Origin of the sequence: Micromonospora sp. NPDC048830 (genome assembly GCF_043198215.1) — a bacterium.
Lineage (GTDB): Bacteria > Actinomycetota > Actinomycetes > Mycobacteriales > Micromonosporaceae > Micromonospora.
This window is the reverse complement of record NZ_JBICUP010000013.1, coordinates 1-113,888: the sequence shown is the minus strand read 5'-3', so window position 1 is coordinate 113,888 and position 113,888 is coordinate 1. Positions and strand designations below refer to the sequence as shown.

The window sequence follows — 113,888 nt, the reverse complement described above, 5'->3', positions numbered from 1 at the left end:
GAGGAGTTCGTCGCCTGGCTGCGCGTCGGCCTGGCCGCCGACGCGGGGGCGGGGCGAGATCCCCGGCTGGGCCGGCGGCTCTGGGAGGCCCGGCTCTGGCACACCCTCGACACCGAGCTGGGCGCCGCCGAGGTGCTCCGCCGGGCCTGGGCCAACCTGGACCGGGTCACCGCCGAGATCCGGGAGGCGGCCGTCGAGCTGGTCGGCGGGCCGGCCGACGACGAGACGGTACGCCGGGCGCTGGACCTGCTGGCCGCCGAGCACCCGGACGACGCCACCGTCGTGGATCTCGCCTCGGTCACGCTCGACGAGGCGGCCGACTTCGTCCGCGCGCACGACCTGGTGACCCTCGTCGACGACCCGTGCGTCATCCAGGAGATGCCGGAGTTCGCCCGCGGGGTGGCGGTGGCGTACTGCGACGCGCCCGGCCCGCTGGAGACGGCCGCCCTGCCGACGTTCTACTGCATCGCGCCGACCCCGACGGACTGGCCGGCGGCCCGGGTCGAGTCGTTCTACCGCGAGTACAACGACCACATGATCCGCAACCTGACCGTGCACGAGGCGATGCCCGGGCACTTCCTTCAGCTCGCCCACGCCCGCCGGTACGCCGGCGGCACCCGGGTGCGGGCGCTGGCCGAGTCCGGGCCGTTCATCGAGGGCTGGGCGGTGTACGCCGAGGAGCTGATGGCCAAGCTCGGCTTCGGCGGGCTGCCCGTGCGGTTGCAGCAGCTCAAGATGCAGCTGCGGATGACCATCAACGCGCTGCTCGACCAGCTGGTGCACTGCGAGGGCCTGCCCGAGTCCGAGGCGATGGCGCTGATGACCGAGCGGGGCTTCCAGGAGGAGGGCGAGGCGGCCGGCAAGTGGCGCCGGGCGCTGCTCACCTCCACCCAGCTCTCCACCTACTTCGTCGGGTACAGCGAGGTGGCCGAGATCGCCGCGCTCCGCCCCGCCGGGGTGTCGGTCCGTGACTGGCACGACGCGATGCTCGCCCACGACTGCCCGCCCCCGCGCCACCTGCGCACCCTGCTCGGGGTGTAAGGAAGGGCACGTCTTGACGCATTCCGCAGGGGAAGGAACCCCTGTTGACCGCCGGGCCGCGGGGAGGCGTCGGCGGCCGGGGCCGCGGGGGCGTTGACCGCCGGGCGCGGGGAGGTGTCAGGAACCAGGGTGCGGCACGGCCAGGTGGTCGATCAGCCACCGCGAGATCGAGTACGCCGGCGGCAGCTCCGCCGGCAGCGCGTCGAGCGGGAACCAGCTGGCCTGCGCCAGTTCCCGGCCGTCGACGACCGGCTCGGCGGCCGGGTCGGTCACGGTGGCGGTGAAGCCGGCGACCAGCAGGGCGAGGTCGTCGGGCACGGGTGGCCCGGGCCGGTCCGCCCCCGGTGCGAACCCGGCGGCCGACGTGCCGGCGAAGCCGGGCGCCGGACCGGCCATCGGGGCGCCGGATGCGGCGCCAGCAGGTCGCGGGGTGGCGGGCTCCACCGGCGGGGTCACGGGTTGGCGGAGCGGCGGTCCACCACGCCGGCCCCGGGCGGCAGCTCGAAGCTGGCCCCGTCGATCTGCTCGGACCAGCGGGTCAGCGCCAGCTCCACCGGCGAGCCGTCCAGCTCGCCGGTGAAACTGCCGAGCGCGCCCTCGTTTGTGACGCAGGCGGAGAAGTCGCCGGCCGAGCGGCGTACGTCGACGCAGGTGGCGTGGTGGCCGGCGAGGGTGGTGTCGCTCTGCGTGATGACCGCCTGCGGGTCGAGCGCGGCCTCGGTGAGCAGCCCCACCACCACCGGCGGGGTGGCCAGGCCGCGCCGCTTCGCCTCGGCGAACAGGGCCACCGCGGGCTTCGCGTTCGGCGCGGGCGGGGCGAGCAGCGTGCAGACCGCCCTGGCCCGGTCGGTCTCGCACTGGGCGGTGGCCTCGACGGTGACGGTCAGTTTCCCGCCCGGCCAGGTGTACGCCGAGCGGGCCGGGCCCTGGGCCTGGACGATCGAGGCGGTCCGCCCGGCGGGGAGCTGGTAGTCGGCGGAGTAGGTCAACTCCAGCGCCTGGTCCAGCCGGGCGGCGAGGTCGTTGACCAGGTCCGCCCGCCCGATCGCCCGTCCGGCGTCGTCGAGGGCCTGGCAGCCGGTGACGGTGAGCGACGCGATGACCGACAGTGCGAGCGCGCGGAACGTCGTCGAAACGGCGGGCATGCCGACCAGCCTTGTCGATCGGCACCACGTCGCGCAAACCGGTTGCCGGTTGAGGCACGAGAATCCGGGAATGTCCGACGTGCGGCCCGATGGGTGCGCCGACCGACGCGGTACGCCGGACCGTGGCCCGATACGCTGCGTTTCAACACCTGCCTCAGCCGCACCGTCGCGGCCCATATCGGACCGGAACACACAAACGAGGAGCGACTCAGTGGCAACCATCGAGGGAATCGTCGCCCGGGAGATCCTCGACTCGCGGGGCAACCCGACGGTCGAGGTCGAGGTCGGGCTCGACGACGGCACGATCGCCCGCGCCGCGGTGCCGTCCGGCGCCTCCACCGGCGCCTTCGAGGCGATCGAGCTGCGCGACGGTGACGCCGACCGCTACCAGGGCAAGGGTGTCAAGAACGCGGTCGCCAACATCGAGGACCGGATCGTCGACGAGCTGGTCGGCTACGAGGCCAGCGAGCAGCGGCTGATCGACCAGAAGATGCTCGACATCGACGGCACCGACAACAAGGCCGAGCTGGGCGCGAACGCCATCCTCGGCGTCTCGCTGGCGGTGGCGAAGGCCGCGGCGGGCAGCGCCGAGCTGAGCCTCTTCCGCTACCTGGGCGGCCCGAACGCACACCTGCTCCCGGTGCCGATGATGAACATCCTGAACGGTGGGGCGCACGCCGACTCGAACGTCGACATCCAGGAGTTCATGATCGCGCCGATCGGCGCGCCCAGCTTCCGCGAGGCGCTGCGCTCCGGCGCCGAGGTCTACCACGCGCTGAAGTCCGTGCTGAAGAAGAAGGACCTCTCCACCGGGCTCGGCGACGAGGGCGGCTTCGCCCCGAACCTGCCCACCAACGCCGCCGCGCTGGACCTGATCGCCGAGGCGGTCGAGAAGGCCGGCTACCGGCTCGGCACCGACATCGTCTTCGCGCTCGACGTGGCCGCCACCGAGTTCTTCGACAACGGCACGTACACCTTCGAGGGCAGCGCCAAGTCCGCGGAGGAGATGAGCAACTACTACACCAAGCTCATCGGCGACTACCCGATCGTCTCCATCGAGGACCCGCTGTCCGAGGACGACTGGAGCGGCTGGGCCACGCTGACCGCCGCGGTCGGCGACCGGATCCAGATCGTCGGCGACGACCTGTTCGTCACCAACCCGCAGCGCATCGCCCGCGGCATCGCGGAGAAGGCGGCGAACGCCGTCCTGGTCAAGGTGAACCAGATCGGCTCCCTCACCGAGACCCTGGACGCGGTGGACCTGGCGCACCGGGCCGGCTTCACGTGCATGATGAGCCACCGTTCCGGCGAGACCGAGGACACCACCATCGCCGACCTGGCGGTCGCCACCGGCTGCGGCCAGATCAAGACCGGCGCCCCGGCCCGCTCGGACCGGGTGGCCAAGTACAACCAGCTGCTCCGCATCGAGGAGGAGCTGGCCGACGCGGCGCGGTACGCCGGGGCGGGCGCGTTCCCGCGTTACCGTTCCGCCTGAGACGGGCAGCCTTCGGGGGAGGGGTGTCGATGCAGCAGCGGCGCACGCCGAACGGTCAGCGCCCCGCCCGCCGGCCGGGTCACCCCGGCCGGCCGGGCGGGTCCCGCGCGCGCGGGTCGGCCCGCGACGGCGTCCGCGCGGATCAGCGCGCCGCCGGCCGGTCGCCCAGCACGGTGCGGGCCACCGACGGGGTACGCTCCGCGAACCGTCCCGCCGCGGCCCGTCGTACGGGGGCCGGCGGCGGGGTCAAGCGGGTCTCCGCACCCCACCCCCGACGGTTCACCGGGCGCGCCACCGTGCTGTTCGCGGTGCTGATCGCGCTCGCCCTCGCGTACACCTACCCGGTCCGGGTCTACCTCGACCAGCAGGCCGACATCGAGCGGATGCAGGCGTCCCAGGAGGCCCAGCGCGAGCACATCGCCAAACTGTCGGACCGGGCGGCCAAGTGGCGCGACAAGGAGTACATCCGCATCCAGGCCCGGGAGCGCTTCGGCATGGTCTACCCCGGCGAGGTGCCGGTGATCGTGCTGTACGACCCGGAGGGCGCGGCCCGGGACGCCGCCGGCGGTGCCCCGCCCGCACCGCCCACGGACCCGGAACCCTGGTACGACACCCTGTGGTCCAGCGTCCACGCCGCGAACGCCGAGCGCCCCGCCGGCTGACCACCCGATCCAGCACCGACGAAAGATGGGCACCGTGACTGTCGTACCACCGCAGGAGCCGGCGGCGGGCTCCGTACCCCCGCCGCGACGGGAACCGGCCACGGAGGCCGACCTGGCCGCGGTGGCCGCGCAGCTCGGACGCCCGCCACGCGGCACCCGGGCGGTGGCCCACCGCTGCCCCTGTGGCCTGCCCGACGTCGTCGAGACGACCCCCCGGCTCGCCGACGGGACGCCGTTCCCGACGCTGTTCTACCTGACCTGCCCCCGGGCGACCGCCGCGTGCAGCCGGCTGGAGTCCGCCGGGCTGATGAAGGAGATGGCCGAGCGGTTGGCCGCCGACCCGGAGCTGGCCGCCCGGTACCGGGCGGCGCACGAGGACTACCTGGCCCGCCGTGAGGCGATCGGCGAGGTGCCGGAGATCGCCGGCATCTCGGCCGGCGGCATGCCCGGCCGGGTGAAGTGCCTGCACGTGCACCTGGGCCACGCGCTCGGCGCCGGCCCGGGGGTCAACCCGTTCGGGGACGAGACGCTGGCGCTGGTGGAGAAGTGGTGGACGGCCGGCCCCTGCGTGGACGTGCCGGGGCAGCCGTGACCACCGACGACGTCGTGGTGCGCCGCGCCCGCACCTCCGACGTGCGCGGCATCCGGCGGCTGGTGGACACCTACACCGACGACCGGCGGCTGCTCAGCAAGGCCACCGTCACGCTGTACGAGGACGTGCAGGAGTTCCGCGTCGCGGTCGCGCCCGACGGGGCGGTGGTCGGCTGCGGGGCGCTGCACGTCATGTGGGAGGACCTGGCCGAGATCCGCACGGTCGCCGTGGACCCGGCGTACCGGGGGCAGCGGATCGGGCACCGGCTCGTCGCCGAGCTGATCGAGGCGGCCCGGGAGATCGGGGTGGCCCGGATCTTCGTGCTCACCTTCGAGACCCGGTTCTTCGGCGGGTTCGGCTTCCGCGAGATCGACGGCGCGCCCGTACCGCAGCCGGTGTACGAGCAGCTGCTGCGCTCGTACGACGAGGGCGTCGCCGAGTTCCTCGACCTGGAACGGGTCAAGCCGAACACCCTGGGCAACACCCGGATGCTGCTGCGCCTGTAGGGGCGTGCTTGATCACGTCCGGCATCCTGGCGTGATGTGGATAGTGCGTCGGGTGTGCGCCGTGCTGCTGACCGCCGTCGCCCTGACCGGGGCGGTACGCCTGGTCGCGCCGGCCACCGCCGGCCCGGCCGGTCAGCCGCCGGGGGTGGCCCGGCAGCTCGCCTTCCTGCGCGCCGCGCTCGACGACGGCGCGGGCGAGGACGCGCAGGCGCTGTTCCCGGAGGGCTACTTCTTCACCCACGCGCTGTACGGGCTGGCCCACGTCGAGCTGGGCCTGCGGGCGCCGGCGGGGCGGCGGGGGACGGCGCTGCGGGAGGCCCGTTGGGCGCTCGCGCGGCTGGAGTCGCCCGCCGGGCGGGCCCCGTTCGACGCCGGGCTCGTCCCCGCGTACGGGATCTTCTGGCAGGGCTGGACGAACTGGTTGCGCGGCGGTGTGCTTGCCCTGCAACCGGCGGCCGGCCGCGACCCGGCCGAGGTGCGCCGCTTCGCCGACGCGTCGGCCGCGATCGGGGCCGCGTTCGACGCGTCGGCGTCGCCGTACCTGGCCGCGTACCCGGGGCAGGCGTGGCCGGTGGACTCCACCGTGGCCGTGGCCTCGCTGCGGCTGCACGACGCGCTGCTGCCGCCCCGCTTCGCGCCGACCGTGGCGCGCTGGCTGGACGGCGTCCGGCAGCGCCTGGACCCGCGTACCGGGCTGCTGCCGCACCGGGTGGACCTGGCCACCGGCGCCCCGGCCGAGGTGGCCCGGGCCACCTCGCAGAGCGTCATCCAGCGGTTCCTGGTGGACGTCGACCCGGCGTTCGCCCGCGAGCAGTACCTGCGCTTCCGCGACCGGTACGTGGCCGCGCCGCTCGGGCTCGGCCCGGCCGTGCGCGAGTACCCGGACGGCATGACGGGAGCGGGCGACGTCGACTCCGGCCCGCTGGTGCTCGGGGTGAGCCTGTCGGCCACCGTGGTCGCCCTCGGCGCCGCGCAGTCCCAGGGCGACGCCGCGCTCGCCGGGGCGCTGGCGAACTACGGTGAGCTGGTCGGCCTGCCCGTCGACACCCCGTGGACCCGCCGGTACGCCCTCGGCGCGCTCCCGGTCGGCGACGCGTTCCTGGCCTGGTCGAAGACCGCCCGCCCGGGGAGGCCCGCCCGCCCGGGGAGGCCCGCCCGCCCGGGAAGGCCCGCCCGCCCGGGGAGGCGGCTCGGCCGGCCGCGGAGGCGGCTCGGCCGGCCGCGCCCGGCCCGCTGCCGTAGGGTTGCTGCCGTGACGACGCGCGTGGCCGCCATCGACTGCGGGACCAACTCCATCCGACTGCTGGTCGCCGACCTGCCCGGCCCGGACGCCGGGCCGGACGCGCCGCTGGTCGAGCTGGTCCGGCGGCTGGAGATCGTCCGGCTCGGCCAGGGCGTCGACCGGACGGGCCGGCTCGCCCCGGAGGCGATCGAGCGGACCCGGGTCGTGCTGGCCTCGTACGCGGCCGACATCGAGAAGCTGGGCGCGGAGCGGGTGCGGATGTGCGCCACGTCGGCGTCCCGGGACGCCTCCAACGCCGGGGACTTCCGGGCGATGGTGGAGCAGACCCTCGGCGTCGCCCCGGAGGTGGTCACCGGCGACGAGGAGGCCCGGCTCTCGTTCACCGGCGCGGTCCGGGGCCTGCCGGCCGACGCGCAGCCGCCGTACCTGGTCGTCGACATCGGCGGCGGGTCGACCGAGTTCGTGGTCGGCACCCGCGAGGGCGGCGTGCGGGCCGCGATCTCGGTGGACGTCGGCTGCGTCCGGATGACCGAGCGGCACCTGCACGGCGACCCGCCGGGCCTGGACCAGATCGCCGCCGCGCAGGCCGACATCGCCGCCGCGGTGGACCGCGCGCTGGCGGCCGTGCCGGGGCGGGAGGCCGCCACGCTGGTCGGGCTCGCCGGCTCGGTCACCACCGTGGTCGCCGTCGCGGAGGGGCTCCCCGGGTACGACCCCGAGCGCATCCACCACGCCCGCGTGTCGTACGACGAGGTGGCCCGGGTGACCGCCGACCTGCTGGGCAAGAGCCGCGAGCAGCGGCTGGCGATCCCGGCGATGCACCCGGGGCGGGCCGACGTGATCGGGGCCGGCGCCCTGGTGCTCCGCGTGATCATGGAACGCGCCGGGATGCCGTCCGTGGTCGCCTCCGAGCACGACATCCTCGACGGCATCGCCTGGAGTCTCGCCTAGCCGCCGGCCCTGCCATGTCGGCGACATCGCGGTATCCAGGCCACCCCGCCCACCCGACATCGCCGACAACGCGGGGTCCCCAGGCGCTGGTGTCACCAGTCCGCTGCCGCGCGTCGCCTGCCGTCCGTCGCCCGTTGCGACGCCTTTGCTCTGCACCCGCCGACGCGGCAGGCACGCTCCGTGACCCCGCCGCCATCTTCGCGAAGGCGGGTGCCTTCTTCCGCCCCTGTTCACGGCGGTGTCGCCTCCTTGGGTGCAGAGCAAAGGGGCCGAAGGGTGGATGCCGCGCCAGCCAGCGCCTCACTGTGCGTGCCGATACCGCCGCTGCCGATCGCGTTCGTTGACGGTATTACGCAATGCGCACTAGTGTGTGATGCGTGGATACCACCCAGCTGTTGAAGGGCGTGCTGGACCTCGCGGTGCTCGCCGTGCTCCGGGAGGAGGACGGCTACGGGTACGACATCCTGCGCCGGCTCCGCGAGGCCGGACTGGAGGAGGTCGGCGACGCCTCGGTCTACGGCACGCTGCGCCGGCTCTTCGCCGCCGGCCTGCTGACTACGTACGTCGTGCCGAGCGAGTCGGGCCCGCACCGCAAGTACTACTCGCTCAACGCCGCCGGCCGGGACCAGTTGACCCGCTCCGGCAAGCTCTGGCGCTCGTTCGCCACCACCATGGACAGTCTGCTCGACGATCGGGGGACGGCGGCATGACCGTCATGGAGTAGGAGATCGCGGAGTACGTGGCCCGGGTCCGGGCCGCCCTGGCGGATCTGCCGCCGGCCGTCCGCGACGAGTTGACCGAGGACCTGCCCGAGCACCTCGCCGAGGTGGTCGCCGAGGGCGACGGGCCGCTGGCCGACCGGCTGGGGGCGTACGCGGCGGAGCTGCGGGCGGCGGCCGGCGCGGGGGGTCCGGCCGCCGCCCGCAACCTCGACCAGCGGGTCGCCGCCGCCACGGCCCGGCTGCGCGCCCGGCTGCGCGTGGCCGACTCCCGGCTGGGCCCCGTCCTGGAGTACGCCTCCGCGAGCGAGTACCTGCGGCTGCTCCGCCCCGCGTGGTGGGTCCTACGCGGATACCTGGCCGCCATGCTGATCACCACGGCCACCACGGGCGCGGCGTTCGGGCTGCTGCCGAGGCTGGGCGGCAGCACCCTCGCCGCGCTGCTGCTCCTCACCGTCTGCGTGATCGCCTCGGTGTGGCTCGGCCGGCGCACGCCGGCGCTGCGGCGCTGGCCCCGGCTCGCGCTCCGTGCCGGCACGGCGGTTCTCGCCGTCTTCGCGGTCGCCGGTTTCGCCGACGCGGACGGCCAGCTGGGCCGGAACGACTCGGGGTACCAACCGGCGTCAGTGGACGCGCCGTTCATCCGGGACGTCTTCGTATACGACAGCGAGGGGCGGCTCGGTCGGCGCCGAGCGGGGCGGCGCCGGGCGGGTCGGCGCCGAGCGGGGCGCCGGAGCCCACCTCCTGACCTATGGGCCACGTCACACGTCGGGGCGCCGGGTCCTTCCGGCGCCCTGACGTGCCGTGGCGCCCGGCCGGGTGAACCTCGGGTGGAAATTGGCTGAACGGACGAGCCGAACGGGACACCGCCCCACGATGGTGATCGCTACGGTTTCGTCTGCTCATCCGCCCCTCGGAAGGAATCCCCGTGTCAGAGCAGGTCGCTATGCCCCCCGCCGCGTCGTCCGAGGACGCGCCCCGGCCCGCCGACCAGCCGGCCGAGCGGCCGACAGGGCCGGCGGCGGCCGGGCAGGAGACAGTGCCGACGACGGCCGGGCAGGGGACGGAGCAGGCCGAGGTGGACGGCGAGCAGCCGGAGGCGAAGCGGTCCGCCGCCCGCAAGGTGCTCGGCGTCGTCGCCGCGCTGGTCGCCGTCGGTGTGGTCGCGGCGCTCAAGTTCGGGCTCGGCACCGCCGTGGCCGCCGCGTTCGACGAGGACGCCACGGCCGATGCCAAGGCCGGCGACTGCCTCGCCGAGCTGCCGGCGGTGACCGACGGCGAGCGCAAGGACGCCAGGGGCGCCGAGGTCGTACCGTGCACCTCGACCAAGGCGGTGTACACCGTGGCCGGTCGGGTGAACGGGCAGACCGAGCCCCAGGCCAGGACGGGCGAGGCCTGCAAGCAGTTCCTCCAGCCGGGCCAGGACGGCTACTTCTTCTACAACATCAAGCCGGGCAGCACCGGCTACCTGCTCTGCCTGACGAAGAAGGCCTGACGGGCCGTACCCCGCGTGCCGGCCCGACCCGAACGGCCCGACCCGAACGGCCCGGCACCGGCCGGTGGCGGCGCGGGACGACCGCGCCGCCACCGGCGTACCGGGGGTCACCGGCGGGACAACGGGAGGTGAACGCCACTGTTCCGCCGTCTTCCGGCGGCCGTCGCGGCGTGGGAGGCTACCGGCACGTAGGAACACCCTGCGACCAGCCGACGATGACTGACCGCTAGGAGGACGGGTCGATGGGCGAGATGGTGAGCTTCACCAGCAACGGAGGGGCGAGCGAGGGGTATCTCGCGATACCCTCCGGCGGTGCGGCCAGCCCGGCGGTCATCGTCATCCAGGACTGGTGGGGCCTGGTGCCCCACGTACGGGCGGTGGTGGACCGCTTCGCGGAGGCGGGCTTCGTCGCCCTCGCGCCGGACTTCCGTCACGGCGGGCCGGCCAGCCGGCCGAGTGAGCCCCGGCAGATGCTGAACAGCACGCAGATGGACGAGGCGGCCACGGACATCGCCGCCGCCGCGGAGTACCTCGCCGCCCGTCCGGAGGTGCGCGGCCCGGTCGGCTGCGCCGGCTTCTGCGCCGGCGCCAGCCTGGCCCTCTGGTCGGGGACGTGCTCCGAGCGGATCGTCGCCACCGCCGGTTTCTACCCCCGGCTGCCCTGGGAGGGCATGCGCGCCGACTGGGTCGACTACGCGGGCAAGGCGGCGCTCATCCACTGCTCCGAGGCGGACGGCACCTCCGCCGCCGACGGGGTGCAGACCGTACGCCAGGCCATCGAGGCGGCCGGCGGCGCCTGCCAGACCTACGACTACCCGGGCACCGCGCACGCGTTCTTCAACGAGGACCGGCCGGGCCACTTCGACCAGCGCGCGGCGGCCACCGCCTGGGCCCGCACCCTCGAACTGTTCCGGGCGAAGCTTGGCTGAGCCCCGTACCCCCGGCGAGGTGGTCGCCCGCGCCGCGCGGGCGACCGACCTGCCCGACCTCGACGGCGCCGTCAGCGCCTGCTTCGCCTGCCCCCGCCTGGTCGCCTGGCGGGAGGAGGTCGCCCGGACGAGGCGGGCGGCCTTCCGGGACCAGGAGTACTGGGGGCGGCCCGTGCCCGGCTTCGGCGCCGCCGACGCCCGGATCGCCATCCTCGGACTGGCCCCCGCCGCGCACGGCGGCAACCGCACCGGGCGGATCTTCACCGGGGACCGCTCCGGCGACGTGCTCTTCGCCGCGCTGCACCGGGCCGGCCTGGCCAACCAGCCGACCAGTGTCGCCGCCGACGACGGGCTGGCCCTGCGCGACACCCGCATCTTCGCCGCCGTGCGCTGCGCACCGCCCGACAACAAGCCGACGCCGGCCGAGCGGGACACCTGCGCCCCGTGGCTGCACCGCGAGGTCGCGCTCATCCGGCCGACCCTGCGCGTCGTGGTCGCGCTGGGCGCGTTCGCCTGGGCCGCGTGGTGGCCCACGCTGCGCGAGGTGTACGGCGTCCGCCCGCCCAGCCCGCGACCGGCGTTCGGCCATGGGGCACACTGGTCCGGCAGGGCCGTACCGGATCTGCTCGGCTGCTACCACGTCAGCCAGCAGAACACCTTCACCGGGCGGTTGACGCCGGCGATGCTCGACGACGTGTTCGACCGGGCGAAGCGGCTGGCCGAAGTGGACTGACGGCATGGGACGGTGGCGATGGACCTCGGCGTGCTGCGCAGGTGGTGGCCGGTCGCGGCGGTGACCGTCCTGCTCGCCGTCGCCGCGCTCGCCGCCGGTCACTCGTCGATCGGGGCCAGCCGCATCCCGCCGGCCGTCGACAACGTCCCGTACGTGCCGGAGTACCCCTCCGTGGCACCGCCGTCGCTCCCGGCCGAGCCCCGCGACGCCGGGGAGAGCACCCGGGCGCACATCCCCGGGTGGCTCGGCACCGTGGCGCTGATCCTGCTCGGCCTGGCGATCGCCGTCGCCCTCGGCTACCTGGCGTGGACGCTGCTGCGGGGCGTGGCCCGGCGCAGCACCCGGGCGCTGCCGCAGAGCCGGGCCCGGCGCACCGCCGAGGGCACCGCCCGGGAGGTGGTCGCCGCGCTCGACGCCGGCCTGGTCGAGCTGGACGACGCCGACGTGGACCCGCGCACCGCCGTGATCGCCTGCTGGGTACGCCTGGAGGAGGCCGCCGCCGCGGTCGGGGTGCGGCGGCGGGCCGGAGACACCCCCACCGACCTGGTCACCCGCCTGCTGCGCGGGGACCCCGAGGCCGGGGTGCCGGCGATCGTCAGCGCCGACGTGCTGGCCGAGTTCGCCCACGTCTACCGCGAGGCCCGGTACGCCACCCGGCCGGTCGGCGAGCGTACCCGCGACCAGGCCCGGGCCGCCCTGCGTCGGCTGCGCGGCGAGCTGACCGCCGTGGCCGCCGGTGGGTCGACGCCCGCCGCCACGGGCGGGGTGGTGGGCGTGTGAGCACCAGCATCCACGACCTGCTGACGTTCGAGGAGGAACGCCCGCGGCCGGCCGGGCCGACCGGGGGCGGGCGGGTCCGCTCCGTGCTGAAGGCCCTGGCCGCGGCCGGGGCGCTGACCGCGGTGGTGGTCACCGGCCTGCGGGCCGTCGGCCTGCAGGTCTCGCTCTGGATCGTCGTCGCCGGCGTGCTCGCCCTGCTCGCCGTGCGCCGGGTCACCGCAGCGCTCACCCCGCCGCCCCCGCCCCGGGCCGGGGGCCGGGCGCCCGCCGGCGAGGAGGACGGCCACTACCACTGGGCGGCCCGGGACGCGCTGCGCGCCGCGGTCATCGGCTGGGAACGCCCGCTGGACTGGTGCGGGGGCAACCCCGACCGGTTCGCCAAGGTGATCCTGCCCCGGCTCGGGGAACTGGCCGACGAGCGGCTGCGCCAGCGGCACGGCGTGACCCGCGAGTCGGACCCGGCCCGCGCCCGTGCCCTGCTGGGCGACCGGCTGTGGGCGTTCCTCGACGCCCCGCCCCGACGTACCCCCTCGCCGCGCGAGCTCGCGGCGATCGTCGCCGAACTGGAGAAGATCTGATGAACGACGTGGACCGGACCGTACCCGCCGCCGAGGTGGGCCGCCTGGCCCGGACGGTGCTGGACGCGGTCGGCTCGGTCGTGGTCGGCAAGCGGGAGGCCCTGGAACTGGTCCTCTCCGGCATCCTGGCCGGCGGCCACGTGCTGCTGGAGGACCTGCCCGGCCTCGGCAAGACGTTGACCGCCCGGTCTTTCGCCCAGGCCCTCGGCCTGGACTTCCGCCGCCTCCAGTTCACCCCGGACCTGCTGCCCGCCGACGTCACCGGCTCGTTCCTCTACGACCAGCGCAGCGGCGACTTCGCGTTCCGCGCCGGCCCGGTCTTCACCAACCTGCTGCTCGCCGACGAGATCAACAGGACGCCGCCGAAGACCCAGTCGGCGCTGCTCGAGGCGATGCAGGAGAAGCAGGTCTCCGTGGAGGGCGTGACCTACCGGCTCGACGAGCCGTTCCACGTCCTGGCCACCGCGAACCCGATCGAGTACGAGGGGACGTATCCGCTGCCGGAGGCGCAGCTCGACCGGTTCCTGCTGCGGGTGTCGTTCGGCTACTCCGACCACGAGGAGGAGTGGGACGTGCTGCGCCGGCGCATCGCCCGCCGCCGCGAGGAGGCCGAGATCAAGCCGGTCGTCGACGCCGCCACCCTGCGGGCCATGCAGGCCGCCCTGGAGGACGTGGTGGTGGAGGACTCCCTCGGCCGCTACATCGTGCAGTTGACCGCCGCGACCCGGGAACACCCGTCGGTGCTGGTCGGGGCGTCCCCGCGCGGCTCGCTGGCGCTGCTGCTGCTCGCCCGCGCCCGGGCGGTCCTCGCCGGCCGGGACTACGTGGTGCCGGAGGATGTCAAGGAGGTGGCCGTCCCGGCGCTGGCGCACCGGATCACGCTGCGCCCCGAGATGTGGCTGCGCCGGGTCGACCCGTCCTTCGTCGTCGGTGAGGTGCTCGACCAGACCCCGGCCCCGGCGAGCGGCGCGCTGCCCAGCTACGCCGCCGGCGCCGGCCACTGACGTCGTGTCGACCGGACAGGGGCCGGCGGCGGGCTGGGCCCCCACCTGGGCGCTCGGCCGGGCGGTGCTGCTCACCGGCCTGCTGCTGATCGCCGGGGTGCTGCTCGGCCGCGTCGACCTGGTCGTGCTCGCCGTCCCGTTCGCGCTCGGCACCGCGTACGCGCTGCGCCGCCGGCCAACCGCGGGGCCGCAGGTGTGGGTGGCCGCCGACGAGGGGCACCTGGTCGAGGGCGGGGAGTTCACGGCCACCGTCACGGTCGGCAACCCGGACACGGTCGGGTACGACGTCGCGGTGGTCCGTACCCGGGTCTCGCCGTGGCTGTGGATGAAGCGGGCCGGCGTGGGCGGCGCCCGGGCGGACCTGTCCCGCACCGGGGTGGACCGTCCCTTCGTGACCGTGGTCGACCCGGACACCGCCGTCGACCTGGAGCTGTCCGGCACGGCCCGGCGGTGGGGCCGGCACCCGGTCGGCCCGGCCGGCGCCCGGGTCGCCGCCGCCGGCGGCCTGCTGGTGTCCCGGGCCACGATCGCCGAGCCGGTGCGGGCCCGGGTGTACCCGAAGACGGAGCCGTTCGAGGCCGTGGAGGCGATGCCCCGGGCCGCCGGCCTGGTCGGGGCACACCACTCCCGCCGCCCCGGCGAGGGCGGCGAGCTGGCCGGGGTCCGGGTGTTCGCCCCCGGCGACCGGCTGCGGCGCATCGACTGGCGGGTCTCGCTGCGCGCCCGGCAGCTGCACGTCGCGGCGACCCTGTCCGACCGCGACGCCGAGGTGGTGATCCTGCTCGACGTGCTCGCCGAGGCCGGCCGCTCCGGCGGCGTCGGCGGGGCCGCCTCCGTGCTGGACACCACCGTCCGGGCCGCCGCCGCCATCGGCGAGCACTACCTGCACCGCGGCGACCGGGTGGCGATGCTGGAGTACGGGCCGGCGGCCCGCCGGCTGCGCCCGGCCACCGGCCGGCGGCAGTACCTGACGCTGCTGGAGTGGCTGCTCGACGTGCAGGCCGAGTCGGCGCCGCACGAGCCGTACGAACCGGTCTTCGGCCCGCACCTGCTCTCCTCCGACGCGCTGGTGGTGGTGCTCACCCCGCTGCTGGACGAGCGGTCCGCGCAGATGCTGGCCCGGATGGCCCGCTCCGGGCGGTTCGTGGTGGCCGTGGACACGCTCCCCGCCGACCTGCCCCCGCCGGGCCGCAAGGGCTGGTCGGAGGTGGCCTTCCGGCTGTGGCGGCTGGACCGGGACACTATGATCTGCCAGCTCCGCGAGCACGGCGTGCCGGTGGTCCGCTGGGCCGGCGCGGGCAGCCTGGACGAGGTCCTGCGGGACGTGGCCAGGCTCGCCACCGCCCCGAGGGCGGGCGCGCGATGAACCCGGTCGAGGCGGTGACGGAACGGGCCCGGGCGGCACGCTCGGCCGCCGACCGGGTCAGCCTCGCGCCGCTGCTGGTCCGCGTCGGCGTCTTCGTGGCCGGGCTGGCCGGGCTGCTGCTGGCGTACCCGGCCGAGGTCTTCGCCGGGCGGTCGCTGGCCGCCCTGGCGGTGGTGGCGTTGCTGCCGGCGATCGGGCCGCGCCGCGTGTGGCCGACCTTCGCGGCCCTGGTCACCGTGGGTGGCTGGCTGCTGGCCACCGAGGGGTACGAGCGGCCGATCGCGCTCTGGCGGCTGCTCGCCGTGGCGGCGGCGCTGTACCTGGCGCACTCGCTGTGCGCGCTGGCGGCGCTGCTGCCGTACGACGCGGTGGTGGACCCCGAGCTCGTCGTGCGCTGGCTCACCCGGGCCGGCGGGGTGCTGCTCGCCTCGGCGGTGCTCGGGGTGCTGCTGCTGCGGGCCGCCGACGCCGGAACCGACCGCGGCTTCCTCGCCGCGACGGTGGCGGGGCTGCTCGTCGCCGTGGGCGTGAGCGCGTTGCTGGGGTGGCTGATGCGTCGCAAATGACGGGACGTGAGCAGACGTTGTGCAGCTCACAGGTGTTGTGTTGGGTCACAGAAGGGGGTATCGCTCGGGATTAGCCGAGCCGCCCGGGGAAAGATAGTTGACGTGAATCCGAAGCGGATCCTTGTCGTCGGTGCCGGGCACGTCGGGCTGTACGCCGCCCTGCGCCTGTCGAAGAAGCTCAGCTCGCGTGAGGCCGAGGTCATCGTCGTCGACCCGCAGCCGCACATGACGTACCAGCCCTTCCTGCCCGAGGCGTCCGCGGGCAACATCTCCCCGCGGCACTCCGTGGTGCCGCTGCGGCGCGTGTTGCGGCGGTGCACGGTCGTGGCCGGTGCGGTCACCCGCATCGAGCACGGCCGCAAGGTGGCCACGGTGCAGCCGATCAGCGGCCCGACGCGGGAGATCGCCTACGACCACGTCGTCGTGGCCCCCGGCTCGGTCTCCCGGACGCTGCCGATCCCCGGCCTGCACGAGCACGGCATCGGGTTCAAGACCATCGGCGAGGCCATCTACCTGCGCAACCACGTGCTGGACCGGCTCGACGTGGCGGCCGTGACCCCCGACCCGGACCTGCGCCGCTCCGCGCTGACCTTCGTGTTCGTCGGCGGCGGCTACGCCGGCATCGAGGCGCTCGCCGAGATGGAGGACATGGCCCGGGACGCGCTGCGGTACTACCCGGAGCTCAAGCCGGAGGACATGCGCTGGGTGCTGGTCGAGGCGACCCAGCGGGTGCTGCCCGAGGTCGACCGGGACATGGGCGCCTACACGGTGCAGCAGTTGCTGAAGCGGAACATGGACATCCGGCTGGATACCCGGCTGGAGTCCTGCGTCGAGGGGGTGGTCAAGCTCTCGGACGGGGACAGCTTCCGCGCCGACACCATCGTCTGGACGGCCGGCGTGAAGCCGTCGCCGATGCTGGACGCCACCGACTTCCCGCGCGACGACCGCCGCCGCGTCACCTGCCGGCCGACGCTGCAGGTCGTGGACGGCGACCGGGTGGTCGAGGGCGCCTGGAGCGCCGGCGACTGCGCGGCGGTGCCCGACCTGACCAAGGAGCCGGGCAACTTCTGCTCGCCGAGCGCCCAGCACGCCGTGCGTCAGGCGGGCCGGATGGCCGACAACATCGCGAACGTGATCCGCGGGCGGGAGCCGGTCGACTACCGGCACAAGCACGCCGGCAGCGTGGCCAGCCTCGGCCTGCACAAGGGCGTCGCCCAGGTCTACGGGATCAAGATGACCGGGTGGCCGGCGTGGTTCATGCACCGGACGTACCACATGAGCCGGATCCCGTCGTTCAACCGGAAGGTCCGGGTCGTGGTGGACTGGTCGCTGGCGTTCTTCCTCAAGCGGGAGGTGGTCGCGCTCGGCCAGCTGCACGACCCGCGCGAGGAGTTCATCGAGGCGTCCCAGCCGGTGGCCCCCCGCGTCTGAGGTGTCCGGAAGGGCCCCTTCTCTACCTGAAACGGTAGGGAGGGGGCCCTTTCGCGCGCTCTGCGGGAGGCGCGTCGGATGCCCACCGCAGCACACCGGGCCCCCGGTACGCGGCGGCAGCCGAACGGGCCGCCACGCGACACGCGGCGGCGGCCGCCGGCGGGTCAGACGCGCCAGACCCAGGCGTCGGCGATCCTCGTGGACGGACCGTAGAGCTGGTCCAGGGTGGCGCGCAGGTCCTCGGCGTGCGGCGTGTCGACGGCCAGCGCGAAGCAGGACGCCCCCCACCGGTCGGCGTCCCGGGCCGCCTGCTGCCGCTCCCTGTCGCCCACCACCGGCCGTCCGCCCTGCTTCGCCACGTCCGCCAGCAGCGCGGAGGTGGGCCGCTTCCAGGTGCCCATGGCGGCGGTGCCGTCCCGGCCGTACGGGCCGATGAAGAAGCCCTCCGGCATGCCGAAGGCGGCGTCGGCGGCCGTGGCCCAGCGCATCGGCCAGGGCTCCTTCGGGGTGGCCAGCGGCACCGGCACCAGCACCCCGCCGGGGCGGACGCACTGCCGCCAGTGCCCGCCCGTGACGAACTCCGGCAGCGCCGGGCGCTCGGCGGTGGGCAGCGGCGCCGGGAAGACCGGCAGCAGCGCGGCAACCACCGCCGCCGGGACCAGCCGACGGGCCCGCCCGGGGACGCCCAGCGCCCGGTCCACGGCGAGCACCAGCAGCGTCGCGGCCAGCGGCAGCACGGCCAGCGCGAACCGCATCGGCAGTGCGCCGTCCACCACCGGCAGGCCGGCGAGCAGGGCGTACGGGCCGGGCACGCCGGTGCGGTCGCCGCCGTGCACCACGGTGGGGCCGAGCGACAGCGCGCCCATCGTCAGCGCGCCGGCCACGGACGCGATCACCAGCGGGCGGCGGCCCAGCCAGAGGGCGCACCCCACGACGACCACGAGCAGCGGCCAGCCGAGGAACGTGTTGTACTCGGCCGGCCCGGTGGTGAGCCGCGCGGCGTCGTCGCTGCCGGCCACCGACAGCGGGGAGAGGGTCCACCAGCTGCGCAGGTCCGCCGAGAAGTAGTGCGGGCTGAACATCCCGTCCGCGACGCCCAGCGGGCCGGCGAACTGGAACCACAGCGGGTACGCCAGCACGAGCAGCGCCAGCCCGGCCGCGAGCAGCATCCCGGCGGCGAAGCCCGGCAGCGCCCGGCGCAGCAGCGCCCGGTCGGTCAGGGCGTACGCGACGGCCATCACCAGCAGCGTCGCCGCGCAGAGGAAGAGCACCTCCTCGCCGACGAAGACCTGGACGCTGACCGTGGCGGCGAGCCCGACGGCGGAGGTGAGCACGGCGCGCCGGTCCGGGCCGGGGCGGCCCTCCCGCCCGCCACCCGCTTTCCGCCGGCCGGCGAGCGGGTCGGCGGCGCGCAGCATCCGGACCACCAGCCAGACGATCACCGGGACCAGCCACTGGGCGGTCATGTGCAGATGGCTGTTGGTCTGCGAGATCATCCCCGGGCCGAACCCGCACAGCCCCGCGCCGAGTGCGGCGGCCGGCCGGCGGGCCCCCAGGAGCCGGGTGAACAGCAGGTGCCAGGCGAGCGCGGTGCCGGCCAGGTTGATCCCGGCGAGCAGGGCGAACGTGGCCGGGGCGCCGAACAGCAGGGTGACCGGGGCGAACAGCACGCCGAGCGCGATGACCGTGGTGTTGGCCATCAGGTTCACCCCGTCCGGGGCGTTGAGCCGGTCGCTGAGCAGACCGAAGTCGCCCAGCAGGGCCCGCGCGTCGACCGCCAGGAACCACTCGTACAGGGCCTGGTCCTCCGGATTGAGCGCCAGCACCCGGCCGGACGGGTCGGGCCACAGCCCGTGGGTGAGCCAGCCGGCCAGCGCCGCGAACGCCAACCCGACGACGATGTCGCCCCGGTTCCTGCCGGCGGCGGCCCGCAGCCGGGCCAACCGGGAGTCGGCCGGGGCCGGAGCGTCGGTACGAACATCCTGTTCAGAGGTGGCGTCGGGGGCCGTGGGGGCTGCGCTGCTCACGGCTCGACCCTAGTGCGGTACGGCCGGCAGGGTTCGCCGGGTCGTCCCGGAACCGCTACGTGCCACTGCACACGGCGTGCGTGGACCCGCTACGGTGGCACTGCACACAGCGCGGTCGAGCCGCGTCGGTGGCGCCCGCCCGGGTGGTGGAACGGCAGACACGGCCGCCTTAAAAGCGGCTGCCGCAAGGCGTGCGGGTTCGACCCCCGCCCCGGGCACCACACTCTCAGCTTCCCTTCAGCTTGGTGATCTCCTACGAGTCGATCGGGGCGTTTACCCTTGAAGGGCACGTCACACGTGCGACGACCCCCTGAGGGAGGCCAGACAGTGAAGACCTCGAACCCGGTGCTCGCCCGACTCGGCCAGGCGGCCGAGCGGGAACGGGCCGCCGGGTACGCACCGACCGGGCCGTACGGACAGCCCGGCTATCCGCAGTACCCGGGCGCTACCGACTACCAGGTCGCGCCCGGGTACGCACCGACCGGGCCGTACGGACAGCCCGGCTATCCGCAGTACCCGGGCGCGACCGACCACCAGGTCGCGCCGCCCACCGTGACGCCGATGTCCATCGACGACGTGGTGGTCAAGACCGTGATGCTCCTGGGCAGCCTCGGCGTCTCCGCCGCGGCCGCCTGGGTGCTCGTGCCGGACGCGCTGCTCGGCGCCGCCTGGATGGGCGCCGCAGTGGTCGGCCTGGTCCTCGGCCTGATCATCTCGTTCTCCCGGATGGCCAACCCCGCGCTGGTCATCGCGTACTCCGTCGTCGAGGGCGTCTTCGTCGGCCTGGTGAGCAAGGCGTTCAACTCGCTCTACGACGGCATCGTGCTCCAGGCCGCGGTCGCCAGCTTCGGCGTCTTCTTCCTGATGGCGATGCTCTACAAGGCGCGGGCCATCCGCGCGACCCCGAAGTTCGTCCGCGGCGTGACCGCGGCGATGGTCGGCCTGTTCGCGGTGATGCTGATCAACCTGGTGCTGGCGCTGTTCGGTGTCAACACCGGCCTGCGCGACGGCAGTGCGCTGGCCATCGGCTTCAGCCTGGTCTGCATCGTGGTCGCGTCGCTGAGCTTCGTGCTCAGCTTCCACGAGATCGAGCAGGGCGTCCGGATGGGCCTGCCGCAGCGCTACGCCTGGACCGCCGCGTTCGGCATCCTGGTGAGCCTGGTCTGGCTCTACATCGAGATCCTGCGCCTGCTGAGCTACTTCCAGGGCGACGACTGACCCTCGCCCGCCGACCGGCGCCCGCCACCGCTGTCGCGGCGGCGGGCGCCGTCGTTTTCGCGTCCGGCCGTTCCGCGGGTTGCTGTCGCGGCGGCGGGCGCCGTCGTCTTCGCGCCCGGCCGTTCCGCGGGTTGCTGTCGCGGTGGCGGGCGCCGTCGTCTGCGCCCCACCCCCGGCGTTTGCCCGCCACCGCCGACTCCGCCGGTGCACAGTGACTGCGAGGGGTACGTCGGCCAGGAGGTGGCGGTGCGCAGTTCCAACCCGGTGCTGACCCGGCTGGACGACACCCGCCGGCTCGAACGCCAGGTGCTCGGCACGGGCGGCGCCGAGGCGATGACGGTGGACGACGTGGTGGTGCGGACCGTCGGGCTGCTGCTGCTCACCGGCGTCACGGCGGCGGCCGCCTGGGTGGTCGTACCGCAGGCGGTGTGGATCTCCGCCGCGCTGGCGGGTACCGCTCTGGCCGGCATCGTCCTGGCGCTGGCCATCTCGCTGCGCGGCAGCACCAACCCGGCCCTGATCGCCGGGTACGCGGTGCTCCAGGGGCTGCTGCTCGGGGTGGCCAGCCGGGCCTTCCAGCTCGTCTACCCCGGGATCGTGGTGCAGGCCGTGGTGGGCACCCTCGGGGTCTTCCTCGGGATGGCGCTGCTGTACCGGTCCCGGGTGCTGCGGGCCACGCCCCGGATGGCCCGCCTGGTGGCCGGCACGCTGCTCGGCATCGTCGCGCTCAGCGTGGCCAACCTGGTCTTCTACCTGTTCACCGGGCGGCAGGCGCTGGAGGTCTACAGCCTCACCGCCGAGGCCGGCTGGCTGGCGTACGTCTTCTCGGTGGTGGCGATCGTCGCCGGCGCGTTCAGCTTCATCCTCGACTTCGACCTGGTGGAACGGTCGGTCCGCGCCGGCCTGCCCCGCCGGTACGCCTGGTACTGCGCGTTCGGGCTGCTCGCCGGGCTGGTCTTCCTCTACTGGCAGCTGCTGCGCCTGATCAGCTACCTGCGCCGCTGAACGGCGGTGCCCCGCCTGCCCCGCCTGCCCCGCCTGCCCCGCCTGCCCCGCCTGCCCCGCCTGCGCCGAGCGGCCTCCTACACTCGGCCCGTGAGCGCAGTGGAACTGGACCGGGCGGTGGAGTTGCTGGTCGGGCAGGTCGGGCACTGGCAGCAGCCGCGCTGGGCGGCGACCGCCGGGGGTGGCAACGTCTCCCGGGCCGACCTGGTGCACCGGCTGGTCCAGGAGGTGGCCAACCTGGCGGCGGACGCCGAGGGTGAGCCCCGGCGCGTCGTCCCGCGTCTCGACAACGACCTCGTCCTGCCCGACCAGCTCCGGGTGGTCGCGGCCGACCTGGTGGCCGCCGCTCCGCCCGCCGAGGTGCTGGCCCGGGCCGCCGCCGAGGTGACGGCCACCCGGAGCGCGCTCTGACGAGGGGATCCACCCCCAGTTACGCGACATGGCGGCATCCGGCGCGCCCGGACACCGCCATGTCGGGGAACTGGAGTCGATCTAGGGCGCGGCCGGCCCGCCGCGCGCGGCCGGCCCGCCGCGCTCAGCTGAGCCGTTCGAGGACCATCGCCATGCCCTGGCCGCCGCCGACGCACATCGTCTCCAGGCCGATGCTCTTGTCGTGCCAGTCGAGGGCGTTGAGCAGGGTACCGGTGATCCGGGCGCCGGTCATGCCGAACGGGTGGCCGACGGCGATCGCCCCGCCCATCACGTTCAGCTTCTCGAGCGGGATGCCGAGCTGTCGGTACGAGGGGATCACCTGGGCGGCGAACGCCTCGTTGATCTCCACGAGGTCGACGTCGGCGATGGTCATCCCGGCCCGCCGCAGCGCCTGCCGGGACGCCTCGACCGGGCCCAGCCCCATGATCTCCGGCGACAGGGCGGTGACGCCGGTGGAGACGATCCGGGCCAGCGGCGTGAGGCCGAGGTCCTTCGCCCGCTGGGCGCTCATGACCACCACGGCCGCCGCCCCGTCGTTGAGCGGGCAGCAGTTGCCGGCCGTGATCCGGCCGTCGGGGCGGAACACGGGCTTGAGCCCGGCCACGCCCTCCAGGGTCACCCCGGGCCGCGGGCCGTCGTCGGCACCGACCACCGTGCCGTCCGGGGCGGTGACCGGGGTGATCTCCCGGGCCCAGAAGCCGTCGGCGATCGCCTTCTCCGCCAGGTTCTGGCTGCGTACGCCGAACTCGTCCATGTCGGCGCGGGTCACGTCGTACGCCTGGGCCAGGTTCTCGGCGGTCTGCCCCATGGCGAGGTAGATGTCGGGCAGCTCGCCGGACTCGCGGGGGTCGGTCCACACCTCCGCGCCGCCCTCCGCCCGCCGTGCCGAGCGTTCCCGGGCGGCGGCGAAGCGCGGATTCTCCCAGCCGCCGCCGACCAGCGCCTGCGCCTCCGGCGGCAGCGTGTCGGAGTTGCCCCGCGCGTACCGGGAGACGGTCTCGACGCCGGCGCTGATGAAGACGTCGCCCTCCCCGGCCCGGATCGCGTGCATCGCCATCCGCGTGGTCTGGAGCGAGGACGCGCAGTAGCGGGTCAGCGTGGCGCCCGGCAGGCCGTCGAGGCCCAGCAGGGTGGCAACCACCCGCGCCATGTTGAAGCCCTGCTCGCCGCCGGGCAGGCCGCAGCCCAGGTAGAGGTCGTCGATCTCCGTCGGGTCGAGCTGGGGCACCTTGTCCAGGGCGGCCCGGACGACGGTGGCGGTGAGGTCGTCGGGGCGAATGTCGCGCAGGGATCCCTTGTGCGCCCGGCCGATGGGGGAGCGGGCGGTGGCGACGATGACGGCGTCGCGGGACGACTCAGTCGGCATGAACCAACGTTAACTCGCCGGTAACTTGGCGCGGAAGCCGCCCGCTCCGGCGGGAAATGTCACGCCGGAGCGGGGCCGCCGGCGTCGCGGCTGCCGCTGCTCCCGCTCCGCCGGGTCGGGCATCCGGGACGGCACGGCCGGGGCCGGGCATCGAGCGTCCCGGGGCGGCCGGGCCTCGAGCGTCCCGGGGCGGCCGGGCATCGAGCGTCCCGGGGCGGCCGATTGGCCGCGGGTCACTGGTGGGGGGCGACGTTCGCGGCGGCGGCGACCGCCGGGAGCAGGGCGTGCGCCCAGACCCGGTAGCCGTCGGCGGAGGGGTGGAAGCCGTCGTGGCAGAACGTCCCGGCGTCCGCCCGGAACACCGGACCGGTCTCGGCGGCCAGGTCGACCACGGTGCCCCCGGCGTCGAGCACGGCCACCGTCTGGGCGCGGGCGATCCGCCGCCCGGACCAGCCGACCACCTGCCGCAGCGGGGGCGCGATGGCGCGTACCGCGCCGAGGTCGGGGCAGGTGCCGACGACCACCTCGACGCCCGCCTCGCGCAGCCGCCGCACGGCCGCGCCCAGGTACGCCGCGGCCTCCGCCGGCCGGCGCAGCCCGGTGGCGTCGTTGGCGCCGATCAGGACCACCGCCACGTCGGGACGCGGGCCGAGCAGGGCGCGGGCCACCTGGGTGGCGAGATCCGTGGAGCGGGAGCCGGACACCCCGACGCTGGACAGGTGCACCCGGCGGCCGGTCGGCCCCTCGGCGAGCAGGTGGGCCAGTTGACCGCCGACGGTGTCGCCGAGCCGGGCCACGCCGACCCCGAGGGCGGACGAGTCGCCGAGCAGGACCAGCCGCAGCGGTGGCGCGCCGGCCCGCCCGACCGTGGCGCGCAGGGCCAGCCCCAGCTCCGGCTGGGCGTACGGGCGGTTCCGGGCGACGAACGCCTCGCCGGCGAGGACGGCGACGCCGCCGATCGTCCCGGCGATCAGGGACAGGGCCGTCGCCCGGCCCAGCCGGAGTGCCAGTTGTGCCCCGGTGCCCCGGTCGCCCAGGCCGTGCCTGCCGCCGCGCTCGGTCATGGCCGTCCCTCCAGTGTGGGTGTGTCGGCGGCCGGGCCGGGTTGCGGCACCGCGCCGACGCCGAAGAAAGCCCGCCGACGCAGCTGCGCCCACCGCCCCGCCGGCCCACGGTCGCGGCCGTGGACCTGCGTGGCACTGACCTCCGTGCCGGCGTGCCGGGCCGCCTCCTGGGCGGCCTCAGGCAGCGACCGTACGCCCTCGACGCGCCCGAGACCAGGGCGGCGTTCCTGCGCGGCGCCCAGCGCGGAGAGCACGGTCGGCAGCATCGCGGCGGCGGCCACCGCGTAGCCCTCCGCGGACGGGTGGAACCGGTCCCAGGCGAACATCCGGGTCGGCTCGGCCACGAACCGGGGGCCGAGCAGGTCGCCGAGGGAGACCGTCCAGCCGCCCGCCTCGACCACCGCGACCGTCTGCGCGGCCGCGAGCTGCCGGCTCCACCGCCGGGCCAGCCAGCGCAGCGGCGGCTGGATCGGCCGGATCGCGCCCAGGTCGGGGCAGGTGCCGACCACCACCTCGCAGCCGGCGCCGCGCAGCGCGTGGACCGCGTCGACGAGGTAGCGCACCGCCACGGCCAACGGGGTGCGGTTGGTGACGTCGTTGCCGCCGATGAGGATGACCGCCACGTCCGGCTCGCACTCCAGCGCGGACTCGACCTGCGGGCGCAGCCCGGCGGAGATGGCCCCCACCACGGCGAACCGGTGCAGCCGGACCGGCCGGTGCAGCCGGCGGGACAGCCCCGTGGCCAGCAGCGCGCCGGGCGTCTCCCGGCGGCGGTGCACGCCGTACCCGGCGGCGGAGGAGTCGCCGAGGATGACCATGGTCAGCGGGCGGCCGGGCAGCTTCGCCCCGTACACCCCGTCGCAGCGGGGCGGGGGCGCCTCGGCCATCGGGATGGTGCGGCGCGCCTGCCGGGCCTGCCCGACCAGCACTCCGGTCGTCGCCACGGCCGCGGCGGCGGTGGCGCCCGTGCCGAGCGCCGCCAGGCGGGCGATCCGCCGGGCGCGCTGCCAGCGCGGAACGACCGGTGCGGCGGAACCAGCGACCCCCATGAACCGAGGTTATCGCGATCGTGCGACACGCCGGTGTGGTCGTACTGGGCGGCGGACGGCTGGGATCCGACCGTCGCGGGTACCACTTGCGGGGACACCGCACGCTGTCGGACGGGAAGGGGCGTGGAGATGGGAAAGACACTGAAACGGAGCGCGGCGTTCGCGGCGCTGGCCAGGGCGCTGACCGCCGGGGCGCGGGGCGGGCCCTCGCTGGGCGCCCGGTTGGCGGCGCTGCCCCGGATGGTCCGGGCCACCACCCGGGGCGAGTACGACGGCGGGCTCCGGCTGGCCCTGATGACGGCGGCGACGGCGTACATCGTCTCGCCGGTCGACCTGCTCCCGGAGATCCCGCTGGCGGTCTTCGGCCTCGCCGACGACGCCGTGATGGTGACCTGGCTGGCTGGGGCGGTGCTCGCCGAGACCGAGCGGTTCCTGGAGTGGGAGGCGCGCCGGCGCTCCGTCATCCCGGGGCATGTGGTGCCCTGACGGCACGTACCCTGAGCTCGGTATGAACGTCTGCCCGGCCGCCGTCGCCGGCGCCACAACGAAGGGCACAACGAGGTGCAGTACTACGACAACGTCGTCGAGTTGATCGGCAACACGCCGCTGGTACGGCTGCGCAACGTCACCGAGGGCATCCAGGCGACGGTGCTGGCGAAGGTGGAGTACGTCAACCCGGGCGGCTCGGTGAAGGACCGGATCGCCCTGCGGATGGTCGAGGACGCCGAGCGGGCGGGCATTCTCAAGCCCGGCGGCACCATCGTCGAGCCGACCAGCGGCAACACCGGCGTCGGCCTGGCCCTGGTGGCCCAGCTGAAGGGCTACCGGTGCGTGTTCGTCTGCCCGGACAAGGTCAGCCAGGACAAGCAGGACGTGCTGCGCGCGTACGGCGCGGAGGTGGTGGTCTGCCCGACGGCCGTCGCCCCGGAGGACCCGCGATCCTACTACAACGTCTCCGACCGGCTGGCCCGCGAGATCCACGGCGCGTGGAAGCCGAACCAGTACAGCAACCCGGCCAACCCGCGCTCGCACTACGAGAGCACCGGCCCGGAGCTGTGGAAGCAGACCGAGGGCCGGATCACCCACTTCGTCGCGGGCGTGGGCACCGGCGGCACCATCTCGGGCATCGGGCGCTACCTGAAGGACGCCTCCGACGGGCGGGTCCGGGTGATCGGCGCCGACCCGGAGGGCTCGGTCTACTCGGGCGGCACCGGCCGGCCGTACCTGGTCGAGGGCGTCGGCGAGGACTTCTGGCCGGAGACGTACGACCGCACCATCGCCGACGAGATCGTGGAGGTCTCCGACAAGGCGTCCTTCGAGATGACCCGGCGGCTGGCCCGCGAGGAGGGGCTGCTGGTCGGCGGCTCCTGCGGGATGGCCGTGGTCGCCGCGCTGGAGGTGGCCCGCAGGGCCGACCCCGACGACGTGGTCGTGGTGCTGCTGCCCGACGGCGGCCGGGGCTACCTGTCGAAGATCTTCAACGACCGGTGGATGGCCCGGTACGGCTTCCTGGACAACTCCGGCGCCGAGCCGACCGTGGCCGAGGCGCTGGCGAAGAAGCCGGGCGGGCTGCCCGAGCTGGTGCACGTGCACCCGACGGAGACGGTGCGCGACGCCATCGACTACATGCGCGAGTACGGCGTCTCCCAGCTGCCGGTGCTCAAGGCCGAGCCGCCCGTGGTCACCGGCGAGGTGGCCGGCTCGATCGCCGAGCGGGACCTGCTCGACGCCCTGTTCACCGGGCAGGCGCACCTGCACGACACCATCGAGCGGCACATGGGCGACCCGCTGCCGATGATCGGCGGCGGCCAGCCGGTGAGCGAGGCCGTGACCATGCTGGAGAAGTCCGACGCGGCGCTGGTGCTCGTGGACGGCAAGCCCAAGGGCGTGCTGACCCGCCAGGACCTGCTCGCCCACCTCGGCGCCCGCTGAGCCGGTGGGCCCGCCGCGGCCACCGGGTCCCTTCCCGGCATCGGGTCAGGAAGGGGCCCGTCCGCACAGCTCGCGCGCGTAGCGGAGCTGGGCGACGACGGCCGGGCCGATCAGCTCGTCGCGGCGCTCGCCGGTGGCCGTCCAACCGCCCCGCTCGTAGAACCGGCGGGCGGCGGCGTTCCGCTCCAGGACCCAGAGCACGGCACGGGTCCAGCCGCGGGCCCGCAGCACGGCCACCGCGTCGACCATCAGCGCCCGCCCGGTGCCCCGGCCGCGCTCGTCCGGTTCCAGGTGGATCGCGTTGAGCAGGCCGGTGGCCGGGTCGCCCGCGTCGTCGGGGCCCAGGTAGGTGAAGCCGACGAGCCGGCCGTCGCGCTCGGCGACCGTCATCCGGTGGTCGGCCCGCTCCCACTTCCAGCGCTCGACCCAGTACCGGCCCAGCTCCTGCCCGCTCGGCCCGGCCAGCGCCTCCGGCGGCAGGAACGGCGCGTACGCGGCCACCCGGGACCGCCGGTGCAGGGCGCCCACCGCCATCAGGTCCGCCTCGCCGGCGGGGCGTAGCGTGACCGTCACCGGGTCGAGGCTACCCGTCGCGGCGGGACCTGCACGGTCGTCAGGTCCTCGGCGACGACGAGGTCCCCGTCGAAGTGCCGGCGGGCCTCGTCGGCGAAGCGCCGCGCGTCGGCGTACCGCTGGGAGAAGTGGGTGAGCACGAGTCTGCGTACCCCCGACTCGGCCGCCACCCGGGCGGCCTGCCCGGCCGTGAGGTGGCCCACCTCGGCGGCGAGCGCGGCCTCGGACTCCAGGAACGTCGACTCGATGACCAGCAGGTCGGCGTGCTCGGCGAGGGCGTACACCGCGTCGCAGAGCCCGGTGTCCATCACGAAGGCGAACCGCTGCCCCGGGCGGGTCACGCTCACCTCGTCCCGGGTGACGCGGCGTCCGTCCACGTCCAGGTGGCCGGCGCGCAGCAGCTGCCCCACGGCCGGTCCGGCGATGCCGTACGCGGCCAGCTTCTCCGGCAGCATCCGGCAGCCGTCCGGCTCCACCAGCCGATAGCCGTACGTCTCGATCGGGTGCCGCAGCCGGCGCGCCTCCAGCGTGCCGACGCCGAGCGCGATCCGCTGCCCGTCGGCGTCGATCGGCTCCACCCGCAGCTCGGCGGTCTCGTGGAAGGAGCTGGCGTGCCGCAGCCGGGCGAAGTACTCCGCGCCGCCGGCCGGGAAGTGCACCGCCACCGGGTGGGGCACCCGGTCCAGGGAGAGCCGCTGGATGGTGCCGGGCAGGCCCAGGCAGTGGTCGCCGTGGAAGTGGGTGACGCAGATGCGGGTGAGGTCGGTGGCGGTGACGCCGCTGTGCAGCAGCTGCCGCTGGCTGCCCTCGCCCGGGTCGAAGAGGATCACCTCGTCGTCCCAGCGCAGCACGTACCCGTTGTGGTTGCGCTGCCGGGTCGGCGCCTGACTCGCCGTCCCGAGCACCACCAGCTCGCGCATCGACAAGGCGTCCTCCCCGGCGGGACGGTCGGGCTGCCGCCCGACACGAAGCGACCCCCGGGGCTTCCGTGCTCGCGCACGGGCCGGCTGGACTGGGCCGGCACCCCGGGGGTCGGGTGGCTGTCGTGGATTCGCCGCACCGCTGCCACACGGTCTCGACGATGGTGCCTGATTGCCCGCCTCGCGGCGGACCTGATCACTGTCGAGGACAGCGGCTAGCGGACAGCCACCTCACGAGTCCAACTGGCATACAAGTCTGGACCACCTCCTTTCCCGTGTACCACCACGCTATCCACTTCCCGGGGGCCCCGGCAACGGATTTCGATCACAGCGGCCCGGCGGGGCACCCGCGGGGGCGGCCAGCGCTGCCGATCGGGCTCCGCCCGGCCCTCATCGGCCGTCCCGGACCACCCCATCGGCCCCTGGAGCGGGCTTGATCCGGCGTGCCAGGGTGAGCGGGGGACGGAAGGAGAAGGCGGGCATGCCGACGAGGGGACGACGAGCCGTGCGAACGGCCGGCGGGCTCGGCATGGCCGCCCTGCTGGCCGCCGCCGGGGTACTGGTGGCGGCCGCCCCTGCGCGGGCGGTCGCCACCAGGACGGTGGCGTTCTGGCGCACGGACGAGCCGGCGCACGCCACGGCGGCCAGCACCACGACGACGACCTGGACCGTCGTCCTCCGCGCCGCGGAGTGACGCCGGCCCCGGCCGCCGTCGGCCGGTTCGGCGTGGCTCAGGAGGTACGGGCCACGCCGACCGGGCAGCTCAGCCCGTTCGGGCCGTGGTTGCAGTACCCGTTCGGGTTCTTGGACTGTGGCGAACGGTGAGCTACTGATTCCCGCCTTGAATCAACGCGACCGGTAGGCGTCGGCGCGGTGTTCGATGGCCGTCACGGTCACGACGCGGTCGTCTTCGTCGATCTCGTAAAGGACGCGATACGTGCCCCTCCTGGCCGACCAGGTGCCCTCGAACGGTGGCAGAAGAAGTCGTTTTCCGACGCGATGCGGATTGTCGAGGAGGGCGGTGGTGATGAACTCGTAGACGGCCGCGGCGATTTTCTCCGGCAGCCTTCCGGCTAAGGCACGTGCGGCCGGGCCGGCGACCTGAAGTCGATAACGGTCGGGGTCTGGGGCGGTCATCGAGCTTGCTTCGCTCGCTTCGCCATCAGCGCTGCGAGTTCGTTGGCGTCGAGGACGTCGCCGGCTTCGGCGGCCGCCTTGGACTCGGCAAGTTGCCGCATGGCTTCAGCGCTGGACAGGACCTCCAGGGTCTCTTCCAGGGCCGCAAGATCGTCGGCGGAGATGAGCACTGCGGCGGCGTGGCCGTGTTTGGTGATCTCTATCCGCTCGTGGGTCGAGGTCACCTCGTCGATGAGTTCCGAGAGGCGGTTGCGAGCGTCGGTGAACGGCACGGTAGTCATGCTCGAAGTATAGGCAGTCACTGGCGCGAAATCTGCGCAGATTTTGAGGCTTGGCGGAGCGGGTCACCGGGCCATCGGCCCGGTGACCCGCGGTGCTAAGCGGTCTTGGCCACGCCAACCGGACAAGTCATGCCATTGGGGCCATGGTTGCAATAACCCTGCGGGTTCTTCGTCGGCGCCAGGTACTGCTGGTGGTAGTCCTCGGCGAAGTAGTAGTCGCCGAGCCGGTCGATCTCCGTGGTGATCTCGCCCTTGCCGGCGCGCGCCACGATCGGCGCGAACGCGTCCCGCGACGACTGGGCGATCGTCAGCTGCTCGTCGGTGGTCGCGTAGATCGTCGAGCGGTACTGGGTGCCGACGTCGTTGCCCTGGCGCATGCCCTGGGTCGGGTCGTGGTTCTCCCAGAAGACCTTGAGCAGGTCCTCGTAGCCGATCCGGGCGGGGTCGTAGACCACCTGGACCACCTCGGCGTGCCCGGTCCTGCCCGAGCAGACCTCCTCGTACGTCGGGTTCGGGGTGATCCCGCCCGCGTAGCCGACGGAGGTGGTGAGCACGCCGGGCAGCGTCCAGAACAGCCGCTCGGCGCCCCAGAAGCAGCCCATCCCGAAGACGGCGACCTGCGAGCCCGCCGGGAACGGGCCCTTCAGCGACGAGCCGAGGACCTCGTGCCGGTCGCTGATCGGCATCGCGATGGAGCGGCCGGGCAGGGCCTGGTCGGGGGTGGGCAGTTCGGCCTTCATGCGGCGAAGGAACACGGTGCGACTCCTCTCGTACCTCTCCCCGCGCACAACACCGCCGGGCACCCGTTCCTTACCCGCCCCGGCGCACCTCAGCCCCGGGCGCGGGCTGAACTTCGGGCGGCACGGCGGTTCCGGGTGCGCCGACGGTCGTGCTCGGTCAGAGGGCGGCGGCGATGCGCTCAGCGTACGAGGTGGCCTCCGCGTCGTCGAGGTAGCGGGTGCGGGGCCAGAAGAAGCCGCGCAGTCCGTCGCCCTTCGTCCGCGGCACGACGTGCGTGTGCAGGTGCGGGACGGACTGGGACACCCGGTTGTTCATCGCCACGAACGTCCCGCCGGCCCCCAGACCGGACTCGACCGCCACGGCGAGCCGCTGGACCAGCCCGAAGTAGCCGGCGAGGGCGTCGGCGGGCAGCTCCGCCAGGGTCACCAGGTGGGCACGCGGCACGACCAGCACATGCCCCCGGAACACCGGCCGGGCGTCCAGGAACGCCATGCCCTCCGGCGCGTCGACGACCCGGAACGCGGGCGCATCGCCCGCCACGATCCCGCAGAACACGCACGCTGGCACGGAGCCAGGCTAAGCCGCGCACCTGCCGGCCGAGGTGGCTGTCGAGGTGCTCGCCGAGGAGTTTCCCTGGCTACGGCTTCTTCCTGCGGACGACCTGCCGCAGTTCGTCTCAGACTTCGTGACCGCGACGCGGATCTCGGCGGACCTGGGTCAGTGGTCCGTCCTGGCGCAGACGCTGCGGGAGTGGAAAGCCACTGCGGCGGTCTACACCGATCCGGCTCTCGTCCGTGAGCTCACCGAGCCGTTGTCGGACGACCACGGGCCGGTGCCCGGCCCGACGGAGGCGTGAGCTGTGGCTGCCAAGCGCGGAGACCGGGTCGCACCGCCAGGCCGCCCCGGCGGTTGGGAGGTGTGGATCGTGGCTGCCGGGCCCGGGCATCCGAAGCTGACCGAGTAGGAGCCCCGATGAGACCCGCCAGGTTGGGCCCACCGGACGGGACAGGCGGACTAACGTCTCGGGAATGAGTCACGGCTTCGAGACACTCGCCATCCACGCCGGTCAGGAACCCGAGGCCCGCACCGGCGCGGTGATCCCGCCCATCTACCAGACCAGCACCTACGCCCAGGACGCGGTCGGCGCGCCCCGGCAGGGCTACGAGTACAGCCGCTCCGGCAACCCGACCCGGGACGCCCTGCAGGAGTGCCTCGCCGCGCTGGAGGGCGGGTCCGTGGGGCTCGCCTTCGCCAGCGGCCTGGCCGCCGAGGACACCCTGCTGCGCACCGTCTGCAAGCCGGGCGACCACGTGGTCATCCCCGACGACGCGTACGGCGGCACGTACCGGCTCTTCGCCAAGGTGGCCGAGCGCTGGGGCGTCGACTACACCCCGGCCAAGGTGTCGGACCCGGCCGCGGTGCGGGACGCCATCCGGCCCGGCACGACGCGGATCGTCTGGGTGGAGACGCCGACCAACCCGCTGCTCGGCATCGCCGACATCGCCGCCCTGGCCGCCGTCACCCACGACGCCAACGCCCTGCTCGTCGTCGACAACACGTTCGCCTCGCCGTACCTGCAGCAGCCGCTCGCCCACGGCGCGGACGTGGTGGTCCACTCGACCACGAAGTACATCGGGGGGCACTCCGACGTGGTCGGCGGCGCCCTGGTGGTGGCCGACACCGGGCTCGGCGACGGCCTGCGCTACCACCAGAACGCGATGGGCGCCGTCAACGGCCCGTTCGACGCCTGGCTCACGCTGCGCGGCATCAAGACCCTCGGCGTACGCATGGACCGGCACTGCGACAACGCCGAGCGGATCGCCGCGTACCTGGACGGGCACGCCAAGGTCGCCCAGGTCAGCTACCCCGGCCTGCCGTCGCACCCGGGTCACGAGGTGGCGGCGAAGCAGATGCGCCGGTTCGGCGGGATGATCTCCTTCCGGGCGGCCGGCGGCGAGGAGCACGCCGTGGAGATCTGCAACCGCGCCAAGCTCTTCGTGCTCGCCGAGTCCCTCGGCGGCGTGGAGTCCCTCATCGAGCACCCCGGTCGCATGACACACGCAAGTGCCGCCGGCTCGCCGCTTGAAGTTCCCGGCGATCTCGTGCGACTGTCTGTCGGCATCGAGACGGTCGAGGACCTGCTCGCCGACCTGGAGCAGGCGCTGGGCTGACCGCTTGGCTGGGGAGGGTGACCGTGCAGGACATCATGCCGACCTGGGTGGGGGCGACCGCGAAGCAGATCGCCCGGGGCGTACGCCGTGGCGACGTCTCCGCCACCCAGGTCGTGGCGGACCACCTGGAGCACGTCGCCCGGGCCGACGCCGACCTCGCCGCGTTCCGGACGGTACGCGGCGGGGAGGCGATCACCGAGGCCGAGAAGGTCGACGAGCAGGAGGATCTGGCCAACCTCCCCCTGGCCGGGGTGCCGGTCGCCGTGAAGGAGAACACCCCGGTGGCCGGCCTGCCCACCTGGAACGGCTCGGCCGCCGTGCGTACGGCCGTGGCGGAGGCCGACGACGAGGTGGTCCGGCGGCTGCGCGGCGCGGGCGCGGTGATCCTCGGGGTGACCCGGATGCCGGAGCTGGGCCTGTGGGCGGTCACCGACGACGACTCGGCCGTCACCCGCAACCCGTGGGACCTCAGCCGGACCCCCGGCGGCTCCTCCGGCGGCGCGGCGGCGGCCGTGGCCGCCGGGCTGGTGCCGATGGCGCACGGCAACGACGGCCTCGGCTCGATCCGCATCCCGGCGGCCTGCTGCGGCCTGGTCGGGCTCAAGCCCGGCCGGGGCGTGGTGCCGTGCCGGCTCGGCGCGGACGACTGGTTCGGCCTGACCGCACACGGCGTGCTCGCCGGCACGGTGGCCGACGCGGCGGTGGGCTTCCAGGTGCTGGCCGGCCGCCGCCCGGAGAAGCTGGTGCCCCCGCAGCGGCTGCGGGTGGGGGTCTCGCTGCGCTCCCCGGTGCGCGGCGTCTCGCCCGACGCACCGAACCGGGACGCGGTCGCCGCCGCCGGCCGGCTGCTCGCCGCCGCCGGGCACGACACCGTTCCCGCCGACCCGGTGTACCCGACCGTGCTCGGCCTCCAGGCCATCGCGACCTGGTTCGCCGCGGCCGCCGCCGACGTCCGGGCCGGCGGCGTGGACCGACGCCTGCTCCAGCGGCGCAGCCGCCGGCACGTCTCGCTGGGGGAGTGGGCGCAGCGCCGGGGGTACGTCCGGGAGACCGACCGGGCCGCCTGGCGGGAGCGCTCGATCCGCTTCTTCGCCGACCACTCGGTCGACCTGCTGCTCACCCCGGCGCTGGCCGGGCCGCCCCCGGAGGCCACCGGCTGGTCGAGCCGGTCCTGGCTGGCGAACATGCGCGCCAACATCCGGTACGCCCCGTACGCCGCCCCCTGGAACATCGCCGGCCTGCCCGCGATCGTGGTGCCGGTCGGCCGCCGCCCGGACGGCCTGCCGGTGGCGGTGCAGCTCGTCGGCCCGCCCGGCTCGGAGCTGCTGCTGCTCGGCGTCGCCGGCCAGTTCGAGATGCAGGCCCCCTGGTCCCGGCACGCCCCCGGCTACCCCCGCGTCGGAACGGGGTCGCCGGCCGTCGCGTGATCGCCGGGCAGCGGCAACGGGGCCCGCGGTGACGCCCCCGTCGCCGCAGGTAGCGGCGCTGGGGACAGTGGTGTCGCCGCCGGTTGCCGGACCGGCGGGTGGCACGATCGGGGCATGACGGAACTGGTCGGTCTCGCCGACGTGCGGGCCGCGCGGGAACTGCTCGCCGGCGTCACCCGCACCACCCCGCTGGAGCCCTCCCGTCCGCTGAGCGCCGTGCTCGGCGGGCCGGCCTGGCTCAAGTGCGAGAACGTGCAGCGCGCGGGGTCGTACAAGGTGCGCGGCGCGTATGTGCGGATCTCCCGGCTGTCGGCGGCGGAGCGCGCCCACGGCGTGGTGGCCGCCAGCGCCGGCAACCACGCGCAGGGGGTGGCGCTGGCCGCCGGGCTGGTCGGCACGCAGGCCACCGTCTTCATGCCGCTGGGCGCGCCGCTGCCCAAGGTCGCCGCGACCAAGGGGTACGGGGCCCGGGTCGAGCTGGTCGGCAACACCGTCGACGAGTCGCTGGTCGCGGCCCAGGCGTTCGCCGAGCGGACAGGCGCGGTGTTCATCCACCCGTTCGACCACCCGGACGTGATCGCCGGACAGGGCACCGTGGCGCTGGAGATCCTCGAACAGTGCCCCGACGTCAAGACGATCATCACCGGGGTGGGCGGGGGCGGCCTGGTCTCCGGGATCGCCGTCGCCGCGAAGGCGCTGCGCCCGGACGTCCGGGTGATCGGCGTGCAGGCGGCCGGCGCGGCGGCGTACCCGCCCTCGCTGCTCGCCGGCGAGCCGGTGCGCCTTCCCGCGTACGGCACGATCGCCGACGGCATCGCGGTCGGCCGTCCCGGGGAGCTGACCTTCGTCCACGTGCGCAAGCTCGTCGACGAGGTCGTCACCGTCTCCGAGGAGGACATCTCCCGGGCGCTGCTGGTGCTGCTGGAGCGGGGCAAGCAGGTGGTGGAGCCGGCCGGGGCGGTCGGCGTGGCCGCGCTGCTGGCCGGCGTCGTGCGGGTCGAGACCCCGGCGGTGGCGGTGCTCTCCGGCGGCAACATCGACCCGCTGCTGATGCTGCGGGTCATCGAGCACGGGCTCGCGGCGGCCGGCCGCTACCTGCGGTTCACCGTGCGCTGCTCGGACCGGCCCGGCCAGCTCGCCTCGCTGCTCGCGGAGATCGCCGAGCACCGGGCGAACGTGGTCGACGTGGAGCACCAGCGCGCCCACCCCCACCTGCGCCTCGGCGAGGTGGAGGTGGCGCTGTCGGTGGAGACCCGCGGGGTCGAGCACTCCGACGCGCTGATCGGCTCGCTGCGGGCCAGCGGGTATCAGGTGGTCTTCGCCGGCGAGGCGTGACCGGCGGCCGGGCTGCCAACCAGTTCCCGTCGCGCTGCCCGGCGCGCCGCGTGCTCGCGGGCCGACGCCGGCAGCGGCACCGTCGTCGTGGACCAGACCAGCCGCCTCGGCGCCGCCGGCCGCCGGGCACGCCGCAGCGCCGCCGGCAGGGGCCGGTCCTTGAGGCGCATCGCCGGCTGCTCGACCAGGTGCCAGGAGGGGACAGCCAGGGCCAGCGTGCCCAGCACCGACAGCAGGACGTACACCGGCAGGCCGTACCGTGCGCCGCCGACCAGGGCGATGACCTGCTGGACCGGCCAGCCGTAGATGTAGATGCCGTACGAGTAGTCCCGGGCGCGGCCGATCCGCCGGAACGGGCCGGGCAGCGCGACCGCCAGGTAGAACAGCAGGTACGCGTACGCCGGCAGACCGAGGACGAAGAAGCCGCCCTGCCACAGGCTGACCGCCAGGACGCCCCCGGCCAGGGCGGCCAGCGCGCCGTGCATCGGGATGCGGTGCCGGTACAGCCGTGCGGAGGCGCCCAGCAGGAACAGGAAGCCCAGACAGAGCAACTGGTGCACGCTGAACTGCCCGATCACCGGGAACGGCCCCAGCGAGCCGCGGTTGCGCAGGCCGGCGGTCAGGGTCGACGCGCCCAGCGTGTCGCGCAGCAGGACGAGCCAGCAGAGCGCGGCGAGCAGCACCACCGCCCGGGGCGCGCGGCGCAGCGCCCGGGTGGCCAGCAGCGCGCCGACCAGCGCGTAGCAGGCCAGCTCGTACCGCAGGGTCCACAGCGAGGTGTCGAACGACGTCGGACGCCCGCCGAGCGCCTGGCCCAGCGGGGTCTCGGACAGCAGGCCCGAGATGGTCGACCGCTGCCACGCGGGGAACAGGTTGGCGGTGACGTACGACACGGGGCCCTGCGGGTGGTGCCAGAAGCCGTCGAGGTTGCCCCGTTCGTAGAGGGCGACCAGCGGCGCGATCACGAACGCCGTCACCAGCAGGCACACCCACAGCCCGGGGAAGATCCGCAGGAACCGGTGCCAGGCGTACCGGCCGAGGCGGAACCTCAGGCCGCTGCCGGTGATCAGGAATCCGGACAGCACGAAGAAGCCGTAGACCGCGAGCGCGCCGATGTTGGTTTGGCCGGCCGTCAACTCGTGGCCGAACTGGTCCTTGTCGAATCCACCCAGCGGACGGGCGTGGCCGACGATGACGGCGCACGCCAGTCCCAGCCGGAGCACACCGAGGGCGTTGTGCCGGGCGGAGAACCGTTCCGCCAGGGTCGGCGGGCGCAGGCCCGCCCGTCGCGTCCGTCCGGGAGAGGTTTTCGCGGGCATCGCTGCAGGCAGGGGCACCCGAGGCACCATAGCCGGCAGCGCGCCGGAAGGAAACTTCATGACGTACGCGCCCGAAAGCGGACGCGCCGGACGCGGCGGGCGGACCCGGGCGGGGTCAGCCGGTGAACGGCTCGAATCCGACCACCGTCACCTTGATGTCCGCGCCGCTCGGCGCGGTGTAGGTGACGGTCTGCCCGGAGCGGCTGCCGAGGATCGACTTCCCCAGCGCCGACTCGGGGCTGTAGACGGTCAGGTCGGTGGTCGACGCGATCTCGCGGGAGCCGAGCAGGAAGGTCTCCGTGTCGTCGGGGTCGTCGTCGAAGTAGATCGTCACGACCATGCCGGGCGAGACCGTGTCGGCGGTCGGCGCCCCGCCGACCTTGGCTGTACGCAGCAGCTCCTTCAGGTAGAGGATCCGCCCCTCCTGCTTGCCCTGCTCCTCGCGGGCGGCGTGGTAGCCGCCGTTCTCCCGCAGGTCGCCCTCCTCGCGCCGGGCGTTGATCTCGGCGGCGATGACCGGCCGGTTGGCGATCAGCTCGTCGAGCTCTGCCTGGAGGCGGTCGTACGCGTCCTGGGACAACCAGGTGGCGGACGCCTCGTTGTCGGAATTGGACACAGGCGGTCTCCTTGGTCGTGCGGAACTGGCTGACGAGTGAACTACAAAGTTACCAGTGCGCCGCACCCCTCGGGTGTCGACGATCACCACGAGGGCGGGTGCCGGGGCGCCGCGGCCCGGCGGGATCCACGGTGCCGGCGGGCCCGTCAGCCGGCCGGCCGGCAGCGCACCACCTCGCCGACGAACGGCCGGGCGCTGGTGGTCAGCCGGTGCCGGGCGGTGACCTGTGACTCGCCCGGCCGGGCGGTCACGGTCACCTCCTGACGCGCCACCTCGGCGCCGTCGTGCGAACGGGCCCGCAGCGCGCAGGTGGCCGACCCGCCCGCCGGCACGGTCACCCGGAAATCGACCACCACCTGCGAGTCGGTGATGTCGGAGTAGCTGATCAGCTGGGCGTCGTAGACGGGGTCGCCGTACTTGTCGTACAGGCTGTACGAGGCCACGCCGAGCGTCGCCACCACGGCCGCGACCAGCAGCGCGGCCAGCGCCGGACGGCGGCGGCCCGGCTCCCGGCGGCGGCCGTACCGGCCGGGCGGGAACACCGGCGAGCCCGGTGGAAGTGTGGCGTGCGTCTCGCTCACCGGCGGGTATCTCCTGGCGTTGTTGTCTGCGGTATCGGCAAGAATGGCAGGGTCCATCTTCCCAGCCCGGTGCCGGCCCTGAGCGAGCGCCGGTCGTCCCTGACCAGATCGGGCCTGACCAGAGCGGTCGAGCCGGGCAGATCAAGGATGACAGGTCGGCCCGCCGACGGGGCGGCGCCGGTCGGGCACAGACGAGGAGCGCCACAAGTGGCAGAGCAGCTGCGGCTCATGGCCGTCCACGCGCATCCCGACGACGAGTCGAGCAAGGGTGCGGCGACCATGGCGAAGTACGTCGCCGAAGGGGTGGACGTGCTGGTCGTGACGTGCACCGGCGGTGAGCGCGGCAGCGTACTCAACCCGAAGATGGACCGCCCGGAGGTCTGGGCCAACATCGGCGAGATCCGCCGCGCCGAGATGGACGCAGCCCGCGCGATCCTCGGCGTCGAGCAGGCCTGGCTCGGCTTCGTCGACTCCGGACTGCCCGAGGGCGACCCGCTGCCGCCGCTGCCCGAGGGCTGCTTCGCGCTCCAGGACGTCGAGGTCGCCGCCGCCCCGCTGGTGCGGCTGATCCGCAAGTTCCGGCCGCACGTGATCACCACGTACGACGAGGAGGGCGGCTACCCGCACCCCGACCACATCATGACCCACAAGGTGACCGTCGCCGCCTTCGAGGCCGCCGGTGACCCGGAGCGCCACCCCGACCTGGGCGAGCCCTGGCAGCCGCTCAAGCTCTACTACGACATCGGCTTCTCCCGGGGCAAGATCCTGGCGCTGCACGAGGCCATCCTCGCCGCCGGTATCGCCTCGCCGTACGAGCAGTGGCTGGAGCGCTGGGAGGAGCGCCCGGACAAGGGCCCCCGGATCACCACCCGGGTCGAGTGCGCGGAGTACTTCCCGGTCCGCGACGACGCCCTGCGCGCCCACGCCACCCAGATCGACCCGGACGGCTTCTGGTTCCAGGTGCCCATGGAGCTCCAGCAGCGCGCCTGGCCGACGGAGGATTTCCAACTCGTCCGCTCACTGGTCGACAGTCCGCTGCCCGAGTCCGACCTGTTCGCCGGGGTACGCGAGACGGCCCATGCCCGCTGATCGGGCGCGGGGCTACCCTGGTGACCAGCCGTACTTCGGAGGAACGCCATGCTGACCGCTGCCCAGGTGCTCGCACAGAACAACTTCGGTGACACCCGCACGGGTGGCCTGGCCGGCCCGATGGGCCTCTTCCTCATCGTGCTCCTGGCCACCGCCACGGTGCTGCTGATCCGCAACATGAACGCCCGGCTGCGCCGGCTGCCGGACCGCTTCCCCGCGCAGGCGACCCCCGCCGACGTGGACCGGGTCGACGCCACAGTCGTCGATCCGACAGACGGGACGGAGACGCAGGACTCACGCGGGAGCGGGGAGCAGGGCCGCCAGCAGCGGCGGAACGGGTGATCCGGGCATGATTCACGCCGAAGCCGGTCGTTGCCCCCTGTTGCGGTCACCAGCTTTGGCTTAGCCTTCCGCCGGGGGCGATAAGTTCCCGAACCGTGCGCGGGAGGGGGCGCCGATGACCGGGTCAGCGACGGCTGCCCACCGTGCCGCGCGACGCCCGGCGGACGGGAGCGGTCGGTGACCTCCGGCGGGGCCGGCGAAACGCCCGGCCGGCTCGGGGTGCGCGGCACCCCGCGCCGGGCGCTTCTGCTGACCGCCGCCCTGGTGCTGACCGCGTTGGTGACCGCCGCGGGCGGCCTGGCGATCCCGGCCCGGCTGCCGGCCGACGATCCGCTTCCAGGTGCCGCCCGGTTCGGCATCGCCGTCGCCGCCTTCGCGGTGGCCCACCTCGCTCGGCTCCGGTTCCGCGTCGGCTCCGGGATGGCCAGCGTCACCTGGGGCGAGGCGGCCCTCATCGTCTGTCTGCACCTGGTGCCCGCCGGCTGGCTCCCCGCCGCCGTGCTGCTCGGCGCCGGGCTGGCCTGGACGGCGCTGTCCCTGGCGGCCGACCGCCGCCCGCCGGTGGAGACCGCCCGGATCGTCGCCTCGCTGACCGCCGCCACCGCCCTCGCCGTGGCCGTCGCCGCGTCCCTCGGCGCGCCGCTGCTGGCGGCGCCCACCCCCGGGCTCGCCCTCGCCCTGGTGGCCGGCTCGGTCACGTACCTGCTGAGCTCCGCCTGGCTCGGCGGTGTCACCGTGGCGCTGTGGCACGGCGTGTCGATGGGCCCGCCGCTGCTCGCCACGCTCCGCGGCAAGCTGCTGATGTTCGTCGGCAACGTGGTCGTCGGGCTGGTCGTGGTGGCGTTGCTGGAGATCGACGCCCGCTGGCTGCTGCTGCTTCCGCCCGCGCTCTGGCTGCTCCAGCAGACGTACCGGCACCGGCTGCGGGCCGATGAGGAGCGGCGCGCCTGGCGGGCCTTCGCCGACGCCACCGCCGCGCTCAACCAGCTCGACGAGCGGGGCGTCGCCACCGCCGCGGTGGCCGGCGCGCTGACCCTCTTCGGCGCCGAGCTCGTCGACGTGAACGTGGCCCGGGGCGACGGCCGATGGCGGCGTTACCGGGGCGACAGCGCTGGCCGGGTGGTGGACCGGGAGATCGCCCCGCCCGCCCGCTCCGAGCCGGGGGAGCAGGAGCTGGTCCGCCCGCTCACCGTCGGCGCGACCCGGGTGGGCGAGCTGCGGGTGCGCTTCCCGTGCGCGGCGCCGTGTGGCCGGGAGCGCGACGCGCTGGCCGCGTTCTCCGACGCGCTCGCCGCCGCCCTGCACGACGCCGCCACCCACCGCGAGCTGCGGCTGGTCACCGCCAGGTCGTCGTACGAGGCGGTGCACGACCCGCTCACCGGCCTGCTCAACCGGGCCGCCCTGCTCAGCAGGGGCGACCAGGCCCTGCGGCAGCGCGCCCACGACCACCCGGTGGCGCTGCTGCTGCTCGACATCAACCAGTTCAAGGAGGTCAACGACACCCTCGGGCACGCCGCCGGGGACCAGCTGCTCCGGCTCACCGCCAACCGGCTGAGCGCGCTGACCCGCCCCGGGGACCTGCTGGGCCGCCTCGGCGGCGACGAGTTCGCCCTGCTGCTCACCGCGGTCCCGGTCGTCGGCGGTCGCACCGCGCCGGCGACGTACACGCTGCGCCGGGCACGGGAGATCACCGAGCGCCTGGCCGCGCCCACCGAGGTGGCCGGGGTGCGGATGTCCGTCGAGATCTCCGTGGGGGTGGTCGTCGCCGACGCCGGAGCCGCCGACCTGACCGAGCTGCTGCGCCGGGCCGACATCGCGATGTACCAGGCCAAGGAGGGCGGCAGCAGCGTCGCCGCGTACGACAGCTCGCAGGACGTCGCGAGCACCGACCAGTTGGCGCTGCTGGCGGAGCTGCGGGAGGCGCTGGCGGCCGACGATCAGCTCGTGCTGGCCCTCCAGCCGGCGGTGGACCTGGCCACCGGCGCGCCGACCGGGGTGGAGGCGCTGATCCGCTGGCGGCACCCCCGCCGGGGCTGGCTCAGCCCGGGCGACTTCATCCGCCCCGTGGAGAACAGCGAGCAGCTCGGCACGTTCACCCGGTACGTGCTGGACAAGGCGCTCGCGGTGGCGGCCGAGTGGGGCCGGGCGGGGCTGGACGTGCCGATCTCGGTGAACGTCTCGGCCCGCAGCCTGCTCGACCCCAGGCTGCCCGCCGAGGTCGGCGACGCCCTGCGCCGGCACCAGGTCCCGCCGCACCGGCTGGTGCTGGAGATCACCGAGACCGTGGTGATGAGCGAGCTGGAGGTCATCGACGAGGTGCTCGCCACGCTCCGGTCGATGGGCGTGCAGCTCGCGGTGGACGACTTCGGCACCGGCTTCTCCTCGCTGGCGTTCCTGACCCGGATCGCGGTGGACGAGCTGAAGGTCGACCGTTCCTTCGTGATGCGGATGGCCGAGTCGCCGGAGGCGGCGGCGATCGTCCGGACCACCGTCGGCCTCGCCCACGAACTGGGCCTGCGGGTGGTCGCCGAGGGCGTGGAGACCGCCGAACAGCGGCTGGCCCTCGCCGAGCTGGGCTGCACCGCCGCCCAGGGGTACCACTTCTTCAAGCCGATGCCCGCAGACAAGGTCGGCGCGGTGCTCGGCTCGCTGCTCGACACCGCCCAGGGCAACGTCTTCCCGTTGCGCATCGACGGCGCCTCCTGACGGGGGCACGGGGAGGCCGGCGGCGCCCGGCGCGGGGTGGTTATGGTCGTCGGGTGAACCGACTCGCGAGTGCCACCAGCCCGTACCTGCTCCAGCACGCCGACAACCCGGTGGACTGGTGGCCGTGGTGCGAGGAGGCGTTCGCCGAGGCGAAGCGGCGCGACGTGCCGGTGATGATCTCGGTCGGCTACGCGGCCTGCCACTGGTGCCACGTGATGGCGCACGAGTCGTTCGAGGACGCGGCGGTCGGCGCGTTGCTCAACGAGGGCTTCGTGGCGATCAAGGTGGACCGGGAGGAACGGCCCGACGTCGACGCGGTCTACATGACGGCCACCCAGGCGATGACCGGGCAGGGCGGCTGGCCGATGACGGTCTTCGCGACCCCCGACGGCACCCCGTTCTTCTGCGGCACGTACTTCCCGAAGCCGAACTTCGTCCGGCTGCTGGGGTCGGTCGGCACCGCCTGGCGGGAGCAGCGGGAGGCGGTGCTGCGGCAGGGGGCCGCGGTGGTCGAGGCGATCGGCGGCGCGCAGGCGGTCGGGGGGCCGTCCGCCCCGCTCACCGCCGAGCTGCTCGACGCCGCGGCGGCCCAGCTCGCCGGGGAGTACGACGACAGGAACGCCGGCTTCGGCGGGGCCCCGAAGTTCCCGCCGCACATGAACCTGCTCTTCCTGCTGCGCCACCACCAGCGCACCGGCTCGGCGGAGAGCCTGGAGATCGCCCGGCACACCGCCGAGGCGATGGCCCGGGGCGGCATCTACGACCAGCTCGCGGGCGGCTTCGCCCGGTACTCGGTGGACGCGCACTGGACGGTGCCGCACTTCGAGAAGATGCTCTACGACAACGCCCTGCTGCTGCGGTTCTACACCCAGCTCTGGCGGCTCACCGGCGACCCCCTGGCCAGGCGGGTGGCCCGGGACGTGGCCCGGTTCCTCGCCGACGAGCTGCACCGGCCCGGCGAGGGCTTCGCCTCCGCGCTCGACGCGGACACCGAGGGCGTCGAGGGGCTCACCTACGTCTGGACGCCGGCCCAGCTCGTCGAGGCCCTGGGCGAGGAGGACGGCCGCTGGGCGGCCGACCTGTTCGGCGTGACCGAGTCCGGCAGCTTCGAGCACGGCACGAGCGTGCTGCGGCTGGCCCGGGACGTCGACGCCGCCGACCCGGCGGTGCGCGCCCGCTGGCAGGACGTCGTACGGCGGCTGCTGGCCCTCCGGGACACCCGGCCCCAGCCGGCCCGCGACGACAAGGTCGTGGCGGCCTGGAACGGCCTGGCGATCACCGCCATCGCGGAGTTCGTCCGCCTCGTCGAGACGCTCGGGGCGGCCGGCCATGCCTCCGTCGGGGGCGCGGCCGGCGCGGACGGGGACGCGAACCTGCTGGAGGGCGTCACCATCGTCGCCGACGGCGCCATGCGTGACGCCGCCGAGCACCTTGCCCGGGTGCACGTCGTCGACGGCCGGCTGCGCCGGGTCTCCCGGGACGGTGTGGTGGGCGAGCCGGCCGGCGTGCTGGAGGACTACGGCTGCGTGGCCGAGGCGTTCTGCGCGATGCACCAGCTCACCGGCGAGGGGCGCTGGCTGGAGCTGGCCGGCCAGCTCCTCGACGTCGCGCTGGCCCGGTTCGCCGCCCCGGACGGCGGCTTCTACGACACCGCCGACGACGCGGAGCAACTGGTCACCCGGCCGGCCGACCCGACCGACAACGCCACCCCGTCCGGCCGGTCGGCCATCGTCGCGGCGCTGGTGACGTACGCGGCGTTGAGTGGCGAGACCCGCTACCGGGAGGCCGCCGAGGCCGCCCTCGCCACGGTCGCGCCGATCGTCGCCCGGCACGCCCGGTTCACCGGGTACGCGGCCACGACCGGCGAGGCGCTGCTGGCCGGGCCGCACGAGATCGCCGTGGTGACCGACAACCCGGCCGGTGACCCGCTCGTCGCCGCGGCGTACCGGCACGCCCCGCCCGGCGCGGTGCTGGTCGCGGGCCGGCCCGACCAGCCCGGGGTGCCCCTGCTTGCCGACCGCCCGATGCGCGACGGCCGCCCGACCGCGTACGTCTGCCGCGGATTCGCCTGCCAGCAGCCGGTCACCACGGTCGACGACCTGCTCGCCCAACTGTAGGAAGGCGGGCCTGCCGAGCACAGGCTCTTCGGCGCCCTGTGGAGCTGCCCGCAGGAACGGGGCACATCCTTCCCGACGTGTGCCGCCCCCGGGGCCGCGGACGGATGCGCGGCACCCGGACCGCGCGGCTCCTCCTGGGCCGCGCGGCTCCTCCTGGGCCGCGCGGCTCCTCCCGGGCCACGCAGGCGGGTTCCGGAGCAATGCAAGCCGGGTCCCGCACTACGCAGACAGTTCCCGGACCACGCAGGCGGGCCCGGACCCACGCACGTGGTCCGGAACGACCCAGGTACACACACAGGGCCCGACCATGCACACGGGCACGGCCCCACCGTTGCGGGCGCACAGACGGGGCAGCTCCACAGGGCCGGCGTCCAGGTGCCGGCACCCCGCGCCGGCGCGCGCCGAACCCGTCGGGAGCCGGGCGCACGCGGCTCCCCGTGACCGCAGCCACCGATACGCTGACCTCGACCGAGGTCGGTCGGGACCCGCGGCTAGGCTGGTCCCGAGATGGATACGCGAACCGGTCTGCCTGTTGTCGGCATGGTGGGGGGCGGGCAGCTTGCCCGGATGACCCACCAGGCCGCGATCGCCCTCGGTCAGTCGCTGCGTGTGCTCGCGCAGTCCCCGGACGACGGTGCGGCCCTGGTCGCCGCCGACGTCCAGTACGGCGACCACACCGACCTCGCCGCCCTGCGCACCTTCGCCAAGGGCTGTGACGTGGTCACGTTCGACCACGAACACGTGCCGACCGAGCACGTCCGCACGCTCGCCGCCGAGGGGGTGAAGCTGTTCCCGCCGGCCGACGCGCTGCTGCACGCCCAGGACAAGCAGGTCATGCGGGAGCGGCTCGGCGAGCTGGGCGCGCCGAATCCGGCGTGGCGGCCCGTCGCCGAGCCCGCCGACCTGGTCGCCTTCGGCGAGGCGCACGGCTGGCCGGTGGTGCTCAAGGCGGCGCGGGGCGGCTACGACGGGCGGGGCGTCTGGATGGTCGCCGACGCGGCTCAGGCCGCCGAGCTGGCCGCCACCCTGCTCGCCGGGGGGACCCGGCTGATCGTCGAGGAGCGGGTGGCGTTGCGCCGCGAGTTGGCGGTGCAGGTGGCCCGTTCGCCGTTCGGTCAGGTGGCGGCGTACCCGGTCGTCGAGACCGTGCAGGTCGAGGGCATCTGCGTCGAGGTGCTCGCCCCGGCGCCCGGCCTGCCCGAGGAGCGGGCGGTCGCCGCGCAGCAGCTCGCCATCGACCTGGCCACCGCCCTCGGCGTGGTGGGTCTGCTCGCCGTGGAACTCTTCGAGACCCCCGACGGGCTGGTCGTGAACGAGCTGGCCATGCGGCCGCACAACTCCGGGCACTGGACGATCGAGGGGGCCCGGACCTCCCAGTTCGAGCAGCACCTGCGGGCGGTGCTCGACTACCCGATGGGGGACACCTCGCTGGCCGCCCCGGTGGTGGTCATGGCCAACGTGCTCGGCGGCGAGCCGGGCGGGATGTCGATCGACGAACGGCTGCACCACCTCTTCGCGGCCGAGCCGGGCGCCAAGGTCCACCTGTACGGCAAGCAGGTGCGCCCCGGCCGCAAGATCGGGCACGTGACGGTGCTGGGCGACGACCTGGACGACGTACGGGCGCGGGCCGCGCGGGCCGCCCGCTGGCTTCGGGAGGGACGTTCATGACCACGGTCGGGCTGATCATGGGCAGCGACTCCGACTGGCCGACGATGAAGGCCGCCGGCGAGGCGCTGGACGAGTTCGGGGTCGCGTACGAGGTCGGAGTGGTCTCGGCCCACCGCACGCCCGGCAAGATGATCGAGTACGGCCGTACGGCCGCCGACCGCGGCCTCAAGGTGATCATCGCGGGGGCCGGCGGCGCCGCCCACCTGCCCGGCATGGTCGCCTCGGTCACCCCGCTCCCGGTGATCGGCGTGCCGGTGCCGCTGAAGCACCTCGACGGGATGGACTCGCTGCTGTCGATCGTGCAGATGCCTGCCGGCGTGCCGGTGGCCACGGTGTCGATCGGCAACGCCCGCAACGCCGGGCTGCTGGCCGTGCGTATCCTGGCCGCCGCCGACGAGCACCTGCGCGCCCGGATGGTCGCTTACCAGGAGAGCCTGGAGAAGCTGGTCGCGGAGAAGGAAGCCGCCCTACACGCCTCCCTCGGCTGACCCTCCTCTTCACCTCATTCCGCGCAGGGCCGTCTGGAGGCGTTCCTGGGCCCGGCGGCGGCGTTCGTTGCTCGCGCCGAGCACCAGCAGCACCAGCCCGACCGGGATCAGCGCCAGCCACGGACCGAGGCTGAACAGGGCGTGCACGGCCGTGATCGCGGTCACCGCCGCGCCGACGATCACCGGGGCCTGCTGCTGACTGGTGGTGCCGAAGATGAGCACCGCCACCGCGCCGAGCAGCAGCAGCACCTGCCGCAGCATGCTGGTGTCGGTGGCCAGCACGATCGCCAGGGTCGGCACGAACGCGGCGACCAGCGCCGGCCCGTACGCCACCCAGCTCGACAGGTCCGGCCGGTGCCGCAGCTCCAGCACCCCGACCAGCAGGGCCAGCGCCGCGAACGGCAGCGTGTACGCCTCGGGCAGCGCCACGTCGGCGACCCGCATCAGGATCCACCATGCGACGATCTCGCAGCCCACCACGGCCCAGAACAGGATGCGGCGCTCGACGGGCCGTCGGCCCGGGCGGGTGGCGGCCAGCCCGAGCACCGCGCCCCAGGCGGCGAGCAGCGCCGCGATGTGCCGGGGCGAGTCGAAGGCCAGCGCGAGGGCGATCAGCGCGGCGGCGTACCCGCTCCACTCGACCGTGGCCGCCTCGCGCTGTGCCTCGGGGCGGCGCAGCCGGGGCAGGGTCGCCGCGAAGACCTGCAGGGCCGCCCCCACCGCCAGCACCCCGAACGCGGACCAGACGGCGTCCAGCCCGGCCACCAGTGCGGCGACCAGCACGAACAGCTGCGCCATCAGCGAGGCGAAGAGCCACCCCAGGATGCGGGCCCGCTGTGTGGTGCCGTACAGCGCGGCGACCGTGCCCACGCCGACCGCGCCGCCCAGGGTGAACAGGGTCAGCTCCCGGGTGGCGAGGCTGCCGAGCAGGCCGGCCCCGCCCCCGGCCAGCCCGATGACGAAGACCAACACCCGGGCGGTGCGCAGCGACTGGGCCCGCTCCGCCAGCGGCGGGGGCGGGGTGAGCGCCAGGCCGAGCATCGAGATGGTGAACACCGACAGGGCGGCCAGCACGCTCACCGGCCAGCCCTGGCCGAGGGCGGTGGGGGTGATCAGCAGGGTGACCGCGGCGCCGGGCAGCACGATCGGCACGGCCCGGGACCGCTGGCCGCCGCTGAACCCGGTCGCGGCGAGCGCCGCGGTCACCGTGAGGAGCAGGGCCGTCAACACGTGCGTGGGGTCGACCGCGTCGGCGGACGGGATGCGCAGCTCCGGTGCCGGCCCGTCCCAGACCCGGCTCAGCGACCGGTACGGGTCGAGGAGGGCCACCTTCAGCGCGGGGGCGAGCGAGGCGAGGGCCAGGGCCGTCGGCACGGCGGCGGCGGCCATCGCTCCGGCCGCCGGGCTGACCCGCCAGCGCCGCGCCGTGCCGTCGTCGGGCAGCCGGCGCAGGGCCCCGTCGAGCAGGATCGACCACCGGCGCACCGGCTGCGCCGCCCCGCTGGGCGGCACGGTGGCGCCGCGGATCAGCTCGGCGAGGACCCCGAGCAGCGCGGCGGCGGCCGCGTACACCCCGGAGGGCAGGCCCACGACGATGGCGGCGACCGCGCTCACCGTCGCGCCGCCCACCACGGCCGCGCTGGCGTACGGCAGATACTGCGGTACCTGCCGGCGGACCGCGGCGATCGCGGCGAGGCCGAGACTGGACGCGGCCAACGCGGCGGTCAGCACCACCTGGGGCGACCGGCCGAACTCGACGGCCAGGGCGGCCACCGCACCGGGCAGGGCCAGCAGCGCCGCCCCGGCGGCGATGCCGCCGATCTGCGCCAGGTGCGGCGGCAGCCCGTCGGCCTCGACGTCTTCCACCATCCGCGCGCCGGACACCCGGGCCAGGGCCGCCACGGTCGCGCCGATGAGCACGACGCTGCCCAGCGCCAGCGCCGTCGTCCATGGGCGGACCAGCCCGGCGCCGGCCGCGTGCAGGGCGACGGCCCCGGCCACGGTGACCCGGGACAGCCCGGCGCGCGGGTCGACCGAGGCCGCGGCCGCGACTCCGAAGACCGTGGCGACGGCCGCCCCGACCAGCACCGGCGACCACCACGGAAGGTCGAAGGCGGCGGGCGCGCCGATCGTGGCGAGGACGGCGGCGACGCCGGACACGTGGTACCGCCAGGGGTCCGGCAGGAGCACCCCGGCGGCGATGCCCAGCAGGGCCAGGGCGACCGGCGCCTGCCAGGCGGACCCGCCGGTCGGCGCGGCCGGCCAGCCGGTCAGGTCGCCGGCCCAGATGGGGCCCGGCGTGGCCAGCACGCCCCAACCGCCGCGCAGCGCGCTCCACCCGGCCAGCAGGCCGATCAGGGTGCCGCCGACGACCAGCCCGAGGATCGGCCCGCGCCGCCACTCCTCGGGCAGCGCGCGGGCGGCGACGGCGACCACCGCCACCAGGGCGGCGGCCACCACGAGCTGCCCGCCGGGGGCGAGTACCGCCGCGATCCGGAGCAGGGTGGCGATCAGCGCCGCGGTGACCGCGGCGGCGGCCAGGTCGGAGCCGTCCAGCGCCAGGTCGGAGCGGCGTCCCGCGTCGATCGACGGGGCCAGGAACAGCAGCACGCCCGCCACGAGCAACAGCGCGCCCACCCAGGCGTCCGCGACGGTGGCCCCCGGCGCGCCGAACGCGGCGGCGGTCACCACCAGCGCGCCGAGCCCGGTGCCCACCGCCAGCGGCACCGGGATGTGCCGCTGCGAGACCTGCACCAGCGCGGCGTACCCCAGGGTGACGCAGACCGCCAGGAACGTCGCGGCCAGCACCGGCACGGTGACCTCGCGCAGGCTCGCCGGGGTCGGTGCCGGACCGGCCGGCACCGTCGCGGCGACGAACGCGGCGACCGAGCCGGGCAGCGCGAACGCGGCTCCGCCGGCCGCCCACGAGGAGACGACCTCCGCCGCGGCCGGCATGATCCGGACCCGGGGGGCCACCGCGATCAACGCGCCGGCCACGAAGAGGGCGAGCAGCACGGCGGCGGTCAGCGCCGGCCGGGCGAGCCCGGCGCCCGCGCCGAGCAGTCCCACCACGGCGGCGGCCACCGCGTGCGCGGTGGCCGCCCGCACCGTCGGCGCGGTGAGGCCGGCCACCCCGATGCCGATCGCGGTCAGCACCATCGGCCACGGCGCCACCGCCCAACCCAGGCCGAACGACGCGGGGACGGCGAGCGCGGTGAGCGCCGCCCCGGCCACCGCGAACTCGCGGCGGATCTCCGGCGGGAGGGCGAGCACCGCGGCGACGGCGAGCAGCAGGGCGCTGGCGGCGAGCTGCCAGGCGGCCGGGCCGACCGCGTCGGCCAGCACGGCCGGGTACCGGTCGAGGTCCGCCGACCAGGCCGGCGTGGCGGCCCGGACCGGGGCGATCCCGGCGCGCAGCGCGCCGCCGGCCACGACCAGCCCGGCGACCGTCAACGCCGCCGCCGAGGCGAGCTGCGGCCCGCGCCGGGCTGCCTCCGGCACGGCCCGTACAGCCAGCCCGGTGAGCGTGATGACGGCCGCGATCAGCAGCAGCGCCCGGCCGGGGAAGGCCACCGAGGCGACGCGATCCAGCGCACCGATCACCGCGAGGGTGACGATGCCGGCCGCCACGTCGGGCAGCGGCGGCCGACGCAGCACGAGCGCGCCGGCCAGCCCCACCAGCGCGGCGAGCAGCAGCACGGTGCCGGCTGCGGCGGCGGCCGGCACCGTGTCGGCGCGCAGCAGCGCGGTCACCGCGTACGCGAGGGCCAGCGCCACCGCCGCCCCGTGCAGCAGCCAGGTCAGCTCCCGCAGCGCCGGCACCGGCCGGGCCGCCCGGCCGCCGGCCGGCTCCTCGCCGGCGGGGCCCAGCACCTCGCCGGACTCCTCCGGCGCGCCCTCGGGACGGCCGGTCCCGGCGGGGCGGTCGTCCTCGGCGGGCTGGTCGTCCTCGGCGGGGCGGCGGGGCGGCGGGGCGGTCGCCGGCGGGGTGGCCGGCAGGTCCCGGCGCACCGGCCGCTCCACGGTCACCGGGGAGCGGGCCAGCCCCAGGTCGACCACGGCGACCACGGCCAGCACCAGCGCCCAGCCGGCCGGGCCGGTGACCAGGTCGTACGCCAGCAGGGGCAGCACCGGCTGCGCGGCCAGCACCACGGCGAACCGGGGCGCCCGCAGCCCCGTCCAGAGGGCGTAGCCGTACCCGACGGCGGCGGTGGCCGCGAAGATGATCCCGGCGAAGACGGCCCCGGAGACGCCCGCGCCGATCCGCTCCACGGCCCACAGTGCGTACCCGGCCAGCGGCACCAGCAGCAGGCCGACGGCGGAGACCGTCTCGGCGGTCGAGGTCAGCCCGCGGCGGGCCAGCACGGGCGGGGCGAGCAGCAGCAGCACGGTCGCGACGAGCAGGATGCCCAGCCGGGTCAGGGCGTCCATCGAGCTGGTGGCCACCGCGGCGAACACCACCGCGGCCACACCGAGCAGCAGCGCACCCAGCCCGAGGGGGATGTTCTGCACCTCCCGGGAGGACGCCTCCGGCGGGTGCTCCGGGTTGTCGGCGTCCAGCCAGCGGGGTGTCGACGGCGGGTGCTCGGGCGGCTCCCCCGGCCCGGACGCCGGGGTGCCCTGCCGGGGCACCCGGGGCGGCTCGCCGGCCGTGGCGTCCGACGGCCGGCGGCGCAGCACGCGACGGGGACGGGCGGCCTGCCGGGCCCGCTCCTCACCCGCGTGCGTCAGGATGTCCCGCTGGAAGAGCGCGGCCTGCATCTTGGCGGCGATCTGCCGCTGCTCGGCGAGGATGGCCGCCTCGCGGGCCTTCATCTCCGCGATCGAGCGCTCGATGTCCGCCACGTGCGCGGCCCACTCGGGCTGCTCCGCCCCGCAGTGCGGGCAGCGCGCGGCCGGCTTGATCTCCCGCCCGCACGAGGAGCACTCAAAGCTCTGCACGACACCCCTCCACCCGCGCACTGTGGACTTCCACTGTCGCAGCATGCCGTGAGCCGGCGCGGATTTCGACACCTGTCGGCGGTTCGGCGGGAACGAAAAGCAGCCCGGCGGCGCGCGGCGGTCCCGAAAAGGGCGCGCGGCCGGCCGCGGAGGAGCTCCGCGACCGGCCGCGCCGGTGTCGACCAGGGTCAGGGACGTCCCATGCCCCGGTACTCCCAGCCCGCCTGCGTCCACAGTGTGGAGTCGAGGCAGTTGCGGCCGTCGACCACCCGGCGGCCGGCGACCAGCTCGCCGAGGGCGACCGGGTCGGCGTTGCGGAAGTCCGCCCACTCGGTGAGCACGCAGACCAGGTCGGCGCCGGTCACCGCGTCGGCCATGCTGAGCTCGTACGTCAGCTCGGGGGCCACCCGGCGGGCGTTCTCGGTGCCCTCCGGGTCGAACACGTGCACGTCCGCGCCGGCCTTGCCGAGCAGCCCGGCGACGGCGAGCGCCGGGGCGTCGCGTACGTCGTCGGTGTTGGGTTTGAAGGTGGCGCCGAGCACGGCGATCCGGGTGCCGGAGAGGTCCGGCCCCGCCGGCCCGGAGCGGCGGCCGAGGAGTTCGGCGGCGAGCTGGACGACCCGGGCCCGGCGGCGCTGGTTGATCAGGTCGACCTCGTGCAGGAAGCGCAGCGCCTCGCCCGCGCCCAGTTCCTGCGCCCGGGCCTGGAAGGCGCGGATGTCCTTGGGCAGGCAGGCGCCACCGAAGCCGAGGCCGGCCTGGAGGAACCGGTTGCCGATACGGGGGTCGTACCCGATGGCCCGGGCCAGCTGGGTGACGTCGCCGCCGGCGGCCTCGCAGACCTCGGCCATGGCGTTGATGAAGGAGATCTTGGTGGCCAGGAAGGCGTTCGCGGCCACCTTGACCAGCTCGGCGGTGGCGAAGTCGGTGACCACCAGCGGAACCTCGCGGTCCTCGGTGGCGGCGAGGTCGAAGACGCCCTTGTGGGCGGCGTAGAGCATGCCGTTGGCCCACTCGCTCTTGACGCCGACCACGATCCGGTTGGGGCGCAGCACGTCGTCGACCGCGAAGCCCTCCTGGAGGAACTCGGGGCTCCAGGCCACCTCCACGCCCAGGTCGGTCGGACTGTGCTTGCTGACGAGCTGCTCCACCCACTCGGCGGTGCCGACCGGGACGGTGGACTTCCCGACGATCAGGCACTTGCGGGTCAGGTGCTGGGCGAGGCTGGTCACCGCCGCCTCGACGTACGACAGGTCGGCGCCCATCCCGTCGGCTCGCTGGGGGGTGCCGACGCAGATGAAGTGCACGTCGCCGAACTCGGCGACCTCGGCGATGTCGGTGCTGAAGCGCAGCCGGCCGGCCGTCAGGTTGCGCCGCAGCAGCTCGTCCAGGCCGGGCTCGTGGATCGGGACCTCGCCGGCGTTCAGCTTGGCGATCTTGTCCGCGTCGACGTCGAAGCCGAGCACCTCGTAGCCCAGCTCGGCGTAGCAGATGGCGTACGTCGCACCGAGGTAGCCGGTGCCGAGGAAGGTGACCCGGGGTCGGGCCGCGCCCGAGGGCGGCGTGACCGCGGCGATGGCCGGCATCGGTTGGGTGTTCGGGTACGGGATCGTCACGCCTGTCTTCTCCGCTCGCGTTGGCGGCGCTCCGTTGCGTCGCGTTCGGCCGCGGCGCCGGGCCGGGCCGGGCACCGAAGGGGAATTCTGTCGCTTGCGGGCGTCGAACCGTGCCGCCGCCCTTATCATGCCGAGCCTACGCGCCGGTAAGGATCTCCTGAGCCATGGTCGCTATCCTTCAGGTCTGCGCGGCCGGCGGTTCCGAGACGCTCCAGACTGCGCATGATAGCGGTGAAGGGGAGGGGCCGACATGGCGGCAGAACAGCCGTTCGACGTCTATCGGTTACCCGAGGAGCACGAGGCGGTCCGGGAGGCGGTCCGTGAGGTCTGTGCGGCGAAGGTGGCCCCGCACGCCGCCGAGGCGGACGAGACCGGTGAGTTCCCGAAGTCGTCGTACGACGCGCTGCGGTCGGCCGACTTCCACGCCCCGCACATCCCCGTCGAGTACGGCGGCGCCGGGGCGGACGCCCTGGCCACGGCCATCGTGATCGAGGAGGTGGCCCGGGCCTGCACCGCGTCCTCGCTGATCCCGGCGGTCAACAAGCTCGGCACCATGCCGCTGCTGCTGGCCGGCTCCGAGGAGCTCAAGCGCCGCTACCTGACCCCGGTCGCCAGCGGCGACGCGATGTTCTCGTACTGCCTGTCGGAGCCGGAGGCGGGCAGCGACGCCGCCTCGATGACCACCCGGGCGGTCCGTGACGGCGATCACTGGGTGCTCAACGGCGTCAAGCGGTGGATCACCAACGCGGGTGTCTCGGAGTACTACACCGTCTTCGCCGTGACGGACCCCACAGCCCGGTCCAGGGGCATCTCGGCGTTCGTGGTCGAGAAGTCCGACCCGGGTGTCAGCTTCGGCGCCCCGGAGAAGAAGCTCGGTATCAAGGGCTCGCCGACCCGCGAGGTCTACCTCGACAACGTCCGGATCCCGGCGGACCGGATGATCGGCGCCGAGGGGACCGGTTTCGCGACCGCGATGCGGACCCTGGACCACACCCGGGTCACCATCGCCGCGCAGGCCGTCGGCGTCGCCCAGGGCGCGCTCGACTACGCCAGGGGGTACGTCCGGGAGCGCCGGCAGTTCGGCAGGCCCGTGGCCGAGTTCCAGGGCGTCCAGTTCATGCTCGCCGACATGGGCATGAAGCTGGAGGCGGCGCGGCAGCTCACGTACGCCGCCGCCGGCAAGTCGGAGCGGGGCGACGCCGACCTGACGTACTTCGGCGCCGCGGCCAAGTGCTTCGCCTCCGACGCGGCCATGGAGATCACCACGGACGCGGTGCAGTTGCTCGGTGGCTACGGCTACACCAAGGACTACCCGGTCGAGCGGATGATGCGGGACGCCAAGATCACCCAGATCTACGAGGGCACCAACCAGGTCCAGCGCATCGTGATGGCCCGCCAGCTGCTGCACGGCTGACGAAGACCCGCCGAACGGCGGGCGGGTCGGAGGCCGGCCCGCCCGCCGTCGCTCACTTGATCTCGGTGGTGGTCGCGTCGTCCGACCGGCCCGGCGGACGCGGCGGCTGGGACCACGGCGACTCCCCACCCGTACGGCGGGGCAGCGGCTCGGTCGGGGTCGGGTCCGGGTAGCCGAGGGTGAGCGGGGCGGTGTCCCGGTCCGAGCCGCCACCGGCCGGCGGCCAGTCGGAGAGCGGCAGGCCGATGTCGTCCGGCCGGTCCGCCGGCACCGGCGCGGGCTCGGCCGCCGGGCCGGGCCAGCGCCGCCAGCGCTGCCGGCTGAACGTCGCCATCAGCAGCAGCGCGCCGATCAGGAAGAGGGTGCCGTTCTGCACCGGCAGGGCCAACGGCAGCGGGTCGCCCAGGACCTTCCAGTCCTCCGGGATCCGGTCACGCACCGTGAACGGTGCGACGAACATCCCGACGTACGGGGCGACCAGCAGCAGCCCGGCGGCCAGCGGGCCGAGCGGCGAGACACGCAGGGTGCCGAGCAGGCCGAGCAGGATGCCCGCGACGGCCAGGTAGACGGCCGGCTCGATCAGGTTGGCCGTGTTGAACGTGCCGATCTCCACCCAGCGGGTGATCGTGCGCGCCGACCCGTCCTGACCGAGGGTGAGCAGCACCCAGGTGACGGGCGCCACCACCAACCCGGCGAGGAAGCTCCAGAGATGTCGCATCCGCGCACCGTACCGTTTCCGGCATGACAGATCACCCCTCCTCACCCCCGACAGGCAAGCCCACGTCGTACTCCCGGGTGACGCTCAGCCGGATCATGACCGCCGTCGACGTCAACCTGTACGGGACCGTGCACGGAGGGGTGTTGATGAAGTTCGTCGACGACGTGGCGGGCGCGGCGGCGGCCCGGCACAGCGGCGGCACCGCGGTGACCGCCGCGATCGACGAGATCGTCTTCTCCGAGGCGGTCCGGGTCGGCGACCTGGTGCACGCGCACGCCCAGGTCAACTGGACCGGGCACACCTCGATGGAGGTCGGCGTCCGGGTGGTGGCCGAGCGCTGGGACTCGGCCGAGGACGAGCCGGTCCGGGTGGCCACGGCGTACCTGGTCTTCGTGGGGGTGGACGTCGGCGGCGCGCCGCGCCCGGTGCGCCCGGTGCTGCCCGAGACGCCGGAGGACGAGCGCCGCTTCCGGGAGGCGGAGATCCGCCGCGCCCACCGGCTGGCGCGCCGCCGGGCGATCCAGGCCCATCGCGCGGGCCCCGTCTGACGCCCCGGCCCGCGCCCGCCGCGAGCTCATCGTCGCGGGGACGAACGGGGGCCCGACGCCGGGCGTCCCACACAGGCAGGGGGCGCGGGGTGTGGGGCGGGCACGCCCCGACGCCGGTACCTGGTGCGGAGAATGGCGCTGCGAGATAGGGCAAGATGGCGCCGCGGCCCGATTTCACAGTGCCGTGCGGGGCCACAGGGAGGGTGGATCAGTGGGTGACGTGCTGTGGACGCCGCCGGCGGACGTACGGGAGCGGTCCCGGATCGGTGACTACCTGCGCTGGCTGGGCGAGCACCGCGGGCTAAACTTCCCCGACTACGACGCGCTGTGGCGCTGGTCGGTCACCGACCTCGACGCGTTCTGGCGGTCGGTCTGGGACTGGTTCGACGTCGTCGCGCACACCCCGCCGACGGCCACGCTGACCGACCCGGCCATGCCGGGCACCCGGTGGTTCCCCGGGGCCACCCTCAACTACGCCGAGAACGTGCTGCGGATGCCGGGGCTGGGCGACGACGACCCGGTGGTGATCGCCCACGGCCAGACCCGCGCGCCCGAGACACTGACCGCGGCGCAGCTGCGCGAGCGGGTCCGCCGGGTGGCCGCCGGGCTGCGCCGGCTGGGCGTCGGCCCCGGCGACCGGGTCGCCGCGTACGCGCCGAACATCCCGGAGACGTACGTGCTGCTGCTGGCCACCGCCAGCCTCGGGGCGATCTTCTCCTCCTGCGCCCCGGAGTTCGGCACCCGCAGTGTCACCGACCGGTGGCGGCAGATCGAGCCGAAGGTCCTGGTGGCCGTCGACGGCTACCGGTACGGCGACAAGCCGGTGGACCGCCGCGGCGAGGTGGCCGCCATCCGTGCCGCCCTGCCGTCGCTGGAGCACACCGTCGGCATCGCGTACCTCGACCCGGAAGGCGCCGCGCCCCAGGATGCCATCGGCTGGGCCGAGCTGGCCGCCGAGACCGACGAGCCGCTGACGTTCGCGCCGGTGCCGTTCGACCACCCGCTCTACGTGCTGTACTCCTCCGGGACCACCGGGCTGCCCAAGCCGATCGTGCACGGCCACGGGGGCATCCTGCTGGAGCACCTGAAGATGCTCGCCCTGCACCACGACCTCGGCCCCGGCGACCGGTTCTTCTGGTTCACCACCACCGGCTGGATGATGTGGAACTTCCTGGTCTCCGGGCCGGCGGTCGGCGCGGCGATCGTGCTCTTCGACGGCAACCCGGGCCACCCCGACCTGGGCGCGTTGTGGCGGCTGGCCGAGGAGACCGGCACCACGTACCTCGGCACCTCCGCGCCGTTCCTGCTGGCCTGCCGCAAGGCGGGCCTGGTGCCCAGCGAGATCGCCGACCTGTCCGCGCTGCGCGGGGTCGGCTCGACGGGCGCGCCACTGCCCGCCGAGGGCTTCACCTGGGTGTACGAGACCGTCGGCGACCACGTGCAGCTCCAGTCGCTCTCCGGCGGCACGGACGTCTGCACCGGGTTCGTGGGCGGCGTGCCGCTGCTGCCGGTGCACGCCGGGGAGATCACCTGCCGGGCGCTCGGCGCGAAGGTGGAGGCCCGTTCCGCCGACGGCACCCCCGTCGTCGGCGAGCTCGGCGAGCTGGTGATCACCGCGCCCATGCCGAGCATGCCGGTCGGCTTCTGGAACGACCCGGACGGCGTGCGCTACCGGGAGGCGTACTTCGACCTCTACCCGGGCGTCTGGCGGCACGGCGACTGGATCACGATCAACTCCCGGGGCGGCTGCGTGATCACCGGCCGCTCCGACGCCACCCTGAACCGCGGCGGGGTCCGGCTCGGCACGGCCGAGTTCTACTCCGTGGTGGAGGGCCTGGACGAGGTCGTCGACTCCGTCGTGGTGCACCTGGAGGACGCCGAGGGCGGCGCGGGCGAGCTGCTGCTGTTCGTGGTGCTCGCCGAGGGCCTGGAGCTGGACGACGCGCTGCGCGCGAAGATCTGCCGGGAGCTGCGTACAGCGCTGTCGCCCCGGCACGTACCCGACGAGATCCACCAGGTCCGCGCCGTGCCGCGCACCCTGTCGGCCAAGAAGCTGGAGGTGCCCGTGAAGAAGATCCTCACCGGCACTCCGGTCGACGACGCGGCGGCCAAGGGCGCCCTGGCCAACCCCGAGTCCCTGACCGCCTTCGCCGCCTTCGCCCAGCGCCGCACCCCCACGGCCGACCCAACCCCGGCCTGACCCCGCCCTGACCGCCCGCCCCGCACCGAGGCGGGCGGTCAGGCCAGGGTGCGGGTGGCCTTTTCCGAGGTCGCCCGCGCTTCCAGCCGGGAGCGGTCGAGGTTGCCGCAGAGCACGATCGTCGCGCCGGCCGTCAGGGGCGCCAGCAGCCAGTCGACCGGGTCGGGGTGGACCGCCGCGTCGAGCAGCAGGCGGTCGCCCGCGCTCATCCCCAGCTCCGCCGCGCGGGCGGCCGCGCGGGCCAGCAGCTCCGCGTCCTGCGGCCCGCCCTGGGCGTACGGGCTGAAGTGGTCCCCGTGCCGCCGCACCTCGACCACGTAGTCGGCGAAGCCGGGCGGCACCTCCCGCAGCGGCAGGGCGAACGGGGCGAGCGCCAGGGCGTACCGCTCGCCGGCCGGCCACGCGTCCGCCTCGGCCGCCCGGTCGGCGGCGGCGAACAGCACCTCCACCGGGCCCGGCCGGTCGGCCACGGCCAGCCTCGCCGACCAGCAGCCCAGCAGCACCGCGGCGGTCTGCCAGTGCGGCGGCAGCAGCACCCCGGCCGCCTCGCCGGGGCCGGCGGACACCTCGTCCACCAGCAGGTTCGCGGTCTTGGCCACCCAGTTGGCCAGCGTGGCGCCCGAGAGCTCGGTGCGCTCGCCCGTGGCGTCGTCGTACCAGGTCAGCAGGGGGCGGGCGGGATCGGGCGCGATCGCGTCGGCGAACACCCGGGCAATGTTGTCAGCCATCGACGCGAACGATACGCCCCCGGCGCTTGCACCCGATGACGGCGACAAGTCGACGTACGGTCGGGTCGCAGTCAGCGTCCGGGGCCGGCACGGGCGTAGTCTTGCCCGGAGTGTTGTTCCCCACAGATCCACCATCGCAAGGAGTCGCCCCGTGACCGCCGGTCGCCCGCCCCGCGTGCTCATCGACGCCACGAGTGTCCCCGCCGACCGAGGCGGTGTCGGTCGATACGTCGACGGTCTGCTCGGCGCCCTCGGCAAGGTGTGCGGCCAGGGGGTGGACCTGGTCGTGGTGAGCCTGCGCACCGACCAGGAGCGCTACGCCCGGATGCTGCCGAACGCGGAGGTGATCGCCGCGCCGGCCGCGGTGGCCCACCGCCCCGCCCGGCTCGCCTGGGAGCAGACCGGCCTGCCGATGCTGGCCCAGCAGGTCGGCGCGCAGGTGCTGCACTCGCCCTTCTACACCTGCCCCCTGCGGGCCGGCTGCCCGGTGACCGTGACCGTGCACGACGCGACGTTCTTCACCGAGCCGGAGCACTACGACAAGTCCCGGCGGACGTTCTTCCGCAGCGCGATCAAGACGTCGCTGCGCCGGGCCGACCGGGTGATCGTGCCGAGCAAGGCCACCCGGGACGAGCTGATCCGGCTGCTCGACGCCGACCCGACCCGCATCGACGTCGCGTACCACGGGGTCGACCACGCCGCCTTCCACGCCCCCGGCGAGGAGGAGAAGGCCCGCGTCCGGGCCCGGCTGGGGCTGGGCGACAGCAGCTACGTCGCCTTCCTCGGGGCCAAGGAGCCGCGCAAGAACGTACCCAACCTGATCCGCGGCTGGGCCCGGGCGGTGGCCGACCGGGCCGACCCGCCCGCGCTGGTCGTCGCAGGCGGGCAGGGCCACGACGACGACATCGACCGCGCGGTCGCCGAGGTCCCGTCCCACCTGCGGCTGCTGCGCCCCGGCTACCTCCGCTACGCCGACCTGCCCGGCTTCCTCGGCGGCGCCCTGGTCGCCGCCTACCCCTCGTACGGTGAGGGCTTCGGGCTGCCGATCCTGGAGGCGATGGCCTGCGCCGCCCCGGTGCTGACCACCCCGCGGCTGTCGCTGCCCGAGGTCGGCGGCGACGCGGTGGCCTACACCAGCGAGGACCTGGCCCAGATCGCCGCCGACCTGGCGGCGCTGCTCGACGACGAGCACCGCCGGCTGACGCTGGCGAAGGCCGGCTTCGACCGGGCCAAGGAGTTCACGTGGGAGTCCAGCGCCGAGGTGCACCTCGCGGCGTGGGGGCGCGCCCGCGCCTGACGCTCCGCCCCGGGTACGGACGGACTCCCGTCCGTACCGTGGTGGTTCGGGCATGATGTGCTGATGCTCTACGCCGTCATCCCGGCGGGCGGCAGCGGCACAAGGTTGTGGCCGTTGTCCCGCGCGGGCCATCCCAAGTTCCTCCACCCGCTCACCGGAACCCCCGCGTCGCTGCTCCAGGCGACGGTGGACCGGCTGGGGCCGCTGACCACACCGGACCGCACCCTGGTGGTCACCGGAGCCGCGCACGTCGCGGCGGTGGCGCGGCAACTGGCCGGCCTGCCGGAGGAGAACATCCTGGTCGAACCCTCACCGCGGGACTCCTGCGCCGCCATCGCGCTCGCCGCGGCGGTGATCGCGCTGCGCGAGCCGGAGGCGGTGATGGGCTCCTTCGCCGCGGACCACCTGATCCGCGACGCCGACGCCTGGGTGGCGACGGTCCGCGAGGCGGTGCGCGGCGCCGAGCAGGGGCTGCTCATGACGGTGGGCATCACCCCGACGCGGGCGGAGACCGGCTACGGCTACCTGCACACCGGTGAGCCGGTCGGCGACGGGCCGCTGCGCCCGGTGCTGGAGTTCAAGGAGAAGCCGGTCGCCGAGGTGGCCGAGACGTACCTGAGATCCGGGCACCATCTCTGGAACGCCAGCATGTTCGTCTGGCGGGTCGACGTGTTCCTGGCCGAGTTGGCCCGGCAGCAGCCGGCCCTGCACGCCGGGGTGACCGCGATCGCCGCCGCCTGGGGCGGCCGCGAGCAGGACGAGGTCCTCGGCACGGTCTGGCCGACCCTGCCGAAGATCTCCGTGGACTACGCGGTGATGGAGGGGGCGGCCGCGGCCGGCCGGGTGGCGACGGTGCCCGGCAACTTCGGCTGGAACGACGTCGGCGACTTCCACACCCTCGGCGAGGTGCTCCCGGCCGACCCGGACGGCAACGTGGTCCTCGGCGCGGACGCCAAGCCGGGCGTGCTGCTGCGGGAGGCCAGCAACCTGGTGGTGGTGCCGCAGTCCGGCCGGCTGGTCGCCGTGCTCGGCGTGCGCGACCTGATCGTGGTGGACACCGCCGACGCGCTGCTGGTCTGCCCGCGCGACCGGGCCCAGGACGTGAAGGCCCTGGTCGACGAGCTGAAGAGCCGCGGCGAGGAGGGCTACATCTGATTGGAAGGAGGGGTCCCCTGTCGGCGCACAGCGTCAACCGGGGACCCTGCCCGCCGCCCACTCCAGGTGCACCGGCTCCGTACGCTGGCCGGGTGACGCTGCGACTGGTCGAGTTCGTCGTCGCCGGCAACGAGGCCAGCGACCTGCTGCCCGTACGCTCGCCGGCTCTGCTCGCCGCCCACCGGGCCCGGCGCGGCTTCTGGACCGTGCTGGACGAGGGGCCGGTCGAACAGTGCCTGGCCCTGCTGCTGGAACGCGAGGGCGGCGAGTGGACGGCCCACCACGTCGACGCCGACGCCGGCGCGGAGAACGGCCGCACCGAGGACGGCGAGGCGCTGGCCCACCACGACGGCTGGGTGTACGTCTTCGGCTCGCACTTCGGCTCGAAGCGCGGCCCGCTGCGTCCACGCCGGGCGTTCGTGGCCCGGTTCCGCGAGGACGACGCCGTCGGGGGACGACTGCCGGTGCGGGTGGTGCGCAACCGGTTCCGGCTGCACCGGGCGATCAACGACGCGCTGGCCGGGGCCGAGCTGAGCACCCTACCGCCGGGGGAGCGGGTGCGGCAGCGGTTCATCGTCGAGACGGTGGCCCGGGGCGCCGCCCGGGCCAAGAGTTGGGTGAGCCGGCTGGCCGAGGGGGACCTGCCGGTCAACGTCGAGGCCGCCGCGTTCACCCCGCACGGCACGGTGCTGCTCGGCCTCCGGTTCCCGGTGACCGCCGCCGGCGAGCCGATCCTGGTGGAGCTGACCGGGGTGCCGGAGATGTTCACCGGGGGCGGCTGGCCGCGCGCCGTCGGGGCGTACGCCCTGACCGGGGTCACCCCATCGGGCACCCTCACCGGCTTCCGGGCGGTGGCGCCGCTGGCGACCGGCGGGTACGCCGCGATCGTCGGCTCGATCGACGCGCTGGGCAAGGGCTCGGTGCTGCTCAACGAGCACCCGCAGGGCGGCGAGGTGACGTCGCGGCACGTCCGGTTCTGGCCGGAGAAGGCGTCGGGGCATCTCGTGCCGGCCGAGTTGGTGGCCGACCTGGCGCCGTTCCACCACGTGGAGGGGCTGGCCGAGGTGGACGGCCGCTGCTGGTACGTCACGGACGAGGACCACCGGGTGGCGCTCTGGCTCGGCTGAGCGGCCCCGCCGCGGGCCGTGCGGAGGGAGTCCCGCTCTGCCACAGGCGTTGAGCAGCGCCCTCCCTACCCCGTTGGCGGCGGGCGGCACCTCTGCGGTATGGAGCCGCAGACCCTCGTGGTGCCACCCGCCCGCCGGACCCTTCCCGGGCCCCCTCGGGCACCGCGGGACGGGCGCCGAGGATGGCGACCCGTCGCGGGGCACCCCTGAGCTTGCCGAAGACCGCCCCGGCCGTCGAGGTTTTTCAGCCCACGCTGAAAAGTGGAGATTTTTGCCAGCCAGGTACAGTGCGAACGGTCAGTGGCACGCCCTCTGTCCGCCGGCACGGGAGCGCTCCATGCTGAAGATCCACTTTTCTGCCGACGACCTTCTCCGCACCCGGGTGGCCCCGGGTGCCGACCCGTTCTGGGAACTCGTCCTCAGCGTCCACCTGCTCCGCCTGCACAGCCACGATCCGCTGACCGCCGGCTGGCGCCGGAAGGTGACGCGGGACCTGCACCAGCAGGTCGACCGGGACCAGCTCCGGCTGCTCTTCGCGCTGAACCCGAGCCGGGGATACTTCCCCGACTTCCTCACCCCCCAGCAGAGCGCGCAGGGCCCGGAGGCCGGCCTGGAGGCGATCCGGAGCACCCCGGTCCCGCGGCTGCGCCGCGACCTGGCGGTGCTGGCGGAGGAGCACACGCTGCCCGGCTGCGCGTCCGGGCTGGCCCGGGGCGAGACCGCGGTGCTGCGCCGGCTGACCGAGTCGATGGAGCAGTACCGGACGCTGGCGCTGACGCCGTACTGGCCGCGCATCCAGGCGGCCGTGGAGGCGGACCGGACGCGCCGCGCGCGGGCCCTGCTGGACGGGGGCGTGGAGGGGCTGCTGTCCAGCCTCCGCCCGCACGCCCGGTGGGAGGCGGGGGTGCTGGAGGTCGACGGCTACCCGGACAGCCGGGAGCTGCACCTGGACGGGCGGGGCCTGCTGCTCGTGCCGTCCTTCTTCTGCGCGCGTACCCCGGTGGCGCTGCTCGATCCGGCCCTGCCGCAGGTGCTGGTCTACCCCGTGGACCGGCTGGGCGGCCTCGGCCCGCCGCAGGGTGACGGCGGCGGCCGCGCGGGGCCGGCCGGCCGGGAGGCGCTGGCCGCACTGCTCGGCCGGACCCGGGCCGCCGTGCTGGAGGCCGCCGACGGTGGCTGCACCACGGGCGAGGTGGCCCGCCGGCTGGGCATCTCACCGGCCGCCGCCAGCCAGCACGCCACCGTGCTGCGCGGCGCCGGGCTGCTGGTCAGCCGGCGGGAACGCAACCGGGTCCTGCACACGCTCACGCCGCTCGGCCGCGCCGTCCTCGACGCCGCCTGATCCGCCCGGGTGTCAGATCGCCAGGCAGGCGCTGGCCGTGCTGCCGGCGGGCGGCGGCAGCAGCGCCGACGGAACACCCTCGGCGGCCAGCGCGGTGCGCAGCCGCTGCAGGTCGGCGCCGAGACGTACCAGGTCGGCGGGGTCGACCGGGGCGGCCGGCTCGCCGAGGATCAGGCCCGTGGCCCGCTCCGGCCAGCCGGGAACCGTGACGACCAGCGCGGCGCGTACCTCGTCGTCGGTGACGTGGGTGAGGACCGTGCCGGGGGCGATCACATCGGCCACGGCGGCGATCGCCCGGCGCACCGCCGCCGGATCGGCCGGGGCGTCGCCCGGCCCGTCGGGCAGCACCGCGCCGGCGGCCAGCCCGGCCGCCCGTGCCTCGGCCGTGCCGAGCGAGAACAGGTCCAGCTCCGCGTCACGCACGAGGACGGCCGCGCCGTGGCCGTCCTCCGGGCCGGCGGCCGTGAGGTAGCCGCGCACCACCGCCACCGGCACCTGGTCGCACTTGCCCTTGACCAGCTCGCCCGCGCCGGCCAGCTCGTCCACCACGGCCATCTGGGTGAGCTGCAGCTCGTTGCCGTACGGGTCGACCTCGCCCCGGTGGTCGCGGATCGCCGGCATGCCGGCCACCCCGAGCGCGACATCGGTCAGCCCGTTGCGCCACGGCCGGCCCATGGTGTCGCTGACGATCACCGCGACGTCCAGGTCGTGACGCTCGCGCAGCGCGGCCCGCAGGGCCCGGGCCGAGGCGTCCGGGTCCTTGGGCAGCAGCACGAGACGGGTCTTGTCCACGTTCGAGGCGTCGATGCCGGCGGAGGCCAGCACGAAACCGTGGTAGGTCTGCACGATCCGGGTCGCACCCCGGGTGGCCACCACCCGGGCGGTCTCGGCGGCCAGCACCTCGTCGCGGGCGACGAGCCGCTCCGGGCCGTCGGCCGGCACGTCGACCAGCCGACCCTCCGCCTTCGACACGATCTTGCTGGTCACCACCAGCACGTCGCCGTCACGCAGCCACGGCGCGGCGGTGGCGATCAGGGCCGCCAGGTCGTCACCCTCGGTCACGTCACCGATGCCCAGCACCGGCCGGATCTCCAGCCTCATGTCAGCTCCAACGCGGCGCGGACCATCGCCGCCGTCGCCGCCTCGTCCGTCATCCGCAGCGGCACCGCCCGTACGGTCACGTCCGGCACCACCGTCTCCTCGTCCTCGGGCGCCACCAGCCAGCCGTCCAGCAGCCCACCGGCCGCCCGGCCGCCGTAGAGCCCGCCCACCCCGGCGGCGCTGCACTCCACCCCGAGCACGGCCAGGCACCGGTCGGCCATGCCGCGTACCGCCGCGCCGCCGATGATCGGGGAGATCCCCACGACCCGGGCCGACCCGTCCGCGACCGCCTCCCGCAGCCCCGGCACGGCCAGTATCGGCGCGATGCTGACCACCGGGTTGCTCGGGGCCAGCAGCACCACGTCGGCCGCGCCGACCGCGTCCAGCACCCCGGGGGCCGGCTTCGCGCTCTCCGCGCCGACGAAGACGAACCGGTGGGTGGGTATCTCGGCCCGGTGCCGCACCCACCACTCCTGGAAGTGGATCGCCCGCTGGTCGCCGCCGCCCGGGTCGCTCACCACCACGTGCGTCTCCAGCCGGTCGTCGGTCGCCGGCAGCAGGCGTACGCCGGGCTGCCAGCGGGTGGCCAGCGCCTCGGTGACCGCCGACAGCGGATAACCGCCGCTCAGCATGGTGGTGCGCACCAGGTGGGTGGCGAGGTCCCGGTCGCCCAGGCCGAACCAGCTCGGCTCCGCGCCGTACGCCGCCAGCTCCGACTTCACCGTCCAGGTCTCCCCGGCCCGGCCCCAGCCCCGCTCCGGGTCGGCCCCGCCGCCCAGGGTGTACATGACACTGTCCAGGTCGGGGCAGACCTTGAGCCCGTGCAGGTACAGGTCGTCGCCGACGTTGACCACCGCGGTCACCTCGGCCCCCACCTCCCGGGCGTATGCCCGGACACCGAGCAGGAACCGGGCGCCCCCGATGCCGCCGGCCAGAACCACGATCCGCATGGCGTCCATCCTTCCGCACCGACCGCCGCCGGGGCGCCGGTGGCCAGGGAGACTAGGCTCACGTCGGCAAACCGTCCGACAACGCCACCAAGGGGGAGTTCGTGACCAGCCCCGCCGAGCCCGCGCCCGCGACCGCAGACGCGGCGCCCGCGTCCCACGCTGCCACGCCTGCGGCCCAGCTCACCGGGCCCCTGCGCGAACTGATCGCGCTCGTCCTGCTCGGCGCGAACGCCGTGCTGCTCTTCACCGGCCTGATCCGGCTGCTGGCGCCGACCGAGTACAGCGGCTTCGACGGCCGGGCGACGATCACCTTCTCCACGTTCGCCGGCATCGAGGCGAGCGTCCTGCCCGTGTTGGCCGTGCTGCTCGTCACGCACCTGGCCCCGGTGACGCCGCGGGCGAAGCTGATCACCCAGGTGGCGCTGGGCGAGTACGCCTTCGGCGCGCTCTTCGGCGGGCTGACCTTCCTGGTCTCGACCGTCGGCCGGCTGGCGGACGGGGAGGTGCTCGACGCGTTCCTCGGCCTGTTGACCCGCCTGGCCATGCTCGCGATCTTCGCCGCGGCCGGGTTCGTCGTGTTCAAGGTCTGGAGCACGCTCTACCACACCCCCAAGCCGAAGCCGCAGCCCGGCGTGTACGGCCAGCCGCAGCCGGGCTGGCCGCAGCAGCAAGCCGGTCAGCCGGGCCCGCAGGCCGGCTGGCCCGCCGGGCAGCCGGCCGGCTGGTCCGTCCCGCCCCAGCCCGGCGGGTACCCGGTCGTCGGCCAGCCCGGCCCGGCCGCCGGCCAGTACGGCCAGCCGAACGTGGCGTCGGCGCCCCCGTACCCGGTCGCGCCGCAGTCGGCCCCGCCGTCCCCGGCGCCGCAGTCCGTGCCCCCGTTCGTGCCGGCGCAGCCCGCGCCGCCGTTCGGGCAGCCGCCGTCGGTCGAGCCGACCCAGGCCATCCCGCGTCAGTTCGGAGAGCCGGGCCAGTTCCCCGAGCCGGGCCGGGGCGCCGGTCAGCAGGCCGACGACAGCGACCGGACCCAGCGCTTCAACCGGGACGACCCGAACCAGCCGCACTGACCCGCGTCGCCGCCGGTCCACTCCAGGACCGTGCGCGCCGCCCGTCGACTCCGGGGCCGTTCCGCGCCGTCCGTCTACTCCAGGTCGGTTCCGCGCCGGAACGCCGCCCGTCCACGCCAGGTCCGTTCCGCGCCGGAACGCCGCCCGTCCACTCCAGGTCCGTTCCGCGCCGGAACACCGCCTGGCCGGGACGGGCGGCGCAGCGCATAGGCTGGGCAGATGCTTGATCGCACCGAGTCCCGCCCCACCGCGGCGGCCGTGGAACGGGCGCTGCGCCGGGCCGCGTCCGGCCGGGCGCTGGACGTCGACGAGGCCGCCGCCCTCCTGACCGCCCGGGGCCCCGCCCTGGACGAGCTGCTCCGGGTGGCCGGCGACATCCGCGACGCCGGCCTGCGTGAAGCCGGGCGCCCCGGCGTGGTCACCTTCTCCAAGAAGGTCTTCATCCCGCTGACCCGGCTCTGCCGCGACCGCTGCCACTACTGCACCTTCGCCACCGTGCCGCACCGGCTCCCGGCCGCGTTTCTCGACCGGGACGAGGTGCTGGCGATCGCCCGCGAGGGCGCCGCCCAGGGCTGCAAGGAGGCGCTGTTCACCCTCGGTGACCGGCCCGAGGAGCGCTGGCCGGCGGCCCGGGAGTGGCTGGACGCGCGCGGCTACGACTCAACGCTGGACTACCTGCGCGCCTGCGCGGTGGCCGTGCTGGAGGAGACGGGGCTGCTGCCGCACCTCAACCCGGGGGTGCTCTCCTGGTCGGAGCTGCAACGGCTCAAGCCCGTCGCGCCGAGCATGGGGATGATGCTGGAGACCACGGCGACGCGGCTCTGGTCGACCCCGGGCGGCCCGCACTTCGGCTCGCCTGACAAGGAGCCGGCCGTCCGGCTGCGGGTGCTGGACGACGCCGGCCGGGTCGGAGTGCCGTTCACCACCGGCATCCTGATCGGCATCGGGGAGACCCTCGCCGAGCGGGTCGACGCGCTCTTCGCGATCCGGCGGGCCCAGCGCGGGTACGGCCACCTCCAGGAGGTGATCGTGCAGAACTTCCGCGCCAAGCCGGACACCGCGATGCGCGGCATGCCCGACGCCGAGCTGCACGACCTCGCCGCGACCGTGGCGGTGGCCCGCGTGCTGCTCGGCCCGAAGGCCCGCATCCAGGCCCCGCCGAACCTCATCGCCGGCGAGTACGACCTGCTGTTGCGCGCCGGCATCGACGACTGGGGCGGGGTCTCGCCGGTGACCCCGGACCACGTCAACCCGGAGCGCCCCTGGCCGCGGCTGGACGAGCTGGCCCGGCACACGGAGAAGGCCGGTTTCACCCTGCGCGAGCGGCTGACGATCTACCCCGAGTACGTCCGGGCCGGCGACCCGTGGCTGGATCCGCGCGTACTGCCGCACGTCACGGCGCTCGCGGACCCGGCGACGGGCCTCGCGGTCGAGGCGGCCCGTCCGGTGGGTCGCCCCTGGCAGGAGCCCGAGGAGGTCTTCGGCGGCCGGACGGACCTGCACGCCACCATCGACACCACCGGACGCACCGGCGACCGCCGCGGCGACTACGACAGCGTCTACGGCGACTGGTCGGAGGTCGCCGCCCAGGTCGACGCCAGCCGGGTGAGCGCGCGGCCATCCGGGCCCGCCACGGCAGCGGCGGCGGCCGGGTCGACCGTCGGCGCCGGCGACCGGGACCTGCGTACCGGGCTGCGCCTGGCCGCGGACGATCCGGCGGCCCTGCTCGAGCCGCGGCACACCGACGCGGCGTTGGCCCTGTTCGCCGCCGACGGGCCCGCGCTGGACCAGCTCTGCCGGATCGCCGACGACGTCCGCCGCGACGCTGTCGGCGACGACGTCACCTACGTGGTGAACCGCAACATCAACTTCAGCAACGTCTGTTACGTCGGCTGCCGGTTCTGCGCCTTCGCGCAGCGCGAGCGGGACGCCGACGCGTACCGGCTCTCCGTCGACCAGGTCGCCGACCGGGCCGAGGAGGCGTGGGCGGCCAGCGCCACGGAGGTCTGCCTGCAGGGCGGCATCGACCCGAAGCTGCCGGTCACCGGGTACGCCGACCTGATCCGGGCGATCAAGGCCCGGGTGCCGGGGATGCACGTCCACGCGTTCTCACCGATGGAGATCGCGACGGCGGCGGCGAAGGCCGGGGTGTCGGTGCGGGAGTGGCTGACGGCGCTGCGCGAGGCGGGCCTGGACACCATCCCGGGCACCGCGGCCGAGATCCTCGACGACGAGGTGCGCTGGGTGCTCACCAAGGGCAAGCTGCCGGCCGCCGCCTGGGTCGAGGTGGTCGGCACGGCCCACGAGCTGGGCATCCGGTCCAGCTCCACGATGATGTACGGCCACGTCGACCACCCGGGGCAGTGGCTCGCCCACTTCCGGGTGCTGGCGGGGGTGCAGGACCGCACGGGCGGGTTCACCGAGTTCGTGGCGCTGCCGTTCGTGCACACCAACGCCCCGATCTACCTCGCCGGCATCGCCCGGCCGGGGCCGACGTGGCGGGAGAACCGGGTGGTGCACGCGATGGCCCGGCTGCTGCTGCACGGGCGGATCGACAACATCCAGTGTTCGTGGGTGAAACTGGGCGACGCCGGCACGGTGGCGATGCTCGGCGGCGGCTGCAACGACCTCGGGGGCACCCTGATGGAGGAGACGATCTCCCGGATGGCCGGCTCGGACAACGGCTCGGCGCGGACCGAGGAGCAGTTGCGGGCGATCGCGGCGGCGGCCGGGCGGCCCGCCCGCAGGCGCACGACCGCGTACGGCGACGCGCGCCCGTAGCCGTCGGGCCTTTCCGCTTCTCGCCGGAGGGGCGAGTCGAGGCGGGGCCGCCTCCGGCGGGGTGGGTCCGGTTTCCGGACTTCCTGACGATGACCGTTAATTCGTCAGGCGCCGCAACTGTCCGTCGGCGGACCGAACTTCTTCGTGTTCGTCAGGCGACGTACCGGATTCGAATTCGCGATCGGGATCGTGAATCCGAACAGTTTTCTCCGCGCCGCGCCGCCCGGCCACGTGGGTGCCGGCGGCCATGGCCCCGGACCGGCTCGCGGTGCTCCGCGGCGACGGGGTCGGACCGTCGATCCGCGTGCCGGCGGGCCCGACGGGGTGGTCGCCTCCACGCCGGACGGTGCGCGCACGGCCACGGATCGGGGTCCGGCTCGGCGGGTCGGGTGACGCCCCGGATCACCCGGCTGGGCGGGCGCGCCGGGTGCGGCGCCACCCCTCCGCGGCACGTCCGGTCCACGTTCGCCCTGCGGGCTCATACCGTCTGGTGGGACGGGAACAGAGCCGCCGGCGTGGCGTCCGTCGCCTGCGGCCGGGTCGCCGGACCACGCGACGACCAGCGCCGCGTACGCGTCGAGGCCTGCCCGTGGATGGGCTCGCCCGCGGCGTTCCGTCCACAATGTGAGCCGGACGATCGCCCCCGTCTCCGGCCTGACGGGCGATCACGGCCAAGTCGCGTTAACCTGTCCCACCAAGATCAGCATGGTGGTGGGCGCCTCCGTCGGGGCCGTCGCCGGCGCGTCCGGCGGCGTCGGTCGGTGGCCCGCCACGGCAGAAAAGTCGGGCAACTCGCCGAGGAGGGCGTTACTCGTCCGGGGTCTGAATCGATATGGCAGGTTGCGAGGCCGGGCGGCCGGAGTGGTCGTCCGTGGCGTGTCGGGAGGGCGACTCCATTATCAAGTTTGGCTTGACGCCGCACGCATTACACGCGTGTAATTTGAATGGGGTTGTTCGCACGGAACGCAACAAATTCGGACCGGACGGACAAGCACGCCTTTCGCGTGGGGGGTTGCAGCGGCGACGACGCCGGTGCGCGACAAGGAGGCATCTTTAGATGGACGGCCAGCTCGAGGTGGCCGACCTGCTCGGAAACGCGCCGGAGTGGCAGGAGCAGGCACTCTGCTCCCAGACCGATCCGGAGGCGTTCTTCCCCGAGAAGGGCGGCTCGACCCGTGAGGCGAAGCGGATCTGCTCGCGGTGCGAGGTCAAGACCGAATGCCTGGAATACGCTCTCGGCCACGACGAGCGGTTCGGGATCTGGGGCGGGCTCTCGGAGCGGGAGCGCCGCAAGCTCAAGCGGCGGGCAGCCTGAGCGTTGCCGGGTCTGGGCGGTGGGGGCCGCCCGGCCCGGCGGCTCAGGCCAGCTCGTCCGGGTCGACCCCGAGCAGGTTCGCCACCTGTTCGATGATCACGTCGTGGACCAGGTCGGCCAGATCCTCCCGATCCATGGCGCGGAACTCCAGCGGCCGCCGGTAGAGCACGATCCGCGGCGGCACCTCCTGCCGGCCGGGCCGCCCGGGCAGCAGCCGGGCCAGCGGCACCTCGCCGTCCTCCAGCACGTCGGAGTCGTAGACGTTCAGGTCCGGCGGCACGTCCTCCACCGCGAACTCGACGCCGGCCAACTCCTTGGCGAACCGCCGCTCCAGCGACTCGACGGTGTCCAGCACCAGGTCGTCGAAGACCTCGGCCTTGGTCCGGGCCAGCGGCACGGTCGCCGGGACCAGCCGCCCGCGCAGGCCCCGCCCGTGCCGGTCACGGTGGGCGCGCCGGCCGGCGCCGGGGCGGCGGTGTTCCGGACTCGTCATGCAGCACAGGGTAGCCCCGTCGCCGCCCGGGCAGCGGCTGTGCCCGCCCTGCGGCGTGCCGGGCGGGCCGGACCGCCCCGCTTCCGTCGGATGCTGCGAATTGTGATCTCCGCGATTGGCGTGTCGCAACGCGAACCGGTGCGCCGGACCCGGTATTGGAGATACCCTCCCGCCGTGAGGTCACCACGGCGCTGCTCCCGAAACGGCTGCCCCCGGCAAGCGGTCGCCACGTTGACCTATGTCTATAACGAGTCAACGGCGGTCGTCGGGCCGCTCGCGGCCTTCGCCGAGCCGCACACGTACGACCTCTGCGAGCCGCACGCCCGCAGCCTGACGGCCCCCCGGGGCTGGAACGTGGTGCGCCACGAGGGCGAGTTCGAGCCCCCGCCGCCCACCACCGACGACCTGGTCGCGCTCGCCGAGGCGGTCCGCGAGGCCGCCCGCCCCGCGCCCCCGCGCCCCCCGGACGACGAGGCCGCCCCGCAGAACCCGCAGACGGGCCGCCGGGGCCACCTGCGCGTCATTCCCCCCAACCACTGACCCGCGGGGTCAGTGGCCCAGGTAGCGGGCGAAGAGGGCGGCCCGCCGCTACAGCCGGGCCCACGCCTCGGTGAGCACCGCGCGCAGGATCTGCTCCATCTCGTCGAACTGCTGCTGCTCGGCGACCAGCGGCGGGGCGAGCTGCACCACGGGGTCGCCCCGGTCGTCGGCCCGGCAGTACAGCCCGGCCTGGAACAGGGCCGTGGAGAGGAACCCGCGCAGCAGCCGCTCGGACTCGGCCTCGTTGAACGTCTGCCGCGTCGCCCTGTCCCTGACCAGCTCGATGCCGTAGAAGTACCCGTCGCCCCGGACGTCGCCGACGATCGGCAGGTCGCGTAGCTTCTCCAGGGTGGCCCGGAACGCGTCCTCGTTGGCGCGGACGTGCCCGAGCAGGTCCTCCCGGGCGAACACCTCCAGGTTGGCCAGGGCCACGGCGCAGGAGACCGGGTGGCCGCCGAAGGTCACTCCGTGGGCGAACATGCCCGTCTCGGTGAGGAACGGCTCGATCAGCCGGTCGCTGGCGATCATCGCGCCGAGCGGGGCGTACCCGGAGGTGATGCCCTTGGCGGTGGTGATGATGTCCGGCTGGTAGCCGTACCGGGTGGCGCCGAAGTACTCGCCGAGCCGGCCCCACGAGCAGATCACCTCGTCGGAGACGAGCAGCACGTCGTACGCGTCGCAGATCTCGCGTACCCGCTCGAAGTAGCCGGGCGGCGGCGGGAAGCAGCCGCCGGAGTTCTGCACCGGCTCCAGGAACACCGCCGCGACGGTGTCCGGCCCCTCCCGCTCGATGGCCCGGCCGATCTCGTCGGCGGCCCAGCGGCCGAACGCCTCGGGGGAGTCACCGTGCTCCGGCGCCCGGTAGAAGTTCGTGTTCGGCACCTTTACCGCGCCCGGCACCAGCGGCTCGAAGTCGGTCTTGATGGCCGGCAGCCCGGTGATCGACAGCGCCCCCATGGAGGTGCCGTGGTATGCGATGTACCGGCTGACCACCTTGAACTTCGTGGGCTTGCCGACGCGCTTGAAGTACGCCCGGGCCAGCTTCCACGCCGACTCGACGGCCTCCGAGCCCCCGGTGGTGAAGAAGACCCGGTTCAGGTCGCCCGGGGCCAACGACGCCACCTTCTCGGCCAGCTCGATGGCCTTCGGGTGGGCGTACGACCAGAGCGGGAAGTACGCCAGCTCGGCGCCCTGCTTGGCGGCCGCCTCGGCCAGTTCCGTGCGGCCGTGGCCGGCGTTGACGACGAAGAGCCCGGCGAGCCCGTCCAGGTAGCGGCGGCCCCGGGCGTCCCAGACGTACGCGCCCTCGCCGCGGACGATTGTCGGCACCTCGCCGGCCGAGTAGCTGGCCATCCGGGTGAAGTGCATCCAGAGGTGGTCGGTGGCGTTGGCCATGGCAGCCCCATCGGGTCTCGGGCCGGTCAGGGGTGACATCGGCCGCTCTGCCCACGGTTATCGCACAGCCGTAAGGGGAAAATCAAGTGGTATCGGTGGCGCTTGCCGCCTACGGCAACGGAATCAGCGTGTGCTAACGGTTGCGGCAACGGATTCCGTATCGACGTGGACGTCTGTGGGCGCCCCGCCGTCTGTCGTGTCGCGGCGGGTCGCGGCGGGTCGCGGCGGGTGGGTGCGGACGCTGTGGAGCTGCCCCGTCTGTGCTACCGCCCCGACACCGGGGGCAGCCCCTCGGTAGCCGTGGCGGTGACCGAGGGTGCCACGTGGCGTCGCTCGTCCAGGCCGGTAGCACAAACGGGGCAGCTCCACAGGGGCGGATTCGCGTATCCCACCGCGGTCCGGACCCGCCAACCGAACCCGCCACCGCCCGGACCGGACAACCGAACCCGCCACCGCCCGGACCCGCCGCCGGCCGAACTCGCTGCCGGCGACCGGCGAGGACAACCGGGGCGGACATTGCCAGGGCCTTTCCCGGCACCTTGCGCGCACCTCGAATGCGCGCGAGAAATCCCGCCGCCACCTGCCGTTTCGGGGCCGCCGCGAACACGCAGCGTCGCTATCGTGCCCACCACGAGCAGCCACGACGGGAGGTCCGATGGCGAACGAGGCGCTGCGGGTGGCGATGGCCACCAAGGGCGAGACGGCCGAGTCGCTGGCGGAGAAGGTCCACGTGGACCCGAAGACGGCGGGCCGGTGGGTCGCGTCGGGGCGGATTCCGCACGCCCGCACGCGCGTCGCGGTCGCCGCCGTGCTCGGCAAGGATGCGGCCGAGCTGTGGCCCGAGCCGTACCGCCGCCGGGACCGGCCCTGGTTCCGGCCGTGGCCCGAGTTGGAGCAGGCCGCCATCTCGATCCGGTCGTACCAGCCGCTGCTCGTGCCGGGCCTGCTCCAGACCGAGGCGTACGCCCGGGCGGTGCTGGGCACCGGCGGGCTGGTGCCGCAGGCGGAGGTGGAGGAGGTCGTGGCCGGCCGGCTCGCCCGGCAGGCGGTCCTGTCCGCCGAGGCCCCGCCGCAGCTCGTCGCGGTGATAGACGAGGTGGTGCTGCGCCGGGTGGTGGGCGACCGGGCCGTGATGGCCGGTCAGCTCGCCCGCCTCGCCGCGCTGGTCGAGCTGGAGCACGTGCAGGTCCGGGTGATCCCCGCCGAGAGTCCGTGGCACACCGGGCTCGCCGGGCCGTTCGTGCTCGCCCGTTTGCCCGACGGGACGGAATTGGCGTATCTCGACAACCAGCTCCACGGTCAGATCGTGAGCGATCCGGTCGACATTGCTAACCTGGGGCGCAGGTGGGAGAGCGTCACCGGCGAGGCGCTGCCCCGCCGCCGGTCGATCGAGCTGATCAGGGAAGTGGCGAAATCATGGAGCTGACCGAGGCCCGCTGGCGCACCGCCACCCGCAGCAGCAACAACGGCGGTGACTGCGTCGAGGTGGCCGACAACCTGCCCGGCCGGGTGCTGGTGCGGGACAGCAAGGACCGCGACGGCGGCACGCTGAGCTTCGCCCCGGCTGCCTGGCGCGCCTTCGTCTACCTGGCCCGCCGCCGGGACCCGCGCGCCTGACCCGTCGGGCTGGCTCCGGCGCAACAGCCGGCTCAGGCCGTACCCGTTCGCGCGGCTCGGGGCGTACCCGAAGCTCGGCTCGGGGCGTACCCGAAGCCTGGCTCAGGCCGTGCCCCAGCTGTAGGTCTGCTTGCGCAGCTTGAGGTAGACGAACGCCTCCGTGGAGAGCACGCCCTCGACGGCGCGCAGCCGTTGCAGGATCTCCAGCAGGTGGGCGTCGTTGCGGCAGACCACCTCCGCCAGCAGGTCGAACGACCCGGCGGTGATCACCACGTAGTCGACCTCCTCGAGCTCGGCGAGCCGGTCGGCCACCGGCTCCAGGTCGCCGTCGGTGCGCAGGCCGATCATGGCCTGCCGGGGGAAGCCGAGCTGGAGCGGGTCGGTGACCGCGACGATCTGCATCACCCCGGCGTCGAGCAGCCGCTGCACCCGCTGGCGCACCGCCGCCTCCGACAGGCCGACCGCCTTGCCGATCGTCGCGTACGGCCGGCGGCCGTCCTCCTGAAGCTGCTCGATGATCTGCTTGGCCACGTCGTCCAGCAGGGCGTGACTGGCGCCGTCACGGACGGCGACGCGCCGCCCCCCGTTGCCGTTCTCCTGCTGCCGGGTGCCCATCGCCGCTCCACATGTCCGGTTTCACCGAGGGATCGTAGTGTCCCGCGCAGTCTGGCGTATTTCGTCGCGCATGGCTAACCCCGCAACGGAATCCCTTGTACGCCGGGTGACCTCATGTCACGATCAGTCGTCCATCGCCTGAAGACCCTCCGCCGTCGGGCCGCCCCCGCCCCGCCCGCCGACGATGACCGACAGGAGTCGTCACATGCGTAGTCCCCTCCGGCCCCTCACCCGGCGTGGTCTGCTCACCGGCACCCTCGGATCGGCCGCGATGCTCGCCACCGCGGGAGTGCTCGCCGGCTGCGGCACCAAGGGCGCCCAGCAGACCGAGGCCGGCTGCGTCAGCGAGGACCTGTCCGGCGCGGAGAAGAAGCTGGCGTTCTCGAACTGGCCGCAGTACATGGACGTCGACGAGGACGACGAGTCGAAGCGCCCCACGCTGGACGCGTTCGTCGCGAAGAGCGGCATCCAGGTGACATACACCGAGGACATCAACGACAACAACGAGTTCTTCGGCAAGGTGCAGAACCAGCTCGCCGCCTGCCAGGGCACCGGCCGGGACCTCATCGTGCTGACCGACTGGATGGCCGCCCGGATGATCCGGCTCGGCTGGATCCAGAAGCTCGACCCGGCGAAGATCCCGAACGTGGCGGCCAACATGCTGCCGTCCCTGCTCGACCGCTCCTTCGACCCGGAGAACCGGATCTCCATCCCGTGGCAGTCCGGCCTGGCCGGGCTCGCGTACAACGGCAGCGTCACCAAGGAGATCCGCACCGTCGACGAGCTGCTGACCCGCCCCGACCTCAAGGGCAAGGTCACCGCGCTGTCCGAGATGCGCGACACGATGGGCCTGCTGCTCCAGTCCAACGGCCACGACCCGGCGAACTTCACCGCCGCCCAGTTCGACGACGCCCTCAACAAGCTGAAGAGGGCCGTCGACTCCGGCCAGATCCGCCGGTTCACCGGCAACGACTACGCCCCCGACCTGGCCAAGGGCGACATCGCCGCGTGCGTCGCCTGGTCCGGCGACGTCATCCAGCTCTCCAGCGAGAACGAGAAGGTCAGGTTCGTCTCGCCGGAGTCCGGGGTGATGCTGTTCAGCGACAACATGCTGGTGCCGAACAAGGCCACCCACAAGGCGAACGCCGAGCAGCTCATCAACCACTACTACGACCCGGCGGTCGCCGCGCAGCTCGCCGCGTACGTCAACTACATCTGCCCCGTGAAGGGCGCCCAGGCCGAGATGGAGAAGATCGACCCGGAGCTGGCCGCGAACCCGCTGATCTTCCCCGACGAGGCCATGCTGTCGCGGTCGAAGGTTTTCATGACGCTGGACGAGAAGCAGGAGCGGGAGTACGAGTCGAAGTACCAGCAGGTCATCGGGGCGTGATCGGGATGGGCGACGGAGCACCCGGCGGGGACCTGCGGCTGGTCGGGCTGACCAAGACGTTCGGCGCCCTCACCGCGGTCGACGACCTCAGCCTGACCGTCCCGCAGGGGTCGTTCTTCGCCCTGCTCGGGGCGTCCGGCTGCGGCAAGACCACGACGCTGCGCATGATCGCCGGCCTGGAGGAGCCGACGCGCGGGCAGGTGCTGCTCGGCGACCGGGACATCGCCCGGCTGCGCCCGTACAAGCGGCCGGTCAACACCGTCTTCCAGAGCTACGCGCTGTTCCCGCACCTCGACGTCCACGAGAACGTGGCGTTCGGGCTGCGCCGGCGCGGCGTTCGCAAGGTCGACGACCAGGTGCGGCGGATGCTGTCGCTGGTGCAGCTCGACGGGTACGGCCGCCGCCGCCCGGCCCAGCTCTCCGGCGGGCAGCAGCAGCGGGTCGCGCTGGCCCGGGCGCTGATCAACCACCCCCAGGTGCTGCTGCTCGACGAGCCGCTCGGCGCGCTCGACCTGAAGCTGCGCCGGCAGATGCAGATCGAGCTGAAGCGCATCCAGACCGAGGTCGGGATCACGTTCGTGCACGTCACCCACGACCAGGAGGAGGCCATGACGATGGCCGACACGGTCGCGGTGATGAACGCCGGGCGGATCGAGCAGCTCGGCACCCCGGCCGACATCTACGAGTACCCGGCCACGGCGTTCGTGGCGAACTTCCTCGGCCAGTCCAACCTGCTCGCCGCCGAGGCCGCCGGCCCCGCCGGCTCCGAGGTGCCGGTCACCGCCCACGGCGCGCGCTTCTCCGTCCCCGCCGACCGCGCCCGCGCCGACCGGGGCGCGGTCTACCTCGGGGTACGCCCCGAGAAGCTGCACCTGGTCGACTCCGCCGACCAGGTGCCCGGCGGCCACCAGCACCTCACCGGGGTCGTCACCGACGCCTCGTACGTCGGGGTGAGCACCCAGTACCTGGTCCGCACCGGGTGGGGCAGCGAGGTCTCGGCGTTCGTGGCGAACAGCGGGCTCGGCGGGCGACTCCCGGTCGGCGCGTCCGTGGTGGCGCACTGGGACCCCCGGTACGCCTTCCTGCTGCCCCGGGAGCCGGGCGCGGACGACAGCACGAGCCCGGTGCTGGACGAGCCGGTGGGTGTCCGCTCGTGACCGCCCTGGCCCACGTACCCACCTCGGCGGGGACACCGGCCGGGCCCCCGCCGCCGCCCCGGCCCGGGCGGCACCGGCTGCTGCCGTACCTGCTGTTGCTGCCCGCTGGGGCCTGGCTGCTCCTCTTCTTCGCCCTGCCGCTGCTCCAGCTCGCCGCCGCCAGCCTGTACGACCCGGCCGGCTCGCTGTCCACCGGGTACGCCATGACCTGGGCGTTCGACAACTACCCGGAGGCCCTTCGGGCGTACTGGCCGCACTTCGTCCGCTCCTTCGGCTACGCCGCGGCGGCGCTGGTGCTCGCGCTGCTGATGGGCTACCCGCTGGCGTACGCGATCGCCTGCAAGGCCGGCCGGTGGAAGAACCTGCTGCTGGTGGCGGTGGTCGCCCCGATGTTCACCAGCTTCCTGGTCCGCACCCTGGCCTGGAAGACCATCCTGTCCGACAACGGCTGGCTCGTCGGGCTGCTGCGCGACGTGCACCTGCTCGGCCCCGACGGCCGGCTGCTGGCCACCCCGGTCGCGGTGGTGCTCGGCCTGACGTACAACTTCCTGCCGTTCCTGGTGCTGCCGCTGTACGCGAGTTTGGAGCGGCTCGACCACCGGCTGCTGGAGGCGGCGGGCGACCTGTACGCGAGCCCGGTGCAGGCGTTCCGCCGGGTCACCCTGCCGCTGTCGATGCCTGGCCTGATCGCCGGCACGCTGCTGTTCTTCATCCCGGCGACCGGCGACTACATCAACGCGGAACTGCTCGGCACCCCCAACGAGTACATGATCGGCAACGTCATCGACTCGGCGTTCCTGGTCCGGCTGGACTACCCGCAGGGCGCGGCGTTGTCGTTCCTGCTGATGGCGGCGATCCTCGCGGTGGTCTTCGCGTACCTGCGCCGGACCGGCACGGAGGAGGTGCTGTGATGAGCGCGAGGAGTGCAGCGAAGCGGAGCCCCGCAGTCGCGAATGAAGGGTGGCTCTGATGCTGTTCCGCTGGCTGGCCGACCGGTGGGTGATGGGCGTGGCCCTGCTGGTGCTCGGCTACCTCTCGCTGCCGATCCTCGTCGTGGCCGGGCTGTCCTTCAACCGCCCGTCGAGCCGGCTGTCGTACGACTTCAACGAGTTCACCCTCGACAACTGGCGGCGGCCCTGCGCCACCTCCGACATGTGCGACGCGGTGGTGCGCAGCGTCCAGATCGGTTTCCTCGCCACCGCGGTCGCCACCGTCATCGGCACGCTGATGGCGTTCGCGCTGGTGCGGCACCGGTTCACCGGCCGGTCCGGGATCAACCTGCTGATCTTCCTGCCGATGGCCACCCCCGAGCTGGTGATGGGCACCTCGCTGCTGGCCCTGTTCGTCGCGGCCGGCGTGCCGCAGGGCTTCTGGACCGTCGTCATCGCGCACGTCATGTTCTGCGTGTCGTTCGTCGTGGTGACGGTCAAGGCGCGGCTCGCCGGGATGGACCGGCGGCTGGAGGAGGCCGCCATGGACCTGTACGCCGGCCCGTGGCAGACGTTCCGCCGGGTCACGCTGCCGCTGGTGCTGCCCGGCATCGTGGCCGCCGCCCTGCTCGCGTTCTCGCTCAGCTTCGACGACTTCATCATCACCAACTTCAACGCCGGCACCACCGTCACGTTCCCGATGTACGTCTGGGGTGCCGCCCAGCGGGGCATCCCGCCGCAGGTCAACGTCATCGGCACGGCGATGTTCGGGATAGCCCTGCTGCTCGTCGGGCTCACCTCGCTACGCGGCCGGCGGGCCCGCCGGTCCCTTGCGCGCGCCGACGCGCGCGGCGGTCGGCGCGACCTCTGGCTCCGTACGCTCGATCGTCTTGGTTTGGGGTTCGATTCCTGATGCGTATCCTCCTCGTCGGCGCCGGTGGCGTCGGCTCCGCCGCCGTATCCATCGCCGCCCGCCGAACGTTCTTCGAGACCATGGTCGTGGCCGACGCCGACCCCGCCCGCGCCGAGCGGGCCGTCGCCGGGCACGGCGGGCGCTTCGTGGCCGCGACTGTCGACGCCTCCTCGGCCGACGCGGTCGCCGCGCTGTGCCGGGCGCACCGGATCACCCACGTGCTCAACGCCGTCGACCCGCGCTTCGTCATGCCGGTCTTCGCCGGGGCGTTCGCCGCCGGGGCGGACTACCTCGACATGGCCATGTCCCTGTCCCATCCGCACCCCGAGCGGCCGTACGCCGAGCCCGGCGTCAAGCTCGGCGACGACCAGTTCGCCCTGGCCGAGCAGTGGTCCGGGGCCGGCCGGCTCGCGCTGCTCGGCATCGGCGTCGAGCCGGGCCTGTCGGACGTCTTCGCCCGGTACGCCGCCGACGAGCTGTTCGCCGAGATCGACGAGATCGGGGTACGCGACGGCTCGAACCTGACCGTCGACGGCTACGACTTCGCCCCGTCGTTCTCGATCTGGACGACGATCGAGGAGTGCCTCAACCCGCCGGTGATCTGGGAACGTGGCCGGGGCTGGTTCACCACCGAGCCGTTCAGCGAGCCGGAGGTCTTCGACTTCCCGGCGGGCATCGGCCCGGTCGAGTGCGTCAACGTCGAGCACGAGGAGGTGCTGCTCATCCCGCGCTGGGTCGACGCGCGCCGGGTCACCTTCAAGTACGGCCTCGGCGCGGAGTTCATCGAGGTCCTGCGGACCCTGCACAAGCTGGGGCTGGACTCCACCGAGCCGGTCACCGTGCGGGGCATGCGGATGTCCCCGCGTGACGTGGTGGCCGCCACCCTGCCCGACCCGGCCACCCTCGGCGAGCGGATGCACGGGAAGACCTGCGCCGGCACCTGGGTCCGCGGGCGGTCGAAGGCCGGCGAGCCCCGGGAGGTCTACCTCTACCACGTCGTCGACAACGAGTGGTCGATGCGCGAGTACGGCCATCAGGCGGTGGTCTGGCAGACCGCCGTCAACCCGGTCGTCGCCCTGGAACTGCTCGCCACCGGCGCCTGGTCCGCCACCGGCGTCATCGGCCCCGAGGCGCTGCCCCCGGTGCCCTTCCTGGACCTGCTCACCGCCTACGGCTCGCCCTGGGAGATGGAGGAGCGGTGACCCGTTACGGCCCGATGTTCGGCCCCGACGCGGGAGGCCCCGGCTGGTCAGGCGAGCTGGGAGCGGATGAGGAAGCGGACGCCCTCCGGGGCTTCGAGGGAGAAGCCGCTGCCCCGACCGGGGACCACGTCGACCGTCAGGCGCGTGTGCTTCCACAGCTCCCACTGGGCGCCGGACATCCAGAACTCGACCGGCTCGGGGACGCCGTCGACGTCGAGCGACGCCAGCAGGACGTCGGAGCCGCCGGTGCGGAACTCCCCGGCCGGGTAGCACATCGGGGCGCTGCCGTCGCAGCAGCCGCCGGACTGGTGGAACATGAGCGGGCCGTGCTGCCCCCGCAGCGACCGGATCAGGTCGGCCGCCGCGGGGGTCAGGGTCACCGGGTCACCCATCAGAAGAAGCCCAGCTTCTTCGGGGAGTAGCTGACCAGCAGGTTCTTGGTCTGCTGGTAGTGCTCCAGCATCATCTTGTGGGTCTCCCGGCCGATGCCGGACTGCTTGTAGCCACCGAACGCGGCGTGCGCCGGGTAGGCGTGGTAGCAGTTGGTCCAGATCCGGCCGGCCTGGATCGCCCGCCCGGCCCGGTACGCGGTGTTGATGTCCCGGGTCCAGACGCCGGCCCCGAGGCCGTACAGGGTGTCGTTGGCGATCTTGACGGCGTCGTCCAGATCGGCGAAGGAGGTCACCGAGACCACCGGGCCGAAGATCTCCTCCTGGAAGATCCGCATCGAGTTGTCGCCCTCGAAGACGGTCGGCTGCACGTAGTACCCGCCGGAGAGTTCGCCGCCCAGGTCGGCCCGCTCGCCGCCGGTCAGCACCTTGGCCCCCTCCTGCCGGCCGATGTCCAGGTAGGACAGGATCTTCTCCAACTGGTCGTTCGACGCCTGCGCCCCGATCATCGTCTCGGTGTCGAGGGGGTGGCCCTGGCGCACCGCCTTCGTCCGCTCCACGGCCGCCGCGAGGAAGTCGGAGTAGTGGCCCTGCTGGATCAGCGCCCGCGACGGGCAGGTGCACACCTCGCCCTGGTTCAGAGCGAACATGGTGAAGCCCTCGAGGGCCTTGTCGAAGAAGTCGTCGCGGGCGGCGCTGACGTCGTCGAAGAAGATGTTCGGGCTCTTGCCGCCGAGTTCCAGCGTGACCGGCTTGATGTTCTCGCTGGCGTACTGCATGATCAGCCGCCCGGTGGTGGTCTCGCCGGTGAACGCCACCTTCGCCACCCGGGGCGAGGATGCCAGCGGCTTGCCCGCCTCGACGCCGAAGCCGTTGACGACGTTGAGCACGCCCGGTGGGAGCAGGTCGGCGATGAGCGAGAGCAGGTAGTGGATCGAGGCCGGGGTCTGCTCGGCGGGCTTGAGCACCACCGTGTTGCCGGCCGCGAGGGCCGGGGCGAGCTTCCAGGTCGCCATGAGCAGCGGGAAGTTCCACGGGATGATCTGCCCGACCACCCCGAGCGGCTCGTGGAAGTGGTACGCCACGGTGTCGTCGTCGAGTTCGCCGAGGGAGCCCTCCTGGGCCCGGATCGCCCCGGCGAAGTAGCGGAAGTGGTCGATCGCGAGGGGGATGTCGGCGGCCAGCGTCTCCCGTACCGGTTTGCCGTTCTCCCAGGTCTCGGCTACCGCGAGGGATTCCAGGTTCTCCTGCATCCGGTCGGCGATCTTGTTGAGGACGACCGCCCGGTCGGCGACCGAGGTGCGACCCCAGGCGTCGGCCGCGCCGTGCGCGGCGTCGAGGGCCTTCTCGACGTCCGCGGCGGTGCCCCGGGCCACCTCGCAGAAGGTCTGCCCGGTCACCGGGCTGGGGTTCTCGAAGTACCGGCCGCCGTGCGGCTTCACGTACTCGCCGCCGATGAAGTGGTCGTAGCGGGACTGCCAGTGGGTGGGGGCGTCGTAGCGCGCCATGGGTACCTCCGCCGTCCGTTGGTGGTGGATGGCGGGGGACGTTAGTTTCAGCGACGTTGCAGGGACGTTGCGCGCGGCAGGTCGTACTCCTGGGCGAGCTGGCGGGCCCGCGCGACGGCGAGCGGCCGGCGGGGCGCGCCCGGCGGCAGCGCCCGCGCCAGGGCCCGCCAGGCGGTGAGATCGTCGGCGCCGGCGGGCGTCGCGGTCCAGGCCGCGAGCAGCGCCGGGTCCGCGCCGGCCAGCACGGCCGCGCGGAGCTGCCCGTCGACCAGCCGGCGCAGGCGTGCCACTCCCGGCGCGTCCGACCCGGGCAGCAACGGCCCGGGGTACGCCCGCAGCGCCCCCGCCGGATCACCGCGTTCCAGCAGCTCCGTGACGGTGCGGAAGTCCGCCCGCACGGTCGGCCGCAGCCGGTACGGGCGGGAGTCGAGCAGCTCCTCGCCGAGCGCCCGGCGCAGCCGGGACAGTTCGGCGCGCAGGGTGACCGGGTGCAGCCGGTCGTCGCCGTAGAGGTCGAGGCCGAGTTGTTCGCCGGTGCGCCCCTCGGGGTGGTCGACCAGCAGCACCAGCAGCTCGCTGTGCCGCCGGCCGAGCCGGATGCGCCGGCCGCCCACGCGCAGCTCCGCCTCGTCGCGGCCGAGCGCGGCGACGTGCGCCACGTCGGGTTCGGCCGGTGCGGCGTTGGCCAGGAACGCCTCGGCGGCCCGGGCGGTGGCCCGGACCAGGGCGAGGCTCTGCGGGTTGGCCAGGTGGTCGCCGCCGGTGATGTCGACCGCGCCGAGCAGCCGGCCGGTGGCCGGGTCGTGGATCGGGGCGGCGGCGCAGGTCCAGCGCTGTACCGGCCGGACGAAGTGCTCGGTTGCGAAGATCTGCACGCTGTGGTCGACGGCGAGGGCGGTGCCGGGGGCGTTGGTGCCGGCGTGGGTCTCGTCCCAGCGGGCGCCGGGCACGAAGTTCATCCGCTCGGCGTGCCGGAGCACCCCCGGATGGCCCTCCACCCAGAGCAGCCGCCCGTCCGCGTCGCAGACCGCCATCAGGTGCGCGCCGTCGAGAGCGATGCCGCCGAGCAGGTCGCGGAAGAGCGGCAGCACCCGCGCGAGGGGGTGCGCCGCCCGGTAGCTCTCCAGCGCGTCGTCGGTGAGGTCGACCGGGGCGGTGGCCTCCGGGTCGAGTAATGCGGACCGCTCCCAGGACCGCCGGACCACCTCGCGGACGCGCTCCGGCGCCTTACCGCGGGCGAGGAACGCTTCGTGAGCAGCACCGACCTGCGCGATCCGCTCCGCCGGATCGGCGCCGAATTCCAGGGCGAGCCACGGGTCAGCCATCACCGACCTCCTCCCGCCCATGGTGACCCACCTCACCCCGATCCGCCAAGCCGCGACAAGGAAGGGCCCTCGGAGCTGACCGAGGAGGCGGCGCGCGGCCACCCCACCTCTGGGTGACCGGGGGGTCAGCCGAACGCCGCGTCCAGCATGTCCAGGCCCCGGGACAGCTCGTCGTCCGGGATGACCAGCGGAGGCAGGAAACGCAGCACGTTCCCGTAGGTGCCGCAGGTCAGGGTGAGCAGGCCGGCGGCGTGGCAGGCCGCCGAGATCGCCGCCGCGGCGGCCGGGGCCGGGGTCAGGGTGCCCGGCTGGACCAGCTCCACGGCTTGCATCGCGCCCCGGCCGCGTACCTCGGCGACGCGCGGGTCACGGGCGGCGATCTCGCGCAGGCTGGTCTGCATCGTCGCCCCGATCCGGCGGGCGGCGGCTGCCTCGCCCTCGTGCTCGCAGGCGAACCAGTCCCCGGTCCGGCAGAAGCCCGTCTGGATCTCGTCGGCGACGAAGACCACCCCGGCCGCCGTCGCCCACTCGCGCAGCGCGGGCAGGAACCCCTCGGCCGATACGACGAAGCCGCCCTCGCCCTGGATCGGCTCGACGATCAGCGCGGCGACGTTCTCCGCCCCGACCTGCTTCTCGACCGTCTCGATGGCCCGCGCCGCCGCCTCCGGCCCGGACAGGCCGTCGCGCAGCGGGTACGACATCGGCACCCGGTAGACCTCCCCGGCGAACGGCCCGAACCGGTGCTTGTACGGCATGTTCTTCGCCGTCAGCGCCATGGTCAGGTTGGTCCGGCCGTGGTACGCGTGGTCGAACACCACCACCGCCGGCCGTCCCGTCGCGTGCCGGGCGATCTTCACGGCGTTCTCCACCGCCTCGGCGCCGGAGTTGAACAGCGCCGAGCGCTTCTCGAAGCTCCCCGGCGTCAGCGCGTTGAGCTGCTCGCACACCGCCACGTACGACTCGTACGGGGCGACCATGAAGCAGGTGTGGGTGAAGCGCTCGACCTGAGCGCGTACCGCCTCGACGACGCGCGGGGCGGAGTTGCCCACGTTGGTCACGGCGATGCCGGAGGCGAAGTCGATCCACTCCCGCCCGTCGACGTCGGTGATGGTGCCGCCGCCCGCCCGGTCCACGTACGCGGACACGACGCTGCCGATGCCCCGCGCGACGGCGGCGCCCCGCCGCTTGTGCAGTTCCTCTGAGGATGCGCTCACAGGTCAGCCCTCGATGTTGTGCATGACGTGCTTGATCCGGGTGTAGTCCTCCAGGCTGTACGCCGACAGGTCCTTGCCGTGCCCGGAGTGCTTGAATCCGCCGTGCGGCATCTCGGCGACGAGCGGGATGTGGGTGTTCACCCAGACGCAGCCGAAGTCCAGCCGCCGGGTCATCCGCATCGCCCGGCCGTGGTCGCGCGTCCACACGGAGGCGGACAGGCCGTAGTCGACACCGTTGGCCCAGCGCACCGCCTCGTCCTCGGCCGAGAAACGCTGCACCGTGATGACCGGGCCGAACACCTCGTCCTGGACGATCTCGTCGCCCTGCCGGACGCCGGAGACCACGGTCGGGGCGAAGAAGTACCCGCGCTCGCCGAGCCGCGAGCCGCCGGTCCGGATCTCCGCATGGTCGGGCAACCGGTCGACGAAGCCGCTGACCCGGGCCAACTGGTTGGCGTTGTTCAGCGGGCCGTACAGGACGTCCTCGTCGTCCGGCGCGCCCGTCCTCGTGTTGCGGGCCTGCTCGGCGAGGGCGGCCACGAAGTCGTCGTGCGCGCCCGGGCCGACGAGCACCCGGGTCGCCGCCGTGCAGTCCTGGCCGGCGTTGAAGTAGCCGCCCACCGCGATGGCCTCCGCCGCCGCCGCCACGTCCGCGTCGTCGAAGACCACCACCGGGGCCTTGCCGCCCAGCTCCAGGTGGGTCCGCTTGAGGTCCGGCGCGGCGGCGGAGGCGACCTCCATGCCCGCGCGGGTCGAGCCGGTGATCGACACCAGCTGCGGGGTCGGGTGCGCCACGAGGGTACGACCGGTGTCCCGGTCGCCGCAGACCACGTTGAACACCCCCGGCGGGAGGAACTCCGCGGCGATCTCGGCCAGCAGCAGCGTCGACACCGGCGTGGTGTCGGACGGCTTGAGCACCACCGTGTTGCCCGCCGCCAGCGCCGGGGCGATCTTCCAGACCGCCATCATCAGGGGGTAGTTCCACGGGGTGACCTGCGCGCAGACGCCGATCGGCTCGCGCCGCACGTACGAGGTGTGCCCCCGCATGTACTCGCCGGCCGAGCGTCCCTCCAGCAGCCGGGCCGCGCCGGCGAAGAAGCGGAGCTGGTCGACCGCGGGCGGCAGCTCCTCCTCGGCGGTGAGCTGGCGCGGCTTGCCCGTGTTGCGCACCTCCGCGTCGACCAGCTCTGCCGCCCGGGACTCGACCGCGTCGGCGATCCGCAGCAGCGCCTTCTGCCGCTCGGCGGGGGTGGCATCCCGCCAGCTCTCGAACGCGGCGGTGGCCGCGCGCATGGCCGCGTCCACGTCCGCCGCCCCGGAGACGGGCGCCTGGGCGAACACCTCGCCGGTGCACGGGTCGATCAGGTCGGCGTACCCGCCGTCCACCGGGGCGACGTATTCGCCGTTGACGAAGTTGCGCAGCTGGTGCTGGTCACTCATTGGATCTCCGTGAGGGTGGCCGGGATGAGGTCGGCGGAGGTTATCGAAGTCTGATTGCCATCTTGACTACTGAATCCGCGGCAGACAAGGGCTTGCACGACTGTTTCCGTGCAGGTGTGCGTCGTCTAGGCTGCGGAGGTGTGGAGCCGAGAGCCTTCTTCGTCGCCGGCCGCCCCGCACACGGCGAGGGCGAGCTGACCGTCACCCATCCGTACGACGGCGGGACGGTGGGGCGTACCACCCTCGCCACGGCCGACCAGGTCGAGGCCGCGGTCGCGGCGGCGGCCGGCGTGGCCGACCAGGCCGCGGCCCTGCCCGCGCACGCCCGCGCGGCGGCCCTGGACCACGTGTCCCGGCGGCTCGGCGAGCGGGCCGAGGAGGTGGCCCGGCTGATCACCGCCGAGAACGGCAAACCGATCAAGTGGGCGCGGGCCGAGGTGGGACGGGCGGTGTCCACGTTCCGCTGGGCGGCGGAGGAGGCCCGGCGGTTCTCCGGCGAGCTGCAGCGCCTCGACACCGACCCGGCCTCGACCGGGCGGATCGCGGTCGTGCGGCGGGTGCCCCGTGGCCCCGTGCTGGGGATCGCGCCGTTCAACTTCCCGCTGAACCTGGTCGCGCACAAGGTCGCCCCGGCGATCGCGGTCGGCGCCCCGATCGTCGTGAAGCCGGCCCCGGCGACGCCCCTGTCGGCGCTGCTGCTCGGCGAGCTCCTGGCCGAGACCGACCTGCCCGAGGGCATGTTCTCGGTGCTGCCGCTGCCCAACGAGCGGGCCGCCGAGCTGGTCGCCGACCCCCGGCTGCCCGTGGTGTCGTTCACCGGCTCCGGGCCGGTCGGCGCGGCCATCCGCCGGGCGGTGCCCGAGAAACACGTCACCCTGGAGCTGGGCGGCAACGCGGCGGCGGTGATCTGCGAGGACTGGGCGTCCGACGAGGACCTCACCTTCGCGGCCCACCGCATCGCGACGTTCTCCAACTACCAGGCCGGGCAGTCGTGCATCGCGGTCCAGCGCGTGTACGTGCACGAGTGGCTGTACGACGGCTTCCTGCCCCGGCTCGTCGCCTCGGTGCAGGCGCTGCGCGGCGGCGACCCGTCCGACGAGCACACCGACGTCGGGCCGCTGGTCTCCGTCGAGGCCGCCGAGCGCGTCGAGGCGTGGGTCGACGAGGCGGTGAGGGCGGGGGCGACGATCGAGGTCGGCGGGCGGCGCGACGGCGCGACCTACCCGCCGACGGTGCTGAGCGGAGTGCCCGGCGACGCCAAGGTCTGCGCCGAGGAGGTGTTCGGGCCGGTGCTGGTGGTCGCCCCCGTCGAGAGCGACAGGGCCGCCTTCGCCGCCGTGAACGACTCGGCGTACGGGCTGCAGGCCGGCGTGTTCACCCACCGGCTGGACGTGGCGTTCGCCGCCCACCGGGCGCTGCAGGTGGGCGGGGTGATCATCGGGGACGTGCCGTCGTACCGGGCCGACCAGATGCCGTACGGGGGCGTGAAGGGCAGCGGCGTCGGGCGCGAGGGCCTGCGCAGCGCGATGGACGACTACACCGAGCCACGGGTCATGGTCCTCACCGGCCTGGAGCTCTGACAGCGGCACTCACCAGGTGCCGTCGTCGCGTACGCGGGGCGGGGCCAGGCCGAGCAGCAGGGTGGTCAGGGCGGCGTCGATGTCCTCGCCGAGGAACCACTCGCCGGCCTGGTCCAGCGCGAAGACGCGGCCGTGCTCGTCCACCGCGAAGATGCTGTCCCGGCCCTCCCCGCCGATCGGGAACAGGCGCGTGCCCAGGAGGGCGCCGAAGTCGGCCAGCGTGTCGGCCGAGTACGCCGCCCGTGTGGGATTGGTGTGGAAGCGGCTGATCCAGACCTGGCGGCCGGGGCCCCGCCGGCGAGGGAACACCGCCGGGAACGCGGTCAACGCGGCCTCGGCGGCGGGGAAGGGCTCGTGCCGGTGCAGGCGGCTGGTCACGGCGCAGGTCTCCTCGATGGCCCCCGCGGCCATGCCCGCGTTCAGGTTCGTGTCCTCCCAACCACCGTCCATCAGCGCGTGGCCCACCTCCTCGGGGAACCGGCCGGGGTGGACCGGGGGCAGCGGGCGCGGACGCATCACCTCCGTGTACGCCAGGTCGGTCCAGTGCAGGGCGTGGAAGTACACCAGGAAGTTCACGCAGGAGTCGCAGGGCCGTTCGGCCGGGCCGCCCGCCGGGTCGCCGGGCTCGCGTACCCGGTAGACCTCCAGCCGCGAGGTCTCGAAGAGGGCGCGCGCGTCGTCCAGCGTCAGCGGCGGCTGGCCGCCGGCCGCCCGGCGGTGGTCGTACGCGTGCAGCACGTCCGACACGACGACCACCTCCGCGTGCCGGTCCCCGCCGCGCGCCAGGCGGCCGGGGGGCAGCGTGTCGAGGTGGGCGCGGACCAGCGGGTGGTGCCGCAGCTCGACGTCGCCCTTCGCGCCCCGGCCGACGTACACGTGGCCCTCCACCGTCAGGTGGGCGGCGACGCCGGGCGTGGGCAGCCGCCGCACCTCGCGGAGCAGTTGACTCGCCGGGTCCACGGTGCGCGGCACGGGCTGCGCCGGTCGGCTGCGCCGGTACATCTCGCGCACCGCCGGGAACGGCAGCCGCGGCCAGCTGGAGACCTCGCCGGTCTCCTTGTCCACGACCACGGTGGGCAGGTCGCCGGGCGGCACGGCGGCCGCGGCGGCCACAGTGGACGTGATCAGGTACCCCAGGTCGAACTCCTCGACCAGCGGGGCACACTCGCGCCCGAGGCGCTGCGAGTCCCGCTGGGCCCAGACGGTGGCGAGCTGTTCGGCCTGGCGACGATCGATCACCCACCTGAAGTTACCGGACCCCACGGAATCCGTGGCGCCGGGTATGGTCTGCCGTACTGACGGTGACGGGAGGGTGGCGTGGTCGAGAGGGCGGACCGGGACGCCAACCGGGCGCTGCGGGCCCGGTTCGACGAGGTGTTCGGGCAGTATCGACAGCTGCGCTCCGGACTGGACGAACTCCAGACCCGGCTCGCACAGTTGCGCGTCACCGAACGCTCCGACGACGGGCAGGTCACCGCCGTGGTGGGTGCCCGCGGCGAACTCATCTCGGTCGACGTCGAGCCGTCCGTCTTCCAGGACCGGGACGCCAAGGCGCTGAGCCGGAAGATCACGTCCACTGTGCACCGGGCCACCGCCGCCGCGGTCGAGGCCACCCAGGAGCTGGTCGCGGGCTACCTGCCGGCCGGGTCGGGCTCGGCGGAGTTCCTTCGCACCGGAGACTTCGGCGCCCTGCTGGGGCGGGCCGACGCGGTCATGCGGCGGGGGGAGTGACGCCATGACCGAGGGGCAGCTCTGGCTCGACCCGGGCCGTGCCCGGCGGGGCGGCACCGACCTGAGCCTGGCCGGCGAGGCGCTCACCGCCCGGCGCGGGCAGGTGGGCGGGGCCATCGCGGCGGCCAGCGCGGCCCGGCCGTGGGGCCGGGACGACATCGGCGCGGCGTTCGAGAAGCAGTACCGGGGGTTCGAGGAGACGCTGCTGCGGGCCTGGTCGGGCGTCGGTCGGGCGATCGAGCACCTCGGCACGGACGTGGTGCGGTCGGTGGACAACGCCCTGCAGGCGGACGCGCGGAGCGCCGGCCGGCTCGGCCGGGTCGCCGACCAGCGGCCCGCCGGGCACTGACGACCGCCGAGGACGCCCCGTGAGCCTGCTGCCGAGCCCGATCCCGCATCCACTCGACTACTCGCCCTGGGAACTGCCCGGCTGGGTCTACGAGGCCCTCGACTGGGTGGTCGGGGTGGAGTGGCCGGAGGGCAACGAGCGCGCGGTCTGGGACCTCGCCGACCAGTGGTACGACGTGGCCGCCGCCCTGGCGGGCCCGCGCGATGACGCGATCGCCGCCGTCGGCGAGGTGCGCGGCGGGTTCGGCGGTGTCGGGGCGGTCGCCGAGGCGTTCGACGCGGCCTGGCGTCGGGTGGCCGAGGGCGACGAGGCGCCCCTGCCGGTCCTGCTCGCCGTCAGCACCGACCTCGGCCGGCTGGTCGAGGAGTGCGGCTGCGACATCGAGGGCGCGAAGCTCGAGGTCTGGATCGAGCTGGGCATCCTGGTCGTCGAGTTGCTCGCGCTCGCGGTGGCGGCCGTGCTCACCGCTGGGGCAGCCTCGCCCGCCGCCGGCGCCGCCATCGCCGCCACGCGTGTCGTCGTCCAGCAGATCTTCAAGCGGCTGATGGCGCAGTTGGCCCGCAAGACGCTCAGGCAGGGGCTGAAGGAGGCCGGCGAGCGCGCCGCCAAGCAGGTGGCCGAGCGTGGCATGCGGGGCCTGGCCCGGAAGGCGGCGCTTGGCGGACTGGAGGAGGCGGCCCAGGAGTCCGGGGTGACGCTCGCCACGCAGGCGTACCAGAACTCCACCGGTCGTCGCCACGGCCTGGACGTGACGGACATCGGAATGTCGGCCCTGGGCGGCGCGGCCGGCGGAGCGGCGGCGCCGTTGGCGGGCCTCGGCCGGCACGCCACCGGGCGGGCGGCGCGGATGGGCGAGCACCTCGGCCGGGAGATGAGCGGCGAGGTGATCGCGGAGCAGGCCGCCGGCCTCGCCACGGGTCAGGGCCTGGTCTCGCTGGAGGACGCGGCCCGGGCGGCGGCGTCGGGCGCGACCGGGTCGGCCACCGGCCAGGCCGACGTGGCGCTGCACGCCAGGCTCGACGCGCGGATGGCCGCCCTCGCCGGGGCGCCCCTAACCCCGACGGATATCCCCATCCCGCCGGACCTCGCCGTCCCGCCGGATGCCGCCGTCGCCCCGGCACCGTCGGCTCAGGGGCGCGTCGATACCGCGTACGCCGGGCTGGATGCGTCCGGCAGCGGCAGCCCGCCGGGGCGCGACGACGGGCGGACGCCCACCGATGCGGTGCATGCCGGGGCCGGTGGCGCCGACCAGGGGCCCGGCTCGTCGCAGGCGGCGGACGGGAAGCCTGCGCTCGACCACGCCGGCGGGGGCCCGCAGCTCTTGGCGGGGCCGACCGTCGGGGACGGGGTCGCCGCGTCGTCAGCGCCGGTCGACGCGCGTCCGTTCGAGTCGTCGCCCGTGCTGTCCGCCGTCGACACCCAGGCGGCGCCTGCCGTGACCGAGGCCCCCCGCTCGGCGCTCTCGTCGCTGGCAGCAGGAGACGTCGCGCAGCTTGCGGGCCGAGGAGCGGACGCCGGCACCGGGGCGGCTGTCGGCGGCACGGGGTCGCTCGCCGGTGCCAATGCGTCAGTCGCCGGCAGCGTCGGGACCGGCACCAGTGGCATGGGGCGGGTCGCCGGCGGCGCCGAAACCGGTGCCGGTGGGCCGTCCGCCGGCACGGCGTCCAGCGGCGCACGGACTGTGCATTCCTCGGCGGCGCCTCCCTTGGCGTCCGTTCCGAGCACGGCCGCGGCTGCGCCGATCTCTCCGCACAGCACGAGTGGTTCGGCGGGGCAGCCCGTGCCCGGCCCGAGGGGCGAGCCGGTGCCGCCGCGGTTTCCGAAGCTCGAGGCGCTGAACCCGAACCCGCGACCGGCCACGCCCCAGCCTTCTGCGGAGTCCGCCGACTCTGCCGTCCCGCTGCCGCGCTCCCCCGAGTGGTGGGCGGCGAAGTGGGCGGCCGACCGTGAGGCGTTCGACCGGCGCCGGTACCGGGACTACTTCGAGCGGCAGCGGGCCTGGTTCGAGGACAAGCGCCGCCGCCACGTCGCGACGGAACTACGTGAGCAGGCCGAATACCACTACCAGCAGGCTCGCTGGCTGATCGGCCAGGCACACAGCCTGGCAAAGGCAGGCCGTACCCGCGCCGCCGACGAGTTCGTCCTGGGCGGCCGGGACCGGGAGCGGGAGTCCTACCGGCAGACGGACCTGGCCGACGCCGTCCTGGAGGGCAGGGTGTCCCCGCCGGTCGTCGAGATCGACAACTGGGACGACTTCTCGCGGATCAACACCGACGACCCCTCCCTCGTCGTCGCCACCGTGGAGGCCGGCGGCCCGTCCGCGCTGACGGGTGACGACGATCCGCCGCCGATCGACCGGTCCCGCAGGTACGGAGAGTGGGGCGGCCTGCGGCCGCCGCTGGCGCTGCACCAGTCCGACCTCGAACGGGCGATGCCCCGCGACGCCGCCGGGCGGTTCCTCCGGACCGCCGATCCCCGGCGGGGCGGCTGGTTCAAGCTGGCCAACGACGGCGGCCCGAGCGCCGATGCCACCCGCGCGATCAACTGCCTGGACTGCACCCTGTCGCTGTACGAGACCTGGGTGCACGGCCGTCCCCGGGTCTCCGCGCCCCGCACCTTCGACTCGTACGCCGAGGGGGACATCACCAGGCCACTCGAGGGTGAGATCGGTGGCCCGGGCCGCGTGGAGGCGGTCACCGGCGGCCGCTTCCAGCAGTTGGCCAAGTACGACCCGGCCCGGTCGCCGGGCGATACCTGCAAGGCGGTCAACAGGGGGTTCGGAACCATCGAGGCCCAGCTGCGGGCCGGCGGTCACGGCAGCTACGCGTTCCTGGTCACCGCGTACGAGGGCGGCGGCTCGCACGCCTGGGTCGCGCTGAACCAGAACGGGTCCGTGCTCTACCTGGACCCGCAGAGCGGCAGCGTGTCGGACATGCCGCTCTACACCCACAACGGCTGGACGGCCAGGCACAACGTCACGGATATCGACGCGTTGTTCCTCGGCCCGGACGGACGTCCCATGCCGGTGCCGGGCGCGCCGCCGGGGCAGTTCAGCCAGTTCGAGGACTTCGTCGAGCCGGAGCCGGCGCCCGAGGACAGGGGCCGCGAGTGGCAGCCGGGCCCCGACGATCCATCGGATGAGGAGCTGTACGTCAACCGGGTGTACCTGCTCGGCGAGCCGACCCTGGCTCCGTCGCTGGCCGAGCCGGCAGGACTGCCCGAAGACAGTCTGTACCCATCCGAGTCGGGTCCTGTCGTTGATGCGCAGACGCAGTTGGCGCCCCACGAGCGGCAGGTGCTGACGGACGTTTACGACAAGGCGCAGCGGGAAGCCGACGCGGTTCAGGCAAGGTTGCAGCTCATCGGTCGGCGAGTGACCGCAGCCCTCAGTCTCGACAGGCCAATCCAGCTCCGTGACGTGGAGTTCCGGATTAAGAGTTTGGAATCGCTGAGTCGCAAGTTTTTGGACGAGGCGGGCTTTGTTGGAATGCCCGTCGAAGAGTTCGCTGGTGTCGTGAACGATGTGCTGCGGTTCTCGTTCGCCATGCCGGGGCCCGGCTCGTATCGCCAGGCCTTGGAGTGGATTCTGAACGAATTGGCCCTTTCCGGCTTCGACGTGCCGGATTCCTCCTGCAAGAACTTCTGGCGGAGTGGCAACAGGTTCTACGGATTCAACTGCACGGTGGGCTCGCCTTCTGGTCAGCTGTTCGAGTTGCAGATGCACACTGATGCCTCCCGTGAGGCTTGGCGCCGCACTCATGCTGTCTACGAGATTCTCCGACTGCGCGCCGAGTCGGCGCAGCGGCGCGTTACCGCCTACCTGAAGATGCTCTCTGTCAATCGCGAGTGTGGGATGCCAGAGGCGGTTCCAGAAGGTCTTTCATTTCGATTTCCGGCCAAGGATTCGACCTTCGCAAAATGGATTTCGGAAAACCGTGATTTGTGGCGCGAGTACCTGGAGTGGCTTGAAAGGGAGGGAAAGACGTTCTCTGCGGTGACGTCGAGTTTAGGTCTGACCTCAAGAGATTTTCCTATCTCCGACCAGTTGGAAATCCGCCTGGAGAAAGAAAGTGTTGACATACTACGCGGTTTATCGGAGCGCGGACAAGAATGAGCCGGCGGCCGGCATCTTCATCATGGATGTGGCTCATGGTCATGCCTTGGTCTGGAATCACCGCAGCGGTGCATGGCTTTACGATCCAGGCGCGGCCCTCAGGTTTTTGGACGACTATCGAAATTTCGATCGGTACGAAGAGGTGGAGGAGGGGGCGGCTCGGGTCCTTGCTGAAAGGATTACGGGCGGCGCGATGCCGGGCGAGGACCATGTAAGGGCGCGATTCGAGTCGGGTCGCTGAGGTCCTCCCTCACCCTTCGACCCTCGGCGATGCTGCGGGCTGCCAGAGCGGAATTTGGCCAGGCTGCGTGACGGGTTGCTGCGCAGAGAGCAGGGAACGTTCTGGAATGTCATCACCTCCTGATTCGAGAGGCGTCCGAGTGATGAGTTCAACGAGAGGGCTCACACTGCCAGGCTTCTTCAGTTATTACGACGCGCCGGTGAAACTGGTGGAAACGGCGGACGGAGGTGTCGCTGCCTGGCGACTCTCGAAAGAATCCGGCGGTTGGCTGCCCGTGAACAACTTGATCGACACTTTACTCTTCCCGCAAGGGGGCGACGTTGACCAGTTGACGCGCGACGAGTTCATTCAAACTGTCGAGCACGACCGCGGTTACTACCTTTCCGGTGAGGGTCCCATATTTGCGCTCTACGAGACGATCAAAGCCATTGCCGACTTGCAGATGCGAGAGCGTAGATATCCGAGTCCGGAGGAGGATGCCCTTGTCAAGGGGTTGAGGCGGCGGACGTTCGTCATGTTCGAGGAGGAGTTGCAGCAGGCGGGCGACCCCGGTGCGGACCCCACCATCGCCTCGTCCTAGCGACCGCCGGACGTACCCCCGCCGCCGCTGCCTTGGACGGCCACCTCCCCGTGTCGGCCGTCGCTGGTCGAGGTCCTGGTGCGAATCGGCCCCTCAAGGCCGATTCGCACCAAAAATCTACCATCCGGGGGCTGGGGCGTCGTCGGGGCCGAGGGAACCCGGTGGACGGGGAGGGCGGGGGTGTGGCTATTATTAGTCCGCGCCGCCCGGCCATGCCGGTCGGAGCGCATGGTGGCTGTAGCTCAGTTGGCAGAGCACCGGGTTGTGGTCCCGGTTGTCGTGGGTTCAATTCCCATCAGTCACCCCGGTTGTGGATCTCATCCACAGCACGTCAGGCCCCCTCGGGTGAGGGGGCCTGACGTGTCATAGGGGGCATGTAGGGGAGATCAGCTCCGGTCGCCTTCCTCGCGCCGAGCGATCCCCTCCGCCTGGCTGCACGGCTCTCATAGCCAGAACAGCAGTGACCCGCCCCGTCCTCCATGCAGGGACGGGGCGGGCCGCCACCGACGGAGAGCGCGTCAGGACCGGAAGCGTCGGCGTGCTGAGCGGCGCCTCGGCTTGCGGACGCCCGGCTCCGGGCCGTCGTCCTGCCCGGCAGCCTCCCTGTTGCTGCCCTTCCGTATGCCCGGGTTGTCGTTACGTGCCTTGAGGATTGCTGCCACCCCATCCTTGCCTCCCAGCATCCTGCCGACTGCCAGGAAGACCCCGCTCAGGGGAAGCGCACCCCCCGCTATCACCAGCGTCAGCCCCCGCAGATCCAAGGGGTTTGCCTGGGCGTACTCCGTAACGAAGCGGAAGTAGGCGTACATGTAGATCCCCAAGGCTGATGTGATCGTCGCCAACAGCGCCAAGCCCAGAACGAAGAGGCGCCTGCCGGTAGCGAAGTAGTTGAAGATCATTTTTCACACCTTCCACTCGCCTGCACTGTCTGTGCACGGCTGCGTCCTTCCTGCCCGAACGCACCATCGTGCATGGATTTGACTGTGCGGGTTACTGGCAGGTTCATCAGGTGTGGGTGCTCACCAAACCCAACTAGAACCTTTGTTGGTTCCATACAAATTGCGCCCGCCGGCCGAAGTTGTGCGGGGCGCTCTGTGTCGGGGGTGGTCAGGCGGCGAGGGGCGAGCTGGCCGACGCACGAAGGCCCCCTCCAGGGGGGCCTTCGGCGTACGGGATGTCGGTCAGGCGGTCGGCTCGGCGCTGGGGGACTCGCCGGCGTCGTCGGGGGTGGCCTCGGCGCTCGGGCTGGCGGCGGCGTCCGGGTCGTACGGCAGGGCGCTGCCCTTGACGTACTCGTCCCAGCTCATGTTCCAGTCGGTCCAGCCGTTGCCGTTGGCGAGCTTGCGCTCGGTGCCCTTGACGGTGATCGGGTCACCGATGCGGGTGTTGTCGAACAGCCAGGCGCCGTCCTTCATCGAGACGTTCACGCAGCCGTGCGAGACGTTGACGCGGCCCTGCACCCCCTCCGACCACGGGGCGGCGTGGATGAACTCGCCGCCCCAGGTGAGCCGCTGGGCGTAGTCGATCTTCGTGCGGTAGCCCTCCTCGGGGCCCAGCTCCTCGAGGGTGTCGAAGACGGTCTTGCGCAGCTTCTCGATGACCACCATCGTGCCGCTGGACGACGGGGTGCTCTTCTTGCCGAGGCTGACCGGCAGGGTCTTGATCACCTTGCCGTCCTTGGTGACCGTCATTCGCTTGGTCCTGTTGTCGACCGTCATGATCAGCGCAGGGCCGGTCTTGATGTCGACCGTCAGGTCGGCCCGGCCGTACCAGCCGCTGCCGAGGGGGAGGCCGCCGGCCTGGACGCGGTACGTGATGGTGCTGCCGGCCTTCCAGAACTCCTTCGGCCGGTACCGGATCTCGGTGGGGCTGACCCAGTGCCAGATCCCCTCCTGCGCGGGGGTGGAGGTCACCGTCATCCGGCGCTGCACGTCGTCACGGTAGTCCTCGGGGATGGCGCGGCTGAACTTGACGATCAGCGGCATCCCGACGCCGACGACCTGGCCGTCGCCCAGGAAGCTGCTGATCCGGATCTGCTTGGCCGGCTTGGCCATGGTCGTGAAGGTGCTGGTCACGCTCGCGGGCCTGCCGTCGTCGCCGGTCGCGCTGACGGTGGCGGTATACGTCTCGCCGTACTTCAGGGCGCCCTTGGGCAGCCAGCTCTTGCCGTCCGCGGACAGCGTGCCCTCGACGGCCTCGCCGGCGGAGTCCTTCAGCTCGACGGTGGTGTCCTTGGCGTCCTTCGTGGTGAAGGCGATGCCGGTGGACGCCGGCACGTCCTTGGCGTCGGCGGCGGGTTCGGTGATGGTGGCGGTCGCCTTCGGTGTGCCCTCTCCGCCACCGCCCTGCCAGCCCGGCGACTTGCCTCCGTCGCCGTCGGTGCAGGCGGAGGTGAGCGCCAGCGCGGCGGCGAGCACGCCCGCCGCGAACAGGCGCCGGCGACCTCCGCGCCGGATCAGCCGATCATGGGTTGCGCGCATGGTTCCCTCGCAGTCGTGATGCCCCGGTTCCTCATCGTCTCTCACTGACGCACAGGAACAGGTACCCGTTTCCGGGGGTGAAGTGAAACACGCGGACCGCGGTGTCCGAATGTGGATAGAAGCCGGGGTGCCGTTCGGGTACGGCAGAGGCGGGGCGCCCGGATCCGGGCGCCCCGCCCCCTGTGCGTTGCGCGGGTCAGGCCAGGGCCGGACCGGAGCCGCCCTTCGGCACCGGCAGCGCGCTGCCCTTGACGAACTGCGACCAGCTCAGGCTCCAGGCCGTCCAGCCGTTGCCCGGGGCGAGCTTACGCTCGGTCCCCTTGACGGTGATGGGGTCACCGATCTTCGTCTGGGAGAACAGCCACTTCGCCTGCACGGTGGAGACGTTGACGCAGCCGTGCGAGACGTTCTGCCGCCCCTGTACGTGCTCCGACCAGGGCGCCGCGTGGATGTACTCGCCGCCCCAGGTCAGCCGCTGGGCGAAGTCGATGTTCGTGACGTACCGGTTGGCCGGGTCCGGGTCGTCCCGGGTGTCGAAGACCGTCGACTCCTTCTTCTCCATGACGACCATCGTGCCGCTGGAGGACGGGGTGCTCTTCTTGCCCAGGCTCACCGGGATGGTGCGGATGAGGTTGCCGTCCTGGTAGACGGTCATCCTCTTGGTGGCGTTGTCGACCTTCATCTCGAACGCCCGGCCGATCTTGGCGGTGGCGCTCCGGTCGACGTTGCCGTACTTGCCGTTGCTGAGCGGGATGCCGGCCAGCGCGATCCGTACGGTGATCGTGGTGCCGGGCTTCCAGTACTTCGGCGCCCGGTAATAGGCCTGCGTGCCGTTGTCCACCCAGTGCCAGGCCCCCGGCTGCGGCGGGTCGGTCCGGACGAACATCCGCTTCTGTACGGCGGCCCGGTCCTTCTTGGGGATGCCCGGGTGGAACTCGGTGACCACCGGCATGGCCACGCCGTACGTCCTGTCACTGAACAGGTAGAGCCCCGAGGCGATCATCGACTTCGGCTTGGCCATCGTCGTGAAGGTGCTCGTGCCCTGCCGGATGTCGCCACCCTCACCGGCCGCGGTGACGGTGGCCGTGTAGCGGGTGCCGTACTTCAGGGGGCCGTTCGGCACCCACGAGGTGCCGTCGGCGCGCCACCGCCCCTCGACCTTGGCGCCACTCGCGCTGGTGAGGGTGACCTCGGTCGCCTTGCCGCCGTTCGGGATCTCCGCGGAGATCTCCGTGCTGACGGGCCGGTTCTTCGACCCGTCCGCGGGGCTGACCGCGAGCGCCGGACCGCTCGTGGCTGTGCCGTCAGGCGCCGCCCCTGCCCCCGGAGAGGCGCTGCCGCCGTCGGCTGAGGCGCCGCCGACGAACTCCGGCTTCTTCTGGTCGTCCGTGCACCCCGTGAGTGCCAGCGACGCCATCAGGGTCAGGGCGCCCACCATCGCCCCGGCCCGCGCGAACCTGCCCATTCCCACCTCTGTTCTCGCGTACCTGGCGCACATCGTGCCGCACGGCACCCATGTGGTACCGCCCGCAGCCGCCACCGCCGGTGGTTTTAGTAGGTTATGCCCGGAAAGCGTGACCGAAGAGGGGAGCCGGGGATCGGATTGGAACCCCGCCTGAGGGCCATGCTAGTGTTCTCCCCGTTGCCAGCGAGCGCCGCTAGCTCAACTGGCAGAGCAGCGGACTCTTAATCCGCGGGTTCGGGGTTCGAGTCCCTGGCGGCGCACCAGCAGTAAGAGGCCCTGACCTGGTGGTTCACACCGGGCCGGGGCCTTTTTCGTGTCCGCTGTCGGTGGGTGGTCGCTCGGTGGGTGCTCTGGAGCCGTTGGACCGTTTGGGCAACCGGTAGACCTGGTGCCATGACGGCCTATCCGAACATGGTTCCGGTTGGATCGGCGCTGATCATCGTTCAAGCATGTCCGATGGAAAGAGGCACGCCCAGCGTCTGCGTGGAGTCGGCTTCGCCCTACTGCCTTTTACCCCTACGCTGGCGGCATGAGGGAACCCAGCGCGGACCGGGCCTACGCCACACCTGACGACCTTGCGGTGTCGGCGGTGCTGCCGGAACTGCTGCGGAGTGTGCGGGAGGGCCAGGTCGTCTACCTGAGTGAGCGGGACGAGCCGGTGGCCGCTGTTGTCCCGCTGGAGGTGGCGAGGGCGGGCCTGGCGGCTCTGGGAAGGTCCGTCGAGCGGGCCAGGTGACGGTTGGTAGGCGTTGATGCACCGGCATACGGCAGCGCCGGCAGAGTCGATCCCTGACGAGATCCGAGCGGACGTGGAGACGCTGTGGCGCTACCACGACATGCGCCACGCTCTGCGCCCGTGCGACGTGGGAATCGGGCTGGGCAGCCATGACCTCGGCGTCGCGGTGATCGCAACGCGTCTGTTCCACGAGGGCCTGTTCCCGTGGATCGTGTTCACCGGCGCGAACGCGCCGACGACGGTGGAGCGGTTCCCTCGCGGCGAAGCGGTGCACTACCGCGAGTACGCGGTCGAGCAGGGAGTGCCGGCGGAGTCGATCCTCGTGGAGCCGAGCGCGACGAACACCGCCGAGAACCTGGAGTACTCACGTGCACTCCTGGCCGAGCGGCAGATCACGGTCCGGTCGGTGCTGATCATGTCGCGGCCGTACCAGCAGCGCCGGGCGTACGCCACATGCAAGCTGATGTGGCCGGAGGTCGACGTGGTGTGCGCGTCGAATCCTTTGGAACTGGACGACTACGTGCGCAGCATCGGTGACCCGCGGCGGGTGGTGAACATGCTGGTCGGGGACACGCAGCGGATCGAGGTATACGCGGAGCGCGGGTTCGCGATCCCGCAGGAGATGCCGGACGAGGTACGGGTTGCCTTCGAGCGCCTGGTTGCAGCCGGCTACACGAGCCGGCTGATCTGAGAATATCCCGGACGAGATCGCGGGAGAGCCGGTGGTAGCGCACCTGGTCCGGGCCGATCACTTCGGCGTCCAAGAGCGCGCCGAGGGCGTCGTCGATGCGGTTCCACCGCGCCAACGCTCGTGCGGTCTCGATGGCGTGGCGGACCTGCCGCTCGATGGGCATGGCACCGGTATGAAGGGGCGCACCAATGGCGATGGCGCGCTGCACGTCGCCGAGCTCCATCGCCACGGTCGTCTTGTGGATCGACACGTTGGTGGGTCCGAAGGCGGTCCACACGTGATTACCGTCGGCACCGAGCCGGGTCGCTGCGGCGTCGGCTGCGGCAATGTGTGTGCCTGCGAAGGCGCGGTCGTCGTCCCGGGCTGCGGCGAGCGCACAGACCAGGTGCAGGCTGCCGTAGACCGACAGTAGCTGCGGCGTGGGCCTGGTCAGCCGTGGTTCGAGGAACTGCGCCGCGGTGGCGGCGAGGCCACGAGCCTGCGCGTATTCGCCGATCGAAACCAGGGAGTGCGCGGCGGAGCGGCTGAGTGAGCCGATAACGACGTGGTCCTAATCAAGCCACACCCTTACGGAGATGTAGCTAGCCGTCGGGTTGCGCTCAGACTCGCTGAGTCGCCACCGGACCTGGTGCTCATGCTCGGCCAAGCCCGTGCTGGCCTCGTCATGGACCCACCCCATGCCGCGGGCGTACTGGTCGAGATCATCGATAGCGAACAGGTCGCTGCGATAGCTGTCCGGCCAGACCGCGAACAGCCGCGACTGCCCCGTTAGGGGCCCGCTGGTAGGCAGCCGCATCAACGCCCTGCGACACCGACCCATCGGCGGTCACCTCGATGTAGCACATCGTGCCGAGCCGGTACGGAAACTCGGCGCCTATCGCCCCAGCGCTGCGCGGACTGGCCAATGCGCAACCTCCCACTCGCTTCGATGCACCCCGTCGGCCACAAGTCTCAACCCTCCCGCGCAGTCGAGCAAGCCATGCTCGACCTCATGAAAGCCGGCGTCAAGACCACACGGCGAGCCGGTGCAGGGCTTTTGGCCGCCGGCGTGCAGATAAAGGTCATCTCCAACCGGCTCCGCCACTCCAGCCCACACTTCACCGCCAAGTTCTACGGTGACGTCCTGCCGGAGCTATCCCACGCCGCCGCCGAAGCAACCGCATCTGTCGTCCCTCGGAGGCGCGGCTCGACGCGGCCGGCGTAGACCCGGAGGCTGCAACCCGTCGTCGTCGGCAGCGGCGGCCAGCCGGCACCTCGTCGGCTGCCTTGAGCCGGGCGGCACCCGGTACGGCGGATCCTTTGCCGGGCAGGGAACCGTTCGACTCGGAGGGCCGGAGACATCGGCGGCTAATCGTCGATGGGGCGTAAACCAGCGCCCCGGGCTCCGCCACCGTCGGTGTGGTCGGCGGGCGTCGTTTCCGATCAGTCGAGCAGGTCCCGCATAGCGGAGATGAACCGTTCCTCGCGATTCCGGCCGCGTTGCCGTTCCCGCTGGATCCATTCCTTGCCCTCAGCGGCGACACCCTCGAGGACGTGGAGGGTGGTCGTGAGGCCGCTGGCGTCCAGGGCCGCTTCCGACAGGGTCAGCGGGCTCTCACCGTCCTGCAGCTTGTCCGTGCTGGCCTCGGTCACGTTGACCGTGGTGAGTTCGCCGTTGACCAGCGCCAGCTCGAAGGTCCGGGCGTATTTGTCCGACTCGGCCACCCGTACGGCGGCCACGGCCTCGAACCGGTAGTTGGCCCGGCGCAGGTTGTGGAAGGTCGCCTGCTCGAAGTCGAGCTGGGCACTCATCTGCCGCACGCCGTCAGGGGTGAGCAGGAACACCAGCAGTTCGTACCGGCCGTACCGCCAGGGGCCGTTACGGACCCGTCCCCGTTTCATGTAGGGCTTGGCGGGTGCCTCGATGACCGCGTAGGCGATCACGTCGGTCGGGCAGAGCTTGTAGTGCGCCATCGCCTTGTCGATCAGGAGTCGGCAGTCGCAGTCCAGCCAGGCCGCCATCTCCGCGTCCTCGGGCTTGCTGGCAAGTTTGCGCGTCCACCGCTCGTGGGCCGCCCAACTGTCGGCCATCCGCTGGTCGTACTCCGTCTGGTCGGCGGCGAAACGTCGACATTCGAGCACGATCCGCGACCAGCCCCGCACCGCGGGCCAGGCGGCGACGAGCAGGACGACCGTGGCGGCCACACCGGTGAGAGGTTTCTGGGGCAACGCGGTGGCGATCACCAGCAGCCAGCACGCCGCCGCGACGAGGCCGCCGAGGACGACGAGCGCACGGGTACGGACCGGGGTGCGCAGCTGCTCGCGGTAGGCCCAAAGGGTACCGTTGGTCCACCGGGTCTTGAGGTCGCCGACGCGGTGGCGGATCAGCCAGGCGATCTCCTTGTCACCGACCCGGGTCTCCCGGTAGACCTCGACGATCTCGTCCCTGAGGTGGCGGCGAATGCCGGCGGTCAGGTTCAGCCACTCGGCCCGGTCGATTCCCTCGGGGACGTACCGTCCAGCGTACTGCTTGAAGAGCCGGTCGACCCGGTTGGCGAAGCCGCCGGACGGGGCCGCCTTCCGTTGCTGGGGAGGCCGGTGCACGGCGTCCTTGGCCCGCCGCCGTTCCACGTTGAAGCGCCACGCGGCACCGTGGACCGCGCAGAGGTAGCCAGCTCCGATCGACAGCAGCGGCGCCATCATCGGTCCGACCCGGCCGGATGTGAAAACGACCCAACAGAGCCAGCCAGCCGCCGTGGCGGCCATCACTGTCGTGACGACCGCCAGGGCGATGTCCCGGCCGGTCGTGGCCACGGGAACGGGCTGCCGGGCGCGTGGGTTCGCGGGCGCCGGGTAGAAGAAGCGCCACACCCGCTCAGAGCGAGCGTTGGCGCGTTGGGCTTTCTTGGCGTCGGCCACGCTGATCGTCCACATCTCGTCCTCGACCGGGCCGCTGAGGAACAGCTGGAGATGCCGCACGATCTTTTCCCGGAGCAGCGGGTCCAGACTGGCGAGCTCCTTGCGGACGAGCCGGCGCAGCTCCGGTTGCTGGGAGTCCAGGGCGTCCAGTAGCCGGCTGATGACCCGTAGACCGTCGGCCCAGACGTCCTGCCTGTGCAGCGGGAGCCGGCTACGGGCCGCGCTCAGTTTGGCGATGTCCTCGTCGGACAGTTGACGCAGGGTTCGGCCGCTCATTACGGCCAGCAGCCAGTGGAACCAAGCCTCACTGCTGGTGTGTCCGCTCATCAGGACGTCGTAGATGAGCTCTCCCGCCTTGTGGGGCATCCCGCCGTTGAGGTAGTTCACGCCGACCCGCAGCTTCTCCTCCGGCCCCGCGCCAGGTGGGAGGAAGTAGACGGTGATGTCGCCGTGCACCGATTCCGCCTGGACGCCCACGTTCGGGGCGTTGTCGTGGGCGGGCATGGTGACCTGCCGCGCCGTCACAGCGCGCCCTGGCTTATCGCGATGACGGCGGCGACCTTCGCGGCCAGTTCGGCCACGTCCCCGACCAGCCCGCGGAGCCGCTTGAGTGCCACCACCAGCTTGCTGCCGTCGCGCGGGTCGTCGAGCGCTTTGTCGGCGGCGGTGAGTTCGGTCTCGGCCGCCTCGTAGGTCGGCTGGTCCAAGTGCCCCAACCGGTGCGCCCGCCACAGCTCGTCCCGCAGCTCGGCGAGCTGGCTGGGCAGATCCGAGGGTGCCGACGGCGGCGCGCCACCCACCCAGACGTCGCCGTGAATATGGCCGGCCTGTACGCCCACCTGTGCCGCACCGCTGGCGGTATTACTTACCGCGGAGCTCATCGTCGGGTTCCTCCTCGTGTCGACCTGAGTTCGGGGTGAACTGGTATGGGCCTCCCGTACCAGCTCGACGGCGAGGGTGATGGCGAAGGCTGCGGCGTTGGCCACCGCCTTCGGCTGCCAGCTGGCGCCGTCAGTCGTGGTCTTCGTGCCGTCGGCGCGGTCGCTGATGCCCCGCACAACGACGACCGGTGAGCCGTTGAGGTGGCCCGCCTGTGCGACCCCGGCCGCTTCCATCTCGATGGCCAGCGCGTCGTTGTAGTGCTGCCGCACCCAGCGGGCGTGGTCGGACACCGTGGAGTCCTGCACCACCTCGCCGGCGGCGATCGGCCCGAAGTGCACTCGCGGAGTCGTCCCGCCCTGAGCCAGCTGTGTGGTCCAGGCGCCGGTGCGGACCAGGTGTCGCGCGATCTGGTCCGGGCCGTGGGCAATCTCCCACACCCGGGGCCGGGCCTTGAGACCGTCGTCCTCGCTCGTGCCGCCGTGGTAGGCGTAGACGTGGGTAGCGACGACGACGTCGCCGAGCGCGAGTTTTCCCCGCAGTGCGCCCGCCACACCGACGAACAGCACGGCGACCGGATCGAACTCGGCGATCGCCCGCTCGGCTAGCACGGCCGCCGGATGGTTGCCCTTGCCGACGAGGCCGAGGGCCACCCGGCAACGACGGTCGGCCAGCCAGCCGATCTCGAACCGGGTCCCCGCCCGGTGCCGGTGCAGCTGTGGGTCGGTTAGTTTCTCGCGGACCGCCTCGTACTCCAGATCCAGTGCGGTCAGGATCACTACGACGTCGTCTGTCACTGGTCTTCTCCTCGTTCAGTCCGGTCCGGGCGGACCATGGGCGGATACAGGACAGTGGTCGGACCGGCACGGAAAAGCCGGGCTGGTCGCCCGCCTTCTGTCTTCCTGGTGGGTCCCGCCGGAATCACGAAACCGCGTACTCCCTGCACCTTGCGGTAGAAATTGCGGGCGTCGAGGCGGGTGTCCCACACGGCTTCGTAGACCCGTTGCAGCTCGGAAAGGGTGAAGGTCGGTCCGCAGAAAGCGGTGGCGAGGGCGGTGCTTTCCAACTTGGCGCAGGCGCGTTCCACCCCGTCGATCACGATCCGCAGATGGTCGAAGGCGAGGGGAATTGAGGTGTCGAGCACCTGGTCGACGGGTGTCCAGCGGGCGTCTGCAGCATCTGTACCCGCCACCGGTTCCGGAAGCCGGGGAGCGATCGCCAGGTGGGCCACGGAGACAACCCGACCACGTGGGTCACGGCCCGGGTCGCCGTACACCGCGAGTTGCTCGAGGTGCAGCGTCCCGGCGTCGAGACCGGCCTCCTCGGACAATTCCCTCGCCGCCGCGGCCAGGATGTCCTCCGAGCGGTCCCGGAGGAAACCGCCGGGCAGGGCGAACGCCCCCTGGTACGGCTCGTGACCGCGCTCCACCAGCAGAACATGGAGACGGTCCGCGCGCAGGGTCAGGATCACCAGGTCCACCGTGAGCAGCACGCTTGATGACTGCCATCGATCTCGCATACCACTCACGCTACCTTCTTGTCGGATCGACAAGAAGTGCCTGTGTCCGGAAATTTACTTCGCGTTGCCGAGCGCCTTCGCCGAGATTGGGGGGCCAAGGCTTGAGGCTGGTGATTCGAGGATCTTGCAGTTTCGGTGGTCGAGGGGTAGCGAGGCCTCTGGCTCTGGGTAAATCGGGCAGGCGGTAACCAGGGCCGCTCACTGGGCGCGGCTGCGTACCTTCCCGGCTGGCTGCCTACTACCATTGAGGCGCCCAGCGTCCACTTGACTGGTCCAGCCGCACCGATCCGGCTTGCCGTTCGGCTCCGGTTGGGGATTCGGTGCGTAGCAGCGCCAGTACCAGCCCTGAGCCTTGGTGCGGCGCAGGTCGACTTGGGCGCCGCCGCACCGCCCGCAGGCCGGCGGATGCGCGAACGTCTGCGCCCGCTCATGTTGTAGGAGCTTGCGGGCGAAGCACTTACCCTGCATCACCAGCATGACCTCACGGCTGTCGCTCTGCGACAGAACGTTGAGACTGCCCAGCAGCACCAGCCGCTCGTCGACGACGACGATCTCCTGGTGCATCTTGTAGACCTCCACGACCGTCGTGGCCACGCGCCGCAGCGCCATTACGTGTTCCTGCGCGGTGTCGGTCTTCTGGCCGGTGTCACTGGGGTCGCGTACGAACACCACGACCGTGACGCCGCGACCCACCGCCTCGGCCAGGAGCGGTAGGACCGACCGCATTCGGTCGCGTGTCCACGGCGCCCAGATCCAGATCGAGTGCTTCGCGGCGCGCAAATGCTCGGCGAACGTGTCGTAGAACTGCCGCTCATCCTGGATGTTGGCGACCCGGACGTGCTGGGCGAGGATCTCGGACAGTTCGCTACCGACCGGCCCGAGCACGACATCACGGCGGGTGTCCTGTGGTCCGCTGATCCCAGCGATCAGCTGGTGAGCCTTCACCGTGCGAACGGTCTTCGAGGCGAGCAGCGCGGCGACATGCCCGAGCGGGGTGCCGGGGGTAGCGTCGGCGATGCGGCTACGGCTGCCGAGGAAGTACAGCCGCGTCTTGGTTCGGGTGACAGCGACGGTGAATAACCGGAAGCCTTCACGAGGGAAACCGGGTCGATCGGCGCGGGCCTGAGCCATCCATCGTCGGTCGGTGTGGTCTTCGACGAGATCGAACACCACCACGTCGAACTCGCGGCCCTGGAACCGGTGGGCAGTGCCGACCTCGGTCGGATTCCCTTGCCCGGACTCATGGTCACGGAATGCTTCAAGGGTGGCCTCAGCCTGATGTTTGTACGGGGTGACCACGCCGACGTCCTCCCCGCGACCCTGGTGGTAGTCGGCAAGCACCCTGGCCAGCAGCGCGCCGATCGGCCACCATCCGGCTGTCCTGCTGGTGGCCCGAACCCGGGCCAGATCATCGGCGCCGTCGGTGTCAACTAGGACGATCTCTGGGTCGTCTGGGTCATGAGCGCGGACGGCCTTGCCCGGTTTGAGCTGGCCGTCGTAGGCGATCGCGTTGGCTAAGCCCATGATTTCGGGGCCAAAGCGGTGCTGGATGTCCAGGGTCGTGCAGCCGAGATTGGCACGGGCGTCAGCGGCTGTGGTGATACCGCACAGCGCGAACACGTCGCGGTGCAACCACCGCTGCACGGCTGGGTCCTTGCTGCGGTCGAGAGCGTTAGGGATGACAGCGCCGAGTTGGAGGAAGTCACCGAGCAGCACTGCCGTGGTCCTGGCTCGCGATACCGCCAGCAGCACCTCAGGCACTGTCGCGGCGCCGACTTCGTCGACGAGGACCACGTCGTACGGTCCGTCGAGCACGACCTTGCTCAGCCGCAACCGGGCCAGGGTCGTGGCCACCACCCTGGCCTTTGCAATGACCTCGTTCTCGGCGTTACGGCGCAACCGGTCAAACTCCTCCTGCGCTTTCGCATACTGCCGCTCAAGGTTGGCCCGATGCGGCACCACCGAGGCGATCCTGTCTCGGAGCCGCAGCATTCGCTGGTACCGGCCGGGTAGCTCGGCCTCATTGGCGCGGCGCACCGTGGCCCGGTCCTCGTCGGTGGCCTGCGGGCCGGCCTCGGCCGCGAGGAGCGTGTCGTGCAGCCCTCGATGGCGGGCATCGCTCTCCGATACCTGCGCCGCAGCCACGTCGCGCTCTTGCCGGGCACGGTCTACTGCAGCCAGCCGGTGCGTGATCTGTTCCGCAGTAAACCGGACTCGGGCGTGCAAGACGGCGATCCGGTCGGCTGCGTCGCCGCGGAAGCGTTGCAGCAACGCGCGGTGGTCCTGGGCGGTGCGCTCGGTCCGGTTGGCTGCATCCCGCTGGTTTTGGACGGCCTTTACCAACCCGGTGATCGCGTGGCGGTTGCGCCACCGGGCCAGGCGGGAGCCGCGCTGCAGGTCGTGCAGCTCGCTCTCCAGCCGGTTGAGCTGGTCGCGGGCGGTCAAGGCGTCCACCGCAACTCGGTCCGCCGCTCGCTGGGCATCGGTTACCTGGCGTTCCAGGTCGTCAATGCCGGCAAGAGCGGTCCGGCTGTCGGCGGTCTGCGCCATCGCTGCCTCGGCCTCGGCGAGCGCGGCCTCCGACCGGCGTAACGCCTGTATGCAGGTCTCTGAATGTCGGGCGGCTGCCTGGACCTGCTTAGCGAGCAGCGGAATCCGGTCAGTCGCCGCAATCAGCTCCCGAGCCCGCGCGTCGGCCTGCGGGTCGAACCCGGCCAGCGCTTCCTCCTCGGCTGCCAGCCGATCACCATCCTCCTTTAGCGCCACTAGCTGCCGGTTGAGTTCCTCGCGGCGGTGGTCAACCTCGGCAAGCCGGGCGCGGACGAGGTGGGTCAGCGACACCTGCGGGTTGTTGGCGATCTCAGCCAGGTGTGGAGTGCCGACCCGGACCAAGTCACCCGGTTGGTGAGCGCGGTTGCGCAGCACCCCGGCAACGGCGTTGTCGACGGCGATGTTCGTCGACGACACGAGCAGAACCCGCTTGCCGGCTGCGACCAGTGAGCTGATGGCCTCGCTGAGCACCCGAGTCTTGCCGGTCCCCGGCGGCCCCCAAACCAGCCGCACCCCGGGGGTCAGACACGAGGTGTACGCCTCACACTGGGCGGGCGAGAACCCGGCGAGAGACTGGACCGTCCGTGGCGGCGGCGTCAACCGCCCGGCAGCCAGTTCGTGGGCCAGGCCTGTGTCGCCTAAGGCGCGCAGCCCGTCACGCAACTGACTGATCAGGAAGCCCTCCGGCCGCCGGCTCTGCCACAGGCTCGCCTCGGGCAGGTCGACGAACTCTGCAACCCGTACCCGCAGCAGCCGCCCGTCTTGGACCACCTCCAGCGGCGAGTAGCCCTCCCCGGGTCGCGGCGCCGTGGCTTCGGCCAGTCGCAGGTCATCGATTTGTTCTGGGTCGATCCGCTGGTCGCGGACGTCTACGGCGTACCAGCCCGACGCCGCCTCCTGACGGGCTCGACCGATGAGTTTTAGGTTCGGCCGGCCGTGGCGGCCGACGGTACCGCCACCGCCTCCGACCGCCTCGATCCAGCGCTCGACCGCAGCGCAGACGTCGTCGCGCCAGTCCGGCACACACACCCCCAGGGCAGCCACAATCTCCGCATTAAGGAAAGACTATCTTCGATCACCTACCGTGAGGCTGCGATGTCGCGTTCTTGTCATGCTCGGCACCGTTGGACGGACGCGGGCAAAGAACGACAACCGCGAGAGCAGGCACAGCCCTAACATTGACCGGTCCAACACACCCCGGGTCAACGAGATTCGGCGATGGTAGACGTTCGTCCACCTACTGCCGAGCCGTAACGCCTGCGTGTAATGGGCAGCGTGCCGTCCACGGATGTGCGGATTGGTGCTCGGCGGGTGCTCGGGGCGCCATGGACGGGGCTGTGGTCCGGTGGACTGACTGGGACGCCGACGCAATCGATCCGGGCCCTGAACGCGAACAGATGGGCTCACGCGACCCGGCTGGACCCAATGACTCGACCAAGATTAGGCTCTTACTAATCCGCGGGTTCGGGGTTCGAGTCCCTGGCGGCGCACCAGCAATCAAGGCCCTGACCTGGCGTTTCACGCCGGGTCGGGGCCTTTTTCGTGTCCCCGCCGACGGCCGGGTGCTCGCTGGGTGCTCGGGAGCGGTTGGACGGTTCCGGCAAGCCATGGACGCGGTGCCGTGACCGTGGACGCATGGGTCGGCCTGGCTCACGCCAGCATGGTCTGGCTGCCGCGGCGTTCCAGCCTGGCGACGGTTGGGGGAGCTTCGACGTTCACTGTCAGCGATGGTCGTCGTGGTGGCTCCGACGCGACGGCGTGTCTCCTTTGAGTCGGCGAGGCGCGGCTTTGGGGGTGCCTTTCGATGATCGTTGCCGGGGCACGACCAGTTCTTAGAGATCAACTAGAGGCCGCCTGGCTTGCCCGTATCGCGACTTTCAGCATCAGCTTTTCGGTTGATTGTTTGAACAGTGATCTCCAAAATCGGCCTCAAAACCCCGTTTTAGAGACGCGGGTGCTCGCACGGCGGCGACAGGGCCTCGCCTGACGGTCGCTGAGAGCGTCGGTTCCGGTGACGGCTGTCTCGGTGTGGCAGGGCCGGAAGTCGGTTCGCTGACCACCTTCCGTTACTTGCGAAACCGTGTGTCCGGCTGCCCGTGTGTCAGGGGATCATCGGGGGATGGGTGACCATGCGGCCGTGCGGCGGTTGCCGCCACGGCGGTGGCGGATCCTGTCGTTCCTGGCGCAGCACGGTTCGACGTCGACGCTCGATGTGGCGTTGGTCTGTGACGTGTCGAGGCTGACGGCCCATCGGGACTTGGCCTGGCTGTACGAGGCGGGGCTGGTACGTCGTAGGCGCTCCGAGGAGGACCGCACGCACACCTGGTGGTACGAGGTCACGGCCGCGGGGGTCGAGGTGCTCCGCCGCGACCTGACGGCGTCGGGGCTGCCGGTGCCTTTGCGGCTGGGCCGGCGGCGTCCGAGCCTGGCGGATGCCCTGCTGTTCCTGCCGCTGCTCGAGGTGTCACGGCGGAACCCGGGGCGGTGCGAGCTATTCCAGTGGCTGGCGACCATGGAGACCTCGGCGTGGCTGCGCCAGCACGACCTGGCGCACCTGCGGGCCGACGGCTATGGAGTCTGGCTGGAGGACGGGCGGTGCCTACGGTTCCTGGTGCACGTCGATTCTGGACCGGTTGGCGACGCTGTCGCCGAGCGTGAGAAGCGGTCGTCGGGACTTGGTGGGCTGCTGGCCGGGTACCGGCGTAACGACCCGGCGGTTCCGGTAGGAGCGGTTTTGGTCATCGCTCAGGACGCCGAGCGTGAAGAGCAACTGCTGGCGGACCTGGACCGTGAGCCGTTACGAGCGCGGATAGCTGTGACTGCGAGTGAGATGTTGTATCGGCATTGGCCCCATGACCAGGTGTGGAGGCTGCCCGAGGGCGGCAACGCCAGGCGGCTGACGGACCTAACGGTGGACCGGTCACCGTGAGGGCCCATCGTGAGGGTTCCGTGCGCGGCGGCAGGCCTCGACTCTGTGGGTGGATGTTTATTGGCGTCGACCCCATGTTGACTTGATGTCACGGGGTGAATGCGTTGAGCTGCTTATCGGTGGAATAGGTCGGCCGGGCGGGGGTGGTCGTGGGCATACAGGTGGATCCCGAGTGGTGGAGTTCGGGAGTCTGGAACGGCCGGCCAATCGGTGAGTTTCTGCGCCGGCGCGACGTGGCTGCTGTCTTCCGGTTCCTCCATGCTCGCGGTGTGTCCTACGGCAGGATCGCGGCGCTCGTCGGCGTCTCACCCAACCGTGCCGCGGAAATCGCGAAGGGCGTCCGGCAGGTCACGGCCTACGAGGTGCTGGAACGGATCGCGGTCGGCCTCAGCATCCCGCGTCCGGCCATGGGTCTCGGCCGGCACGAGGACGCTGGTGGGGCGCAGGACGGCAGCCGTGCGTCCAGTGTGGGTGGCGGGGCGGGCCAGACGCTGGCCGGTGAGGGGGCCAGCGTGGAGGTGAGCAGTCTTGCTCGGCTTTGTCTGGAACTGGACGAGGCCCTTGCGTCGGCGAGTGTCGCTCCGCGGCATCTTGATTTGATTGAGGAATCGGCCGGCGAGCACATGCGGGTGTACCCGTCTGCTTCGCCCCAGGTGATGTTGTCGTTGTTGGCCGCTGACTGCCGGGAGATTCAGGTCCTGTCGCGTCGGAGGCAGCCGGCGGCAGTCCAGGCCCGGTTGTCGGGGGCGGCGGCACTGCTCGCGACGATGTGCGCCGATGCGTTGATGCGGCTGGGTGATGTGGCTGAGGCCCGGTGGTGGTACCGCACGGCGATCCATGCGGCGGATGACAGCGGGCAGGCCTGGTTGAGGGTGCTGGTGCGGGCGCAGGCAGCGATGCTGCCCTATTACTACGGAGATCCGCGCCAGACCGTTGCTATCGCTGAGGCGGCACTGGCGGCAACTCCGACCGCTTCGTCGTCAGGTGCCTTGGCGGCGGCGGGCCGGGCGCGTGCCTTGGCCCGGGTCGGGGCCACGGAGCAGGCGCGGTCGGCCATCGACCAGGCACGCCGGATGTTCGACCAGGCCGGCGATGGGGACACCGACGTGGCGTTCAAGTTTCCGGCGAAGCGTCTGCTGCTCTACTCCTCCGGGACGTACACCTGGCTCGGTGACACGAGTGAGGCGTACCGGGTCCAGGACGAGGCGTTACGGCTGTACGGAGCGGCTCCGGCAGCGCCGATCGACGTGGCGCTCATCGCCCTGGACAGATCGATGTGCCTGGCCCGTGACCTGCGGGCAGCCGAAGCGGCGGTGACCGCGCGCGAGGCCGTCGCGGACCTGCCTGAGGCGCAACGGACGGAGATCATCCTGACCAGGGCCACCGATGTGGCGTCGGTAATCCCCGAGAGGTACCACCGCGGTGAGGTGGCCGCATTGACGGACTACGTGCAGGTGTGCCGCGAGCGCGCCCGTAGGCTTGGGACCACAGCCGCCGCACTCGGTCCCTAGGAGCCCCATGTTCGTCGAGGCGCGCACCCGACCGGTGCTCGCCGAGGTCTGTCGGCGCCTGGGCTACTGCGGCTCTGACGCGATCCTGCTCCGGCACCACAGCAACGCCGTCTACGCCGTCAACGACGTGGTGATCAAGATCGCCCCCGGTGATCTTGGCATCGAACGGGTGCGCGCCGTTGTAGCTGTGGTGGACTGGCTGACGACCCGACGGTTTCCCACGGTGGAACTTCATCCGGGCCTGGCCCAGCCATTAGAGGTGGGCGGGCACGCCGTAGTTGCGTCCGGCAGAGTGGTGTACGGCAGACCTGCAGATCAGAGCCGGTTTGACGTAGACGTGAGGCGGCCACCGCGTGATCATTCGAACTGAG

General features: G+C 73.1%; 98 protein-coding genes, 3 tRNA genes and 4 pseudogenes (1 of these 105 running past the window's edge). 66 read left to right on the top strand and 39 right to left on the bottom strand.

Annotation, left to right across the window (positions count from 1 at the left end):
- A protein-coding gene (locus tag ACGFIZ_RS14180) for a DUF885 domain-containing protein (protein WP_393419201.1) crosses the window boundary here: on the top strand, window positions 1-1,041 show its 3' portion. 579 nt of this gene lie to the left of the window's left edge; the window shows 1,041 of its 1,620 coding nt (coding positions 580-1,620); its start codon lies off the left edge, out of view; the stop codon is at window positions 1,039-1,041.
- Between the two features lie 117 nt (window positions 1,042-1,158).
- Here ACGFIZ_RS14180 and ACGFIZ_RS14175 read toward each other — a convergent pair whose 3' ends face one another.
- Window positions 1,159-1,437 (bottom strand): hypothetical protein, encoded by a 279-nt coding sequence (locus ACGFIZ_RS14175; RefSeq protein ID WP_393419199.1) that lies wholly within the window; start codon window positions 1,435-1,437, stop codon window positions 1,159-1,161.
- A 56-nt stretch (window positions 1,438-1,493) separates the two neighbouring features.
- Window positions 1,494-2,186: a hypothetical protein gene (locus tag ACGFIZ_RS14170; RefSeq protein WP_393419197.1), complete on the bottom strand. Its 693-nt coding sequence runs from the start codon at window positions 2,184-2,186 to the stop codon at window positions 1,494-1,496.
- Between the two features lie 211 nt (window positions 2,187-2,397).
- Between ACGFIZ_RS14170 and eno the strand changes: the two genes are divergently transcribed.
- The 16 genes from eno (at window position 2,398) to ACGFIZ_RS14090 (ending at window position 17,236) form a co-directional block, all read left to right on the top strand.
- A complete protein-coding gene (gene eno / locus ACGFIZ_RS14165) occupies window positions 2,398-3,681 on the top strand; it encodes a phosphopyruvate hydratase (protein WP_393419195.1) in 1,284 nt (427 codons plus the stop codon).
- 29 nt (window positions 3,682-3,710) lie between these two features.
- A complete protein-coding gene (locus ACGFIZ_RS14160) occupies window positions 3,711-4,343 on the top strand; it encodes a septum formation initiator family protein (protein ID WP_393419193.1) in 633 nt (210 codons plus the stop codon).
- 34 nt (window positions 4,344-4,377) lie between these two features.
- Entirely contained in the window at window positions 4,378-4,935 is a 558-nt protein-coding gene (locus tag ACGFIZ_RS14155; RefSeq protein ID WP_347665887.1) for a DUF501 domain-containing protein, read from the top strand.
- Window positions 4,932-5,441: an amino-acid N-acetyltransferase gene (locus ACGFIZ_RS14150; protein ID WP_393419191.1), complete on the top strand. Its 510-nt coding sequence runs from the start codon at window positions 4,932-4,934 to the stop codon at window positions 5,439-5,441. The genes ACGFIZ_RS14155 and ACGFIZ_RS14150 overlap by 4 nt, the downstream gene beginning before the upstream one ends.
- Before the next feature lie 1,264 nt (window positions 5,442-6,705).
- Window positions 6,706-7,635: an exopolyphosphatase gene (locus ACGFIZ_RS14145; protein ID WP_393419274.1), complete on the top strand. Its 930-nt coding sequence runs from the start codon at window positions 6,706-6,708 to the stop codon at window positions 7,633-7,635.
- A 377-nt stretch (window positions 7,636-8,012) separates the two neighbouring features.
- On the top strand, window positions 8,013-8,345 hold the full coding sequence (locus tag ACGFIZ_RS14140; RefSeq protein WP_393419189.1) for a PadR family transcriptional regulator: 333 nt from the start codon (window positions 8,013-8,015) through the stop codon (window positions 8,343-8,345).
- 29 nt (window positions 8,346-8,374) lie between these two features.
- The gene (locus tag ACGFIZ_RS14135) at window positions 8,375-9,199 is read left to right on the top strand and encodes a hypothetical protein (protein ID WP_393419187.1); all 825 of its coding nucleotides are present in this window, start codon (window positions 8,375-8,377) and stop codon (window positions 9,197-9,199) included.
- A gap of 83 nt (window positions 9,200-9,282) precedes the next feature.
- Complete coding sequence (locus tag ACGFIZ_RS14130; protein WP_393419185.1) at window positions 9,283-9,849, top strand: hypothetical protein; 567 nt, start codon at window positions 9,283-9,285, stop codon at window positions 9,847-9,849.
- 242 nt (window positions 9,850-10,091) lie between these two features.
- Window positions 10,092-10,778, top strand: coding sequence for a dienelactone hydrolase family protein (locus ACGFIZ_RS14125; RefSeq protein ID WP_393419183.1), 687 nt, complete (start codon window positions 10,092-10,094; stop codon window positions 10,776-10,778).
- A 19-nt stretch (window positions 10,779-10,797) separates the two neighbouring features.
- Window positions 10,798-11,511 carry a uracil-DNA glycosylase gene (locus ACGFIZ_RS14120; protein WP_393419272.1) on the top strand — a complete coding sequence of 238 codons (714 nt, stop codon included), beginning with the start codon at window positions 10,798-10,800 and terminating at the stop codon, window positions 11,509-11,511.
- Window positions 11,512-11,529: 18 nt separating this feature from the next.
- Window positions 11,530-12,291, top strand: a complete 762-nt coding sequence (locus tag ACGFIZ_RS14115) for a DUF4129 domain-containing protein (protein WP_393419270.1) — start codon at window positions 11,530-11,532, stop codon at window positions 12,289-12,291.
- Complete coding sequence (locus tag ACGFIZ_RS14110; protein ID WP_393419181.1) at window positions 12,288-12,869, top strand: hypothetical protein; 582 nt, start codon at window positions 12,288-12,290, stop codon at window positions 12,867-12,869. Before ACGFIZ_RS14115 ends, ACGFIZ_RS14110 begins: the two co-directional genes overlap by 4 nt.
- Window positions 12,869-13,873: an AAA family ATPase gene (locus ACGFIZ_RS14105; RefSeq protein ID WP_393419179.1), complete on the top strand. Its 1,005-nt coding sequence runs from the start codon at window positions 12,869-12,871 to the stop codon at window positions 13,871-13,873. The genes ACGFIZ_RS14110 and ACGFIZ_RS14105 overlap by 1 nt, the downstream gene beginning before the upstream one ends.
- Before the next feature lie 4 nt (window positions 13,874-13,877).
- The gene (locus tag ACGFIZ_RS14100) at window positions 13,878-15,239 is read left to right on the top strand and encodes a DUF58 domain-containing protein (protein WP_393419177.1); all 1,362 of its coding nucleotides are present in this window, start codon (window positions 13,878-13,880) and stop codon (window positions 15,237-15,239) included.
- The gene (locus ACGFIZ_RS14095; protein ID WP_393419176.1) at window positions 15,236-15,805 is read left to right on the top strand and encodes a hypothetical protein; all 570 of its coding nucleotides are present in this window, start codon (window positions 15,236-15,238) and stop codon (window positions 15,803-15,805) included. The genes ACGFIZ_RS14100 and ACGFIZ_RS14095 overlap by 4 nt, the downstream gene beginning before the upstream one ends.
- Before the next feature lie 102 nt (window positions 15,806-15,907).
- Window positions 15,908-17,236 carry an NAD(P)/FAD-dependent oxidoreductase gene (locus ACGFIZ_RS14090; RefSeq protein ID WP_393419174.1) on the top strand — a complete coding sequence of 443 codons (1,329 nt, stop codon included), beginning with the start codon at window positions 15,908-15,910 and terminating at the stop codon, window positions 17,234-17,236.
- A gap of 164 nt (window positions 17,237-17,400) precedes the next feature.
- Here the strand turns inward: ACGFIZ_RS14090 and ACGFIZ_RS14085 are convergent, their stop codons facing one another.
- Window positions 17,401-19,263 (bottom strand): hypothetical protein, encoded by a 1,863-nt coding sequence (locus tag ACGFIZ_RS14085; protein ID WP_393419172.1) that lies wholly within the window; start codon window positions 19,261-19,263, stop codon window positions 17,401-17,403.
- Between the two features lie 137 nt (window positions 19,264-19,400).
- Between ACGFIZ_RS14085 and ACGFIZ_RS14080 the strand changes: the two genes are divergently transcribed.
- From ACGFIZ_RS14080 to ACGFIZ_RS14065, 4 genes are all read left to right on the top strand, one after another.
- Window positions 19,401-19,484 (top strand) — tRNA-Leu (locus tag ACGFIZ_RS14080).
- 106 nt (window positions 19,485-19,590) lie between these two features.
- Window positions 19,591-20,481 carry a Bax inhibitor-1/YccA family protein gene (locus ACGFIZ_RS14075; RefSeq protein WP_393419170.1) on the top strand — a complete coding sequence of 297 codons (891 nt, stop codon included), beginning with the start codon at window positions 19,591-19,593 and terminating at the stop codon, window positions 20,479-20,481.
- Window positions 20,482-20,685: 204 nt separating this feature from the next.
- On the top strand, window positions 20,686-21,486 hold the full coding sequence (locus tag ACGFIZ_RS14070; RefSeq protein WP_347665872.1) for a Bax inhibitor-1/YccA family protein: 801 nt from the start codon (window positions 20,686-20,688) through the stop codon (window positions 21,484-21,486).
- 90 nt (window positions 21,487-21,576) lie between these two features.
- Entirely contained in the window at window positions 21,577-21,897 is a 321-nt protein-coding gene (locus ACGFIZ_RS14065) for a hypothetical protein (protein WP_393419168.1), read from the top strand.
- A 124-nt stretch (window positions 21,898-22,021) separates the two neighbouring features.
- On the opposite strand, the gene ACGFIZ_RS14060 is transcribed toward ACGFIZ_RS14065, so the two are convergent.
- The 3 genes from ACGFIZ_RS14060 to ACGFIZ_RS14050 form a co-directional block, all read right to left on the bottom strand.
- A complete protein-coding gene (locus ACGFIZ_RS14060; protein ID WP_393419166.1) occupies window positions 22,022-23,284 on the bottom strand; it encodes an acetyl-CoA C-acetyltransferase in 1,263 nt (420 codons plus the stop codon).
- Window positions 23,285-23,517: 233 nt separating this feature from the next.
- The gene (locus ACGFIZ_RS14055) at window positions 23,518-24,348 is read right to left on the bottom strand and encodes an SGNH/GDSL hydrolase family protein (protein WP_393419164.1); all 831 of its coding nucleotides are present in this window, start codon (window positions 24,346-24,348) and stop codon (window positions 23,518-23,520) included.
- Window positions 24,345-25,397: an SGNH/GDSL hydrolase family protein gene (locus tag ACGFIZ_RS14050; RefSeq protein WP_393419162.1), complete on the bottom strand. Its 1,053-nt coding sequence runs from the start codon at window positions 25,395-25,397 to the stop codon at window positions 24,345-24,347. The genes ACGFIZ_RS14055 and ACGFIZ_RS14050 overlap by 4 nt, the downstream gene beginning before the upstream one ends.
- 129 nt (window positions 25,398-25,526) lie before the next feature.
- Between ACGFIZ_RS14050 and ACGFIZ_RS14045 the strand changes: the two genes are divergently transcribed.
- Complete coding sequence (locus ACGFIZ_RS14045; RefSeq protein ID WP_393419160.1) at window positions 25,527-25,883, top strand: YkvA family protein; 357 nt, start codon at window positions 25,527-25,529, stop codon at window positions 25,881-25,883.
- Window positions 25,884-25,958: 75 nt separating this feature from the next.
- A complete protein-coding gene (locus tag ACGFIZ_RS14040; RefSeq protein ID WP_393419158.1) occupies window positions 25,959-27,329 on the top strand; it encodes a cystathionine beta-synthase in 1,371 nt (456 codons plus the stop codon).
- 45 nt (window positions 27,330-27,374) lie between these two features.
- On the opposite strand, the gene ACGFIZ_RS14035 is transcribed toward ACGFIZ_RS14040, so the two are convergent.
- Both ACGFIZ_RS14035 and ACGFIZ_RS14030 read right to left on the bottom strand, forming a co-directional pair.
- Entirely contained in the window at window positions 27,375-27,902 is a 528-nt protein-coding gene (locus ACGFIZ_RS14035; RefSeq protein ID WP_393419156.1) for a GNAT family N-acetyltransferase, read from the bottom strand.
- Window positions 27,899-28,828, bottom strand: coding sequence for a ribonuclease Z (locus ACGFIZ_RS14030; protein ID WP_393419154.1), 930 nt, complete (start codon window positions 28,826-28,828; stop codon window positions 27,899-27,901). The genes ACGFIZ_RS14035 and ACGFIZ_RS14030 overlap by 4 nt, the downstream gene beginning before the upstream one ends.
- 475 nt (window positions 28,829-29,303) lie before the next feature.
- Between ACGFIZ_RS14030 and ACGFIZ_RS14025 the strand changes: the two genes are divergently transcribed.
- Window positions 29,304-29,516, top strand: coding sequence for a hypothetical protein (locus ACGFIZ_RS14025; RefSeq protein ID WP_393419153.1), 213 nt, complete (start codon window positions 29,304-29,306; stop codon window positions 29,514-29,516).
- Between the two features lie 37 nt (window positions 29,517-29,553).
- Here ACGFIZ_RS14025 and ACGFIZ_RS14020 read toward each other — a convergent pair.
- From ACGFIZ_RS14020 to ACGFIZ_RS14000, 5 genes and pseudogenes are all read right to left on the bottom strand, one after another.
- Window positions 29,554-29,631, bottom strand: a pseudogene (locus tag ACGFIZ_RS14020) (peptide-methionine (S)-S-oxide reductase); the annotation flags it as partial.
- A gap of 37 nt (window positions 29,632-29,668) precedes the next feature.
- The gene (locus ACGFIZ_RS14015) at window positions 29,669-29,959 is read right to left on the bottom strand and encodes a type II toxin-antitoxin system RelE/ParE family toxin (RefSeq protein WP_393419151.1); all 291 of its coding nucleotides are present in this window, start codon (window positions 29,957-29,959) and stop codon (window positions 29,669-29,671) included.
- Window positions 29,956-30,240 (bottom strand): type II toxin-antitoxin system Phd/YefM family antitoxin, encoded by a 285-nt coding sequence (locus ACGFIZ_RS14010; RefSeq protein ID WP_393419149.1) that lies wholly within the window; start codon window positions 30,238-30,240, stop codon window positions 29,956-29,958. The genes ACGFIZ_RS14015 and ACGFIZ_RS14010 overlap by 4 nt, the downstream gene beginning before the upstream one ends.
- 95 nt (window positions 30,241-30,335) lie before the next feature.
- Window positions 30,336-30,995 carry a peptide-methionine (S)-S-oxide reductase MsrA gene (msrA, locus tag ACGFIZ_RS14005; RefSeq protein ID WP_393419147.1) on the bottom strand — a complete coding sequence of 220 codons (660 nt, stop codon included), beginning with the start codon at window positions 30,993-30,995 and terminating at the stop codon, window positions 30,336-30,338.
- A 142-nt stretch (window positions 30,996-31,137) separates the two neighbouring features.
- Window positions 31,138-31,548, bottom strand: coding sequence for an HIT family protein (locus tag ACGFIZ_RS14000; RefSeq protein ID WP_393419145.1), 411 nt, complete (start codon window positions 31,546-31,548; stop codon window positions 31,138-31,140).
- A 34-nt stretch (window positions 31,549-31,582) separates the two neighbouring features.
- On the opposite strand from ACGFIZ_RS14000, the gene ACGFIZ_RS13995 reads away from it, so the two are divergent.
- The 4 genes from ACGFIZ_RS13995 (at window position 31,583) to ilvA (ending at window position 35,914) form a co-directional block, all read left to right on the top strand.
- Window positions 31,583-31,837 carry a hypothetical protein gene (locus ACGFIZ_RS13995; RefSeq protein WP_393419143.1) on the top strand — a complete coding sequence of 85 codons (255 nt, stop codon included), beginning with the start codon at window positions 31,583-31,585 and terminating at the stop codon, window positions 31,835-31,837.
- A 172-nt stretch (window positions 31,838-32,009) separates the two neighbouring features.
- Window positions 32,010-33,152, top strand: coding sequence for a cystathionine gamma-synthase (locus ACGFIZ_RS13990; RefSeq protein WP_393419141.1), 1,143 nt, complete (start codon window positions 32,010-32,012; stop codon window positions 33,150-33,152).
- A gap of 17 nt (window positions 33,153-33,169) precedes the next feature.
- Window positions 33,170-34,579, top strand: coding sequence for an amidase (locus ACGFIZ_RS13985; protein ID WP_393419139.1), 1,410 nt, complete (start codon window positions 33,170-33,172; stop codon window positions 34,577-34,579).
- A gap of 114 nt (window positions 34,580-34,693) precedes the next feature.
- On the top strand, window positions 34,694-35,914 hold the full coding sequence (gene ilvA, locus ACGFIZ_RS13980; protein WP_393419137.1) for a threonine ammonia-lyase: 1,221 nt from the start codon (window positions 34,694-34,696) through the stop codon (window positions 35,912-35,914).
- On the opposite strand, the gene ACGFIZ_RS13975 is transcribed toward ilvA, so the two are convergent.
- The 3 genes from ACGFIZ_RS13975 to ACGFIZ_RS13965 form a co-directional block, all read right to left on the bottom strand.
- Window positions 35,887-37,251, bottom strand: coding sequence for an acyltransferase family protein (locus tag ACGFIZ_RS13975; RefSeq protein ID WP_393419135.1), 1,365 nt, complete (start codon window positions 37,249-37,251; stop codon window positions 35,887-35,889). The genes ilvA and ACGFIZ_RS13975 overlap by 28 nt on opposite strands.
- A gap of 97 nt (window positions 37,252-37,348) precedes the next feature.
- Window positions 37,349-37,849, bottom strand: coding sequence for a transcription elongation factor GreA (gene greA / locus ACGFIZ_RS13970; protein ID WP_347665857.1), 501 nt, complete (start codon window positions 37,847-37,849; stop codon window positions 37,349-37,351).
- Between the two features lie 146 nt (window positions 37,850-37,995).
- Window positions 37,996-38,430: a DUF4307 domain-containing protein gene (locus ACGFIZ_RS13965; protein ID WP_393419133.1), complete on the bottom strand. Its 435-nt coding sequence runs from the start codon at window positions 38,428-38,430 to the stop codon at window positions 37,996-37,998.
- 207 nt (window positions 38,431-38,637) lie between these two features.
- On the opposite strand from ACGFIZ_RS13965, the gene mca reads away from it, so the two are divergent.
- The 6 genes from mca (at window position 38,638) to purE (ending at window position 46,840) form a co-directional block, all read left to right on the top strand.
- The gene (gene mca, locus ACGFIZ_RS13960; protein WP_393419131.1) at window positions 38,638-39,519 is read left to right on the top strand and encodes a mycothiol conjugate amidase Mca; all 882 of its coding nucleotides are present in this window, start codon (window positions 38,638-38,640) and stop codon (window positions 39,517-39,519) included.
- A 48-nt stretch (window positions 39,520-39,567) separates the two neighbouring features.
- Window positions 39,568-39,861: a hypothetical protein gene (locus ACGFIZ_RS13955; protein ID WP_393419129.1), complete on the top strand. Its 294-nt coding sequence runs from the start codon at window positions 39,568-39,570 to the stop codon at window positions 39,859-39,861.
- A 219-nt stretch (window positions 39,862-40,080) separates the two neighbouring features.
- A complete protein-coding gene (locus ACGFIZ_RS13950) occupies window positions 40,081-42,567 on the top strand; it encodes a putative bifunctional diguanylate cyclase/phosphodiesterase (RefSeq protein ID WP_393419268.1) in 2,487 nt (828 codons plus the stop codon).
- A 53-nt stretch (window positions 42,568-42,620) separates the two neighbouring features.
- On the top strand, window positions 42,621-44,684 hold the full coding sequence (locus ACGFIZ_RS13945; protein ID WP_393419127.1) for a thioredoxin domain-containing protein: 2,064 nt from the start codon (window positions 42,621-42,623) through the stop codon (window positions 44,682-44,684).
- Window positions 44,685-45,191: 507 nt separating this feature from the next.
- Window positions 45,192-46,352, top strand: a complete 1,161-nt coding sequence (locus tag ACGFIZ_RS13940; protein WP_393419125.1) for a 5-(carboxyamino)imidazole ribonucleotide synthase — start codon at window positions 45,192-45,194, stop codon at window positions 46,350-46,352.
- Window positions 46,349-46,840, top strand: a complete 492-nt coding sequence (gene purE, locus ACGFIZ_RS13935) for a 5-(carboxyamino)imidazole ribonucleotide mutase (protein WP_347665848.1) — start codon at window positions 46,349-46,351, stop codon at window positions 46,838-46,840. Before ACGFIZ_RS13940 ends, purE begins: the two co-directional genes overlap by 4 nt.
- Window positions 46,841-46,849: 9 nt before the next feature.
- On the opposite strand, the gene ACGFIZ_RS13930 is transcribed toward purE, so the two are convergent.
- Window positions 46,850-51,781, bottom strand: a complete 4,932-nt coding sequence (locus ACGFIZ_RS13930) for an SCO7613 C-terminal domain-containing membrane protein (RefSeq protein ID WP_393419123.1) — start codon at window positions 51,779-51,781, stop codon at window positions 46,850-46,852.
- A 188-nt stretch (window positions 51,782-51,969) separates the two neighbouring features.
- Window positions 51,970-53,397 carry a UDP-glucose dehydrogenase family protein gene (locus ACGFIZ_RS13925; protein WP_393419121.1) on the bottom strand — a complete coding sequence of 476 codons (1,428 nt, stop codon included), beginning with the start codon at window positions 53,395-53,397 and terminating at the stop codon, window positions 51,970-51,972.
- 250 nt (window positions 53,398-53,647) lie between these two features.
- On the opposite strand from ACGFIZ_RS13925, the gene ACGFIZ_RS13920 reads away from it, so the two are divergent.
- Window positions 53,648-54,811: an acyl-CoA dehydrogenase family protein gene (locus tag ACGFIZ_RS13920; protein WP_393419119.1), complete on the top strand. Its 1,164-nt coding sequence runs from the start codon at window positions 53,648-53,650 to the stop codon at window positions 54,809-54,811.
- Window positions 54,812-54,863: 52 nt separating this feature from the next.
- Here the strand turns inward: ACGFIZ_RS13920 and ACGFIZ_RS13915 are convergent, their stop codons facing one another.
- Window positions 54,864-55,529, bottom strand: a complete 666-nt coding sequence (locus ACGFIZ_RS13915; protein ID WP_393419117.1) for a hypothetical protein — start codon at window positions 55,527-55,529, stop codon at window positions 54,864-54,866.
- 23 nt (window positions 55,530-55,552) lie between these two features.
- Between ACGFIZ_RS13915 and ACGFIZ_RS13910 the strand changes: the two genes are divergently transcribed.
- Complete coding sequence (locus ACGFIZ_RS13910; protein WP_393419115.1) at window positions 55,553-56,077, top strand: acyl-CoA thioesterase; 525 nt, start codon at window positions 55,553-55,555, stop codon at window positions 56,075-56,077.
- A 211-nt stretch (window positions 56,078-56,288) separates the two neighbouring features.
- Entirely contained in the window at window positions 56,289-58,277 is a 1,989-nt protein-coding gene (locus tag ACGFIZ_RS13905) for an acetoacetate--CoA ligase (RefSeq protein ID WP_393419113.1), read from the top strand.
- 38 nt (window positions 58,278-58,315) lie between these two features.
- Here ACGFIZ_RS13905 and ACGFIZ_RS13900 read toward each other — a convergent pair whose 3' ends face one another.
- Window positions 58,316-59,005, bottom strand: coding sequence for a TIGR03089 family protein (locus tag ACGFIZ_RS13900; RefSeq protein ID WP_393419111.1), 690 nt, complete (start codon window positions 59,003-59,005; stop codon window positions 58,316-58,318).
- A gap of 151 nt (window positions 59,006-59,156) precedes the next feature.
- On the opposite strand from ACGFIZ_RS13900, the gene ACGFIZ_RS13895 reads away from it, so the two are divergent.
- The 4 genes from ACGFIZ_RS13895 to ACGFIZ_RS13880 all read left to right on the top strand — a co-directional run bounded on the left by ACGFIZ_RS13895 (window position 59,157) and on the right by ACGFIZ_RS13880 (window position 63,926).
- The gene (locus tag ACGFIZ_RS13895; protein ID WP_393419109.1) at window positions 59,157-60,302 is read left to right on the top strand and encodes a glycosyltransferase family 4 protein; all 1,146 of its coding nucleotides are present in this window, start codon (window positions 59,157-59,159) and stop codon (window positions 60,300-60,302) included.
- 63 nt (window positions 60,303-60,365) lie between these two features.
- A complete protein-coding gene (locus ACGFIZ_RS13890) occupies window positions 60,366-61,457 on the top strand; it encodes a mannose-1-phosphate guanylyltransferase (RefSeq protein ID WP_393419107.1) in 1,092 nt (363 codons plus the stop codon).
- Window positions 61,458-61,549: 92 nt separating this feature from the next.
- Window positions 61,550-62,584, top strand: coding sequence for a hypothetical protein (locus ACGFIZ_RS13885; RefSeq protein ID WP_393419105.1), 1,035 nt, complete (start codon window positions 61,550-61,552; stop codon window positions 62,582-62,584).
- A gap of 337 nt (window positions 62,585-62,921) precedes the next feature.
- On the top strand, window positions 62,922-63,926 hold the full coding sequence (locus tag ACGFIZ_RS13880) for an ArsR/SmtB family transcription factor (RefSeq protein WP_393419103.1): 1,005 nt from the start codon (window positions 62,922-62,924) through the stop codon (window positions 63,924-63,926).
- 12 nt (window positions 63,927-63,938) lie between these two features.
- Here the strand turns inward: ACGFIZ_RS13880 and ACGFIZ_RS13875 are convergent, their stop codons facing one another.
- Both ACGFIZ_RS13875 and cofD read right to left on the bottom strand, forming a co-directional pair.
- Entirely contained in the window at window positions 63,939-65,027 is a 1,089-nt protein-coding gene (locus tag ACGFIZ_RS13875) for a coenzyme F420-0:L-glutamate ligase (RefSeq protein ID WP_393419101.1), read from the bottom strand.
- Window positions 65,024-65,977: a 2-phospho-L-lactate transferase gene (cofD, locus tag ACGFIZ_RS13870; protein ID WP_393419099.1), complete on the bottom strand. Its 954-nt coding sequence runs from the start codon at window positions 65,975-65,977 to the stop codon at window positions 65,024-65,026. Before cofD ends, ACGFIZ_RS13875 begins: the two co-directional genes overlap by 4 nt.
- Window positions 65,978-66,078: 101 nt before the next feature.
- On the opposite strand from cofD, the gene ACGFIZ_RS13865 reads away from it, so the two are divergent.
- The 3 genes from ACGFIZ_RS13865 to ACGFIZ_RS13855 all read left to right on the top strand — a co-directional run bounded on the left by ACGFIZ_RS13865 (window position 66,079) and on the right by ACGFIZ_RS13855 (window position 71,137).
- Window positions 66,079-67,041 (top strand): hypothetical protein, encoded by a 963-nt coding sequence (locus ACGFIZ_RS13865; RefSeq protein WP_393419097.1) that lies wholly within the window; start codon window positions 66,079-66,081, stop codon window positions 67,039-67,041.
- Between the two features lie 219 nt (window positions 67,042-67,260).
- On the top strand, window positions 67,261-69,822 hold the full coding sequence (locus ACGFIZ_RS13860; RefSeq protein WP_393419095.1) for a bifunctional FO biosynthesis protein CofGH: 2,562 nt from the start codon (window positions 67,261-67,263) through the stop codon (window positions 69,820-69,822).
- 1,057 nt (window positions 69,823-70,879) lie between these two features.
- Window positions 70,880-71,137, top strand: a complete 258-nt coding sequence (locus tag ACGFIZ_RS13855; protein WP_007074725.1) for a WhiB family transcriptional regulator — start codon at window positions 70,880-70,882, stop codon at window positions 71,135-71,137.
- Window positions 71,138-71,180: 43 nt separating this feature from the next.
- On the opposite strand, the gene ACGFIZ_RS13850 is transcribed toward ACGFIZ_RS13855, so the two are convergent.
- A complete protein-coding gene (locus tag ACGFIZ_RS13850; RefSeq protein WP_145775288.1) occupies window positions 71,181-71,630 on the bottom strand; it encodes a metallopeptidase family protein in 450 nt (149 codons plus the stop codon).
- A 174-nt stretch (window positions 71,631-71,804) separates the two neighbouring features.
- Between ACGFIZ_RS13850 and ACGFIZ_RS13845 the strand changes: the two genes are divergently transcribed.
- Complete coding sequence (locus tag ACGFIZ_RS13845) at window positions 71,805-72,170, top strand: DUF3499 domain-containing protein (protein WP_393419093.1); 366 nt, start codon at window positions 71,805-71,807, stop codon at window positions 72,168-72,170.
- A 48-nt stretch (window positions 72,171-72,218) separates the two neighbouring features.
- On the opposite strand, the gene ACGFIZ_RS13840 is transcribed toward ACGFIZ_RS13845, so the two are convergent.
- A complete protein-coding gene (locus ACGFIZ_RS13840; RefSeq protein WP_347665830.1) occupies window positions 72,219-73,565 on the bottom strand; it encodes an aspartate aminotransferase family protein in 1,347 nt (448 codons plus the stop codon).
- A gap of 655 nt (window positions 73,566-74,220) precedes the next feature.
- On the opposite strand from ACGFIZ_RS13840, the gene ACGFIZ_RS13835 reads away from it, so the two are divergent.
- Together ACGFIZ_RS13835 and ACGFIZ_RS13830 are read left to right on the top strand one after the other, a co-directional pair.
- Window positions 74,221-74,991, top strand: a complete 771-nt coding sequence (locus tag ACGFIZ_RS13835; protein WP_393419091.1) for a helix-turn-helix domain-containing protein — start codon at window positions 74,221-74,223, stop codon at window positions 74,989-74,991.
- On the top strand, window positions 74,982-75,182 hold the full coding sequence (locus tag ACGFIZ_RS13830) for a DUF397 domain-containing protein (protein ID WP_393419089.1): 201 nt from the start codon (window positions 74,982-74,984) through the stop codon (window positions 75,180-75,182). Before ACGFIZ_RS13835 ends, ACGFIZ_RS13830 begins: the two co-directional genes overlap by 10 nt.
- 102 nt (window positions 75,183-75,284) lie before the next feature.
- Here ACGFIZ_RS13830 and ACGFIZ_RS13825 read toward each other — a convergent pair whose 3' ends face one another.
- Entirely contained in the window at window positions 75,285-75,797 is a 513-nt protein-coding gene (locus ACGFIZ_RS13825; RefSeq protein WP_347670837.1) for an Lrp/AsnC family transcriptional regulator, read from the bottom strand.
- Window positions 75,798-76,002: 205 nt separating this feature from the next.
- Between ACGFIZ_RS13825 and ACGFIZ_RS13820 the strand changes: the two genes are divergently transcribed.
- The 5 genes from ACGFIZ_RS13820 to ACGFIZ_RS13800 are packed head-to-tail and all read left to right on the top strand — an operon-like array spanning window position 76,003 to window position 81,388.
- Window positions 76,003-77,187 (top strand): extracellular solute-binding protein, encoded by a 1,185-nt coding sequence (locus tag ACGFIZ_RS13820; protein ID WP_393419087.1) that lies wholly within the window; start codon window positions 76,003-76,005, stop codon window positions 77,185-77,187.
- Between the two features lie 5 nt (window positions 77,188-77,192).
- Window positions 77,193-78,344, top strand: coding sequence for an ABC transporter ATP-binding protein (locus ACGFIZ_RS13815; RefSeq protein ID WP_393419085.1), 1,152 nt, complete (start codon window positions 77,193-77,195; stop codon window positions 78,342-78,344).
- Window positions 78,341-79,255 carry an ABC transporter permease gene (locus ACGFIZ_RS13810; protein WP_393419083.1) on the top strand — a complete coding sequence of 305 codons (915 nt, stop codon included), beginning with the start codon at window positions 78,341-78,343 and terminating at the stop codon, window positions 79,253-79,255. Before ACGFIZ_RS13815 ends, ACGFIZ_RS13810 begins: the two co-directional genes overlap by 4 nt.
- Window positions 79,256-79,313: 58 nt before the next feature.
- Complete coding sequence (locus ACGFIZ_RS13805) at window positions 79,314-80,186, top strand: ABC transporter permease (RefSeq protein WP_393419081.1); 873 nt, start codon at window positions 79,314-79,316, stop codon at window positions 80,184-80,186.
- Window positions 80,186-81,388 (top strand): saccharopine dehydrogenase family protein, encoded by a 1,203-nt coding sequence (locus ACGFIZ_RS13800; RefSeq protein ID WP_393419079.1) that lies wholly within the window; start codon window positions 80,186-80,188, stop codon window positions 81,386-81,388. Before ACGFIZ_RS13805 ends, ACGFIZ_RS13800 begins: the two co-directional genes overlap by 1 nt.
- A 47-nt stretch (window positions 81,389-81,435) precedes the next feature.
- Here the strand turns inward: ACGFIZ_RS13800 and ACGFIZ_RS13795 are convergent, their stop codons facing one another.
- The 5 genes from ACGFIZ_RS13795 to ACGFIZ_RS13775 form a co-directional block, all read right to left on the bottom strand.
- Window positions 81,436-81,780 (bottom strand): DUF779 domain-containing protein, encoded by a 345-nt coding sequence (locus ACGFIZ_RS13795; protein WP_145775300.1) that lies wholly within the window; start codon window positions 81,778-81,780, stop codon window positions 81,436-81,438.
- Entirely contained in the window at window positions 81,780-83,285 is a 1,506-nt protein-coding gene (gene adh, locus ACGFIZ_RS13790; RefSeq protein WP_393419077.1) for an aldehyde dehydrogenase, read from the bottom strand. Before adh ends, ACGFIZ_RS13795 begins: the two co-directional genes overlap by 1 nt.
- Window positions 83,286-83,332: 47 nt before the next feature.
- On the bottom strand, window positions 83,333-84,610 hold the full coding sequence (locus ACGFIZ_RS13785) for a GAF domain-containing protein (protein WP_393419075.1): 1,278 nt from the start codon (window positions 84,608-84,610) through the stop codon (window positions 83,333-83,335).
- A 125-nt stretch (window positions 84,611-84,735) separates the two neighbouring features.
- Entirely contained in the window at window positions 84,736-85,824 is a 1,089-nt protein-coding gene (locus ACGFIZ_RS13780) for an aminotransferase class III-fold pyridoxal phosphate-dependent enzyme (RefSeq protein ID WP_393419073.1), read from the bottom strand.
- A gap of 3 nt (window positions 85,825-85,827) precedes the next feature.
- Window positions 85,828-87,264, bottom strand: a complete 1,437-nt coding sequence (locus ACGFIZ_RS13775) for a gamma-aminobutyraldehyde dehydrogenase (protein WP_393419071.1) — start codon at window positions 87,262-87,264, stop codon at window positions 85,828-85,830.
- Between the two features lie 140 nt (window positions 87,265-87,404).
- Here ACGFIZ_RS13775 and ACGFIZ_RS13770 point away from each other — a divergent pair, with 140 nt between their 5' ends.
- Window positions 87,405-88,844 carry an aldehyde dehydrogenase family protein gene (locus tag ACGFIZ_RS13770; protein WP_393419069.1) on the top strand — a complete coding sequence of 480 codons (1,440 nt, stop codon included), beginning with the start codon at window positions 87,405-87,407 and terminating at the stop codon, window positions 88,842-88,844.
- A gap of 9 nt (window positions 88,845-88,853) precedes the next feature.
- Here ACGFIZ_RS13770 and ACGFIZ_RS13765 read toward each other — a convergent pair whose 3' ends face one another.
- Window positions 88,854-90,083 (bottom strand): SUKH-3 domain-containing protein, encoded by a 1,230-nt coding sequence (locus ACGFIZ_RS13765; protein ID WP_393419067.1) that lies wholly within the window; start codon window positions 90,081-90,083, stop codon window positions 88,854-88,856.
- Between the two features lie 78 nt (window positions 90,084-90,161).
- On the opposite strand from ACGFIZ_RS13765, the gene ACGFIZ_RS13760 reads away from it, so the two are divergent.
- The 6 genes from ACGFIZ_RS13760 to ACGFIZ_RS13735 all read left to right on the top strand — a co-directional run bounded on the left by ACGFIZ_RS13760 (window position 90,162) and on the right by ACGFIZ_RS13735 (window position 96,163).
- The gene (locus ACGFIZ_RS13760; RefSeq protein ID WP_393419065.1) at window positions 90,162-90,575 is read left to right on the top strand and encodes a YbaB/EbfC family nucleoid-associated protein; all 414 of its coding nucleotides are present in this window, start codon (window positions 90,162-90,164) and stop codon (window positions 90,573-90,575) included.
- A 4-nt stretch (window positions 90,576-90,579) separates the two neighbouring features.
- A complete protein-coding gene (locus ACGFIZ_RS13755) occupies window positions 90,580-90,924 on the top strand; it encodes a hypothetical protein (protein WP_347670823.1) in 345 nt (114 codons plus the stop codon).
- A 19-nt stretch (window positions 90,925-90,943) separates the two neighbouring features.
- Complete coding sequence (locus tag ACGFIZ_RS13750) at window positions 90,944-95,038, top strand: toxin glutamine deamidase domain-containing protein (RefSeq protein ID WP_393419063.1); 4,095 nt, start codon at window positions 90,944-90,946, stop codon at window positions 95,036-95,038.
- A complete protein-coding gene (locus ACGFIZ_RS13745) occupies window positions 94,995-95,279 on the top strand; it encodes a hypothetical protein (RefSeq protein WP_393419285.1) in 285 nt (94 codons plus the stop codon). The genes ACGFIZ_RS13750 and ACGFIZ_RS13745 overlap by 44 nt, the downstream gene beginning before the upstream one ends.
- A gap of 199 nt (window positions 95,280-95,478) precedes the next feature.
- Entirely contained in the window at window positions 95,479-95,859 is a 381-nt protein-coding gene (locus ACGFIZ_RS13740; protein WP_347670820.1) for a hypothetical protein, read from the top strand.
- Between the two features lie 231 nt (window positions 95,860-96,090).
- Window positions 96,091-96,163: transfer RNA gene (locus ACGFIZ_RS13735), tRNA-His, on the top strand.
- A 214-nt stretch (window positions 96,164-96,377) separates the two neighbouring features.
- On the opposite strand, the gene ACGFIZ_RS13730 is transcribed toward ACGFIZ_RS13735, so the two are convergent.
- From ACGFIZ_RS13730 to ACGFIZ_RS13720, 3 genes are all read right to left on the bottom strand, one after another.
- Complete coding sequence (locus ACGFIZ_RS13730) at window positions 96,378-96,758, bottom strand: hypothetical protein (RefSeq protein WP_393419061.1); 381 nt, start codon at window positions 96,756-96,758, stop codon at window positions 96,378-96,380.
- Between the two features lie 282 nt (window positions 96,759-97,040).
- Window positions 97,041-98,339 carry an Ig-like domain-containing protein gene (locus ACGFIZ_RS13725; protein WP_393419059.1) on the bottom strand — a complete coding sequence of 433 codons (1,299 nt, stop codon included), beginning with the start codon at window positions 98,337-98,339 and terminating at the stop codon, window positions 97,041-97,043.
- Window positions 98,340-98,535: 196 nt separating this feature from the next.
- Window positions 98,536-99,804, bottom strand: coding sequence for an Ig-like domain-containing protein (locus ACGFIZ_RS13720; RefSeq protein WP_393419057.1), 1,269 nt, complete (start codon window positions 99,802-99,804; stop codon window positions 98,536-98,538).
- 187 nt (window positions 99,805-99,991) lie between these two features.
- Here ACGFIZ_RS13720 and ACGFIZ_RS13715 point away from each other — a divergent pair.
- The 3 genes from ACGFIZ_RS13715 to ACGFIZ_RS13705 all read left to right on the top strand — a co-directional run bounded on the left by ACGFIZ_RS13715 (window position 99,992) and on the right by ACGFIZ_RS13705 (window position 101,231).
- Window positions 99,992-100,067 (top strand) — tRNA-Lys (locus ACGFIZ_RS13715).
- Between the two features lie 266 nt (window positions 100,068-100,333).
- Window positions 100,334-100,540 (top strand): hypothetical protein, encoded by a 207-nt coding sequence (locus ACGFIZ_RS13710; protein ID WP_393419055.1) that lies wholly within the window; start codon window positions 100,334-100,336, stop codon window positions 100,538-100,540.
- Between the two features lie 16 nt (window positions 100,541-100,556).
- The gene (locus ACGFIZ_RS13705) at window positions 100,557-101,231 is read left to right on the top strand and encodes a YdcF family protein (protein WP_393419266.1); all 675 of its coding nucleotides are present in this window, start codon (window positions 100,557-100,559) and stop codon (window positions 101,229-101,231) included.
- Here ACGFIZ_RS13705 and ACGFIZ_RS13700 read toward each other — a convergent pair.
- A pseudogene (locus ACGFIZ_RS13700) lies at window positions 101,230-101,781 on the bottom strand (XRE family transcriptional regulator); the annotation flags it as partial. The gene ACGFIZ_RS13705 and the pseudogene ACGFIZ_RS13700 sit on opposite strands and share 2 nt — an antisense overlap.
- Window positions 101,782-102,264: 483 nt before the next feature.
- Between ACGFIZ_RS13700 and ACGFIZ_RS13695 the strand changes: the two are divergent.
- A pseudogene (locus ACGFIZ_RS13695) lies at window positions 102,265-102,435 on the top strand (site-specific integrase); the annotation flags it as partial.
- Window positions 102,436-102,653: 218 nt separating this feature from the next.
- Here ACGFIZ_RS13695 and ACGFIZ_RS13690 read toward each other — a convergent pair.
- The 4 genes from ACGFIZ_RS13690 to ACGFIZ_RS13675 form a co-directional block, all read right to left on the bottom strand.
- A complete protein-coding gene (locus tag ACGFIZ_RS13690) occupies window positions 102,654-104,654 on the bottom strand; it encodes a hypothetical protein (RefSeq protein WP_393419053.1) in 2,001 nt (666 codons plus the stop codon).
- A complete protein-coding gene (locus ACGFIZ_RS13685) occupies window positions 104,651-105,805 on the bottom strand; it encodes a 5'-methylthioadenosine/S-adenosylhomocysteine nucleosidase (protein ID WP_393419051.1) in 1,155 nt (384 codons plus the stop codon). Before ACGFIZ_RS13685 ends, ACGFIZ_RS13690 begins: the two co-directional genes overlap by 4 nt.
- Window positions 105,802-106,527 carry an NUDIX domain-containing protein gene (locus tag ACGFIZ_RS13680; RefSeq protein WP_393419049.1) on the bottom strand — a complete coding sequence of 242 codons (726 nt, stop codon included), beginning with the start codon at window positions 106,525-106,527 and terminating at the stop codon, window positions 105,802-105,804. The genes ACGFIZ_RS13685 and ACGFIZ_RS13680 overlap by 4 nt, the downstream gene beginning before the upstream one ends.
- Window positions 106,528-106,725: 198 nt before the next feature.
- Window positions 106,726-110,121, bottom strand: coding sequence for an AAA domain-containing protein (locus ACGFIZ_RS13675; RefSeq protein ID WP_393419047.1), 3,396 nt, complete (start codon window positions 110,119-110,121; stop codon window positions 106,726-106,728).
- A gap of 1,075 nt (window positions 110,122-111,196) precedes the next feature.
- Here ACGFIZ_RS13675 and ACGFIZ_RS13670 point away from each other — a divergent pair.
- The 3 genes and pseudogenes from ACGFIZ_RS13670 to ACGFIZ_RS13660 all read left to right on the top strand — a co-directional run.
- Window positions 111,197-112,006, top strand: coding sequence for a DeoR family transcriptional regulator (locus ACGFIZ_RS13670; RefSeq protein ID WP_393419045.1), 810 nt, complete (start codon window positions 111,197-111,199; stop codon window positions 112,004-112,006).
- Between the two features lie 143 nt (window positions 112,007-112,149).
- Window positions 112,150-113,517, top strand: a complete 1,368-nt coding sequence (locus tag ACGFIZ_RS13665; protein WP_393419043.1) for a hypothetical protein — start codon at window positions 112,150-112,152, stop codon at window positions 113,515-113,517.
- A 7-nt stretch (window positions 113,518-113,524) separates the two neighbouring features.
- A pseudogene (locus tag ACGFIZ_RS13660) lies at window positions 113,525-113,812 on the top strand (aminoglycoside phosphotransferase); the annotation flags it as partial.
- Between the last annotated feature and the right edge of the window lie 76 nt (window positions 113,813-113,888).

What these genes read in the sequence shown, in the direction of transcription:
- ACGFIZ_RS14175 (WP_393419199.1), bottom strand. Translation starts at nt 1,437, where the DNA reads ATGGCCGGTCCGGCGCCCGGCTTCGCCGGCACGTCGGCCGCCGGGTTC.
- ACGFIZ_RS14170 (WP_393419197.1), bottom strand. Translation starts at nt 2,186, where the DNA reads ATGCCCGCCGTTTCGACGACGTTCCGCGCGCTCGCACTGTCGGTCATC.
- ACGFIZ_RS14160 (WP_393419193.1), top strand. Translation starts at nt 3,711, where the DNA reads ATGCAGCAGCGGCGCACGCCGAACGGTCAGCGCCCCGCCCGCCGGCCG.
- ACGFIZ_RS14125 (WP_393419183.1), top strand. Translation starts at nt 10,092, where the DNA reads ATGGGCGAGATGGTGAGCTTCACCAGCAACGGAGGGGCGAGCGAGGGG.
- ACGFIZ_RS14115 (WP_393419270.1), top strand. Translation starts at nt 11,530, where the DNA reads ATGGACCTCGGCGTGCTGCGCAGGTGGTGGCCGGTCGCGGCGGTGACC.
- ACGFIZ_RS14105 (WP_393419179.1), top strand. Translation starts at nt 12,869, where the DNA reads ATGAACGACGTGGACCGGACCGTACCCGCCGCCGAGGTGGGCCGCCTG.
- ACGFIZ_RS14095 (WP_393419176.1), top strand. Translation starts at nt 15,236, where the DNA reads ATGAACCCGGTCGAGGCGGTGACGGAACGGGCCCGGGCGGCACGCTCG.
- ACGFIZ_RS14060 (WP_393419166.1), bottom strand. Translation starts at nt 23,284, where the DNA reads ATGCCGACTGAGTCGTCCCGCGACGCCGTCATCGTCGCCACCGCCCGC.
- ACGFIZ_RS14055 (WP_393419164.1), bottom strand. Translation starts at nt 24,348, where the DNA reads ATGACCGAGCGCGGCGGCAGGCACGGCCTGGGCGACCGGGGCACCGGG.
- ACGFIZ_RS14050 (WP_393419162.1), bottom strand. Translation starts at nt 25,397, where the DNA reads ATGGGGGTCGCTGGTTCCGCCGCACCGGTCGTTCCGCGCTGGCAGCGC.
- ACGFIZ_RS14045 (WP_393419160.1), top strand. Translation starts at nt 25,527, where the DNA reads ATGGGAAAGACACTGAAACGGAGCGCGGCGTTCGCGGCGCTGGCCAGG.
- ACGFIZ_RS14025 (WP_393419153.1), top strand. Translation starts at nt 29,304, where the DNA reads ATGCCGACGAGGGGACGACGAGCCGTGCGAACGGCCGGCGGGCTCGGC.
- ACGFIZ_RS14015 (WP_393419151.1), bottom strand. Translation starts at nt 29,959, where the DNA reads ATGACCGCCCCAGACCCCGACCGTTATCGACTTCAGGTCGCCGGCCCG.
- ACGFIZ_RS14010 (WP_393419149.1), bottom strand. Translation starts at nt 30,240, where the DNA reads ATGACTACCGTGCCGTTCACCGACGCTCGCAACCGCCTCTCGGAACTC.
- ACGFIZ_RS13990 (WP_393419141.1), top strand. Translation starts at nt 32,010, where the DNA reads ATGAGTCACGGCTTCGAGACACTCGCCATCCACGCCGGTCAGGAACCC.
- ilvA (WP_393419137.1), top strand. Translation starts at nt 34,694, where the DNA reads ATGACGGAACTGGTCGGTCTCGCCGACGTGCGGGCCGCGCGGGAACTG.
- ACGFIZ_RS13955 (WP_393419129.1), top strand. Translation starts at nt 39,568, where the DNA reads ATGCTGACCGCTGCCCAGGTGCTCGCACAGAACAACTTCGGTGACACC.
- ACGFIZ_RS13940 (WP_393419125.1), top strand. Translation starts at nt 45,192, where the DNA reads ATGGATACGCGAACCGGTCTGCCTGTTGTCGGCATGGTGGGGGGCGGG.
- purE (WP_347665848.1), top strand. Translation starts at nt 46,349, where the DNA reads ATGACCACGGTCGGGCTGATCATGGGCAGCGACTCCGACTGGCCGACG.
- ACGFIZ_RS13920 (WP_393419119.1), top strand. Translation starts at nt 53,648, where the DNA reads ATGGCGGCAGAACAGCCGTTCGACGTCTATCGGTTACCCGAGGAGCAC.
- ACGFIZ_RS13915 (WP_393419117.1), bottom strand. Translation starts at nt 55,529, where the DNA reads ATGCGACATCTCTGGAGCTTCCTCGCCGGGTTGGTGGTGGCGCCCGTC.
- ACGFIZ_RS13910 (WP_393419115.1), top strand. Translation starts at nt 55,553, where the DNA reads ATGACAGATCACCCCTCCTCACCCCCGACAGGCAAGCCCACGTCGTAC.
- ACGFIZ_RS13900 (WP_393419111.1), bottom strand. Translation starts at nt 59,005, where the DNA reads ATGGCTGACAACATTGCCCGGGTGTTCGCCGACGCGATCGCGCCCGAT.
- ACGFIZ_RS13890 (WP_393419107.1), top strand. Translation starts at nt 60,366, where the DNA reads ATGCTCTACGCCGTCATCCCGGCGGGCGGCAGCGGCACAAGGTTGTGG.
- ACGFIZ_RS13880 (WP_393419103.1), top strand. Translation starts at nt 62,922, where the DNA reads ATGCTGAAGATCCACTTTTCTGCCGACGACCTTCTCCGCACCCGGGTG.
- ACGFIZ_RS13875 (WP_393419101.1), bottom strand. Translation starts at nt 65,027, where the DNA reads ATGAGGCTGGAGATCCGGCCGGTGCTGGGCATCGGTGACGTGACCGAG.
- cofD (WP_393419099.1), bottom strand. Translation starts at nt 65,977, where the DNA reads ATGCGGATCGTGGTTCTGGCCGGCGGCATCGGGGGCGCCCGGTTCCTG.
- ACGFIZ_RS13860 (WP_393419095.1), top strand. Translation starts at nt 67,261, where the DNA reads ATGCTTGATCGCACCGAGTCCCGCCCCACCGCGGCGGCCGTGGAACGG.
- ACGFIZ_RS13855 (WP_007074725.1), top strand. Translation starts at nt 70,880, where the DNA reads ATGGACGGCCAGCTCGAGGTGGCCGACCTGCTCGGAAACGCGCCGGAG.
- ACGFIZ_RS13850 (WP_145775288.1), bottom strand. Translation starts at nt 71,630, where the DNA reads ATGACGAGTCCGGAACACCGCCGCCCCGGCGCCGGCCGGCGCGCCCAC.
- ACGFIZ_RS13840 (WP_347665830.1), bottom strand. Translation starts at nt 73,565, where the DNA reads ATGGCCAACGCCACCGACCACCTCTGGATGCACTTCACCCGGATGGCC.
- ACGFIZ_RS13835 (WP_393419091.1), top strand. Translation starts at nt 74,221, where the DNA reads ATGGCGAACGAGGCGCTGCGGGTGGCGATGGCCACCAAGGGCGAGACG.
- ACGFIZ_RS13830 (WP_393419089.1), top strand. Translation starts at nt 74,982, where the DNA reads ATGGAGCTGACCGAGGCCCGCTGGCGCACCGCCACCCGCAGCAGCAAC.
- ACGFIZ_RS13825 (WP_347670837.1), bottom strand. Translation starts at nt 75,797, where the DNA reads ATGGGCACCCGGCAGCAGGAGAACGGCAACGGGGGGCGGCGCGTCGCC.
- ACGFIZ_RS13820 (WP_393419087.1), top strand. Translation starts at nt 76,003, where the DNA reads ATGCGTAGTCCCCTCCGGCCCCTCACCCGGCGTGGTCTGCTCACCGGC.
- ACGFIZ_RS13815 (WP_393419085.1), top strand. Translation starts at nt 77,193, where the DNA reads ATGGGCGACGGAGCACCCGGCGGGGACCTGCGGCTGGTCGGGCTGACC.
- ACGFIZ_RS13805 (WP_393419081.1), top strand. Translation starts at nt 79,314, where the DNA reads ATGCTGTTCCGCTGGCTGGCCGACCGGTGGGTGATGGGCGTGGCCCTG.
- ACGFIZ_RS13800 (WP_393419079.1), top strand. Translation starts at nt 80,186, where the DNA reads ATGCGTATCCTCCTCGTCGGCGCCGGTGGCGTCGGCTCCGCCGCCGTA.
- ACGFIZ_RS13795 (WP_145775300.1), bottom strand. Translation starts at nt 81,780, where the DNA reads ATGGGTGACCCGGTGACCCTGACCCCCGCGGCGGCCGACCTGATCCGG.
- adh (WP_393419077.1), bottom strand. Translation starts at nt 83,285, where the DNA reads ATGGCGCGCTACGACGCCCCCACCCACTGGCAGTCCCGCTACGACCAC.
- ACGFIZ_RS13785 (WP_393419075.1), bottom strand. Translation starts at nt 84,610, where the DNA reads ATGGCTGACCCGTGGCTCGCCCTGGAATTCGGCGCCGATCCGGCGGAG.
- ACGFIZ_RS13775 (WP_393419071.1), bottom strand. Translation starts at nt 87,264, where the DNA reads ATGAGTGACCAGCACCAGCTGCGCAACTTCGTCAACGGCGAATACGTC.
- ACGFIZ_RS13755 (WP_347670823.1), top strand. Translation starts at nt 90,580, where the DNA reads ATGACCGAGGGGCAGCTCTGGCTCGACCCGGGCCGTGCCCGGCGGGGC.
- ACGFIZ_RS13730 (WP_393419061.1), bottom strand. Translation starts at nt 96,758, where the DNA reads ATGATCTTCAACTACTTCGCTACCGGCAGGCGCCTCTTCGTTCTGGGC.
- ACGFIZ_RS13725 (WP_393419059.1), bottom strand. Translation starts at nt 98,339, where the DNA reads ATGCGCGCAACCCATGATCGGCTGATCCGGCGCGGAGGTCGCCGGCGC.
- ACGFIZ_RS13720 (WP_393419057.1), bottom strand. Translation starts at nt 99,804, where the DNA reads ATGGGCAGGTTCGCGCGGGCCGGGGCGATGGTGGGCGCCCTGACCCTG.
- ACGFIZ_RS13710 (WP_393419055.1), top strand. Translation starts at nt 100,334, where the DNA reads ATGAGGGAACCCAGCGCGGACCGGGCCTACGCCACACCTGACGACCTT.
- ACGFIZ_RS13705 (WP_393419266.1), top strand. Translation starts at nt 100,557, where the DNA reads ATGCACCGGCATACGGCAGCGCCGGCAGAGTCGATCCCTGACGAGATC.
- ACGFIZ_RS13680 (WP_393419049.1), bottom strand. Translation starts at nt 106,527, where the DNA reads ATGCGAGATCGATGGCAGTCATCAAGCGTGCTGCTCACGGTGGACCTG.
- ACGFIZ_RS13670 (WP_393419045.1), top strand. Translation starts at nt 111,197, where the DNA reads ATGGGTGACCATGCGGCCGTGCGGCGGTTGCCGCCACGGCGGTGGCGG.